This is a genomic window from Streptomyces sp. NPDC001348, from assembly GCF_053597535.1.
Window position 1 is genome coordinate 222,092 of the sequence record NZ_JBSFIK010000005.1, and the last position, 95,317, is coordinate 317,408.

General features: G+C 71.1%; 81 protein-coding genes, 1 tRNA gene and 1 pseudogene. 33 read left to right on the forward strand and 50 right to left on the reverse strand.

Annotated features, from left to right (window positions below; translation table 11 throughout):
- Window positions 1-131: 131 nt before the first annotated feature.
- From ACWC21_RS07840 to ACWC21_RS07850, 3 genes are read right to left on the reverse strand one after another with little or no spacing between them, the layout of a single operon-like run.
- Entirely contained in the window at window positions 132-917 is a 786-nt protein-coding gene (locus tag ACWC21_RS07840) for a 3-oxoacyl-ACP reductase (protein ID WP_450879195.1), read from the reverse strand.
- Window positions 918-924: 7 nt separating this feature from the next.
- Window positions 925-2,295 (reverse strand): aldehyde dehydrogenase family protein, encoded by a 1,371-nt coding sequence (locus ACWC21_RS07845; protein WP_450879197.1) that lies wholly within the window; start codon window positions 2,293-2,295, stop codon window positions 925-927.
- Between the two features lie 8 nt (window positions 2,296-2,303).
- Window positions 2,304-3,668, reverse strand: a complete 1,365-nt coding sequence (locus ACWC21_RS07850) for a glutamine synthetase family protein (protein WP_450879199.1) — start codon at window positions 3,666-3,668, stop codon at window positions 2,304-2,306.
- 96 nt (window positions 3,669-3,764) lie between these two features.
- Here ACWC21_RS07850 and ACWC21_RS07855 point away from each other — a divergent pair, with 96 nt between their 5' ends.
- Both ACWC21_RS07855 and ACWC21_RS07860 read left to right on the forward strand, forming a co-directional pair.
- On the forward strand, window positions 3,765-4,499 hold the full coding sequence (locus ACWC21_RS07855; RefSeq protein WP_450879201.1) for a FadR/GntR family transcriptional regulator: 735 nt from the start codon (window positions 3,765-3,767) through the stop codon (window positions 4,497-4,499).
- A 66-nt stretch (window positions 4,500-4,565) separates the two neighbouring features.
- Complete coding sequence (locus ACWC21_RS07860) at window positions 4,566-5,264, forward strand: gamma-glutamyl-gamma-aminobutyrate hydrolase family protein (protein ID WP_450879203.1); 699 nt, start codon at window positions 4,566-4,568, stop codon at window positions 5,262-5,264.
- Here ACWC21_RS07860 and ACWC21_RS07865 read toward each other — a convergent pair.
- The 4 genes from ACWC21_RS07865 to ACWC21_RS07880 form a co-directional block, all read right to left on the reverse strand.
- Window positions 5,253-6,242 (reverse strand): aminoglycoside phosphotransferase family protein, encoded by a 990-nt coding sequence (locus ACWC21_RS07865; RefSeq protein WP_450879205.1) that lies wholly within the window; start codon window positions 6,240-6,242, stop codon window positions 5,253-5,255. The two genes, ACWC21_RS07860 and ACWC21_RS07865, sit on opposite strands and share 12 nt — an antisense overlap.
- A gap of 74 nt (window positions 6,243-6,316) precedes the next feature.
- Entirely contained in the window at window positions 6,317-7,267 is a 951-nt protein-coding gene (locus ACWC21_RS07870) for a LysR family transcriptional regulator (protein ID WP_450879207.1), read from the reverse strand.
- A gap of 20 nt (window positions 7,268-7,287) precedes the next feature.
- The gene (locus ACWC21_RS07875; RefSeq protein WP_450879357.1) at window positions 7,288-8,013 is read right to left on the reverse strand and encodes a helical backbone metal receptor; all 726 of its coding nucleotides are present in this window, start codon (window positions 8,011-8,013) and stop codon (window positions 7,288-7,290) included.
- A gap of 18 nt (window positions 8,014-8,031) precedes the next feature.
- Window positions 8,032-8,601 (reverse strand): helix-turn-helix domain-containing protein, encoded by a 570-nt coding sequence (locus ACWC21_RS07880; RefSeq protein WP_450879209.1) that lies wholly within the window; start codon window positions 8,599-8,601, stop codon window positions 8,032-8,034.
- A gap of 506 nt (window positions 8,602-9,107) precedes the next feature.
- Between ACWC21_RS07880 and ACWC21_RS07885 the strand changes: the two genes are divergently transcribed.
- From ACWC21_RS07885 to ACWC21_RS07895, 3 genes are all read left to right on the forward strand, one after another.
- Window positions 9,108-10,043, forward strand: a complete 936-nt coding sequence (locus ACWC21_RS07885) for a 5'-3' exonuclease (protein WP_450879359.1) — start codon at window positions 9,108-9,110, stop codon at window positions 10,041-10,043.
- Window positions 10,044-10,142: 99 nt separating this feature from the next.
- Window positions 10,143-10,985, forward strand: coding sequence for a siderophore-interacting protein (locus tag ACWC21_RS07890; RefSeq protein ID WP_450879211.1), 843 nt, complete (start codon window positions 10,143-10,145; stop codon window positions 10,983-10,985).
- A gap of 190 nt (window positions 10,986-11,175) precedes the next feature.
- Window positions 11,176-12,702, forward strand: a complete 1,527-nt coding sequence (locus tag ACWC21_RS07895) for an amino acid permease (RefSeq protein WP_450879213.1) — start codon at window positions 11,176-11,178, stop codon at window positions 12,700-12,702.
- A 225-nt stretch (window positions 12,703-12,927) separates the two neighbouring features.
- On the opposite strand, the gene ACWC21_RS07900 is transcribed toward ACWC21_RS07895, so the two are convergent.
- Window positions 12,928-14,091, reverse strand: a complete 1,164-nt coding sequence (locus ACWC21_RS07900) for a cellulose-binding domain-containing protein (protein WP_450879361.1) — start codon at window positions 14,089-14,091, stop codon at window positions 12,928-12,930.
- Between the two features lie 358 nt (window positions 14,092-14,449).
- Between ACWC21_RS07900 and ACWC21_RS07905 the strand changes: the two genes are divergently transcribed.
- Together ACWC21_RS07905 and ACWC21_RS07910 are read left to right on the forward strand one after the other, a co-directional pair.
- Complete coding sequence (locus ACWC21_RS07905) at window positions 14,450-16,543, forward strand: cellulose binding domain-containing protein (RefSeq protein ID WP_450879215.1); 2,094 nt, start codon at window positions 14,450-14,452, stop codon at window positions 16,541-16,543.
- 157 nt (window positions 16,544-16,700) lie between these two features.
- On the forward strand, window positions 16,701-17,372 hold the full coding sequence (locus ACWC21_RS07910; RefSeq protein WP_450879217.1) for a lytic polysaccharide monooxygenase auxiliary activity family 9 protein: 672 nt from the start codon (window positions 16,701-16,703) through the stop codon (window positions 17,370-17,372).
- Between the two features lie 111 nt (window positions 17,373-17,483).
- Here the strand turns inward: ACWC21_RS07910 and ACWC21_RS07915 are convergent, their stop codons facing one another.
- Window positions 17,484-18,776, reverse strand: a complete 1,293-nt coding sequence (locus ACWC21_RS07915) for a ferredoxin reductase family protein (protein WP_450879219.1) — start codon at window positions 18,774-18,776, stop codon at window positions 17,484-17,486.
- Between the two features lie 259 nt (window positions 18,777-19,035).
- Here ACWC21_RS07915 and ACWC21_RS07920 point away from each other — a divergent pair, with 259 nt between their 5' ends.
- Together ACWC21_RS07920 and ACWC21_RS07925 are read left to right on the forward strand one after the other, a co-directional pair.
- On the forward strand, window positions 19,036-20,055 hold the full coding sequence (locus ACWC21_RS07920) for a LacI family DNA-binding transcriptional regulator (RefSeq protein ID WP_450879221.1): 1,020 nt from the start codon (window positions 19,036-19,038) through the stop codon (window positions 20,053-20,055).
- Between the two features lie 86 nt (window positions 20,056-20,141).
- Window positions 20,142-21,149 carry a pseudouridine synthase gene (locus ACWC21_RS07925; protein ID WP_450879223.1) on the forward strand — a complete coding sequence of 336 codons (1,008 nt, stop codon included), beginning with the start codon at window positions 20,142-20,144 and terminating at the stop codon, window positions 21,147-21,149.
- Here ACWC21_RS07925 and ACWC21_RS07930 read toward each other — a convergent pair.
- The 6 genes from ACWC21_RS07930 to ACWC21_RS07955 form a co-directional block, all read right to left on the reverse strand.
- Window positions 21,124-22,611: a cytochrome P450 gene (locus ACWC21_RS07930; RefSeq protein ID WP_450879225.1), complete on the reverse strand. Its 1,488-nt coding sequence runs from the start codon at window positions 22,609-22,611 to the stop codon at window positions 21,124-21,126. The genes ACWC21_RS07925 and ACWC21_RS07930 overlap by 26 nt on opposite strands.
- Window positions 22,612-22,659: 48 nt before the next feature.
- Window positions 22,660-23,280, reverse strand: coding sequence for a GTP-binding protein (locus ACWC21_RS07935; RefSeq protein WP_450879227.1), 621 nt, complete (start codon window positions 23,278-23,280; stop codon window positions 22,660-22,662).
- Window positions 23,261-23,674: a DUF742 domain-containing protein gene (locus ACWC21_RS07940; protein WP_450879229.1), complete on the reverse strand. Its 414-nt coding sequence runs from the start codon at window positions 23,672-23,674 to the stop codon at window positions 23,261-23,263. Before ACWC21_RS07940 ends, ACWC21_RS07935 begins: the two co-directional genes overlap by 20 nt.
- Window positions 23,671-24,078, reverse strand: coding sequence for a roadblock/LC7 domain-containing protein (locus tag ACWC21_RS07945; RefSeq protein ID WP_388794733.1), 408 nt, complete (start codon window positions 24,076-24,078; stop codon window positions 23,671-23,673). The genes ACWC21_RS07940 and ACWC21_RS07945 overlap by 4 nt, the downstream gene beginning before the upstream one ends.
- Window positions 24,075-25,697, reverse strand: a complete 1,623-nt coding sequence (locus ACWC21_RS07950; protein ID WP_450879232.1) for a sensor histidine kinase — start codon at window positions 25,695-25,697, stop codon at window positions 24,075-24,077. The genes ACWC21_RS07945 and ACWC21_RS07950 overlap by 4 nt, the downstream gene beginning before the upstream one ends.
- 321 nt (window positions 25,698-26,018) lie before the next feature.
- A complete protein-coding gene (locus ACWC21_RS07955; protein ID WP_450879234.1) occupies window positions 26,019-26,669 on the reverse strand; it encodes a TetR/AcrR family transcriptional regulator in 651 nt (216 codons plus the stop codon).
- 170 nt (window positions 26,670-26,839) lie between these two features.
- On the opposite strand from ACWC21_RS07955, the gene ACWC21_RS07960 reads away from it, so the two are divergent.
- The 4 genes from ACWC21_RS07960 to atzF are packed head-to-tail and all read left to right on the forward strand — an operon-like array spanning window position 26,840 to window position 33,536.
- On the forward strand, window positions 26,840-27,664 hold the full coding sequence (locus ACWC21_RS07960) for an urea amidolyase associated protein UAAP1 (protein WP_450879236.1): 825 nt from the start codon (window positions 26,840-26,842) through the stop codon (window positions 27,662-27,664).
- Window positions 27,661-28,272: an urea amidolyase associated protein UAAP2 gene (locus tag ACWC21_RS07965; RefSeq protein ID WP_450879237.1), complete on the forward strand. Its 612-nt coding sequence runs from the start codon at window positions 27,661-27,663 to the stop codon at window positions 28,270-28,272. The genes ACWC21_RS07960 and ACWC21_RS07965 overlap by 4 nt, the downstream gene beginning before the upstream one ends.
- Entirely contained in the window at window positions 28,269-31,778 is a 3,510-nt protein-coding gene (locus ACWC21_RS07970) for a 5-oxoprolinase/urea amidolyase family protein (RefSeq protein ID WP_450879239.1), read from the forward strand. The genes ACWC21_RS07965 and ACWC21_RS07970 overlap by 4 nt, the downstream gene beginning before the upstream one ends.
- 12 nt (window positions 31,779-31,790) lie before the next feature.
- Window positions 31,791-33,536 (forward strand): allophanate hydrolase, encoded by a 1,746-nt coding sequence (gene atzF / locus ACWC21_RS07975; protein ID WP_450879241.1) that lies wholly within the window; start codon window positions 31,791-31,793, stop codon window positions 33,534-33,536.
- Here the strand turns inward: atzF and ACWC21_RS07980 are convergent.
- The 11 genes from ACWC21_RS07980 to ACWC21_RS08030 form a co-directional block, all read right to left on the reverse strand.
- Window positions 33,518-36,370 carry a DEAD/DEAH box helicase gene (locus tag ACWC21_RS07980; RefSeq protein WP_450879243.1) on the reverse strand — a complete coding sequence of 951 codons (2,853 nt, stop codon included), beginning with the start codon at window positions 36,368-36,370 and terminating at the stop codon, window positions 33,518-33,520. The two genes, atzF and ACWC21_RS07980, sit on opposite strands and share 19 nt — an antisense overlap.
- Before the next feature lie 86 nt (window positions 36,371-36,456).
- Entirely contained in the window at window positions 36,457-37,398 is a 942-nt protein-coding gene (gene tatC / locus ACWC21_RS07985) for a twin-arginine translocase subunit TatC (protein ID WP_450879245.1), read from the reverse strand.
- A gap of 48 nt (window positions 37,399-37,446) precedes the next feature.
- Window positions 37,447-37,728 carry a Sec-independent protein translocase subunit TatA gene (gene tatA, locus ACWC21_RS07990; protein ID WP_450879247.1) on the reverse strand — a complete coding sequence of 94 codons (282 nt, stop codon included), beginning with the start codon at window positions 37,726-37,728 and terminating at the stop codon, window positions 37,447-37,449.
- A 257-nt stretch (window positions 37,729-37,985) separates the two neighbouring features.
- Window positions 37,986-38,180, reverse strand: coding sequence for a hypothetical protein (locus tag ACWC21_RS07995; RefSeq protein WP_450879249.1), 195 nt, complete (start codon window positions 38,178-38,180; stop codon window positions 37,986-37,988).
- A gap of 10 nt (window positions 38,181-38,190) precedes the next feature.
- Complete coding sequence (locus ACWC21_RS08000) at window positions 38,191-38,451, reverse strand: hypothetical protein (RefSeq protein ID WP_450879251.1); 261 nt, start codon at window positions 38,449-38,451, stop codon at window positions 38,191-38,193.
- Window positions 38,452-38,480: 29 nt separating this feature from the next.
- The gene (locus ACWC21_RS08005; protein WP_450879253.1) at window positions 38,481-39,539 is read right to left on the reverse strand and encodes a helix-turn-helix transcriptional regulator; all 1,059 of its coding nucleotides are present in this window, start codon (window positions 39,537-39,539) and stop codon (window positions 38,481-38,483) included.
- An 18-nt stretch (window positions 39,540-39,557) separates the two neighbouring features.
- A complete protein-coding gene (locus ACWC21_RS08010) occupies window positions 39,558-40,559 on the reverse strand; it encodes a helix-turn-helix transcriptional regulator (protein ID WP_450879255.1) in 1,002 nt (333 codons plus the stop codon).
- A 141-nt stretch (window positions 40,560-40,700) separates the two neighbouring features.
- The gene (locus ACWC21_RS08015; protein WP_450879257.1) at window positions 40,701-41,081 is read right to left on the reverse strand and encodes an FKBP-type peptidyl-prolyl cis-trans isomerase; all 381 of its coding nucleotides are present in this window, start codon (window positions 41,079-41,081) and stop codon (window positions 40,701-40,703) included.
- 93 nt (window positions 41,082-41,174) lie between these two features.
- Window positions 41,175-42,179 carry an FKBP-type peptidyl-prolyl cis-trans isomerase gene (locus ACWC21_RS08020; protein WP_450879259.1) on the reverse strand — a complete coding sequence of 335 codons (1,005 nt, stop codon included), beginning with the start codon at window positions 42,177-42,179 and terminating at the stop codon, window positions 41,175-41,177.
- Window positions 42,180-42,300: 121 nt separating this feature from the next.
- Complete coding sequence (gene pafA / locus ACWC21_RS08025) at window positions 42,301-43,662, reverse strand: Pup--protein ligase (protein ID WP_365166794.1); 1,362 nt, start codon at window positions 43,660-43,662, stop codon at window positions 42,301-42,303.
- Window positions 43,663-43,671: 9 nt separating this feature from the next.
- A complete protein-coding gene (locus ACWC21_RS08030; protein WP_450879363.1) occupies window positions 43,672-44,931 on the reverse strand; it encodes an MFS transporter in 1,260 nt (419 codons plus the stop codon).
- 121 nt (window positions 44,932-45,052) lie between these two features.
- Here ACWC21_RS08030 and ACWC21_RS08035 point away from each other — a divergent pair, with 121 nt between their 5' ends.
- Entirely contained in the window at window positions 45,053-46,069 is a 1,017-nt protein-coding gene (locus ACWC21_RS08035) for a LacI family DNA-binding transcriptional regulator (protein ID WP_450879261.1), read from the forward strand.
- A 63-nt stretch (window positions 46,070-46,132) separates the two neighbouring features.
- On the opposite strand, the gene prcA is transcribed toward ACWC21_RS08035, so the two are convergent.
- The 6 genes from prcA to arc form a co-directional block, all read right to left on the reverse strand.
- Window positions 46,133-46,882: a proteasome subunit alpha gene (gene prcA / locus ACWC21_RS08040; protein WP_450879263.1), complete on the reverse strand. Its 750-nt coding sequence runs from the start codon at window positions 46,880-46,882 to the stop codon at window positions 46,133-46,135.
- A 63-nt stretch (window positions 46,883-46,945) separates the two neighbouring features.
- A complete protein-coding gene (prcB, locus tag ACWC21_RS08045) occupies window positions 46,946-47,791 on the reverse strand; it encodes a proteasome subunit beta (protein WP_450879265.1) in 846 nt (281 codons plus the stop codon).
- On the reverse strand, window positions 47,743-48,354 hold the full coding sequence (locus tag ACWC21_RS08050) for an endonuclease VII domain-containing protein (RefSeq protein ID WP_450879267.1): 612 nt from the start codon (window positions 48,352-48,354) through the stop codon (window positions 47,743-47,745). Before ACWC21_RS08050 ends, prcB begins: the two co-directional genes overlap by 49 nt.
- 44 nt (window positions 48,355-48,398) lie before the next feature.
- Window positions 48,399-48,617 (reverse strand): ubiquitin-like protein Pup, encoded by a 219-nt coding sequence (locus tag ACWC21_RS08055; RefSeq protein ID WP_380884004.1) that lies wholly within the window; start codon window positions 48,615-48,617, stop codon window positions 48,399-48,401.
- Between the two features lie 189 nt (window positions 48,618-48,806).
- On the reverse strand, window positions 48,807-50,318 hold the full coding sequence (gene dop, locus ACWC21_RS08060; RefSeq protein ID WP_450879270.1) for a depupylase/deamidase Dop: 1,512 nt from the start codon (window positions 50,316-50,318) through the stop codon (window positions 48,807-48,809).
- A gap of 232 nt (window positions 50,319-50,550) precedes the next feature.
- Entirely contained in the window at window positions 50,551-52,317 is a 1,767-nt protein-coding gene (gene arc, locus ACWC21_RS08065) for a proteasome ATPase (RefSeq protein ID WP_389147809.1), read from the reverse strand.
- 243 nt (window positions 52,318-52,560) lie between these two features.
- Between arc and ACWC21_RS08070 the strand changes: the two genes are divergently transcribed.
- Complete coding sequence (locus ACWC21_RS08070; protein WP_450879272.1) at window positions 52,561-52,866, forward strand: ferredoxin; 306 nt, start codon at window positions 52,561-52,563, stop codon at window positions 52,864-52,866.
- Window positions 52,867-52,931: 65 nt separating this feature from the next.
- On the opposite strand, the gene ACWC21_RS08075 is transcribed toward ACWC21_RS08070, so the two are convergent.
- From ACWC21_RS08075 to ACWC21_RS08085, 3 genes are all read right to left on the reverse strand, one after another.
- On the reverse strand, window positions 52,932-53,510 hold the full coding sequence (locus ACWC21_RS08075; RefSeq protein WP_450879274.1) for a hypothetical protein: 579 nt from the start codon (window positions 53,508-53,510) through the stop codon (window positions 52,932-52,934).
- A gap of 248 nt (window positions 53,511-53,758) precedes the next feature.
- Complete coding sequence (locus tag ACWC21_RS08080) at window positions 53,759-54,661, reverse strand: tRNA (adenine-N1)-methyltransferase (RefSeq protein ID WP_450879276.1); 903 nt, start codon at window positions 54,659-54,661, stop codon at window positions 53,759-53,761.
- A 49-nt stretch (window positions 54,662-54,710) separates the two neighbouring features.
- Window positions 54,711-56,201 carry a site-2 protease family protein gene (locus ACWC21_RS08085; RefSeq protein WP_450879278.1) on the reverse strand — a complete coding sequence of 497 codons (1,491 nt, stop codon included), beginning with the start codon at window positions 56,199-56,201 and terminating at the stop codon, window positions 54,711-54,713.
- Between the two features lie 185 nt (window positions 56,202-56,386).
- On the opposite strand from ACWC21_RS08085, the gene ACWC21_RS08090 reads away from it, so the two are divergent.
- Complete coding sequence (locus tag ACWC21_RS08090; protein ID WP_450879280.1) at window positions 56,387-57,436, forward strand: RecB family exonuclease; 1,050 nt, start codon at window positions 56,387-56,389, stop codon at window positions 57,434-57,436.
- Between the two features lie 15 nt (window positions 57,437-57,451).
- Window positions 57,452-58,123 carry a response regulator gene (locus ACWC21_RS08095; RefSeq protein WP_450879282.1) on the forward strand — a complete coding sequence of 224 codons (672 nt, stop codon included), beginning with the start codon at window positions 57,452-57,454 and terminating at the stop codon, window positions 58,121-58,123.
- Window positions 58,124-58,196: 73 nt separating this feature from the next.
- Here ACWC21_RS08095 and ACWC21_RS08100 read toward each other — a convergent pair whose 3' ends face one another.
- The 4 genes from ACWC21_RS08100 to metH all read right to left on the reverse strand — a co-directional run bounded on the left by ACWC21_RS08100 (window position 58,197) and on the right by metH (window position 66,230).
- Window positions 58,197-59,780, reverse strand: a complete 1,584-nt coding sequence (locus ACWC21_RS08100; protein WP_450879284.1) for an ABC transporter substrate-binding protein — start codon at window positions 59,778-59,780, stop codon at window positions 58,197-58,199.
- Window positions 59,781-59,848: 68 nt separating this feature from the next.
- Window positions 59,849-61,453: an ABC transporter substrate-binding protein gene (locus ACWC21_RS08105; protein ID WP_450879286.1), complete on the reverse strand. Its 1,605-nt coding sequence runs from the start codon at window positions 61,451-61,453 to the stop codon at window positions 59,849-59,851.
- A 431-nt stretch (window positions 61,454-61,884) separates the two neighbouring features.
- Window positions 61,885-62,586 (reverse strand): HAD family hydrolase, encoded by a 702-nt coding sequence (locus ACWC21_RS08110; RefSeq protein ID WP_450879288.1) that lies wholly within the window; start codon window positions 62,584-62,586, stop codon window positions 61,885-61,887.
- Window positions 62,587-62,717: 131 nt separating this feature from the next.
- Window positions 62,718-66,230, reverse strand: coding sequence for a methionine synthase (metH, locus tag ACWC21_RS08115; protein ID WP_450879290.1), 3,513 nt, complete (start codon window positions 66,228-66,230; stop codon window positions 62,718-62,720).
- Window positions 66,231-66,514: 284 nt separating this feature from the next.
- Between metH and ACWC21_RS08120 the strand changes: the two genes are divergently transcribed.
- The 6 genes from ACWC21_RS08120 (at window position 66,515) to ACWC21_RS08145 (ending at window position 73,751) form a co-directional block, all read left to right on the forward strand.
- Window positions 66,515-67,279: an IclR family transcriptional regulator gene (locus tag ACWC21_RS08120; protein WP_450879292.1), complete on the forward strand. Its 765-nt coding sequence runs from the start codon at window positions 66,515-66,517 to the stop codon at window positions 67,277-67,279.
- Between the two features lie 352 nt (window positions 67,280-67,631).
- Complete coding sequence (locus ACWC21_RS08125; protein WP_450879294.1) at window positions 67,632-68,426, forward strand: MIP/aquaporin family protein; 795 nt, start codon at window positions 67,632-67,634, stop codon at window positions 68,424-68,426.
- Window positions 68,427-68,521: 95 nt separating this feature from the next.
- The gene (gene glpK / locus ACWC21_RS08130) at window positions 68,522-70,060 is read left to right on the forward strand and encodes a glycerol kinase GlpK (RefSeq protein ID WP_450879296.1); all 1,539 of its coding nucleotides are present in this window, start codon (window positions 68,522-68,524) and stop codon (window positions 70,058-70,060) included.
- A 49-nt stretch (window positions 70,061-70,109) separates the two neighbouring features.
- The gene (locus ACWC21_RS08135) at window positions 70,110-71,726 is read left to right on the forward strand and encodes an FAD-dependent oxidoreductase (protein ID WP_450879298.1); all 1,617 of its coding nucleotides are present in this window, start codon (window positions 70,110-70,112) and stop codon (window positions 71,724-71,726) included.
- A gap of 199 nt (window positions 71,727-71,925) precedes the next feature.
- The gene (locus tag ACWC21_RS08140) at window positions 71,926-72,597 is read left to right on the forward strand and encodes a FadR/GntR family transcriptional regulator (RefSeq protein WP_450879300.1); all 672 of its coding nucleotides are present in this window, start codon (window positions 71,926-71,928) and stop codon (window positions 72,595-72,597) included.
- 173 nt (window positions 72,598-72,770) lie between these two features.
- On the forward strand, window positions 72,771-73,751 hold the full coding sequence (locus tag ACWC21_RS08145; protein ID WP_450879302.1) for a PAC2 family protein: 981 nt from the start codon (window positions 72,771-72,773) through the stop codon (window positions 73,749-73,751).
- Window positions 73,752-73,816: 65 nt separating this feature from the next.
- Here ACWC21_RS08145 and mshC read toward each other — a convergent pair whose 3' ends face one another.
- The 4 genes from mshC to ACWC21_RS08165 form a co-directional block, all read right to left on the reverse strand.
- Complete coding sequence (gene mshC, locus ACWC21_RS08150; RefSeq protein ID WP_450879304.1) at window positions 73,817-75,046, reverse strand: cysteine--1-D-myo-inosityl 2-amino-2-deoxy-alpha-D-glucopyranoside ligase; 1,230 nt, start codon at window positions 75,044-75,046, stop codon at window positions 73,817-73,819.
- 95 nt (window positions 75,047-75,141) lie between these two features.
- Window positions 75,142-75,960, reverse strand: a complete 819-nt coding sequence (locus ACWC21_RS08155; RefSeq protein WP_450879306.1) for an SCO1664 family protein — start codon at window positions 75,958-75,960, stop codon at window positions 75,142-75,144.
- Window positions 75,924-76,514, reverse strand: a complete 591-nt coding sequence (locus ACWC21_RS08160) for a DUF3090 domain-containing protein (protein ID WP_389147767.1) — start codon at window positions 76,512-76,514, stop codon at window positions 75,924-75,926. Before ACWC21_RS08160 ends, ACWC21_RS08155 begins: the two co-directional genes overlap by 37 nt.
- A 75-nt stretch (window positions 76,515-76,589) precedes the next feature.
- Complete coding sequence (locus tag ACWC21_RS08165) at window positions 76,590-77,276, reverse strand: histidine phosphatase family protein (protein ID WP_450879309.1); 687 nt, start codon at window positions 77,274-77,276, stop codon at window positions 76,590-76,592.
- A gap of 62 nt (window positions 77,277-77,338) precedes the next feature.
- Between ACWC21_RS08165 and corA the strand changes: the two genes are divergently transcribed.
- The gene (gene corA, locus ACWC21_RS08170) at window positions 77,339-78,337 is read left to right on the forward strand and encodes a magnesium/cobalt transporter CorA (RefSeq protein WP_450879311.1); all 999 of its coding nucleotides are present in this window, start codon (window positions 77,339-77,341) and stop codon (window positions 78,335-78,337) included.
- Between the two features lie 9 nt (window positions 78,338-78,346).
- On the opposite strand, the gene ACWC21_RS08175 is transcribed toward corA, so the two are convergent.
- A complete protein-coding gene (locus ACWC21_RS08175; RefSeq protein WP_450879315.1) occupies window positions 78,347-79,135 on the reverse strand; it encodes a ferritin-like domain-containing protein in 789 nt (262 codons plus the stop codon).
- A gap of 239 nt (window positions 79,136-79,374) precedes the next feature.
- Window positions 79,375-80,430 (reverse strand): LLM class F420-dependent oxidoreductase, encoded by a 1,056-nt coding sequence (locus ACWC21_RS08180; RefSeq protein ID WP_450879317.1) that lies wholly within the window; start codon window positions 80,428-80,430, stop codon window positions 79,375-79,377.
- Window positions 80,431-80,593: 163 nt separating this feature from the next.
- Here ACWC21_RS08180 and ACWC21_RS08185 point away from each other — a divergent pair, with 163 nt between their 5' ends.
- Complete coding sequence (locus tag ACWC21_RS08185; protein WP_450879319.1) at window positions 80,594-81,577, forward strand: aldo/keto reductase; 984 nt, start codon at window positions 80,594-80,596, stop codon at window positions 81,575-81,577.
- The gene (locus ACWC21_RS08190; RefSeq protein WP_450879321.1) at window positions 81,574-83,826 is read left to right on the forward strand and encodes a helix-hairpin-helix domain-containing protein; all 2,253 of its coding nucleotides are present in this window, start codon (window positions 81,574-81,576) and stop codon (window positions 83,824-83,826) included. Before ACWC21_RS08185 ends, ACWC21_RS08190 begins: the two co-directional genes overlap by 4 nt.
- A gap of 60 nt (window positions 83,827-83,886) precedes the next feature.
- Here the strand turns inward: ACWC21_RS08190 and ACWC21_RS08195 are convergent, their stop codons facing one another.
- A complete protein-coding gene (locus tag ACWC21_RS08195) occupies window positions 83,887-84,582 on the reverse strand; it encodes a hypothetical protein (protein WP_450879323.1) in 696 nt (231 codons plus the stop codon).
- Between the two features lie 47 nt (window positions 84,583-84,629).
- Here ACWC21_RS08195 and ACWC21_RS08200 point away from each other — a divergent pair, with 47 nt between their 5' ends.
- Complete coding sequence (locus ACWC21_RS08200; RefSeq protein ID WP_030053310.1) at window positions 84,630-84,818, forward strand: DUF5703 family protein; 189 nt, start codon at window positions 84,630-84,632, stop codon at window positions 84,816-84,818.
- 79 nt (window positions 84,819-84,897) lie between these two features.
- On the opposite strand, the gene ACWC21_RS08205 is transcribed toward ACWC21_RS08200, so the two are convergent.
- The 3 genes from ACWC21_RS08205 to ACWC21_RS08215 all read right to left on the reverse strand — a co-directional run bounded on the left by ACWC21_RS08205 (window position 84,898) and on the right by ACWC21_RS08215 (window position 87,811).
- Window positions 84,898-85,977 (reverse strand): chaplin family protein, encoded by a 1,080-nt coding sequence (locus tag ACWC21_RS08205; protein ID WP_450879325.1) that lies wholly within the window; start codon window positions 85,975-85,977, stop codon window positions 84,898-84,900.
- A 114-nt stretch (window positions 85,978-86,091) separates the two neighbouring features.
- On the reverse strand, window positions 86,092-86,325 hold the full coding sequence (chpH, locus tag ACWC21_RS08210; protein ID WP_388794886.1) for a chaplin ChpH: 234 nt from the start codon (window positions 86,323-86,325) through the stop codon (window positions 86,092-86,094).
- A gap of 160 nt (window positions 86,326-86,485) precedes the next feature.
- The gene (locus ACWC21_RS08215) at window positions 86,486-87,811 is read right to left on the reverse strand and encodes a M20/M25/M40 family metallo-hydrolase (RefSeq protein ID WP_450879327.1); all 1,326 of its coding nucleotides are present in this window, start codon (window positions 87,809-87,811) and stop codon (window positions 86,486-86,488) included.
- A gap of 195 nt (window positions 87,812-88,006) precedes the next feature.
- Here ACWC21_RS08215 and ACWC21_RS08220 point away from each other — a divergent pair.
- The 5 genes from ACWC21_RS08220 (at window position 88,007) to ACWC21_RS08240 (ending at window position 94,367) form a co-directional block, all read left to right on the forward strand.
- Window positions 88,007-88,094, forward strand: a tRNA-Leu gene (locus ACWC21_RS08220).
- Between the two features lie 385 nt (window positions 88,095-88,479).
- The gene (locus ACWC21_RS08225) at window positions 88,480-92,346 is read left to right on the forward strand and encodes a Pls/PosA family non-ribosomal peptide synthetase (protein ID WP_450879329.1); all 3,867 of its coding nucleotides are present in this window, start codon (window positions 88,480-88,482) and stop codon (window positions 92,344-92,346) included.
- 77 nt (window positions 92,347-92,423) lie between these two features.
- On the forward strand, window positions 92,424-93,767 hold the full coding sequence (locus tag ACWC21_RS08230) for a M1 family metallopeptidase (protein ID WP_450879331.1): 1,344 nt from the start codon (window positions 92,424-92,426) through the stop codon (window positions 93,765-93,767).
- Between the two features lie 13 nt (window positions 93,768-93,780).
- Window positions 93,781-94,152 carry a YchJ family protein gene (locus tag ACWC21_RS08235; RefSeq protein WP_450879333.1) on the forward strand — a complete coding sequence of 124 codons (372 nt, stop codon included), beginning with the start codon at window positions 93,781-93,783 and terminating at the stop codon, window positions 94,150-94,152.
- Entirely contained in the window at window positions 94,149-94,367 is a 219-nt protein-coding gene (locus ACWC21_RS08240) for a hypothetical protein (protein ID WP_450879335.1), read from the forward strand. Before ACWC21_RS08235 ends, ACWC21_RS08240 begins: the two co-directional genes overlap by 4 nt.
- A gap of 21 nt (window positions 94,368-94,388) precedes the next feature.
- Here the strand turns inward: ACWC21_RS08240 and ACWC21_RS08245 are convergent, their stop codons facing one another.
- Complete coding sequence (locus ACWC21_RS08245; protein ID WP_450879337.1) at window positions 94,389-95,090, reverse strand: FadR/GntR family transcriptional regulator; 702 nt, start codon at window positions 95,088-95,090, stop codon at window positions 94,389-94,391.
- 139 nt (window positions 95,091-95,229) lie between these two features.
- Between ACWC21_RS08245 and ACWC21_RS08250 the strand changes: the two are divergent.
- Window positions 95,230-95,317, forward strand: a pseudogene (locus ACWC21_RS08250) (gluconokinase); the annotation flags it as partial.

Genomic DNA, 95,317 nt, shown 5'->3' on the forward strand with positions numbered 1-95,317 from the left:
AGTTCCGGCACGCGAAGGCCGGTGAGCTGTGCGAGCGGTTCGACGTGCTGCACCTGGTCGAGGGGGACGCGGTGACGGCGACCGTGCCGACGTACCGCGGTGAGGGACACACCTTCCTGTGACGCCCGGATCTACAGGGGCGTGACGTACGCGCCGGAGATCCCGCCGTCCACCAGGAAGTCGGTGGCGTTGACGAAGGAGGAGTCGTCGCTGGCCAGGAAGGCGACGGCGGCGGCGATCTCCTCCGCCTCGGCGAACCGGCCGACCGGGACGTGCACCAGGCGGCGGGCGGCCCGCTCGGGGTCCTTGGCGAACAGCTCCTGCAGGAGCGGGGTGTTGACCGGGCCCGGGCAGAGCGCGTTGACGCGGATGCCCTCCCGCGCGAACTGCACGCCCAGTTCGCGGGACATGGCGAGCACTCCGCCCTTGGACGCCGTGTAGGAGATCTGGGACGTGGCGGCGCCCATCCTCGCCACGAAGGACGCGGTGTTGATGATGGAGCCCTTGCCCTGGCGGCGCATGTAGGGGATCGCGGCCTTGCAGCACAGGTAGACGGAGGTGAGGTTGACCTCCTGGACCCGCTTCCAGGCCTCCAGGCCGGTCTCCAGGATGGAGTCGTCGTCGGGCGGGGAGATGCCGGCGTTGTTGAAGGCGACGTCCACGCTGCCGTAGGTGTCGAACGCGGTCTTGAAGAGCGCCTCGACCTGGTCGGGGTCGGTGACGTCGACCCTCACGTAGATCCCGCCGACCTCCTCGGCGGCTGCCTTGCCGCGGGTTTCGTCGACGTCGCCGCAGACGACGTGCGCGCCCTCGGCGGCGAGCCGGCGGGCGGTGGCGAGGCCGATGCCGCTGCCGGCTCCGGTGACGACGGCGGTGCGGCCGACCAGACGGCGGCAGATGGTGGTTTCCTCGGTCATGTGCGGCTCAGGCCTCCGTACTGATGAAGACGTTCTTGGTTTCGGTGAAGGCGGTCAGGGCTTCGGGGCCGAGTTCGCGGCCGATGCCGGACTGCTTGAAGCCGCCGAAGGGGGTCCAGTAGCGGACGCTGGAGTGGGAGTTGACGGACAGGTTGCCGGCCCGGACGGCCTGGGAGACGCGCAGGGCGCGGCCGACGTCGCGGGTCCAGACGGAGCCGGAGAGGCCGTAGTCGGTGCCGTTGGCGAGCGCCACGGCCTCCGCCTCGTCCTCGAAGGGCAGCACGACGGCGACCGGCCCGAAGACCTCCTCCGCCGCCACGCGCGCGTGCGGGTCGACGCCGGTGAGGACGGTGGGCGGGAACCAGAATCCGGCGCCTTCCGGGGTCTTGCCGCGGATGCCTTCGGCCCCCGGGGGCACGTACGAACGCACCCTCTCCAGCTGGGCCCTGGAGATCAGCGGGCCCATCTGTGTGCCCTCGTCGGCCGGGTCGCCGACGACGACGGACTCGATCGCGGGGGCGAGGAGCCCGAGGAATCGGTCGTAGGCGCTGCGCTGGATGAGGATGCGGGTGCGGGCGCAGCAGTCCTGGCCGGCGTTGTCGAGGAAGGCCATGGGGGCCGCGGCGGCCGCCGCCTCCAGGTCGGCGTCGGCGAAGACGATGTTGGGGCTCTTGCCGCCGAGTTCCAGGGTGACGCGCTTGACCTGTTCGGCGCACAGTGCCATGACGCGCTTGCCGACCCGGGTGGACCCGGTGAAGACGATCTTGGCGACGCCGGGGTGCCGTACGAGGGAGTCGCCGGCGATGTCGCCGCGCCCGGGCAGTACCTGGAAGAGGTGCTCCGGGAGTCCGGCCTCCAGGGCGAGTCCGGCGAGCCGCAGTGCGGTGAGCGGGGTGGTCTCGGCGGGCTTGAGGACGACGGCGTTTCCCGCGGCGAGGGCCGGGGCCGTGCCCCACGCGGCGATCGGCATGGGGAAGTTCCACGGCGCGATGACGCCGACGACGCCGAGTGGTTCGAGGATGGTGACGTCCAGGCCGCCGGCGACCGGGATCTGCCTGCCCGCCAGCCGCTCCACGCCACCGGCCGCGTAGTCGAGCAGGTCGCGCACGTTGCCCGCCTCCCAGCGGGCGTTGCCGATGGTGTGTCCGGCTTCGCGGACCTCCAGGAGCGCGAGTTCCTCGAGGTGTTCGTCGACGACGGCGGCGAAACGGCGCAGCAGCCGCGCCCGGTCGGCGGGCGCGAGGGCGGCCCATGCGCGCTGTGCCCGGGCGGCCCGGTGGACGGCGGCGTCGACGTCCTGTTCGACGGCGCCGGGAACGGTCGCGATCACCTCTTCCGTCGCGGGGTTGAGGACGTCGAGTTCGTACGGTTGCGACACGTGGTGCCTCACATGCGTTCGAAGGAGCGGCGCAGCTCCCAGTCGGTGACCGCGGCGTCGAAGGCGTCGAGTTCGACGCGTGCCATGTTGCGGTAGTGCGCGACGACCTCGCTGCCGAAGGCGGCCTCGGCGATCGCGCTGTTCTCCCAGAGTTCGGCGGCCTCGCGCAGGGTGGTGGGGACGTGCTCGAAGTCGGCGGTGTAGGCGTTGCCCGGGCAGGGCTCGGGCAGTTCCAGCTTCTGCTCGATGCCGTACAGTCCGGCCGCCACCAGTCCGGCGACGGCGAGGTGCGGGTTGACGTCGCCTCCGGGCAGCCGGTTCTCGAAGCGCAGGGAGCGGCCGTGGCCGACGACCCGGAGCGCGCAGGTGCGGTTGTCGTGGCCCCAGGCGACGGCGGTCGGGGCGAAGGAGCCCGGCTGGAACCGCTTGTAGGAGTTGATGTTCGGGGCGTACAGGAGGGAGAAGTCGCGGAGGGCGGCCAGCTGGCCGGCGAGGAAGTGCCGCATCACCTCGGACATGCCGTTCTCGCCGTCCCCGGCCATGGCGTTGCCGCCGTCGGCGTCGGCGAGCGAGAGGTGGATGTGGCAGGAGTTGCCCTCGCGCTCGTTGTACTTGGCCATGAAGGTCAGGGACATGCCCTCCTGGGCGGCGATCTCCTTGGCACCGGTCTTGTAGATCGCGTGCTGGTCGCAGGTGACGAGGGCCTCGTCGTAGCGGAAGGCGATCTCGTGCTGGCCGGGGTTGCACTCTCCCTTGGCGGACTCGACGGTCAGTCCGGCGCCGGCCATGTCGTTGCGGATGCGGCGCAGCAGGGGCTCGATGCGGCCGGTGCCGAGGACGGAGTAGTCGATGTTGTACTGGTTGGCGGGGGTGAGCCCTCGGTAGCCGGTGTCCCAGGCCTGTTCGTAGGTGTCCTTGAAGACGATGAACTCCAGCTCGGTGCCGACCTGGGCGGTGTGGCCGAGTCCGGCCAGCCGCTCCAGCTGGCGGCGCAGGATCTGGCGGGGGGCGGCGACGACCGGGGAGCCGTCGTTCCAGGCGAGGTCGGCGATCACCATGGCCGTGCCCTCGTTCCAGGGGACGCGGCGCAGGGTGGTCAGGTCGGGGTGCATGGCGAAGTCGCCGTAGCCGCGGTCCCAGGAGGACATGGCGTAGCCGTCGACGGTGTTCATCTCGGTGTCGACGGCGAGGAGGTAGTTGCACCCCTCGGTGCCGTGGTGGAGGACCTCGTCGAGGAAGAAGCGTGCGGCGAACCGCTTGCCCTGGAGCCGCCCTTGCATGTCGGGGAAGGCCAGGACGACAGTGTCGATCTCACCGCCGGCGACGAGGGTGTGCAGCTCCTCGACGCTCAGCGGGGGTGTGCGGTCTGCCACGGGAGAGCTCCTTCGGCTTCTTCGCGCTTTTTCGGCCGGGCCGGGAGCCATAAGGTATTGCCGAGAACCATTGCTTGGGAAGGGGGGCGCGGCCAGATGCCAGTGGATGCCGACAGCGGTCCGGGCGACCGGCTCGGGCCGGTGCTGCGGCCGGTGCGGGCGGGCAACGGCTTCGAGGAGGCGCTGGAGCAGATCCTGCAGGTGGTCCGGCTGGGTCTGGTGCCGGGCGGGGGACGGCTGCCCGCCGAGCGGGAACTGGCGGAGCGGCTGGGCATCAGCCGGGTGACCCTGCGGGAGGTGCTGAAGGTGCTCCAGGACCAGGGCCTGGTGGAGTCCCGGCGCGGGCGGTACGGCGGAACGTTCGTGCTGCCGCGCACGGAGGCGGGCGGCGAGGACGAGCTGCGGCGCCGGATCGCCGAGGTCGACGTCGAGGACGTGCTGCGCTTCCGCGAGGTGCTGGAGGTGGGCGCGGCGGGCCTGTGCGCGGCGCACGGGCTGACCGGCGGTCCGGCGACCCGGCTGCGCGAGGCGCTGGCCCGCACGCACGACGCGCCGCTCGCCGAGTACCGCCGCCTGGACACGCTGCTCCACCTCACGCTGGCCGAGCTGTGCGGTTCACCCACATTGGCCGCACAGTACGCGGCCGTCCGGGCGACCGTGAACGACCTGCTGGACTGCATCCCGCTGCTGGTCCGCAACCTCGAGCACTCGCAGCGGCAGCACACCGCGCTGGTCGAGGCGGTACTGGACGGGGACGCGGACGGGGCGCGGGAGATGATGCGGGAGCACTGTGCGGGGACGGCGGCGCTGCTGCGGGGTTTCCTCGCATGAGCAGCCTCTGAAAAGCTGTCCCCGCAAAGGTGTGACGGTGAACCATTCGAGCGCCGGGAGGCCCGCGTGACCGGACGACCGCTGATCGGCGTGAGCACGTACCTGGAGGCCGGGGCGCGCTGGGGTGTCTGGGAGCTCGAGGCGGCCCTGCTGGCGGCCGCCTATCCCCGTCTGGTGCAGCGGGCCGGGGGGCTGACCGCCATGCTCCCGCCCGACGATCCCGCGCACGCGCCGGCCACGGTGGCCCGGCTGGACGGCCTGGTGATCGCGGGCGGCCCCGACGTCGACCCGGCCCGCTACGGCGCCGCACGCTCCCCCCGCACGGGGCCGCCCGCGCCCGAGCGGGACGCCTGGGAACTCGCCCTGATCGACGCGGCGCTGGACGCGCGCGTCCCGCTGCTCGGCATCTGCCGGGGCATGCAGCTGCTGAACGTGGCCCTCGGCGGCACGCTCGTACAACACCTCGACGGCCACGCGGAGGCGGTCGGCGTGTTCGGCGGCCACCCGGTCAAGCCGGTTCCGGGCACCCTGTACGGCGAGGTCGTGCCGGAGGAGACGACCGTGCCCACCTACCACCACCAGGCCGTGGACCGGCTCGGCGAGGGCCTCGTCCCCTCGGCCCACGCCGCCGACGGCACGGTGGAGGCCCTCGAGCTGCCGTCCGCCGACTGGGTACTGGGAGTGCAGTGGCACCCGGAGATGGGCGAGGACCTCAGGGTCATGCGGGCACTGGTCCGGGCGGCGTCCGGCCCGTCAGCCCCGTAGCGCTCCCGAGCCGGCGGCGAGACGCTTCCTGAGCCATGCCAGGGCCGCCTCTCCCTGCGCCCGCTGGAAGGCACGGAGCGTGGGGATGCCCGGGGGCGGGGACTGCAGCGAGTGACGCAGGAAGTAACCGGTGAGGGCCGCCAGGGTGGCGGTGACCGCGGCCGGGTCGGCGTCCCGGCCCACCGGATGCGCGGTGAACAGCTCCTCCGGGTCCGGCCCGCCCTGCGCCCGTACGCACGGCAGCATCACCAGCAGGTCGAACCACGGCGCGGCGCGCACGGCGTGCGGCCAGTCGACGAAGACGACGCCCTGGCCGTCCTCCGCACCGGTGAGGAGGATGTTGTCGGCACGCAGATCGGCGTGCGCGAGGGTGTCACCACAGGCCGCCCGGGGCCAGGTGCCGGCGAGTCCGGCGAGTTCGGGAAGACGGGCGACGGCCCAGGGGTCGAGGCGTCCGGTGAGGTCGTCCTCCGCCCCGTCGAGCAGTTGCCGCCAGCCGTCGAACGGGCCAGCCAGGGCCTCACCCACGGGTGGGGCGGCGACGGGCGACGGGGTGAGGCCGCGGCTCAGCTCGCCGACGGCGCCGAGGACCAGCCGGAGCTCGGCCGGCCGCCACGGGACGTGGGGCTGGCGCCCGGCGACGTCCTCGAAGACCAGGGCGACCCAGGTGCCGTCGTCGTAGGTGCCGAGCAGCCGGGGCGCGGGGACGGTCTCCGGGAGGGCGGCGGCGTTTCGGGCCTCGGCACGGTGCATGGACGGGCTGTGCGGGTTGGTGTCCGCGCTGACCGCCTTGACGAAGGCGCGCCGCCCGGCGGCGGTACGGACCCGCGCCGCCACGCCGGGCGAGAAGCCCCCCGGCTGGGTCACGGCATGGACGACGGGGGCACCGAGCAGGTCGGAGACGGCACCCGTGACGGTGGCGGGGAGTTTCTCCCAGGGGGCACGGACCCCTGTGGCGGGCGGGGCGGTGGAGGCCATGCGCCATGGTGGCGAGCGCGGGGAAGGGTGCGCCAGCGGATTTCCGCTCGTCCGACTCCGGCGGTGCGGGTGCCTCAGGTCGGGCGGTCGGGCCGGGAGCGGGTCAGGGAGAGCAGGTCCCGGGCGGGGCCCACCGGGCGGTGGCCGGCCGGCCAGACCGCGCGCAGATCACGCCGGAGCTCGACGCCCTCCAGCGGGATGCTCACCAGGCGGCGCAGGGACAGTTCCTCGCCGACCGCGAGTTCGCTCAGCACCGCGGGTCCCGCCCCGCTGACCGCCGACGCCTTGACCGCGGTGGTCGAGGACAGCTCGATCAGGGGGCGGGCCAGACCGCCCAGGGCCGCGTCCAGGACCTGGCGGGTGCCGGAACCCTTCTCCCTGAGGATCAGCGGGGTGGACGCCAGTTCCCGGGCCGCGAGGGGGCGCCGGCGGCGGGCCCACGGGTGGGCCGGTGCCGTCACCACGATCAGCCGGTCATGGGCGATCACCGCGGAGTCCAGGCCGGACGGCACCGACAGACCCTCCACGAAGCCGACGTCGGCCTCGTCCGCGAGCAGTCGCTCGGCCACCGCGGCCGAGTTCCCGGCGAGCAGTGACACCGCCGTGTCCGGCCGCCGGGCGCGCAGCGCGATCAGCCAGCCCGGCAGCAGGTACTCCGCGATGGTCATGCTCGCCGCCACCCGCAGCCGGGAGTCCCGGCGGTCCCTGAGCGCCTGGGCACCCGCGTCGAAGGCCTCCGCCGCCTCCACCACCCGCCGTGCCCAGTCGGTGACCAGCGCGCCCGTGTCCGTGAGCCGGGAGCCGCGCGGCGACCGGTCCACGAGGGCCACGCCCAGCTGGCGCTCCATGGACCGGATCCGGCTGCTGGCCGCGGGCTGGGTGATGCCGACCTCCCGGGCCGCCGCCCCGAGGCTGCCCAGGCGCGCGACCGCCAGCAGCAGTTCCAGCGCGCCCAGGTCGGGCACGCGGTGAGACAGCGCCCCGGCCCCGCGCCGCTTGCCGGCCGTTTCCCTCGCCTCGCTCATAAGGCCAGCTTATGCGCCGGTCACCGCGCGGCACCGGGCGCCCACAGCGCTTCGGCCAGCACCCGCGGAGCCTCGGCCAGTGAGGGCCCGTACCAGGTCAGGTGCCGTCCCCCGACAAGTGCGCAGCGCAGCCCCGGGAACGCCTCGGGGCCGTCGTCCGCCGTGAAGCGGTACGGCTCGTCGGGCAGGACCACCAGCCCGGGTTCTGCGGCCCGCAGCTCGTCCAGGGTCACTCGGGGGTAGCGGTCGGGGTGCGCGGCGTAGAGGTGGTCGACGCCCAGCCGGGCCAGCACGTCACCCGCGAAGGTGTCCCGGCCCAGCACCATCCACGGGCGGCGCCAGATCGGCACCACCGCCCTCGTACGACGATCCGGCGCCGGTGGCGCCGCCCAGGCGGCTTCCGCCTCGTCCAGCCACCGCGGCCGGGCCCTCGCCCCGCACGCCGTCAGCACCCGCTGCAGCTCCCGGAAGGCCTGCGGCACGTCCCGCACCTCCGTGACGAGGACCGTCAGGCCCGCCGCGCGCAGGGCGTCGAGGTCGGGCGCGCGGTTCTCCTCCTCGTTGGCGATCACCAGGTCGGGCGCGAGGGCGGCGACGCGGTCGAGCCGGGGGTTCTTGGTGCCGCCGACACGGGTGACGTCGAGGTCCGCCGGATGGCTGCACCAGTCCGTGGCGCCGACGAGCACGCCGGGCAGGGACACGGCGACCGCCTCGGTCAGGGAGGGGACGAGGGAGACGACCCGCATTCCTCGCATCCCGAACCCCTAGCGCGACCGGTCCTTGACCGCCTCGATGTGTTCCGCCACCGCGACGACGATCACCCGGGTGTCCGGGACGGTGGCCCGCCAGCGGTGGCGGACGCCACCGGTGAGGTAGAGGGTGTCACCGCGACCGAGGCGATAGGCGCGCCCCTCGGCCTCGATCTCCACCGCGCCGTCGGCGACGTACATCAACTCGTCGTTGCGGTGCTGGAATTCGCGGCCGGCGTCATGGTCGCCGGTGATTTCGGAGGCGTGCAGTTGGTGGTGGCCGCGCACCAGGGAGCGCACCCGGGGATCGAAGTCGTTCTCCGTGATCTCGGCGCGGACGACGTCCACGCTGCATGCCGGATCGGCGGCGGCGAGGAGCTCGACGGCGGTGGTGCGCAGCGCGTCGGCGACCTTCTCCAGGGAGCCCGTGCTCGGGCGGGCCCTGTCGTTCTCGATCTGGCTCAGGAAGGGGACCGACAGGCCGCTGCGCTCGGCCACGACGGCGAGGGTGAGCTGCAGCGCGCGGCGGCGCCGCCGGACGGCCGCGCCCACCCGGAGGGGCTGCTGTTCTTTGTGGTCGCCCATCGCTCGGCTCCCTCCTTCGCTCGTCGTTGTTTTCCGACCGGGTGCCCCGCAGCGGGCACACCACTTCTGATGACTTCTCTGCACCCTACGCATGTTCGGCAAACCGTTTCACGCGGCCGCCACATCGATGTCATGTCGCATCGGTACGACCCTCACGGATCGCGCCAGTCCAGGAGCCTCCGGGCCCGTCGTGCCGGGGGGGCTCGCCCTCCGGGGTGAACACACCGACCGGACCGACCGGCGGCAGGTCGGCCGTCCATCCGGCCGCGCCCGGTGCCGGTCGGCCGCCGCTGACCTCCGTTCGGGACGCTGCATGGAAGCGTGAACTCCACTGCAGGCGCGTCGAGTTGGCGACCTGTCGAAGGACGGGGCGGCAAGGTGTGGGCATGGCCGCAACAGCGTGTGATTGGCCGGATCCTTACGGTAGGCGGGTGCGCGCCCGTGTGCCGCCCGCCCCCGGGTGCACCGGTCCGCCCCCGGGTCGCGGAAAGACCCGGTACGGCATGATGCGAGGCGTGACCGGACGACTGATGCTCCTCGACACCGCCTCCCTGTACTTCCGCGCCTACTTCGGTGTGCCGGACTCGGTGAAGGCGCCGGACGGCACGCCGGTGAACGCCGTGCGCGGACTGCTGGACTTCATCGACCGGCTGGTGAAGGACCACCGGCCGGACCACCTCGTGGCGTGCATGGACGCGGACTGGCGACCCGGGTGGCGGGTCGACCTCATCCCCTCCTACAAGGCGCACCGGGTGGCCGAGGTGCACGAGGCGGGACCGGACGAGGAAGAGGTGCCGGACACGCTCTCCCCCCAGGTGCCGGTCATCGAAGCCGTCCTGGACGCGATCGGCATCGCACGGGTCGGCGTCGAGGGCTACGAGGCGGACGACGTCATCGGTACGTTCACCGCGCGCGCCGGGGGGCCGGTCGACATCGTCACCGGCGACCGCGACCTCTACCAGCTGGTGGACGACGCCCGCGGGGTGCGGGTCCTGTACCCCCTCAAGGGCGTGGGGACGCTGCAGCTGACCGACGAGGCCTGGCTGCGCGAGAAGTATGGGGTGGACGGCAGCGGGTACGCGGATCTCGCACTGCTGCGCGGCGACCCGAGCGACGGCCTGCCGGGCGTGCCCGGCATCGGCGAGAAGACGGCGGCCAAGCTGCTCGCCGAGTTCGGCGACCTCGACGGGATCATGGCGGCGGTCCACGACCCGGGGGCCAGGCTCACGCCGTCGCAGCGCAAGCGGCTGGAGGAGGCCCGCCCGTACGTGGCGGTCGCCCCGAAGGTCGTCCGAGTGGCCGCCGACGTCCCGCTGCCGGACGTCGCCACGACACTGCCGCGCACCCCGCGCGACCCGGCAGGACTGGAGGGGCTTTCGGCACGCTGGGGACTGGGCGGTTCCCTGCAGCGGCTGCTGGCGACGCTCTCGTCCCGTGCTTGAGCGCAAGCTCTCGTCCCGTGCTTGAGCGCAAGGGTGTTTACTCCCCCCGAGTGATAACTTAGGTCAACCTAACCAATGGAGCCGAGCCGGGAGGCCGTCATGGCAGAACGTCCGGGACGCAATCCGCGGAAACCCCATTCAGCCCAGGTCGTACGCACGGAACGGCTGACCCCGCACATGCAGCGGGTGGTGCTCGGCGGCGCGGGGCTGGCGGACTTCGCCGCGGACACCTGCACCGACCACTACGTGAAGCTCCTCTTCCCGGCCGAGGGCGCGACCTATCCCGAGCCCTTCGACGTGGAGCGGATCCGTGCGGAGTTCCCGCGCGAGCAGTGGCCGGTGACCCGGACGTACACGGTGCGCACCTGGAATCCCGAAGAACGCGAGATGACCCTGGACTTCGTGATCCACGGCGACGAGGGACTGGCCGGGCCGTGGGCGGCGCGCGTCCAGCCGGGCGAGACCGTGCACTTCATGGGTCCCGGCGGGGCGTACGCACCGGACGTGAGCGCCGACTGGCATCTGCTCGCCGGCGACGAGAGCGCCCTGCCCGCGATCGCCCGCTCCCTGGAGGCCCTGCCCGAGGGAACGAGGGCGCACGCCTTCGTCGAGGTCACCGGCCCCGAGGAGGAGCAGAAGATCGACTCGGACGTGCAGGTCGTCTGGCTGCACCGCGGCGACCGGCCGGTCGGCGAGGCGCTGGTGGAAGCGGTACGGGCGCTGGAGTTCCCGCAGGGGCGGGTGCACGCCTTCGTGCACGGCGAGGCGGGCTTCGTGAAGGAGCTGCGCCGGCTGCTGCGCGTCGAGCTCGCCCTGCCCCGCGAGGACCTGTCGGTCTCCGGCTACTGGCGCCTGGGGCACAACGAGGACGGCTGGCAGGCCGCCAAGCGGGAGTGGAACGCACGGATCGAGGCGGAGCAGGAGGGCGGCGCGGCGGCCTGACCCTCGCGACGGCACGCGGCGGCGCCCATGAGGGCGCCGCCGCTGTCGTTTCGGGGGAGCGCGCCGGGGCGTGAGGACTTGGGCCCGCACCGGACACGTCGGCGTGACGCGGTGGAAACAGCCGCTGCCTAATTTCTGTCGCCCGACAGGAACTCGATTCCTCCCCTGCGCGCCCAAGGCAGGTGCCGCCGTGACGACAACCGACGACCGCTCCCTCCACGACCTCTCCCTCCAGGAGTTCGGCTACCGCCAGGAACTGCACCGCAGCCTCGGCCGGTACGCCTCGTTCGCCGCCGGGTTCTCCTTCATCTCCGTCCTGACGACCGTCTTCCAGTTCTTCGCCTTCGGCTACTCCTTCGGTGGGCCCGTCTTCTTCTGGGCCTGGCCGGCCGTGCTGCTCGGCCAGCTCGCGGTCGCCGCGTGCTTCGCGGAGCTGGCCGCGCGCTACCCGATCTCCGGCGCGATCTACCAGTGGTCCTCACGGCTGTCGACCCCCGCCTTCGGCTGGTTCGCCGGCTGGATCATGGTGATCGGGCAGATCGTGGTGGTCGCGGCGGCGGCGCTGGCCCTGCAGATGGTGCTGCCGGCGCTCTGGTCCGGCTTCCAGCTGATCGGCCACGACCCCTCGCCGGTCTCCGCCGACGGCGCCGCGAACGCCGCGGTGCTCGGCGTCGTCCTGCTGGTGCTGACGACGCTGGTCAACGTCGTGGACAACCGCGTGATGTCCGCGATCAACCGCATCGGTGTGACCGCCGAGATCATCGGCGCCGCGCTGATCGTCGTCCTGCTGCTGACCCACGCGAAGCGGTCCCCCGGGATCACCTTCCACACCGGGGCCGCCACACAGAACGGTCTGTTCGGCGCCCTGCTGGTCGGCTCGTTCACGGCCGCCTACGTGATGATCGGTTTCGACAGCGCGGGCGAGATGAGCGAGGAGACCCACCACCCCCGCCGCACCGCTCCCCGCACCATCCTCACCGCCCTCGGCGCCGCCGGACTGCTCGGCGGGCTGGTGGTGCTCGGCGGGCTGCTCGCCGCGCCCAGCCTCACCGACGGGCACCTCGCGGTCGACGGACTGAGCTACGTGCTGACGAGCAGCCTGGGCGACGGGGTCGGCCGGGTCCTGCTGGCCGACGTGGTGGTGGCGATCGCGGTGGCCACGCTGGCGATCCAGACGGCGGCCTGCCGGATGCTGTTCTCCATGGCACGCGACGGCCGCCTGCCCTTCTCCCACCGGCTCGCCAGGGTCAACCCCCGCACCGGTCAGCCCGCCGCCCCGGCCCTGGTGGTCGGCCTCCTCGCGGCGGCCCTGCTGCTGCTGAACTTCACCTCACCCGACGCCTTCCTGGCCATCGGCACCACCTGCATCGTGATGCTCTACCTCGCCTACGCGATGGTCACCGGCCCCCTGCTGCTGCAGCGCCTGCGCGGCCGGTTCACGGCCGGCGGCACCGACGAGGCCGGCGAGCCCCTGTTCTCCCTGGGCCGCTGGGGTGTCCCGGTCAACGCGGTCGCCTTGCTGTACGGCCTGGTCATGACGGTCAACCTGGCCTGGCCGCGCGCGGCGGTGTACGACCCCGCGGGCGGGCACTGGTACTTCCAGTGGTTCACGGTCCTGTTCCTCGCCGGGACACTCGCGGCCGGGGCGGCCTACCGGGCGTACCGTGCGCGCACGGCGCTGGTGGAGCCGGAGACGGCGGAGCCGGTGCCCGCTTAGGGCTCCGGCGGTCCGCCGCTCGCCGGCGCGGCGGTGGACCCCGCCGGCGCGACGGTGGACCGGCGGAGCCCCGGCGGACCGGCAGGTCCACGCCGATCCCATGACCGCGGCCCGTCGCCCTCCCGGGTACCGGACATGACACCGGATCCCCGACCTCGCGGCAGCACCTCACGGGCACCGGGCGGTTCCTGCGGTGAGGAGAGGTGCCGACGCGTCGTACGGGTGTCAGCAGCCGATCGGCGAGGAACCGAGGGCCACGTCGTCGAACCAGAGGGTGTCGCTTCCGCCGCCGTAGCTCTCCCACCCCAGACGCAGGCGGGTGGGGCGGGGAGGGGTCCTGCGGGCGAGCCACTGCCCGTCGACGTTCTGGGTCGGCACCCCGTCCACGTGCAGTCCGGCGACCTCCCGGTCATCGACCCACGTACCCATGGACTGGGCGGTGGTGTCGATCTGGAACCGCAGGCACAGCCACCGGCCGGTCGGCAGCGGTGTGCTGAGGGCGACCCCCGCCGGGCTCTGTTCGGGCAGCGTCGCGTCGTCGCTCTCACGGTTCCACTGCAGCGCGCCGTTCTGCCCGCCGACGCGCAGCGCCTTGCCGCCCTGCGAGGCGTCCGGCATGGACACGAAGGTGACGTGATCGGTGGGCAGGGCCGTCGTGTGCCGGACCCACATGCGCACGTACACCACGGGCCCGACGGAGGACAGGTCACGGGTGGACGCGGCGAAGACGTGGTTGCAGTAACCGGCACCGCCGTCGACACGCAGCGACCTGCTGCCGCTGTGGGCGACGGACGTGTCGACGGCGACCTTCCCCGCACCCTGGCAGTCGGGTGCCGTGGTCTGCCAGTCCCCCGAGGGCACGGTGCCGGTCTGGTCCTCGAAGTCGGAGCAGATCGTCGCCCCGGAACATCCGGCCGGCGCCGGGCCGGTCGGGGTCGACGTCGGCGACTCGGTCGGGGTGGCCGTCGGCGTGGGGGTCCCGGTTCCGCCGCACGGCGTGCCGTTGAGGGTGAAGGCGGTGGGGGCCGGGTCGGCGGTGTGCCAGGTGCCCTGGAGCCCGAAGTCCGCGGACGCGCCGGCGCCGAGCACAGCGTTGTACGTGGCGTTCACGGCGGTCACCGCGCTGCCGGACTGAGTGACCTGCGCGTTCCAGGCGGAGGTGACCTGCTGGTCGCCGCCGTACGCCCACTCCAGCCGCCAGCCGGTCAGCGCGGCGCCGAGATTGGTGACGCGGACCTGGGCGGTGAAGCCACCGGTCCACTCATTGGTCGTATAGGTGACCGAGCAGCCCGCGGCCGCGCCCTGTGCGCGCTGCGCCGAGATGGCGGGAACGGCGACGGCCAGCACGGTCACCACACACACCCAGAGCGGCAGCAGGCGCCGACCCATATGCAAGGAAGTCATGTTCATGACAGTCCTCTGACGGAAGAATGGGAGCGCTCCCACTATGGAAGCGGCGACCTGCACTGTCAATGCCGACGCCCACCGCCCCCCGCCCCTCCCTGCCGGATCCAGCAGCGCCGCGAGGACGGTGCGACCTCCCGCAAGCCGCTGACCTGGCCGAACGGCACAGAGGCTCCGATATCGCGGCTCGCCGTCCCGGCCGTTGACAGTGCCGGACCGCCTCCCCATTATGGGAGCGCTCCCACAGATGCGGTTCCACCTTTCCCCGAAGGCGCGGCACGACGTGACCCGTCCGCCTCCCACGCGCAGCCGTGCCGTTCGCCCCCGCCGGAAGGAAACCACCGTGCCGTCTCGTGACAGATCCACCCGCAGCCGCCGCAGACTCGCCGCGGTGTTCCTGGCCGCCCACGCCGCACTCGCCGGTGCGCTCCCCATGGCGTCTCCCGCTTCCGCCGCCACGGCGGACACTACCGTCACCGTGAACGCCGACGCGGGTCTGGGCGTGCTGGGTTCCGCGGCCCGGGGTGCCAACGCCGCCATCTGGGACGCGCACATGAACGATCCCGAGGTGGCCACCCTGATGAAGACCGCGGGCGCGGGCGCCATGCGCTACCCGGGCGGGTCGTACGCGGACATCTACCACTGGAAGGACCACAGCGCACCGGGCGGATACGTCGCCCCGGGCACCGGGTTCGACGACTTCATGGGCACCGTGAAGGCCGCCGGGGCGCAACCGGTGATCATCGCCAACTACGGCTCCGGCACTCCCGAAGAGGCCGCCGACTGGGTCAGGTACGCCAACATCACCAAGCACTACGGCGCCCGCTACTGGGAGATAGGCAACGAGATCTACGGCAATGGCCACTACGGCAGCGGGTGGGAGAACGACACCCACGCCGACAAGTCACCGAAGGAGTACGCCACCCAGGTCAAGGCCTACGCCGCCGCCATGAAGGCCGTCGACCCCAGTGTGCGGATCGGCGCCGTCCTGACCATGCCCGGCAACTGGCCGGACGGGGTCATCGGCGACGGTGAGGCCGCCGACTGGAACCACACCGTGCTCGCGGAGGTCGCTCATGACATCGACTTCGTGAGCGTGCACTGGTACCCGGGTGGCACCGCCGACGAACCGGCCGTGAACAGGGTCGCGCAGCTTCCCGGCGAGCTCCGCGAGGTGCGCAGTCTGCTGGACCGCTACGCCGGGCCCGACGCGGCAGGCATCGGCATCGCCATGACGGAGGTGAACGGGAGTACGGGCGGCACCCCGTTCACCACCCGCCCCAACGGCCTCTTCGCCGCGGACGCCATGATGACCGCCCTGGAGAACGGTGTGTTCACGGTCGACTGGTGGGACACCCACAACGGGGTGGGCGCCATCTCGACCGTGAACGGCGAGACGGACTACGGGGACATGGGCATGTTGTCGAGTGCCGGCTGCTCCGGGTCCGTGTGCGAACCGGCGGCCAACACCCCGTTCGCCCCCTACTACGGCATCAAGGCCCTCGCCGCGCTCGGTGGAGCCGGAGACACCATGGTCGCCTCCGGCTCCTCCTCCTCGCAGGTCTCCGCACACGCGGTCGAGCAGGCGGACGGCGACCTGGCCGTGCTGCTGGTGAACAAGGACGCCGGCGCGGCGCACACCGTGGCACTGCACTACGCCGGCTTCACCGCGGACCACGGCGACCCCGCGGTACTTCGCTGGGCACCCGGTGACGCCGACCTGGTGCCGGCGCCCGGCACCGCCTCGTCCTCCCAGGCCGTCCTGCCACCGTCCTCCCTCACCGTGCTGACCCTCCACCCGCAGCCGGGCAGCGGCCCGTCGACCACGATCGGCACCCCGGGCACTCCCGGGACCACGTCGGTGAGCGACACCTCGGCCGACCTGTCCTGGTCCGCCGCGACGGGGGATGTGGCCAGGTACGGGATCTACGAACAGCAGGGAACCAACCTCCAGCTCCTGGGCGAGTCCACCGGCACGTCCGTGACGATCTCCAACCTGCCCCCGGGGTCGGTCCATACGGTCAACGTCCTGGCGCGCGACGCGGCGGGGCACCTCTCCCGGCCGTCGAAACCCCTGACCTTCACCACCGGTTCGCCCCGGCAGAGCACCTGCGCCGTCGAGTACCGGGTGACGGCGGGCTGGGGCAACGGCTTCGTCGGTGCCGTCACCCTGACCAACCTGGGCCCGAACCCGATCGACGGCTGGAGCCTGGACTACGACTGGCCCGCCGCCGGGCAGTCCGTGACCGGCGCGTGGAACGCCGACGTCACCGACAACGGCGGACACGTGCATGCGACCGGCGCGCCCGGCAACACGCGTCTGGCCGCCGACGGCGCCTCCACCGTCTCCTTCGGCTTCACGGGCGCCAACAACGGTCCCAACCCCACGCCGACGGTCTTCCGCCTCAACGGGACGGTCTGCACCACACGGTCCTGACCCGCACCGTCGCGTCACGAGGATGCGAAAGTGGCGGAATCGAACCGTTGCCGACCCGGAGCGGGAGGCGCAGCCTGTGCACTGGGAGCGCTCCCATATCGCGTCGGCGCCACAGCACCATCCGCAAGTCGCCCCCCACACCGGAAAGAAGGACCCCATGATCTTCCGTGAGCATGCCGCACGGGTGCGCTTACGTCCGACGCTCCTGCTGAGCGTCCTCGCCGCCGTGCTCCTCTGCTTGATCCCCTGGAGCGGCACCGCCGTCGCCCACGGTTCGGTCGTCTCCCCGGCGTCCCGCAACTACGGCTGCTGGCTGCGCTGGGGCAACGACTTCCAGAACCCTGCCATGGCACAGAAAGACCCCATGTGCTGGCAGGCCTGGCAGGACAACCCCAACGCCATGTGGAACTGGAACGGCCTGTACCGCAACGGCGCCGCCGGCAACTTCCAGGCCGTCGTCCCCGACGGGCAGTTGTGCAGCGGCGGCCACACCGAGAGCGGGCGCTACAACTCGCTGGACGCCGTCGGGCCCTGGAAGACGACGGACATCTCCAGTGCCTTCACCGTGCAGCTGCACGACCAGGCCAGCCACGGCGCGGACTACTTCCTGGTCTACGTCACGCGGCAGGGCTACGACCCCACCACCCAGCCGCTGAAGTGGAGCGACCTCCAGCTGGTCGCCCGCACCGGCAGGTACGCCCCCAGCCAGGACTACTCGATCCCCGTCAGCACCTCGGGGTTCAGCGGCCGTCATGTCGTCTACACGATCTGGCAGGCCTCGCACATGGACCAGGCCTACTTCCTGTGCAGTGACGTGAACTTCCGCTGACGCGCGCGGCCCTTGTCCTCCGGACCCGGCGAGGCCGGAGGACAAGGGCTGCCCGGACGGTGCGTGCTCGGCCCCCGGTGGCCCCGGGTACCGGCAGCGGGTCCCCGCGCGTCAGGCCAGGCCGAACCGCTCGGCGTGCACCTGCCGGTCGGGAACCTCCAGTGCGCGCAGGGCGCCGAGTACGGCCGAGGTCATCGCCGGCGGGCCACACACGTACACGTCGCGTTCGGTGATGTCGGGAACCAGGGCACGGAGACTGTCCGGCTCGAAAGGCGACGCCCCCTCCCCCCTGCGGCCGGTGAGGAGGTGCAGCCGCCCGCCTCGGTCGGCGACCAGGTCCCGTACCTCGTCGGCCAACACGGCGTCGCTCTCGCTGCGCACCCGGTGGAGCACGACGACGTCGCCGGCCGATTCCTCCTCCAGCAGGGCTCGAATCGGCGTGATGCCGACTCCTCCGGCGATCAGCAGCGCACCGGACCGCGTTCGGTGCAACGAGGTGAACGCCCCGTACGGACCCTCGACGAACGCACGGCTCCCGACCGGGACGTTCCGCAGGCCGGCGCTGGCTCTGCCGACCGCCTTGGCGGTCAGCCGCAGCGTGCGGCCGTCGGGTGCCGCCGACAGCGAGAACGGATTGGCCAGCCACCAGTGGTGGTGCCCCGGGAACCGCCAGATGCAGAACTGTCCGGCCCGCGCCGGCAGCCTGTCGAGGTGACGGCCGGTGACGTGCACCGACACGACGTCGTCCGACTCCGGCACCACCGCCACGACGCGGAACCGGTGATACACGTTGCGCCACAGGGGCATGACGATCCGTCCGGCGACCAGGGCGCCGAACGCGAACAGCCACAGGGCCCACCAGTAGATCCTCGCGGGCGTGGAGGAGCTGAAGGTCGTCGTCTCCCGCAACTCGTGGACGAACGCCAGTCCCAGCGCCAGGTAGAGCAGCAGATGCAGGCCGTGCCAGATCTCGTAGGGAAGCCGCTGCCGCACGTACCGGGCGGAGACGACGGCGACCACGACGACGATCGCCGCGGCGCACATCCCGAGCAGGGAGGCCGGCACCCCGGCCAGCGAGGAGAACGTCTTCCCCACCGACGTGCCACCGAGCCGCGCGTAGCCCAGGATCACCAGCGCGGCATGGGCGAGGATGGTCCACAGCAGGGTGAAGCCGACCCACCGGTGCCACACCGTCAGCCTGTCCATGCCGATACGGCGGTCGAGCCACGGCAGCCGGGCCACCAGCAGCAGCTGGAACAGCATCAGCACAGCGGCGTGCAGGCCGAAGAACTTGGCGACCGTGAGCACCCCGTTCTTACCGCTCCCGGCACTGAGGAACAGAAATTCGAGGATCACCACGTTGGTGATGACGAACGTCCACAGCGCCCAGCGCGCCGCGACCACCGGAGGTATGGTGCCTTGCCGCACCTGTGTATACGTCGCCTCCACCGCTTCCCCTTTTTTCTCGATGTGACGCGTTCACGCCCGGCGCCCCGAGTAGTCACGGAAGCCGAGCGCCCTTTGGTCGGACCGCCGGCCAAGCCGCCGTCGCCGGGTACGCTGATTGATTAAGTTGTTAACCACAAGCCCTCACGGGGCCGTTGGGGTACATGGGGTGCGCATGACGAGCTCGCGTGTCTGGCGGCGACCCACGCTGGATGCCGTGGCCGCACGTGCTGGAGTGTCGACGGCCACCGTGTCGAATGCGCTCAACGGCAACGGACGGCTGTCCGAGGCGACCAGGCAGCGCGTGCTGGTCGCGGCGCGCGAACTCGGTTACGCCCCGGCCAGCCGGGCCCGGGCCCTGGCCCGCGGCGGCACCGGGGTACTCGGACTCACCATGACCGCGTACGGGGACCTTCCCGTTGCGTACACCGAGATCCCGTACTACGCGAAGCTGACGCTGGGCGCCATGGCGGCGGCGCACGAGCGCGGCTACCTGCTCCAGGTGATGCCGAGTTCGATGTCACCGTGGATGTGGCTCAACACGCCGATGGACGGCGTCATCCACGTCTCCCCGCGCGCGGACGACCCGGTGCGTTCCATCCTGCGGGAGCGTGGCATACCGATGGTCTGCGAAGGCCGGCCGCCCGCACCGCACTGGTACGACGCGTGGGTGGAAGCCGACTGCGAGGCGGGCCTGCGCCTGCTGCTGGAGCACCTCGCGGAATCCGGCGCCCGGCGGATCGGGCTCTCCCTGCCCGTTCACGACGACGCGTACCCGGACCTGATCGCGCAGGCCTACCGGTCCTGGTGCGCCGACCACGGCATGGCCGCCCTCGTGGAGGAGTACGCCTCCCTGCCCGACTACTTCACGGCCGAACAGGACGCGGTGAGCCGGCTGCTCCACCGGGATCCGAGACCGGAGGCCGTGGTCGGCGTCTACTCCGACTCCGGTCACAACATTCTCGCCGCCGCCCGCCGCCACGGCCTCCGGGTACCGCGGGATCTGTTGGTGGGGTGCGTCAGCGAGGACCCGGAGTACGCGAGCACGACTCCGCCGGTCACCACCGTCAGCCTCCGTCCGGACCGGGTGGGTGACGAAGCGGTCGATCTGCTCATCGCTGTCATCAACGCCCGCAGCGGTGTGGACCGGCGCCGGCTCGTGCAACCGGTGCTGCTCCCCCGACGGTCCACCCGACGTGCGGCGGCCGCCCCACGCAGAAGGGGCCGCCCGGAGTGATGCCGGCCGCCGCGGCTCGCTCGGAGTCCTCGCCGCGGGCGGCGGGCGGGAACTCGGTGTCGTCCAGCATCTACGCTGGTGCCCTGATGAGACGCAAGACCCGGATCCCGCCCGCTCCCCTGCCGCAGCGCAACGGGGTGGACCCGGTGCGGGTCCGGCTGCCCCTCGACGGGGCGTGGGCCACGGTGGGCGAGCACCTGGTGGAGCGGCTCAGCGGGGCGGGGCCCGGGGTGGTCCGGGGGATGCTGGACGCGGGACTGGTCGTCGGGGCCGACGGGCGGACGGTGGCGGCAGACGCACCTTACGTCCCGGGGATGTACGTGTGGTTCCACCGGGAGCTGCCCGAGGAGGTGCCGGTGCCGTTCCCGCTGGAGGTGGTGTACCGCGACGAGCGGATCGTGGTCGCGGACAAGCCGCACTTCCTCGCCACGACACCGCGCGGCAGCCATGTCGCCGAGACGGCACTGGCCCGGCTGCGGAGCGAGCTCGGTCTGCCGGCACTGACGGCGGCGCACCGCCTGGACCGGCTGACGGCCGGGCTGGTGCTGTTCATGGTGCGGCCCGAGGACCGCGGCGCCTACCAGTCGCTGTTCCGCGACCGGCGGGTGCGCAAGGAGTACGAGGCCGTGGCCCCCTACGTCCCCGGTGTGGTCCTGCCCCGCACCGTGCACAGCCGGATCCTGAAGGAGCGGGGGGTACCGGCGGCGCGGGAGGTGCCGGGTGAGCCCAACGCGGTGACCCGGGTGGAGCTGATCGAGTACCGGGAGCGGGACGGGCTGGGCCGGTACCGGCTCCTCCCGGCCACCGGGCAGACGCACCAGCTGCGGGTGCACATGAGCGCACTCGGCCTGCCCCTTCTCGGGGATCCGCTGTATCCGGAGGTGACCGCCCCCGTGCCGGCCGGTGATTTCCGGCGTCCGCTGCAACTGCTGGCCCGGAGGCTGGAGTTCACCGATCCGGTCACGGGGGTGGAGCACCGCTTCGTCAGCGGCCGGACGCTGCAGGCCTGGTCGTCGCCCGCGTTGTGGGCTGCTGGGCAGACGGGGGCGACGTCCGCCGCGTGCCCGGTCAGTGGCGGCGCCACCACCGCTTGACGCGTTGCCACGGGCCGGCCCGCCGGGCGGGTTCCACGGAGGGCGGCGCGGGCCGTGGTGCCGTCGGCACGGCTTCCGGAGCGGGCACGGGCGGCCGTGTGGGTTCGGTGCGAGGGGTGCCGATCTCCCAGGTGGCGCGCTGCGGCGGAATCGGCGCGGGGCTCGGTTTGAGCGTCACGTCCTGCTGCGGCTTCGGCTCGAAGCGCACCGGCAGTTCCACCAGGTGCCGTGAGGCGATCGACGACCGCCAGCGCAGCTCCTCCTCGGCACAGTCGAGCTGGACGTCCGGCAACCGCGTGAGCAGCGCGTCCACACCGACGTCGGCGATGGCACGGCCGATGTCCTGGCCGGGGCACTCGTGCGGGCCGCCGCCGAAGGCGAGGTGGGAGCGGTTGCCCTGCATGTTGGCGGACAGGTCGGGGCGCACCCGTGGATCGACGTTGCCCGGCGCGGGGGCGAACAGCAGCCCGTCGCCGGCGCGGATGCGCTGGCCGCCGAGCTCCGTGTCCTGCTTGGCGAAGTAGCCGAGGACGGCGCTGAACGGCGGCTCGTCCCACAGGGACTGCTCGACCGCCTCGGGCACCGTCATCTGCCCGCCGTTGAGCTGGGCGCGGAAACCCGGCTCGGTGAGGACCATGCGCAGCGCGTTGGCGAGGAGGTTGGTGGTGGCCTCGTAGGCCGCGAAGAGCACCAGGCGCAGGTGCTCCCTGACCTCGTCGTCGGTCAGCCTCGCCGGATGGGCGATGAGATGGCTGGTGAAGTCCTCGTCCGGCCGGGCTCGGCGGCGGCTGGTGAGCCGGCTGAGCGCGTCCATGACGTAGTCGTGGCTGGCGATGGCGGTCTCGGTGCCCTTGAGCGCGTCGCGTGCGGCCTGCACCATGCGGTCGTTGTACTCCTCGGGCATGCCGAGGATCTCGCACATCACCGCCATCGGCAGGTGTTCGGCGAACTGGCCGACGAGGTCGGCGCGGCCCTCGCCGCAGAACTCGTTGACCAGCACCTGGGTGTAGCGGCCGATGTGGCGCCGGATGCCGCGGTGGTCGATGGTCGACATGGCGCCCGTGACGGCCGCCCGCAGCCGCTGGTGCTCGTCGCCCTCCGCGTGCGAGCAGATGGGCTGCCAGGCGATGTGCGGCATCAGCGGATGGTCCGGCTTGACCATGCCGTCGAGCAGCGGGGTCCAGATGCGGCTGTCCCGGGTGAACTGCGAAGGGCTGCGCACCATGTGCAGGTTCTCGGTGTGTCCGAGGACCACCCAGATCGGCACGTCGTCGTGCAGCAGTACCGGCGCGACGGGTCCGTGGTCCGCGCGCAGCTTCTCGTACAGCTCGCCCAGGTCGTCCGCGTCCGAGCCGTACAGGCGGTGCAGTCCCCCGGGCCCGAGCCCGTGCGCGGGGCAGCCGGGGGGCGGGCCGAGCGTGGGATCGTCCGTGCCGGCCGGGTGATGGGTTTCAGGCGTCACAGTGGTCGCTCCGAGGGATGGATCCGGGGTGGGGGTGGTCGGGAGGGGTCAGGTGAGGGCGCCGGTCATGGCGAGTGAGTGCAGGAAGCGCATCAGGGTCATGAGCGTGTCCCGGCTGGAGGCCCGGCGGCGGGCGTCGCACTCGACGATGGGGATCTCCGGGGGGAGGTCCAGCGCGGCGCGCAGTTCGTCCATGGGGTAACGGGGCGCGTCGGGGAAGGAGTTGACGGCGACGACGAACGGCACGCCGCGGTCCTCGAGCCGCCCTATGACGTCGAAGCTGACCTCGAGACGGCGGGTGTCGACGAGGACGACCGCGCCGAGGGCGCCCTCGAAGAGGCCGTTCCACAGGAACCAGAAGCGTTCCTGGCCGGGCGTGCCGAAGAGGTAGAGCACCAGTTTCTCGGTGATGCTGATACGGCCGAAGTCCATGGCCACAGTGGTGGCCGTCTTCGACTCGGAGCCGTAGTTGTCGTCGATGCCGATGCCGGCCTGGGTCATCGTCTCTTCGGTGGTCAGCGGTCTGATCTCGCTGACGGAGCCGACCATGGTGGTCTTGCCGACCCCGAAGCCGCCCACGATCACGATCTTCACGGCGGCCTGGGCCGTGTGCGGCAGGTGGTCCTCGGCGCGGGGGCCCGGGATGGTGTCAGAGCTTTTGAAGTCCATGCATCACTGCTTCGAGGAGTGAACGGTCGGGTAGTGCCTGGCGGACGATCGGGGCGCGTGCCTGCACCAGCTCCGCCGTGATCATCTCGGTGATCAGTACGGTCATCGCACTGAACGGCAGGTTGAGGTAGGCGGAGAGTTCGGCCACGGAGAGGGGGGAGGTGCAGAGCCGGAGGAGTGCCGCCTGTTCCGGCGGGACGGACGGCGGTGGGTCGGTGCGTGCCACGATCAACGTCACCAGGTCCATCTCGGCGCGTCCCCCGTCGGCGGCTCCGGTGATGACGTACAGCCGCTCGGGGTTCTTCTTGGTGGTGCCCGCCTTCCCCCCCGCCTCGGGTGGTTGCGGCAGCGGTTCCTGCCCCGGGGGGCGCCGTTTGCGCTGCGGAGGAGTCATACGGTCTGCCCGTTCCGCCGGGGCGGACTGGTGAGGTGGGCGCCGATGCGGACGACGAGGTCGCGCATCATGCCGCTCATCCGGCCGGGCTCGCAGACCACGTCGGCGAGGACCGCCAGGTAGGCGTTGGCTCCGGCGGCCATCAGATAGAAGTAGCCGCCGTCGATCTCGATGACGACCAGTTTCATGTCGCCGTCGCTGCCGGGCAGCTCCTGGGCGACGGCGCCCGCCAGGCTCTGCACACCGGCGCAGGCGGCCGCGACACGGTCGGCGGCGTCGGGGTCGCCGCCGTGGCGGGCGATGCGCAGTCCGTCGGCGGAGAGCACCACGATCATCTCGATGCCCGGTACGCCGTCGGCGAGCTCCTTGAGCATCCAGTCGAAGTTCGCTCGCTGCTGGATCACTTGGGGTCCCCCTCGTCGTCGGCCTCGGTGCGGTCGGCCGAATCGTTGATCAGGTGCAGGTACGCGGTCGGGTTCCGCGTGAAGTCGGTCGGATGGCCCGGGTTGTCCTTCTTGAGGCCCTCCCAGAAGGCCTCGACCCACAGTCCGGGTTCACGGTCGTCCTTCTTCTTCTCCGGCTCGGGTTCGGGTTTGTGCTGCGACCAGATGGTGGGCTTGCCCTCGCGTTCGGCCTGCTCGATGGCGGCCTGTTCGGCGAGGCGCCGGCTGAGCGGGACCTTCATCCTGCTGCGGCGCTGCGGCAGGCCGCCGGCGGTCCACTCGGTGACCTCGGGGACGTCGTCCTCCATGGAGATCCCGGCGGGGATGCGCGGGCTGGTGGGGCGCCGCTTCTTGGGCGCGCGCTTGGGGCCCTCGAGCGCGCCGAGCTCGGCCTTGGGCACGGCGGTGGCGCCGATGCCGTGGGCGAGGCCGGGGGCGGGCTCGGTGGTCATCATGCTGCGGGGCACGATGAGGATGGCGCGGACGCCGCCGTATGCCGAGGATCGCAGCGAGACCTGCATGTTGTACGTCGAGCAGAGCCGGCCGACGACGGCCAGGCCCAGGCGCGGGGTGGTGCCGAGGGTCTGCAGGTCGACGCCCGCCTTGGCCGCCTCCAGCATGTTCTCGATACGGGCGCGGGACTCCTCGTTGAGGCTGACTCCGGCGTCCTCGATCTCGATGGCGACGCCGGTCTGCACCTCGGTGGCGGTGACGTGCACCTTGGTCTGCGGCGGTGAGTAGCGCGTGGCGTTGTCGAGGAGCTCGGCCGCGGCGTGGATGACCGGTTCCACGCAGGTGCCCTTGATGTTGACGTGGGCGATGGAGGCCAGGTCGATCCGGCGGTACTCGAGGATCCGGGACATGGCGCCGCGCAGCACGCTGTAGAGGGCCACGGGGTTGGGCCACTGACGGCCGGGACGGCCGCCGCCGAGGACGGAGATGGAGTCGGCGAGACGTCCGATCAGCGCGGTGCCGTGGTCGATGCGCAGCAGGTCGTCGAAGACCTCGGGGTTGCGGCCGTGGTCCTCCTCCATCTCGCGCAGTTCGTTGGCCTGCTGGTGGACGATGGCCTGGACGCGGCGGGCGATGTTCACGAACGCCTGCTGTGCGGCGTCGCGCGCCGTCTCCTCCTCGTCCACGACCTTCAGCAGGGTCTTGAGCAGGTCGCGCAGGGCGTCGGGGAGGTGACGCAGGTCCGGGTCCGCGTCGAGGACCTTCTGCACCACCTCCCTCGGGGGTTCTCCGGCGCGCAGCCGGTACAGCGCGGTCGGCACGATCTCCGTGCGGAAGTGGTGGAGATCGGCTTCGTGGGCGGCCAGCCGCCGTTCCAGATACGTGGCGTGACGGGCGTGTTCCGCCCGCACCTCACCGAGCTTGCGACCGCGGCGCACCGCTTCGGCCGCCGTCGCGATCACCAGCAGGGTGGCGACGGCGCCGCACAGGCCGACCGCGGTCCGGGCCGGTGCCGCGACCACGGCGACGGCGGCTCCGGTCGCCGCGGCCATCAGTATGACCGGCAGCAACAGCACGCGCGCGTAGGACAGTTCGCGGCCACCGGGAGGCGGTTGAACACTCACCATGGATGCCTTCTGTGACGAATCTGCGGGGTGTCGGGGGAGCTTTCCTGGGGAAGATTCATGGAGCAGTCGGGTCTTCGTTATTTTTGGGAACAGGCGCACGAATTCACCTCAACCCGGTGCGCCGCGGGCGAGCCTAGTCCGACCGGATCATCGCTGTGTCATATTCGGCGAGCGCCTGAAATCACCCCGGAAGGAGGAGTACGCTCAGCTCCATTTGCACACACGGGAAACAATCGCACACGGAGCGTGACAAAGCACAGGCGTGCGAAGACAACTCACCGTAAGGAGTGAAGAGCCGCTCGAGCGGTGACGGACGTCCGCTCAGATACCGGCGACTCGGACGTGGGTGACGCCGGTGATACGCAGGGCCGCGTCCGCGGTGGCGCGGGCGAACTCCGAGGCGGTCCGGTCCGGTTCGGAGCGGTGCACCAGGATGACACCCTCGATCAGCCCGAAGACCAGATCGGTCCGCAGCTCCAGCTCGTTCTCGGCGAGCACCGCACCGGCGGCCGTCGCGGCGATCAACTGCCGGTAGGCGTCCTTGAGCTCGGCCCGCACGGCATGGAAGCCCGCGAACCGTTCGGCGCGCACCTCGGGCAGCAGGTAGAGCCCGCCGAGGTTGTACGGGCCGCCGCACAGCAGTTCCACGTCGGTGCGGCACAGCTCCCACAGCCGGTCCCCGGCCGGGCGCGCGTCGTCGGCGAGCAGTTCGCGGGCGCGCGCCAGGGAGGGTGCCACGGTGGACTCCAGGAGCTCGGCGAGCAGTTCCTCCTTGCCCGAGACGTAGTGGTACATGGACGCCTGCCGCATCCCCGCACGCTCGGCCACGGCACGGGTGGTGGTGGCCGCGTATCCGCGGGTGGTGAACAACTCCGCCGCGGCGAGGAGCAGTTCCGCCCGCGGCTGCAGTCCGCTCTCCGGCCGCTGCGTGGCCCGCGGCCGGCCGACCCGGCGCCCCCTGCTCGTCCCCATGCGTTCGATCCTCGCACACGGCGACGCCGGGCGATCTCCGTGAGGGCTCGGTAACCCGGTGGCAACGAGGCGGCAATTCCCCCGACCCGCCCCGCCCCTAATTTCTGTCGCGCGACAGAAATGCCGACAGACATGGCAGTCACACCGCCAGCCGGAGCCGGAGGTCACCGATGCCGACCGCGACCACTCACGGAGCCCGGGCCCATGCACGGGCCCAGGCAGGAACACGCGCCGAGGCCATGCCCGTGGTGCCGGCCCGCGAGTGGCCCGCGCCGCCCTGCGAGGCGGGCCACCTGGTCTGGGCGGAGACCGTCGCGGGCGGCAACTACACCCACCGCGTCCTCGCCCGGGGCACCGAACTGCGGCTGACCGACCCGCACGGCGACGCGTGCGCCCACCTGCTGCTGTACGCGGCCGACCGCCCCTGGGAGCGGCTGAACGTCGCCGACACCGTCAAGGTGCAGTGGAACGCCTACCTCGGTGCGGGACAACTGCTGCTGTCCGACCAGGGCCGGGTCCTCGCCTCCGTCGTCGCCGACACCTCGGAACGGCACGACGCGCTGTGCGGCACCTCCACCCTCGTACGCAACACCGCCCGGTACGGCGACGGCACCCCGCAGTCCCCCTCCCCAGCCGGCCGTGAGCTGTTCAAGCTGGCCGCCGCCAAGAACGGCCTCGGACCGCGCGACCTGCCCCCGTCGCTCTCCTTCTTCCAGGGCGTCCAGGTCCGCGACGACGGTGCGCTGGACTTCACCGGCTCGGCCGGCCCCGGCGGCAGCGTCACCCTGCGCGCCGAGCAGGACGTGACCGTGCTCATCGCCAACGTCCCGCACCCGGCCGACCCCCGCCCCGACTACGTCAGCACCCCACTGGAGGTCCTCGCCTGGCGGGCCGCGCCCACCGCGCCGGGCGACCCGCTGTGGGAGGCCACCCCCGAAGGCCGCCGCGCCTTCCTCAACACCGCCGAATTCCTCACCGCGAGGGGGCTCGTATGAAGACCGTCGTCCCGGCCCGCGCCGCGTGGTCGTCCCTCGTCCGCACCGGCGAGACGCTCACCATCACCGACCTGCACGGCAACCAGGCCGTCGACTTCCTGGTGTACGACGCCCATGACACGGCGGTCCGCTACAGCGCCCCCGACACCATCCACGCCCAGGGCGGCATCTTCCTCACCACGGGCAGTGTGCTGATGTCCAACGAGCACACCCCGCTGATGACCGTGACCGCCGACGACGTGGGCCGCCACGACACCGTCGGCGGGGCCTGCTCCAAGGAGTCCAACACCCTGCGCTACGGCCACCACACCTGGTCCCAGCACGCGTGCGTGGACAACTTCCTCGCCGAGGGCGCCAAGTACGGCCTCGGCAAACGCGACCTCGTCTCCAACATCAACTGGTACATGAACGTGCCCGTGGAGAAGGACGGCACCCTGGGCATCGTCGACGGCATCTCGGCACCCGGGCTCTCACTGACCCTGCGCGCCGAACGGGACGTCCTCGTCCTCGTCTCCAACTGCCCGCAGATCAACAACCCCTGCAACGGCTTCGAGCCGACGGCGGTGGAGATGACGATCGGGGCCGCGGCCGAGGGGTACGGCGCATGAGCTTCGACACCCTGCTGGTCGCCAACCGCGGCGAGATAGCCGTCCGGATCATCCGCACGGCCAGGGAACTGGGACTGCGGACCGTGGCCGTGTACTCCGACCCGGACCGGTCGGCTCCGCATGTCCGGCTGGCCGACGAAACGGTACGGCTCGGGCCCGCGCCCGCCAAGGAGTCCTACCTCGACGCCGACCTGGTCCTGAAGGCGGCCAAGGACACCGGCGCGGGCGCGATCCACCCCGGTTACGGCTTCCTGTCCGAGGACGCGGCCTTCGCCCGGCGGTGCGAGGACGCCGGGATCGTCTTCGTCGGCCCCACACCGGAGCAGCTGGAGCTGTTCGGCGCCAAGCACACCGCGCGCGCGGCGGCCGCGGCGGCCGGGGTTCCGCTCGCGCCGGGCACCGGACTGCTGACCTCGGTGACCGAGGCCCTCGAGGCGGCCGGGCGGATCGGCTACCCGGTGATGCTCAAGGCGACCGGCGGAGGCGGCGGCATCGGCATGTCGGCCTGCCGCTCCGCCGACGAGCTGACCGAGGCCTGGGAGCGGGTGCAGCGCGTCGCGGCCGCCTCCTTCTCCTCCGCCGGGGTCTTCCTGGAACGACTGGTCGAGCACGCCCGCCACGTCGAGGTGCAGGTCTTCGGCGACGGCGCGGGCCGGGTGGTCACCTTCGGCGACCGTGACTGCTCCCTGCAGCGCCGCAACCAGAAGGTGGTCGAGGAGGCCCCGGCGCCCGGCCTGCCCGACCACGTCCGCGCCCGGCTCGCGGACTCCGCCCGCCGGTTGTGCGCCTCCGTCGGCTACCGCTCCGCCGGCACCGTCGAGTTCGTGTACGACGCCGCCCGCGAGGAGGCCTTCTTCCTGGAGGTCAACACGCGCCTGCAGGTGGAGCACCCGGTCACCGAGGAGGTCTACGGCGTCGACCTGGTCGCCTGGATGCTGCGCCTGGCACGCGACGAGCCGGACGTCGTCCGCGACCCCGGCCCGCCCCGGGGACACGCCGTCGAGGCCCGCCTGTACGCCGAGGACCCCTCCCGGGACCACCGGCCCAGTGCCGGACTGCTGACGCGGGTGGAGTTCCCGGGCGGGGTGCGCGTCGACGGCTGGGTGGAGACGGGCACCGAGGTGACAACGTCGTACGACCCGATGCTCGCCAAGGTCGTCGCCCACGGCCCCGACCGGGCACACGCCCTGCGGCGGCTGGAGGAGGCGCTGTCCCGCACCCGTGTCGACGGCATCGAGACGAACCTGGGCCTGCTCCGGGAGGCGCTCGCGCACCCCGGCTTCCGTACGGCGGACCACTCGACGGCGACCCTGGCGGACGTGACCGACCCGACGCCCCGGATCGAGGTGGTCGCCGGGGGAACGCTCACCACCGTGCAGGACTGGCCGGGCCGCACCGGATACTGGCAGGTCGGGGTGCCGCCGTCCGGTCCGATGGACGACCTGTCCTTCCGCCTCGGCAACCGGGCGCTCGGCAACCCGGAAGGCGCTCCCGGCCTGGAATGCACCCTGCAGGGCCCGTCACTGCGGTTCAGCCGTGCCACGACCGTGTGCGTGACCGGCGCACCGGCGACGGCCACCGTCGACGGCAGGCCCGTCCCCCAGTGGGAGCCGGTCACGGTCCCCGCGGGCGCCCTCCTCGAGGTCGGCGCTCCGGACGCCCGCGGCCTGCGGACGTACGTGCTGTTCGCGGGCGGCGGCCTGGACGTGCCGGCGTTCCTGGGCAGCGCGAGCACCTTCACCCTGGGCCGGTTCGGCGGGCACGGCGGCCGGGCGCTGCGCACCGGTGACGTGCTGCACGGCGGCACGGTCACCGAGGGCGCACCGGTGACCGACCGCCCCGGGTTCACCACCGAGTGGCACATCGGCGCCGTGGAAGGCCCGCACGCGGCACCGGAGTTCTTCACCGAGGACGACATCCACGACTTCTACGCCGCCGACTGGAAGGTCCACTTCAACTCGGCCCGCACCGGCGTCCGCCTGGTCGGCCCCAAGCCGCGCTGGGCGCGCTCGGACGGCGGCGAGGCAGGCCTGCACCCGTCCAACATCCACGACACCCCGTACTCCGTGGGCGCCGTCGACTACACCGGGGACATGCCGGTGCTGCTCGGCCCGGACGGCCCCTCGCTCGGCGGGTTCGTGTGCCCTGCGACGGTACTGAGCTCCGAGCGGTGGAAGCTGGGCCAGCTGCGCCCGGGCGACACCGTCCGCTTCCGCCCCGTGGACGTGGACGGCGCACCGCGCCCCGGGATCGTCGACGGCGGCGTCCTCGCGCGGGACGGTGACGTGACGTTCCGCCGCAGCGGGGACGACAACCTGCTGGTCGAGTTCGGCCCGATGCAGCTGGACCTGGCCCTGCGGATGCGGGTCCACGCACTGATGGAAGCGGTGGCCGAGGCGGGCCTCGCCGGTGTCACCGACCTCACCCCCGGCATCCGCTCCCTCCAGATCCGGACGGACCCGGCGCGGCTGCCCCTGAGTGATCTCCTCGCGGCCGTACGGCGGATGGCGTCCGCCCTCCCTCCCACGGACGAGCTGGCCGTCCCCTCCCGCACCGTCCACCTCCCCCTGTCCTGGGACGACCCGGCGACCCGCGAGGCGATCGCGCGCTACATGGCCGGGGTCCGCGACGACGCGCCCTGGTGCCCGTGGAACATCGAGTTCATCCGCCGCGTCAACGGCCTGGACACGGTCGCGGACGTCTACGACACCGTGTTCGCCGCGGAGTACCTGGTCCTGGGCCTGGGCGACGTCTACCTGGGTGCCCCGGTGGCCACTCCGCTCGACCCCCGCCACCGTCTGGTGACGACGAAGTACAACCCGGCGCGCACCTGGACGGCGGAGAACTCGGTCGGCATCGGCGGAGCCTATCTCTGCGTCTACGGCATGGAGGGCCCGGGCGGCTACCAGTTCGTCGGCCGGACCACCCAGGTGTGGTCCCCGTGGCAGCAGCGCGGCGCGTTCGAGCCGGGCTCACCCTGGCTGCTGCGCTTCTTCGACCGGATCCGCTGGTACCCGGTCGACGCGGACGAACTCCTCGACCTGCGCGCCGACATCGCCTCCGGCCGCTTCGTGCCGCGCATCGAGGAGGGCACCTTCTCGCTCGCGGACCACCAGGCCTTCCTGACCGAACACGCGGACTCCATAGCGGAGTTCAGACGGCGCCAGCAGCGCGCGTTCGCGGCGGAACGGGACGCGTGGGAGGCGGCGGGCGAGTTCGCACGGGCCGAGGCCGCGGCGGCACCGCCCGCTCCACCGGCCACGGTGAGCGTCCCGCCGGGCGGACGCCTGGTGGAGGCCGAGTTCGCCGCGTCCGTGTGGCAGGTGCACGTGTCCCCGGGCGACGAGGTGACGGCGGGACAGCCGCTGCTCGCGCTGGAGGCGATGAAGATGGAGTCCAGGGTGCACGCGCCGATCACCGGCGTGGTCGCCGAGGTCCTGGCCGGGCCCGGCGACCAGGTGGAGGCGGGAACGGCACTGGTCGTCCTGGCCCCGGCCGCGAACTGAGAGGAACCGGGAATGTCCACCACTGTCTCCCGCGTCCGCGCGGCCTACGACCGCGTCGACGCCGTCGACCGCCCCGAGATCTGGATCGGGCTGCGCCCGCGGACCGAGGTGGAGGCCGAGGCCCGCGCCGTCGACGAGCGCGTCGCCTCCGGGGCCCGGCTTCCCCTCGCCGGCCGCCTGTTCGCCGTCAAGGGCAACATCGACGTGGCCGGCCTGCCCACGACGGCGGCCTGCCCGGCGTACGCGTACCAGCCGGCCGTCGACGCGCCCGTCGTCGCCCGGCTGCGTGCCGCGGGCGCCGTGGTCCTCGGCACCACCAACCTCGACCAGTTCGCCACCGGCCTGGTCGGCACCCGCTCACCCCATGGAGCGGTACGGGGCGCCGTCGACCCGGCCAGGATCAGCGGCGGTTCCAGCTCCGGCTCGGCCGTCGCGGTGGCCCTGGGCCTCGTGGACTTCGCGCTCGGCACGGACACGGCGGGCTCGGGCCGGGTCCCCGCGGCGTTCAACGGCATCGTCGGCCTGAAACCCACCCGGGGTCTGGTCCCGACGGCGGGCGTGGTCCCGGCCTGCGCATCGATCGACTGCGTGACGGTGTTCGCCCGCACCCTGCCGGAGGCCGAAGAGGCCCTCGCGTTCATGGCGTGCCCGCCCGGCCGCGAGCTGCCTTCGCTCCCCCGGCGAAACCCCGGGCCGTGGCGCATCGCGGTAGCACCGCTCGATCAGCTCGGTGAACTGGACGAGGGCTGGGCCGAGGCGTACGAGGCGGCGGTCGCACGGCTCGTGGCCTCCGGGGCGTCGGTGCGCACGCTCGACCTCGCGCCGTTCACCGAGGCCGCCGCCATGCTGTATGACGGCGCGTTCGTCGCCGAGCGGTACACGGCCGTCGGGAGCTTTGTCGACAAGTTGATCCGCGAGGGCGGTGAAGGTCTCGATCCCACGGTGGCCGGCATCATCACCCGAGCCCGCGACATCCCGGCCCACCGGCTCTTCGCCGACCAGGACCGGCTGGCCGCCCTGCGCAGCCGTGCCCTCGCCGAACTGGCCGACGCCGACGCCCTGCTGCTGCCCACCACCCCCGGCCACCCGACCCTCGCCGAGGTGGCCGCCGACCCGCTCGGCGCCAATGCCCGCCTGGGCCGGTTCACCAACTCCACGAACCTCTTCGACCTGGCCGCGGTCGCCGTCCCGGCGGGCGAGGTGAACGGTCTGCCCTTCGGCGTGATGCTGATCGGCCCGGCGTTCACCGACGAACGGCTGGCCCGCATCGCCCGTACCCTGCCACCCGAGACGAGCCTCGCCGTGGTCGGTGCCCACCTGACCGGCCAGCCCCTCAACCACCAGCTCCTCGCCCTCGGCGCCCGCTTGGACCGTACGACCACCACGGCCCCGGTCTACCGCCTGCACGCCCTGCGAACCGCCCCGCCCAAACCGGGCCTGGTCCACGTGGGCGAGGGAGGCGCGGCCATCGAGACAGAGGTCTGGCGGCTTCCGGCGGAGGGCCTGGGCCGCCTGCTGACCGCACTCCCCCGTCCCATGACCCTGGGCTCGGTGGAACTGGCGGACGGCAGCAGCGTCCCCGGCTTCCTGTGCGAACCGAGCGCACTGAAGGACGCCGAGGACATCACGGGGTACGGAGGCTGGCGGTCATACCTCAACCGGCCCGGGAACAGCCGGCCTGAAGGGGCGCGGGGAACTGCGCGACCAGCCACGAAGCACCCGCACCCGCCAGACAGCGATCACCCCACCGACGAGTAGGCCACCACACCCCGCAGCACCAGATCAACCGCCTTCCGCGCAGCCTTCCCCACGGTCGAGCCCTCCGCAGGAGAAGCCGCCGCTATCTGCCCGAGCACGTCGATCACCTGCTTGCACCACCGCACGAAGTCACCGGCCGGCATCTCCGCCTCGCGCAGCACCTCGTCGAGGCCCTTGCCGGAGGCCCACATGTACACGGCCCAGGCGAAGCCCAGATCGGGCTCGCGCTGACCGACGCCCTCGCTCTGGGTGATCCGGAACTCCTCCTCCAGGCCGTCCAGCCGACCCCAGATCCGGACCATCTCACCCAGCGCGGCCTTGGCCTTGCCCGACGGCAGCTTGGGCGCCATCGCGTCGTCACCGACCCGGGACTCGTACACCAACGCCGAGACGCAGGCGGCCAGTTCGGCCGGAGCGAGCCCCTCCCAGACGCCGGCGCGCACGCACTCGCTGGCCAGCAGGTCGAGTTCGCCGTAGAGCCGGGCGAGCCGCTTGCCGTGCTCGGTGACCTCGTCGCCGCGCAGGTAGTCCAGCTCGGTCAACAGGGCCACGATCCGGTCGAAGGTCCGCGCGATGGTGTTCGTACGGCCCTCGATCCGGCGTTCCAGCTGCGAGGTGTCCTTCAGCAGCCGGTGGTAGCGCTCGGCCCAGCGGGCGTGGTCCTCACGGTCGTTGCAGCCGTGGCAGGGATGGGCGCGGATCACGGTGCGCAGCCGGGCGATCTCGCGGTCGTCGGCGGCCTGCGAGCGCTTCTTGCGGGCCCGCTCCGGCGGGATGTGCCCGGCCTTGGTGCGCAGCGCGGAGGCGAGGTCCCGGCGGGACTGCGGTGAGCGCGGGTTGAAGGACTTCGGGATCCGCATCCGCTCCAACGGTTCGACCGGCACCGGGAAGTCCATCGAGGCCAGCCGCTTGACCTGCCGCTCGGCGGTCAGCACCAGCGGGCGCGGGCCGTCGTGGTGGTCGAAGCCGCGGTGGCCGTTGGAACGGCCGGCGGGCAGGCCCGGGTCGAGCACCAGCGCCAGGCCCGCGTACTTGCCCGTCGGCACGTGGATCACGTCACCCGGCTTGAGCTTCTCCAGCGCGACGGACGCCTCGGCGCGCCGCTCGGCGGCGCCCTGCCGGGCCAGTTCGTTCTCGCGGTCCTTGAGTTCGCGGCGCAGCCGCGCGTACTCGTCGAAGTCGCCGAGGTGACAGGTCATGGAGGCCTTGTAGCCCTCCAGCCCCTCCTCGTTGCGCTGGACCTGCCGGGAGATGCCGACGACCGACCTGTCGGCCTGGAACTGTGCGAAGGAGGTCTCCAGCAGTTCACGCGAACGGTGCCGGCCGAACTGCTCGACGAGGTTGACCGCCATGTTGTACGACGGCTTGAAGCTGGAGCGCAGCGGGTACGTGCGCGTGCCCGCGAGGCCCGCGAGGTGCTCGGGGCTCATGCCCCGCTGCCACAGCACCACCGCGTGGCCCTCGACGTCGATGCCGCGGCGGCCGGCCCGGCCGGTGAGCTGGGTGTACTCGCCGGGGGTGATGTCGGCGTGCTGCTCGCCGTTCCACTTGACGAGTTTCTCCAGCACCACCGAGCGGGCGGGCATGTTGATGCCGAGGGCGAGGGTCTCGGTGGCGAAGACGGCCTTGACCAGGCCGCGGACGAACAGTTCCTCCACGACCTCCTTGAACGTCGGCAGCATGCCGGCGTGGTGGGCGGCGATGCCGCGCTCCAGGCCCTCGAGCCACTCGTAGTAGCCGAGGACGTGCAGGTCCTCCGTGGGGATCGACGCCGTGCGCTCCTCGACGAGGGCGCGCACCTTTTCCCGCGCCTCGTCGTCGTTGAGGCGCAGCCCCGCGTACAGGCACTGCTGGACGGCGGCCTCGCAGGCGGCTCGGCTGAAGATGAAGGTGATCGCGGGCAGCAGGCCCTCGGCGTCGAGTCGCTCGATGACCTCGGGACGGCTGGGCGTCCACACCCGCGAGCGCTGCCTGCGCTCCCGCTCCCGGTCGGCCTCACGCATGGCGCGGCCGCGCCTGCGGTCCTGGTACGACGGGCGGCTGGCCTCCATCCGGGCCAGCCGCGTCAGGTCGGGGTTGACGGCTTTCTTGTGGCCCTCCCCCTCCTCGAACAGGTCGTACATCCGCCGCCCGGCGAGCACGTGCTGGAACAGCGGCACGGGCCGGTGCTCGGAGACGATCACCTCGGTGTCACCGCGGACCGTGTCCAGCCAGTCGCCGAACTCCTCGGCGTTCGACACGGTCGCCGACAGCGACACCAGGGTCACCGACTCGGGCAGGTGGATGATCACCTCCTCCCACACGGCGCCCCGGAACCGGTCCGAGAGGTAGTGCACCTCGTCCATGACCACGTATCCGAGGCCGAGCAGGGTCTGCGAGCCCGCGTACAGCATGTTGCGCAGCACCTCGGTGGTCATCACGACCACCGGGGCGTCGGAGTTCACGCTGTTGTCGCCGGTCAGCAGGCCGACCTGCTGCGTGCCGTAGCGGCGGCACAGGTCGGAGTACTTCTGGTTCGACAGCGCCTTGATCGGCGTCGTGTAGAAGCACTTCTTGCCCTGCTTCAGGGCGAGGTGGACGGCGAACTCGCCCACGATCGTCTTGCCGGAGCCGGTGGGGGCGGCCACCAGCACGCCCTTCCCCGCTTCGAGCGCCTGACAGGCCTCGATCTGGAAGGGGTCGAGGCCGAATTCGTACAGCTCGCGGAAGGAGGCGAGCGCGGTGGCCTGCTCGGCTGCCCGCCTTCGGGCTGCCGCATACCGCTCGGCCGGTGAGAGGTCCTCTGTCATCGTGCTTTCGAGGTTACCGGGCCCCACTGACAACAGGACGATCATTATCCGGAACGTGTGACAACGGAAACGACAGGTGCCCGCGTCCCCGGGGACGCGGGCACCTGTCACCGTGCGGTGGAGGCGATCGGTCAGGTCACGTCGTCGTACCCGTTGATCCGGTCCGCCGTCGTCTGCTCGGGCACCCGGCCGGCGGAGACGGGCTCGATCTCGCCGATGTCCTCGGGTGTCAGGTCCAGCTCGGAGGCCTCGTCGTCGGCGGGACCCTGCGCCTCGCGGCGCGCCCGGCGCCGGTCGTTGAGCAGCGAGATGGCCACGGCGAGGAAGTAGAGCGCCCAGATCGGCGCGGCCAGCGCCAGCATCGTCATCGGGTCGGGGCTGGGGGTGGCCACGGCCGCGAAGATGGTGATGCCGATGACCATGCCGCGCCACCAGCCCAGCATGCGCCGCCCCGACAGCATGCCGGTGAGGTTGAGCATGACCAGCAGCAACGGCATCTCGAAGGCCAGGCCGAAGACCACGATCATGCGGGTGACCAGGTCCAGCAGATCGTCCAGCGGCAACAGGTTCTCGGCACCGGCCGGCGTGAGGTCGATCATCACCTTCGCCGTGGTGGGCAGCACGTGGAACGCGAGGTAGCCACCACCGACGAACAGCGGGAAGCCGAAGCCGACGAAGGCGTAGGCGTACTTCTTCTCGTTGCGGTGCAGTCCCGGCGCGACGAACGCCCACAGCTGGTACAGCCAGATCGGCGACGCGAGCACGACACCGGTCATCAGGGCGACCTTCAGGGCCAGGGTGAACGGCGCCAGCAGGCCGCTGACGGTGAGGTGCGCGCAGTGGACGTTCTTGGCCTTGGCCAGCTCCCCGAAGGTCTGGTGGCAGCCGATCTCGTCGAGCATCGGCTTGGTGATGACATCGATGATGTCCCTGTAGAAGAAGGCCGCGACGATCGTGACGACGAGGATCGCCAGGACACCCTTCGCAAGCCGGTTGCGCAGCTCACGCAAGTGATCCGCGAGCGGCATCCGGCCCTCGGGATCCCTCTCCTTTTTGCGGGCAGACTTGGGCAACCCACATCCCTATCTCGTGCAGTGGACCGGATGTCCCCGGTCCTCACGTCAGCGCTGGGTCGTGTCCGTCGGCTCGTTGACCGGGCGGGAGCTGGTCACGTCGCCGGGCGCGGCCTGGATCGTACGCTGAGCGGGGGCCGGCTCCTCGGCGGACTCGGCGGTGCCGGACTGCTTGCCGTCCTCCTTCATCGCCTTGGCCTCGCTCTTCAGGATGCGGGCGGACTTGCCGAGCGAGCGGGCCATGTCCGGCAGCTTCTTGGAACCGAACACCAGGAGGATGACCACAACGAGGATCAGCAGGTGCCACGGCTCAAGTCCGTTGCGGAACATAAATCTTCACCTTCTCACCGAGGCGGGGCGACGGGCCTGTCCGACCAGTCGGACACTTGTCCGAACATCGTGCTGGCAGCGATCGTAACGCTCAGGGGTTAACGTGACGCAATCCCCGTGCGTACTCCCGGTCAGCGGTACGCGCCTCGTTATTCGCACCGCGACCAGCAGAGTACCTGCCGCACCGGCCCACGTGACAGGGCGAAGTGGCCCAAAGCGCTGACGGTGCGGGACTCACAGGACCACCACGGCGCACCTCACAGGGAGTCCGCGGCGCGGGCGGCGCTCACCGAAGCCCGCTCCAGATCCTCGGCCGCCCTGTTGATACGGCTCGCGGAGTCCGCGACCTGCCTGCCCAGACGCCGCGCCTCGAGGAACACCCGCACCGCCAGCACACCGAGGACGGCGAGTCCCAGGAACCCCACAGCTACCGCGAACATCGGCCAGAACATGACGCCGAGCCTAGACGGTGGAGTGCAGCCGCAGAGTCCTGACCCCACCCCCGGTCAGCAGTTCGACGATGCGCTCCCCGGCCGGCTTGCGGACGGCGACCCCGCACTCGGGGCAGGTGAAGGAGTAGAACGTCGTACGGCTCGTGGCGCCGATCGCCAGCCGCAGGGCACTCGCGGCGAGCTCGAAACGGCCACGGCAGTCCGGACAGCCCGCCCGGAACACCACGGGGGCCACTCTCCTCATCCCGGCGAACGCCGCCGCGACCGTCATGTCCCTCACCCCGGACCCCGCAAACTCGCTCACAGCCGTTGCTCCCGCCTGTCGTACTGCCCGCCGTACCGTCCGTCTGGAACACCGTGCACAGCATCACCGTCCGCCGGCGCGTCGTACGCCGCGAGCGCCTCGGTCGCCGCCCGGCGCGCGCTGGCGGCCAGCTCGGGCGGCGAGACGATCCGACCGTCGCCGCCCAGCCGCAACGCCAGACGCCTGAGCGAAGCCGGATCGGGGGTGCGCAACGTAATACGCAGTCCACCGTCGGGAAGCTCATCCGCGCTGTCATGCGGGTAGTACTCGGCCACCCAGCGGCCGCCGGGGCCGACCTCGACGACGACCTCCGGGTCCTCCACAGCCGGCTGCACCAGAGCCTCGGACAGGTCCCGCAGCTCGATCTCCGGCGGCGCGGACGGCTCGTCGAGGATCCTGATCTCGGCGACCCGGTCCAGCCGGAACGTACGACGCGCCTCGGAGCGGCGGCACCAGGCCTCGACATACGTGTGCCCGACGCTGACCAGCCGGATCGGGTCGATCTCACGCTCCGTGACCTCGTCCCGGGCGGGCGAGTAGTAGCGGATCCACAGCCGGCGACGCTCGGAGATCGCACGGTCCACGTCGGCGAAGACACCGCCCTCGGACTCGAAGGTCACCGACAGCCGGGAACTGGCCCCGGCCGCCTCCCCGGCCGCGGTCTCCACCTTGGCCGTCGCCCGCAACAGCGCCTGCCGGTCCCCCTCCCGCAGACCCGGCAGGGTCGCGACGGCCCGGGCGGCCACCAGCAGCGCGGTCGCCTCGTCCGCGGCGAGCCTCAGCGGCTCGGCGGCCTCCGCACCGAGCGCTGCCGGGTTGTGCCACCAGATGCGCTCACCGTCGGTGTCGATGTCGAGCAGGTCACCACCACGGAAACTGGTGCCGCACATCGGCAGCACGTCCAGATCCGAGACCAGCTCGTCCTCCGTGATCCCGAACGCGCGCGCCACGTCCGCCACCCGGGCACCAGGACGCTCCCGCAGATACGTCACCAGGGAGAGCATCCGCCGGGTCTGATCGATGGCGTTCACGGACCTCACCGGTCTGCCTGCCACTGTCCTGCTCCCTCCCCCTCAGCCCTTGGCCACGGCACGCAGGCGGTCCACCACATCGGCCCGCAGCTCCGCGGGCTCCACCACCACCACGTCCGGACCGAACTCCACCAGCCACGCATCCAGACCGTGCCCGTACGGGATCTCCAACTCGTCCCAGTCGTCACCGAGTTCCCGAACCGACGTGGCCTTCGCCCGAAGGGGGTAACCGGCACCCGAACGCAGCCGGATCACCGCCGTACGGTCGGCGATCTCACCCGCCCAGCTCGCCACGGTCTCGCGGACCGTCACCACATCGGGCACCGGAACGCTGAAACCGCTGCCGCGGGCACGCACCTTGCCCGTGATCCGCGACAACCGGAACACCCGCTCGGCACCCCGGTCACGGTCCCAGCCCGCCAGGTACCAGTGACCGCGCCAGCACTCCAGCGCCCACGGCTCCACATGCCGGGGCTCCGGACGGGCCGCGGAGGCCTTGCGATAGTCGAAGACGACCGGGCGGCGGTCACGGCACGCCAGCATCAACGGCTCGAAAGCCGCCTCGTGCACCGGAATACGGGGCTCCAGCGCGCCGTGCGCCTCGTACGGATCGACGTCCTCGGGCAGGCCGGCCGCACGCAGCTTCTGCAGGGCACCACTCGCCGCGCCGGCCAGCCGGGCCTGCTGCCACACCTTGGCGGCCAGCCCCAGAGCCGCGGCCTCCTCGGCATCCAGAGTGATCGGCGGAAGACGATTGCTGTCACGGCGGGCCAGATAGCCGACCTCACCGTCCAGGTTCTCCACGGTCTCGATGACCAGGCCCAGCTCGCGCAGATCGTCCTTGTCGCGCTCGAACATCCGGTTGAAGGAGTCCTCCCCGCCCGCCGCACCCCTGCCCGGCCTGGAGGCCTCACCCCGGCCCGTCCTGGAGGCCTCGACGTATGCCTCGATGGAGTCGCGCAGCTCACGCTTGCTGAGCGGCCGCCGCGTCCCCAGCAGACACAGCGCCAGGTTCATCAGCCGCTCCGCCTTGGCAATGGCCATCGACGCCCTTCGCCTTCCCTATGGTGCTTCCGACCGATGACCGTACCGCTCCGGAGTGTCACGGCAAAAGCCGGGGCAAAAGCCCGGGTAAAAGCCGAAGGCCCATGCGCACAGCACGGGCCCTCGTCCGACCAGGAACGGTCAGCGCTTGGCAACGCCCACCAGATCGCAGACGAAGATCAGCGTCTCGCCCGGCGCGATCCGCCCGCCGGCGCCCCGGTCGCCGTACGCGAGGTGCGCGGGGATGACCAGCTGACGGCGGCCGCCGACCTTCATGCCCTGCACACCCTTGTCCCAGCCCTGGATGACCTGGCCGACACCGAGCTGGAAGTCCAACGGGGTGCCCCGGTTCCAGGAGGCGTCGAACTCCTCACCGGTGGAGAACGCCACGCCCACATAGTGGACCTTCACGAAATCGCCGGCCGCGGCGACCTCGCCGTCCCCCTCCCAGAGGTCCTTGATCTCGAGGTCGGCCGGGGGCTCGCCACCCGGGAAGTCGATCTCGGGCTTCTCGATGCTCACGTCTAAAGCTCCTGCTCGTGTACGACTCGGAACGCGGACAGTCTTTCATCTCCCGACCACTCCCGCCCGCGGCGGGCGGCCCGCACCGACCGCCTACATCGCCGCCAGGATGTCCACGGAGAACACCAGCGTCGAGCCCTTCTTCACCGGGCCGCCGCTGGGCGGATTGTCGCCGTACGCCAGGTCCGGCGGCACCACGACCAGCACCCGGCTGCCCACCTTCTTACCGGTGACACCCTCGGCGAGACCCTTGACGACCTGCTGCATCTGCTCCAGGGAGATCTGGCTCAGCCGCCCCGAGCCGTACGTCGCCTCGAACGTCTTCCCACTGTCCCAGACCAGGCCCTCGAACTGGCACAGGATCGCCTGGTTCGCCTTGACCTCGGGCCCGTCACCCTCCAGGACGTAGGCGGACACCAGCTTCTTCGGCGGATCCGCCTTCGGAATTTTGATCGAGGGAGCCTTGCCGTCGGTGTTGGTGCCCACCTTCGGCACGGCGGCGTCGCTCTGCGCGACCACCTTGCCCTTGCTGGAACTCCTGGAGTTGAACGAGTCGATCAGATCGACGACGAACACCAGCGTGTCGGTCCCCTTGATGCCCGCCTGCGGGTTGCCCGACTTGCCGTACCCCAAGTCCGGCGGAACGGCCAGCTCGATCCTGCTGCCGACCTTCCTGCCCGCCAGCCCGTACCGCCAGCCGTCGATGAGGCTGCCCTGGGCGAGCTGCATGACCAGCGGCGACTTACGGTCGTAGGAGTTGTCGAACACCTTCCCCGTGGCCCAGATCTGCCCCAGGTAGTTCGCCTGGACGAAGTCGTTCTCCGCGACCGTGCGACCACTGCCCGCGATCACCGTCTTGACCGCCAGGTTCTTCGACGGATCACCCGGACCCTTGGCGACCGTCGGCTTCTCACCGAACTTCGTACCCGCCGTGATCGCGGGCAGCGGCCCGTCCACGATCTTCGGCGGCGGCACGGACGAGGCCGACGCCGACGGCGACGCACTGGCCTTGCCCGAACCGGACGAGTCGTCGTTACACCCGGCGAGCGTGACCAGTCCAGCGGGAACGGCGGCAAGAAGAAGAGAGCGTCGGCGCACGTGGGAAGCCTCGTAATCGGTCGATCTTGCGGATGACGTGCGCGCAACTCTACGACGCGAGCAGGGCGCCGTACGGAAAACGTACGGCGCCCGTGTCACGTTCCGGCATTCGAGTGCCGGCTCACATCCCGGCGATCAGCTTCTCCACCCGGTCGTCCACCGAACGGAACGGGTCCTTGCACAACACCGTGCGCTGCGCCTGGTCATTGAGCTTCAGATGCACCCAGTCCACCGTGAAGTCCCGGCGCTGCTCCTGCGCCCGCCGGATGAAGTCACCACGCAGCCGCGCCCGAGTGGTCTGCGGCGGCACCGACTTGCCCTCGAAGATCTTCAAGTCGTTGCAGATCCGGGTGGCTTGGCCCTTCTTCTCCAACAGGTAGTACAGACCACGACGACGGTGGATGTCGTGATAAGCGAGGTCTATCTGGGCGACCCGCGGATGCGACATCGTCATGTTGTGCTTGGCCCGGTACCGCTCGATGAGCTTGTACTTCATCACCCAGTCGATCTCGGTACCGATACGGTCGAGATCCTCGGCCTCGATCGCGTCCAGCGTACGGCCCCACAACTCCAGCACCTGCTCGACCGTGCCCGTACGGATACCACGGCGCTCACAGAAGTCCACGGCCTTCTCGTAGTACTCCCGCTGCACCTCCAGCGCCGAGGCCTCCCGCCCACTGGCCAGCCGCACCTTGCGCCGACCGGTGATGTCGTGGCTGACCTCACGGATCGCCCGGATCGGGTTCTCCAGGGTGAGATCCCGCATCACCGTGCCCGCCTCGATCATGCGCAGCACCAGGTCGGTCGCACCGACCTTCAGCAGCATCGTCGTCTCCGACATGTTCGAGTCGCCCACGATGACATGCAGACGGCGGTACCGCTCGGCGTCCGCGTGCGGTTCGTCACGCGTGTTGATGATGGGCCTCGAGCGGGTCGTCGCCGAGGAGACTCCCTCCCAGATGTGCTCCGCCCGCTGACTCACGCAGTACACCGCACCACGCGGCGTCTGCAGCACCTTGCCCGCCCCGCACAGCAACTGGCGCGTGACCAGGAACGGGATGAGGATGTCCGCGAGCCGGGAGAACTCCCCGTGCCGCGCGACGAGATAGTTCTCGTGGCAGCCGTAGGAGTTGCCCGCCGAGTCCGTGTTGTTCTTGAAGAGGTAGACGTCGCCCGCGATTCCTTCCTCGTGCAGGCGTCGTTCGGCGTCTACCAGGAGTCCTTCCAGAATGCGCTCGCCGGCCTTGTCGTGGGTGACCAGTTCGATCACATTGTCACATTCGGGTGTCGCGTATTCCGGATGTGAGCCCACGTCGAGATAGAGCCGGGCGCCGTTTCGCAGAAAGACATTACTGCTGCGGCCCCATGACACGACACGGCGGAAGAGGTACCGCGCCACCTCGTCAGGCGACAGACGGCGCTGTCCCCTGAACGTGCACGTGACACCGTACTCGTTCTCCAGCCCGAAAATGCGGCGGTCCATGACTGAACATTACGCCCGATCCCCCGAGCTGAAACGGGGTTCGGCAGCACGATTTGGATCATTTTCCGATGAAGCCGCAACCACCCCGCCCCCAGGGGGAGCTGCGAGGACCCCGCCGGCGCCCAACAGGACCAGCAACGACACCGCCCCCGCCGCCCCCGGCACGGCGAAACCCCACAGCGCGCCACCCGCCTCGACCACCGGACCCGCCAGGCCCGTTCCCACCGACGCACCCACCGTGAACGTCGTCACCAGCCAGGAGAACGCCTCCGTGACCGTCCCGCTCGGCGCATGCCGGTCCACGATCACGAACGCACAAGCGATGCACGGCGCCAGAAACACCCCCGACACCGCCGTCAACAGCACCATCGCCACCGCACCCGGCATCAGCACCAACGGCAGATAACACACCGCCAGAAGCCCCACCAGCACCCTCAGTCGCCGCTCCGGCACACCACTCCACTGCCGCGCCCCGTACACCGTGCCACCCACCAGCGCCCCCAGACCCAGCGCCGCCATCAGCCAGCCGTACACCGCGTCCCCGCCATGCCCGTCGGCGTACGGCACCGAGGCCACCGTGATGGAACCGAGCGCGATCCCCACGAACAGAAAGGCCCCCAGCAGCACCAGCAGACCGGGCGAACGCAGAGCCCCCAGCCAGTGCGCCTCACGAGGCGCCGAACGCCACGCGCGCGAGGGCGGCGAGACCACCACCGAAAGCGCACCCAGCACCCCCACCGCGTTCAGCACCAACAGCGCGGCCCGCTCCGACCACAGCGACACGCACAGCGTCACCAGCAGCGGGCCAACCGTGAACATCACCTCCTGCGCCACGGCATCCATCGCGTACGCCGTGTGCACCTGGTCCTCGCGCCGCAGCACGGACGGCCACAGCGCGCGCAGACCACCCTCCAGCGGCGGGGTGAACAGCCCAGCCGCCGCGACGGCGGCGCAGGCGAGCGGCAGCGGGTCGGTACCCGTGAAGGCGAACACCGCCATCGCCAGGGCGGAGGCCACGGCCGCGGGCAACTGCACGCGCGGCTGCCCGTACAGATCCACCAGTCGCCCCAGCACCGGCTGCCCCACGGCGGTGGCGACGCCGTAGACCGCCGCCAGCGCCCCGGCCAGGCTGTACGTGCCCCCCTCGGCGCGGACGAAGAGCACCAGCACGATGGCGGCGGTGGCGCTCGGCAGCCGGCCCACCAGAGTCCCGGTCAGCAGCCGGACCGCATGCCTCGCCCTGAGGATCTCCAGGTATCCCGCGGCCACCGCTGCCACTGCCACCTCCAGGTGTTACGTATAACGCCGACGTGCCATACGTACCATGTGCGCTGTGACGCGTCCAGGCGATAGACCGGCGCGCACCAGGGCGACGAAGGAGCAACCCACGGTGGCAGGCAGCAGCACGCGCCCGACGAGCAGGGACGTCGCCCAGGCCGCCGGAGTCTCACAAGCAGCCGTCTCACTCGTCCTCGGCGACAAATGGCGCGGCCGCGTCTCCGCAACCACCGCCGAACGCGTCCGAGAAGCCGCACGCACCCTCGGCTACCGCCCCAACCTCGCCGCCCGCAACCTCCGCCTCGGCCGCACCCGCACCGTCCTCCTCGTCGTCCCCGCCCTCACCACCGAGTTCTTCGCCGGCGTCTACACCGGCGCCGCCCGCGTCGCCGCCCAGCACGGCTTCGGCGTCGTCCTCTACCCCTCCCCCGAAGGCATCGGCCCCGCCCGCGACCCCTTCGCCTCCGCCCAGGCCGCCCTCGACGGCATCATCGCCTCCTCCATGGCCGCCGACGCCCTCACCGCCCTCCGCGGCGACCAACTCCCCCTCGTCATGCTCGACAGCGACCCCGAAGGCAGCCCCGGCTCCGCCACCGTCAACCTGGACATCGCGGACGGGGTACGCCAGGTGGCCCAACACCTGCTCGACCTGGGCCACCGGCACTTCCTCCACCTCGCCGCCGACGTCGCCTCCTGGACCTTCGAGGTACGCACCCGTGAACTGACGGCACGCGTCGGCGCCCTCCCGGACACCACCATCCGCACCGTCCGCGCACCCATCTCCATCGAAGGCGCCCGCACCGCCACCGAAGCCGCACTCGCCGGCCCCGGCCCCCGCCCCACCGCCCTCGTCTGCGACGACGACAAACTCGCCGCCGGCGCCTACAAGGCCCTCCGCCGCCTCGGCCTGCGCATCCCCGAGGACATCTCCGTCACCGGCCTCGACGACCTCGCCCTCGCCACCGCGATCGACCCCGAGCTCACCACCGTCCGCCTGGACGCCGAACTGTTCGGCGAACGCGGCATGGAAGCCCTCCTCGCGGTCCTGGAGGACCGCGAACCCGCGCGCGCCGACATCCCCGTCCACCTGGTCGTAAGAGGCTCCACGGCCCCACCAGGCGCCCCCTGACACGCCTGTGCCCCGGCCGCGACACGGCCGGGGCACACCAGGACGGCAGGACGAGACGGACCCCTACTCGTCGGCGTCGGACTCCTCCGCGCTCTCCGCCTCCGTGCTCGCGCCGTTCGCCTCCAGCAGACGGGCCAGCTGACGACCCACGATCCGCTTGAACTTGCGCTTCTGCGGACGCGTACGGTCCAGAACCGCCACCTCCAGCCGCTCCGCGGGAATCTCCCGCTCACTGCCGTTGGTGTCCCGGGACAGAGCCTGCACCGCCAGCTTCAGCGCCTCCGCCAGCGACATCCCGTCCCGGTGACGCTGATCGAGGAAACTGCTGATCTGCTCGGCGTTGCCACCGACCGCCACCGAACCGTGCTCGTCCACGATCGAACCGTCGTGCGGCAGCCGATAGATCTGGTCACCCTCCGGGGCCTCCCCCACCTCGGCGACCACCAGCTCCACCTCGTACGGCTTCTCCCCCGCGCTCGAGAAGATCGTGCCCAGCGTCTGCGCGTAGACGTTCGCGAGACCACGCGCGGTCACGTCGTCCCGGTCGTAGGTGTAACCCCGCAGGTCGGCGTACCGCACCCCGCCGATCCGCAGATTCTCGTACTCGTTGTACTTACCGGCGGCCGCGAAACCGATCCGGTCGTAGATCTCACTGAACTTGTGCAGCGCACGGGACGGATTCTCACCGACGAACACGATGCCGTCGGCGTACTGGAGCACCACAAGACTGCGGCCACGGGCGATGCCCTTCCGGGCGTACTCCGCCCGGTCGGCCATCGCCTGCTGGGGCGATACATAGAACGGCGTCGACACCGGTTATCCGTCCCTTTCTGTGGAAGTCACTGCGATCACCTTCACCAAGATCCCGGCCCGCTCTCAGAGCAGGGCGGCCTTGGGCCCGTCCGGCTCCTCCAGCCGACGCTGGAGCACCGCACGGGCGACCTCGGAGGACTCGTCGTCGGTCAACCGACGGAAACCGTCCTCGGTGATCACGGTGACGATGGGGTAGATCCGGCGGGCGACATCGGGACCACCGGTCGCCGAGTCGTCGTCAGCCGCGTCGTACAGCGCCTGCACCACGAGCGTCGTGGCCTGCTCCTCGGTCAGGTCGTCACGGAACAGCTTCTTCATCGCACCGCGCGCGAAGATCGAGCCGGAACCGGTGGCCGCGAAGTTGTGCTCCTCGGAACGGCCACCCGTGACGTCGTAGGAGAAGATGCGGCCCTTCTCGCGGTCCACGTCGTAGCCCGCGAAGAGCGGCACCACGGCCAGGCCCTGCATGGCCATGCCCAGGTTGGAGCGGATCATGGTCGACAGGCGGTTCGCCTTGCCCTCCAGCGACAGCTGGGCGCCCTCGACCTTCTCGAAGTGCTCCAGCTCCAGCTGGAACAGCTTGACCATCTCCACGGCGAGACCGGCCGTGCCGGCGATGCCGACCGCGGAGTACTCGTCCGCCGGGAACACCTTCTCGATGTCCCGCTGAGCGATCACGTTGCCCATCGTGGCCCGGCGGTCACCGGCGAGCACCACGCCGCCGGGGAAGGTCACGGCGACGATGGTGGTGCCGTGGGGAGCCTCGATGACACCTTGGGTGGGCGGCAGCTGCCGGTTGCCCGGGAGCATCTCCGGCTGGTGCTCGGACAGGAAGTCCATGAAGGAGGAGGACCCTGGCGTCAGGAAGGCAGCTGGTAGACGCCCGGTGCTACGAGTGTTGGCTTCCACGCGTTTCCTTCCACGTATGCAGCAGCCCGCCTTATGGCATCGGGCTGATCCTTGAACTGCCCCAGCGCGGCGTTGCAGCTGAAGCACAGTACGCCACGGACCCTACCCGTCTCATGGCAGTGATCCACATGTGCGGGCGGAGCCGCAAGACATATGCAGCAGACGCCCCCTTGGGCGGCGATCAACTCGTCACGCTCGGCTTCGGTGAGGCCGTACTGGCGCTTCAGGTGGCCCTGTCGTCCCTGGGCCACCCGGCACGCCTTGCAGCGTGTGGACAACCCGTCGGATGCCGTGGCGTTGCGGTGCCAGTCGCTGTGAGGCTTGACCTCGCCGCATGTCCGGCAGAGCTTGTGCCCGGCCGGAACCTCCACCTTCTCTCGCACCGGCTTACCCATGGCCTCACGGCGGCGCCGGTAGTGCGCGGCGCTGTACTCAGCCACGCACTCCCGACATCGCGGCTGGAGGCCATCACGCCGGTTCTTGTCTCTCGCGAATGCCGCGGGCGGCAAGTCGCGCTTACACCCCGCGCAGTGCTTGGAGTTCGGCTCGTCGGCTACCTTCATCCCCCGCAACCTTCAATTCGAAGGTAAAGATGTCCGCAGAACCTCTACTCGCCACCTTTCTGCACGAAGCTCCGAACGAAATCCTCGGCATTTTCCTCGAGTACGTCATCGATCTCGTCCAGCACCGAGTCCACGTCATCGCTCAGCTTCTCGTGCCGCTCCTTGAGGTCCTCCGAGCCCTGCGCCTCCTGCGCCTGCTCCTCGACCTCCTCGGTGGAACGCGTCGCCTTCTGCTGGCCGCCGCCGGTGTCCTTGGTTGCCATGACCCTCACCCCGCTCAGTTCGCCCGACATGGTCGACAGGTCGGCATTCCTGCCGATCGGTGATGATCAGACCCTACAAGCCGGGTCCGACATCGGCCCCGCAGTTCGTACAACGTGCGAGGGCCACCTCGATGATTCCCGCGCGCCGGGGGTTTGCACCCCGTGCGCCCGAGCGGTTCGAGTACCCGCTCAGCCGCCGGAGAGGACCCTGACCAGGTCCTCGGCCGTGCGGCAGCGGTCCAGTAGTTCCTTGACGTGATTTCGCGTTCCGCGAAGTGGTTCCAGGGTTGGGACGCGCTGGAGGGAGTCCCGGCCCGGGAGGTCGAAGATCACCGAGTCCCAGGAGGCCGCGGCGACGTCGTCGGCGTACTGCTCCAGGCAGCGTCCGCGGAAGTAGGCGCGGGTGTCCTCAGGCGGCTTCGTACGGGCCCGTTCGACCTCGGTCTCGTCCAGGAGGCGCTTGATGCGTCCGCGGGCCACCAGGCGGTTGTACAGGCCCTTCTCGGGGCGTACGTCGGCGTACTGGAGGTCGACGAGGTGGAGCCGGGCGGCGTCCCAGTCGAGGTTGTCGCGGCGGCGGTAGCCCTCCATGAGTTCGCGCTTGGCGACCCAGTCGAGTTCTCCCGCGAGGCTCATGGGGTCGTTCTCGAGCCGGCTGAGGGTGTCCTCCCAGCGGGACAGGACGTCCTTGGTCTGTTCGTCGGCGTCGGCGCCGAAGCGTTCCTCGACGTACTTGCGGGAGAGCTCGTAGTACTCCATCTGGAGTTGGACGGCGGTGAGTGTGCGGCCGCTGCGGAGGGTGACGAGTCGCTTGAGGGACGGGTCGTGGGAGACCTGGTGGAGCGTGCGTACGGGCTGGTCGACGGCCAGGTCGACGGCGATGAAGCCGTCTTCGATCATGGAGAGGACCAGGGAGGTCGTGCCCAGCTTGAGGTAGGTGGAGATCTCGGAGAGGTTGGCGTCGCCGATGATCACGTGGAGGCGGCGGTATTTCTCCGCGTCGGCGTGGGGTTCGTCGCGGGTGTTGATGATGGGGCGCTTCAGGGTCGTCTCGAGGCCGACCTCCACCTCGAAGTAGTCCGCCCGCTGGCTGAGCTGGAAGCCGTGTTCGTGGCCGTCCTGGCCGATGCCGACGCGGCCGGCGCCGGCGAAGACCTGGCGGGAGACGAAGAAGGGCGTGAGGTGGCGCACGATGTCGGAGAAGGCGGTTTCCCGCTTCATCAGGTAGTTCTCGTGCGTGCCGTAGGAGGCGCCCTTGTTGTCGGTGTTGTTCTTGTAGAGGTGGATGGGCTGGGCTCCGGGGAGCTGGGCGGCTCGTTCGGCGGCCTCGGCCATGATGCGTTCGCCGGCCTTGTCCCAGAGGACGGCGTCGCGGGGGTTGGTGACCTCGGGGGCACTGTATTCGGGGTGTGCGTGGTCGACGTAGAGGCGGGCGCCGTTGGTGAGGATCACGTTGGCGAGGCCGATGTCCTCGTCGGTGAGCTGGCTGGAGTCGGCGGCCTCGCGGGCGAGGTCGAAGCCTCGTGCGTCGCGCAGCGGGTTCTCCTCCTCGAAGTCCCAGCGGGCCCGGCGGGCCCGGTGCATCGCCGCGGCGTAGGCGTTGACGATCTGGGATGAGGTGAGCATGGCATTGGCGTTGGGGTGGCCGGGGACGGAGATCCCGTACTCCGTCTCGATGCCCATTACTCGCCGTACGGTCATGCGGCCCTCCTTGCCCGGCGGCGCCCTCGGTCGTGGGCGCCGCTCAGTTACCGCTGGCGCTCCGGTGCGTGTGCGGTGCCCGTCCCCGCACTGCGCGACTCGGCGGTAGGAATGAGCCTAGAACGCCTTTGCGCTGGTGGGGAGATCATTTGCGTCATTTGCGTGCTTCAGCTGTGCCTGGAAAACACTCGGCTGCGGGTACCCGTGGTGGGCACCCGCAGCCGCCCTGTCTTTACAGGTACTGACCGGTGTTCGCCACCGTGTCGATGGAGCGTCCGGTGTCCGCGCCCTGCTTTCCGGTGATGAGGGTGCGGATGTAGACGATCCGTTCGCCCTTCTTTCCGGAGATTCGGGCCCAGTCGTCGGGGTTGGTGGTGTTGGGGAGGTCTTCGTTCTCCTTGAACTCGTCCACGCATGCCTGGAGGAGGTGGGAGACGCGGAGTCCCTTCTGGTTGTTGTCGAGGAATTCCTTGATCGCCATTTTCTTGGCGCGTCCGACAATGTTTTCGATCATGGCGCCGGAGTTGAAGTCCTTGAAGTAGAGGACTTCCTTGTCACCGTTGGCGTAGGTGACCTCCAGGAAGCGGTTCTCCTCGGATTCGGCGTACATGTGCTCGACCGCGGTCTGGATCATGCTCTGGACTGTGAGGCCCTTGTCGCCGCTGTGCTCGCCGAGGTCGTCGGCGTGGAGCGGGAGGCGCTCGGTGAGGTACTTCCCGAAGATGTCCTTGGCCGCTTCGGCGTCCGGGCGTTCGATCTTGATCTTCACGTCGAGTCGGCCGGGGCGCAGGATGGCGGGGTCGATCATGTCCTCGCGGTTCGAGGCGCCGATGACGACCACGTTCTGCAGGCCTTCCACGCCGTCGATCTCGGCGAGGAGCTGGGGGACGATGGTGTTCTCCACGTCCGAGCTGACGCCGGATCCCCGGGTGCGGAAGAGGGACTCCATCTCGTCGAAGAAGACGATCACGGGGGTGCCTTCGCTGGCCTTTTCCCGGGCGCGCTGGAAGACGAGGCGGATCTGCCGTTCGGTCTCGCCGACGTACTTGTTCAGGAGCTCGGGGCCCTTGATGTTGAGGAAGAAGCTCTTGCCCGCGGCTTGGCCGGTGACTTCGGCGACCTTCTTGGCCAGCGAATTGGCGACGGCCTTGGCGATGAGCGTCTTGCCGCATCCGGGGGGCCCGTAGAGGAGGACGCCCTTGGGCGGGCGCAGTTCGTGCTCCTTGAACAGGTCCGGGTAGAGGTAGGGGAGCTCGACGGCGTCGCGGATGGCTTCGATCTGGCCGCCGAGTCCGCCGATCTGCTCGTAGCCGATGTCGGGGACCTCTTCGAGGACGAGTTCCTCGACCTCGCTCTTCGGAACGATCTCGTACACGTAGCCTGAGCGGGGTTCGAGCAGCAGGGCGTCGCCGGGGCGGATGGTGACGTCCAGCAGCGGCTCGGCGAGCCGTACCACCCGTTCCTCGTCGGTGTGCCCGAGCACCAGGGCGCGCTCGCCGTCCTCGAGGATCTCCTTGAGGGTGACGATGTCCCCGACGCGCTCGAACTCCATGGCTTCGACCACGTTGAGCGCTTCGTTGAGCATTACTTCCTGGCCGCGCCTGAGGTCGTCGACTTCGACGCTCGGGCTGACGTTCACGCGGAGTTTGCGGCCTCCGGTGAAGATGTCGGCGGTGCCGTCCTCGTTGGCCTGCAGGAAGACACCGAAGCCGGCCGGTGGCTGGGCGAGCCGGTCGACTTCTTCCTTGAGGGCCACGATCTGGTCGCGGGCCTCGCGGAGTGTGTTGGCGAGTCGCTCGTTCTGGGCGGACACGCCGGCCAGGTTGGTCTGCAGCTCGACGATCCGCTCTTCGAGAATTCTCGTGTGTCGCGGAGAGTCGGCGAGCTTGCGTCGCAGGACGGCGATCTCCTGCTCAAGATAGGCGATCTGCCCGGCCGGGTCGTCGGACCCCCGTCCCGGGCGGATGCCGCGGTTCATGTCGTCGTCGTGGGCTGCCACGGTCCTCACCTCCTCCAAGGGGAGCTGGACGCTTCCAGACCCTACCTGGGTGGGTGCCGATTGAAACCCCTAGATCACAAAGACTGTGGAGGAGTGTCCGATCTTCACCCTTGCGCTCTCCCTCGCATCAGGGGAATACCCACCGAACGTGTCGGGGAAGCCGACGGAGGTAGGGTCGGGGCGTTCAACACCCGTCAGAGCTGGCCGGATTCCCACCGGCTTGGCGTTCAAACGGCAGGAGAGATGACCGTGCAGCAGGCGGACCGAAGCGGCAGTGAGGCGCTGGAGGTCTGGATCGACCAGGATCTGTGTACGGGCGACGGGATCTGTGCCCAGTACGCGCCGGAGGTGTTCGAGCTGGACATCGACGGTCTGGCCTACGTGAAGGGCGGGGACGAGGAGTTGCTGCAGGCCAAGGGGGCTACGGTGCCTGTCCCGTTGCCGCTTGTGACGGATGTGGTGGACTCGGCGCGGGAGTGCCCGGGTGAGTGCATCCATGTGCGTCGGGTTTTGGACAAGGTGGAGATTTACGGGCCGGACGCGGAGTGACTCTTCGAGTACGCACCGTGAGCATTGTCTGATTTCTCACATGTGGTGGGCGGGGTGGGGTGGTTTCAGACGCTGTGGGCGTCGGCGGGGGTGGAGCGGATGAAGGCGCCGTTCTGCCATTGCCACTTGGCGGGGGTCTTGAGGTCGGGGCAGCAACTCGGTACGTCGGACGAGGAGTAACCGAGCAGGGTTGCGGTGACGGCTTGGGCGCGGACGGTGAAGTCGGTGACGTTGAGGCGGTCCTTGGGGTCGACGAGGGTGGCGACGACGCGTGGTGTGCCGGTGCCGGCGGCGCGGGTGAGGACGTAGACGGCGTCGGGTGGGGTGCCCATGGCGGAGTCGCAGTGGACGACGGCGACCGTTTCGGGGTTGCCGTCGCCGTCGAGGTCTCCGGTCGCCTTCTTGGCGACGACTGCTTTCACGCGTCCGCATCGGAGGGGGAAGGCGACGCCTGTGGTGGGTGGCGCTGCGGCGGCCGGGGCGGTTTTCGCGGTGGTGCCGGTGGCCGGCTGGGCGGCGGTGGCGGATCCGGGCTGCAGGGCGGAGGAGAGGGCCACTACGGCGGCGACGGCTGTGGCGGTGGCGAGCCAGTGGATGGGGCGGGGCTGGGCGTGAGCGAGTTCCGGGACGGCGGATTGCTGCACTAGGAGCGTCTCCTGGGAGGGCTGTGCCGGTGGGTGGCCAGCATGGTGCCACAGGTCACAGTCGGGGGGAACGGCGGGGTCAGGGTTCCTTCGCCGGGTGGGCTCGGGTCCTGGTGCTCCGTCAACGCACGGGCGCGGTGGCCTGGTTCCGGGTGGGTCGGGGGAACTTGGCGGTGGCGCCCGTGCGTTGGTGCGGCTGGTGTGGCAAATGCTCCCGAGGGGGGCGGTGGTGCGGTGAGGGGGCCACCTCAGCGGCCGGTGCCTCCGTCGGCGTTGGGGCCGGCGTAGTCCTCGCCGTAGGCGCCCTTGGCGGGGCGGCGGCGGCGCATGGGGGGTTCGACACCGTCGGCGAGGCGGCGGGCGGTGAGGAGGAAGCCGGTGTGGCCGATCATCCGGTGGTCGGGGCGGACGGCCAGGCCCTCGATGTGCCAGTTGCGGATCATGGTCTCCCAGGAGGTCGGCTCGTTGAAGCAGCCGATCTCGCGGATGGACTCCACGGTCCGGGCGAGCTGGGTGGTGGTGGCCACGTAGCAGCAGAGGATGCCGCCGGGGACGAGTGCCTTGGAGACGGCCTCCAGGCATTCCCAGGGGGCGAGCATGTCGAGGATGACGCGGTCGACGTCGGTGTCGGTCAGGTTGTCCTGGAGGTCGCCGACGGTGAGCTGCCAGGCGGGGTGGGGGCCGCCGAAGTAGCGCTCGACGTTCTGCTTGGCGATCTCGGCGAAGTCCTCGCGGCGCTCGTAGCTGTGCAGCATGCCTTGGTCGCCGATGGCGCGCAGCAGGAAGCTGCTGAGCGAGCCGGAGCCGACGCCGGCCTCGACGACGCGGGCGCCGGGGAAGATGTCGGCGAAGGCGAGGATCTGCCCGGCGTCCTTGGGGTAGACGACGGCTGCCCCGCGGGGCATGGACAGGACGTAGTCGGGGAGCAGGGGGCGCAGCGCGAGGTAGGCGACGTTTCCGGTGGTGCGGACAACGCTGCCCTCGGGAGCGCCGATCAGTTCGTCGTGCGGGAAGGAACCCTTGTGGGTGTGGAAGTTCTTCCCGGCCTCGAGTGTGAACGTGTAGTGGCGGCCCTTGGGGTCGGTCAGCTGTACCTGGTCCCCGACCTTGAAGGGCCCGCGCCTGCGGGCGGCACCGGTCGGTTCGGACATGTGACCAGCCTACCGGCGTTTGCGGGGGTCGCCGACCATCCGGGTGGGGTCAGGGGGACGAGGGGGTGGGGCGGGCCATGGCCTTGACGAAGGCGCGTTCCACGTCGGCGGCGGACAGGACGCCGTAGATCTCGCCGGTGTCCTCGACGACCAGGTATTCGGTGGCGGGGGTGGCGCGCAGGGCGTCGAGGAGGTCTTCGCCGGCGAGTTCGGCGGAGACGCGCATGCCGTCGGTGAGGTCCTGGGCGAGTCCGCCGACGGTGACCCAGGGTCGGCGGTGTTCGGGTACGCCGACGATGGCGGCTTCGCGGACGAGGGAGAGGGGGTTGCCGTCGGCGTCGACGACGACGAGGGCGCGGGCGCCGGCGGCGTTGGCGCGGCGCAGGGCTTCGGAGAGGGGGGTGTGGGTTTCGACGGGGACGGCGCGGCGGGTGAGGGTGCGGGCGCGGAGTTCGGGGAGGTGTTCGCGGAGCCGGGCCATGCGGAGGCTGTTGCCGGCGCCGGTCCAGATGATCGCGGCGAGGATGGCGGCGAGCAGGGCGTCGGTGACGGTGTCCATGCCGACGTTGTCCTCGGCGGTGGTGCCGAGTGCGCCGGACTGGGTGAGGAGGGGGAGGCCGATGAGGACGGTGACGGCGAGGGCGCGGCCGACCCAGGCGGCGGCGATGGTGCCGGTCATGGGTTTGCCGGTGATTTTCCAGACGACGGCGCGGAGCATGCGACCGCCGTCGAGGGGGAGGCCGGGCAGGAGGTTGAAGGCGGCGACGATGAGGTTGGAGATCATCAGGCCGGCGAGGAGGACGCCGGGGACGGTGCCGGGTGCGACGGGCTGCATGGCGAGGTAGAACAGGCCGGCGAGGACGAGGGAGAGCAGGGGGCCGACGAACGCGAGTACGAATTCCCGTCCGGGGGTTTCGGCTTCCTTCTCGATTTCGGAGACGCCGCCGAAGAACTGGAGCTGGATGCGGCGGACGGGGAGTCGGAAGCGGAGGGCGGCGACGGTGTGGGCGAGTTCGTGGATGAGGACGGAGGCGTAGAAGGCGACGGCGAAGAAGAGGGAGACGAGGTAGCGGGCGGCGCCGAGCTCGGGCAGGACGCGGTCGAGCTGTCCGCCGAACACCCAGGTGATCAGTGCGGCGACGAGGAACCAGCTGGGTGCGACGTACACGGGTACGCCGAAGGGGCGTCCCATGAGCATGCCGCCGCCGGGTTCGCGGGGGCGGCGGGGTGGGCGGCTCTTCGCCGGTCCGGGTCCGGCGGGGGCGTTGCCGGTGGGCCGGGTGGCGGGGTGCGGTGAGGTGTCCGGGGCGTCGGGGGTGCCGGCGGGGCGGTCGTCGTCGCCGGGGCGGGCCTCGGGGGGTGTGTCGGCGGGTGCCGGTTCGGGAGCGCCGGGGGGTTCGTCGGCGGGGCCGGGCGGTGCGGGGGTGTCGTGGGGCTCGGGCCCGGGGTGGTCGGTGGCCGGGGCCGTTGGACTCGCGGGGTGCTGGGTCGGCTCGTCGTCGCCGGACCGCGGCTGCCCGCTCGCGCCGCTCACGTCCACGGTGTCCCCTCGTTCGATGCGTCCTCCGCGCCTGCCGGGTGCCGGGCGGAAGGGTCTCGGGGTCGATGGTATGCGGCCGTCGTCGTCCGTTCCGCCCCGGCACCCCCCGTGTTGGGCGGCCGGTTGTCCACAGGCGTGGCCGGTGACTGGGTGACTGTCAGTGCCGGGCCGTATGGTCTGTGGTCATGGACAGCAGCATGGAGGGCACGGCAGGGGGCGGCACGGACGCGGGGGCGGATCCGCTGCCGGGGGGCGCGGTGGAGGGGGCTTCGGCGGGCACGGTGACCGCGGCGGGCACCGCGGGTGAGCGGGTGGCCGTGCCGCCGGCGTCGCTGTCGCCGTCGCGGGCCGGTGATTTTATGCAGTGCCCGCTGCTGTACCGGTTCCGGGTGATCGACCGGCTGCCGGAGCGGCCCAGCGAGGCGGCGACCAGGGGCACGCTGGTGCATGCGGTGCTGGAGCGGCTCTTCGACGCGCCGGCGGCCGAGCGGACCGCGCCGCGCGCCAAGGCGCTGATTCCCGGTCAGTGGGACCGGCTGCGGGAGAGCCGGCCCGAGGTGGTGGAGCTGTTCGCGGACGATCCGGAGGGTGAGCGGCTGGCCCGCTGGCTGGGTGAGGCGGAGCGGCTGGTCGAGCGTTGGTTCACGCTGGAGGACCCCGCGCGGCTGGAGCCGGCCGAGCGTGAGCTGTTCGTGGAGGCGGAGTTGGAGTCGGGGCTGCGGTTGCGGGGGATCATCGACCGGGTGGACGTGGCGCCGACCGGCGAGGTGCGGATCGTCGACTACAAGACCGGCAAGGCGCCGAGGCCGGAGTATGCCGAGGGCGCGCTGTTCCAGATGAAGTTCTACGCGCTGGTCGTGTGGCGGTTGAAGAACGTGGTTCCGCGTCGGCTGCAGCTGGTGTATCTGGGCAGTGGCGACGTACTGACGTACGACCCGGTGCCGGCCGATCTGGAGCGGGTCGAGCGCAAGCTGCTGGCGTTGTGGGAGGCGATCCGGCGGGCGACGGAGAGCGGGGAGTGGCGGCCGCGTCCGACGAAGCTGTGCGGCTGGTGCGACCACCAGGCGCACTGCCCGGAGTTCGGCGGTACTCCCCCGCCGTATCCCCTGCCGGTGAGGGCGGCGGACGGGTCTACGGCCGGGGGTCCGGGGGTCGCCCCCCGGGAGGCACAGTCGCTGCCGGTGAGGGCGGCCGAGTCCGCTGCCGTTCCGCAGGGCAGAATGGGGCCGGACTAGCCGAAGGAGACTTACGTGGCCATCCGCGTCCTACTGGTCGACGACCAGCCTCTGCTGCGTACCGGGTTCCGGATGATCCTGGAGGCGGAGCAGGACATCGCGGTCGTGGGCGAGGCCGGAGACGGTCTGCAGGCTCTCGACCAGGTGCGCGCCCTGCAGCCGGATGTGGTGCTGATGGACATTCGCATGCCGCGGATGGACGGGGTGGAGGCGACCCGGCAGATCACCGGTCCCGGCCGGGACGGCCCGGCGAAGGTGCTGGTGCTGACCACGTTCGATCTGGACGAGTACGTGGTGGAGGCGCTGCGGGCCGGGGCGAGCGGCTTTCTGCTCAAGGACGCGCCGGCCGACGAGCTGGTGCAGGCCATTCGGGTGGTGGCGGCCGGGGAGGCGATGCTCGCGCCGAGCATCACGCGTCGGCTGCTGGACAAGTACGCCACGCATCTGCCTTCGGGGGACGAGCCGGTGCCGGAGACGCTGCACACTCTGACCGATCGTGAGGTGGAGGTGCTGAAGCTGGTGGCGCGGGGGCTGTCGAACGCCGAGATCGCCGCTGATCTGTTCGTGAGCGAGACGACGGTGAAGACGCATGTGGGGCATGTGCTGACGAAGCTGGGGCTGCGGGACCGGGTGCAGGCCGCGGTGTACGCGTACGAAAGCGGGCTGGTGCGTCCCGGGGCGCAGTAGCGCGGCCGTGTGACTGCGAAGGGCGCCCCTCTCCCGGAGGAGAGGGGCGCCCTTCGGTGTGTGTGGCAGTCGGTCAGTCGTCCTTGCTGAGTTCCCAGAACCGGAAGACGGTCGAGGCGTCGAGGCAGTACTCCAGGCCGTAGACGCCGTCCCGGACGACCGCGTACTGCTTGGCCTGCCAGATGGGCAGGACGGGCAGTTCGTCGGCGACGATCTTCTGGAGGCGGGCGAATTCCTTGGTGGTGGCGGAGCGGTCGCTCTGGGCGGCCGTGCTGGGGATGAGGGAGGCGGTGATCGTGCTGTTGTTGTAGTGGTTGCTCAGCACGTTGCCCTTGCCGAAGAAGGGGGACGTGAAGTTGTCGGCGTCGGGGTAGTCGGGCACCCAGCCCTTGACGTACACGCCGTACTTGCCGGCCGCGATGTCCTTCTCGTACTGGCTGTAGGCGACGGACTTGACGTCGGCGTCGAACAGGCCGCTGGCGTTGAGCTGGGCGGCGATCGCCTTGAGTTCCTGGTCGGTGGCGGGGCCGTAGCGGGAGGGGGTGGACCAGAGGGTGAGCTTCACCTTGCCGTTGATGCCGTCGTCGTGGAGGGCGGCGGCGGCCTTGGTCCGGGACGGGCGGGCGCCGTAGGTGTCGAAGAACGCCGTGTTGTGGCCGGTGATGCCGGCCGGGATGATCGAGTACAGCGGGGTCGCGGTGTCCTGGTAGACGTTGCGGATCAGGGCGTCGCGGTCGAGCAGGTAGGCGATGGCCTTGCGGACGCCGAGCTTTCCGGCGACGGGGTCGTCCATGTTGAAGACGAGGTGCTGGACTTCGGCGCTGGTGCCGTCGATGACGTCGATGCCGCTCTTCGCGTCCTGCTTCTCGATGTCGGCGACGGCGCCGGCGGTCAGGCCGCGGTAGGCGATGTCGACGTCGCCTTTGACGAGGGCCTTCTCCAGGTCGGTCTGCTTGCCGTGGAAGAACTTGAGGGTCACGCCGGAGTTCTTGACCTCGGCGGTGCCCTTGTAGTGCGGGTTGACGGAGAAGACTGCCTGGTCGTTGTCGAAGGAGTCCAGCTGGTAGGGGCCGGAGCCGACGGCCTTGTGGTCCTTGCGCAGTGCGTCGCCGTCGTACTGGCTGTGGTCGACGATGGATCCGGCACCGGACGCGATCTTGCTGGGGAAGGTGGCGTCCGGGGCGTTCAGCCGGAACACCACCGTCTTGGCGTCGGGAGTCTCGACCTTGTCGAGCATCGGGAACATGATCGCGGGACCGGCCGCGTCGTTGATCTTCAGCATGCGGTCGAAGGAGAACTTGACGTCCTCGGAGGTGAGGGCGTCACCGTTGCTGAACTTCAGGCCGTCCTTGAGGGTGCACTTGTACACCTTGGCCTGGGTGTCCGTGAAGGAGCACTCCTTGGCCGCCTCCGGCTCGGGTTCCGTCTCGCCCTTGGGGAAGCTCAGCAACGACTGGAAGACGTTGTTGAACAGCAGCCAGGAGCCGGGGTCGTAGCCGGAGGCCGGGTCGGTGGCGAGGACGTCGTCGGACATCCCCATCACCACGGAGGAGCCGGTGTCACCGGAGTCGCCGGTCCCCGAGCCGCAGCCGGTCAACAGGCCGGAGGCCAGTCCCGCCACGATGGGCAGGACCGGCCAGTGAGTGCGCATGTTCACTGGAGGTGCCTTTGTCGTCGTCGAAACCCGGGGCCACGGTCACCGGCCCCGGGCAGGAGGAGGGAGCGTCAGCCGCTCACACCACGACCGAGCTCCCAGAGCTGGAGCGTGGAGGTGGAGTTGAGGGCGTAGGAGGTGCCTGTGATGTCGGTGCGTGCGGCGACGTACTGCTTGCCCTGCCACAGCGGCAGGATGGGGACCTCGTCGGCGACGATGTCCTGGATGCCCGTCAGGTTCTTGGCGGCGTTGAGCCGGTCGGCCTCACGGCGGGACTGAGGGATCAGCGTGTTGCGGATCTGGGGGTTGTCGTACGGCGAACGGAGGAAGTTGTTCTTGTCGAGGAACGGGGCGAGGAAGTTGTCGGCGTCCGGGAAGTCGGGGAACCATCCCATGCCGTAGACGTCGTACTTCCCCTTCTGCTCGGCGGGCCGGAAGGTGGCCCAGGGGGCGCCCTGGATGCTGACGTCGAACAGGCCGCTGGCGTTGAGCTGCTTCTGCAGGATCTGGAACTCCTGCTTGGTCGCGGCACCGTAGTGGTCGGTGGTGTAGTGCAGCGTCAGCTTCACCGGGGAGTTGATGCCGGCCCTGGCCAGCAGCGACTTGGCCTTGCTGACGCTCGGGTTGCCGTACTTGTTGAAGAACGAGTTGGAGTGGCCCGTCACATTGGCCGGGACCAGCGAGTACAGCGGTTCGGCCTGCGAACCGTACACCTTGGAGACGAGCTCGCCGCGGTCGATCAGCTGGGCCATCGCCTGACGGACCGCCATGGTCTTCACGGTGGGCGCGTCGGTGTTGAAGGCCAGGTAGCGGATCTCCAGACCGGGCATGTCGACGAGGTCGACGTTCTCGTCGGAGCCGGCGTCGAGCTTGTTGATCTGGGCCGGTGACATGGTGCGGGTCATGACGTCGATGTCACCCTTGTCGATCGCGGCGCCCATGGCGTCGGCGTCGGCGAAGGAACGCATCTGCACCTGGTCGTTGCTTACCTTCAGGCTCCCCTTGTAGTCGGGGTTCTTGGTGAAGGTGGCGGTGGTGATCTCGTCGTTCTTGGTGTCGGCCTGGAAGGTGTAGGGGCCGGAGCCGTCGATCGCGAAGCCGTCCCGCAGCTTGTCCTTCGGGTAGTCCTTGGGGTTCACGATGCCCGCGACCGGAGTGGACAGCTTGTACGGGAAGGTGGCGTCGGCGGTCTTGAGGTGGAAGATCACCTCGCGGTCGCCCTGCGTCTCGATGGTGTCGATGGTCGACAGCAGGGCGACCACACCGCTGTCGGAGTTGATGCGCAGGGCACGCTCGATCGAGTACTTCACGTCCTTGGCGGTGACGGCGTCGCCGTTGGCGAACTTCAGGCCGTCGCGGAGTTTGCAGGCGTAGCGCTCGTTGCCGCTGTCGGTGAAGCCGCAGCTCTCGGCCGCCTCCGGTACGGGGTCTCCCTCACCCTTGGGCTGGATCATGAGGGTCTGCACGGTCTGGCGCAGGATGTTCCAGGTGCCGACGTCGTAGGCGTAGGCCGGGTCGAGCGGGGCCGGGGCGTCCTTCGTGGCCGTGAACCGGTCGGTGGTGCCGACGACGATCGCGTCGTCGCTCTTGCTCCCGCTGTTTTCTCCGCCGCACGCGGCGAGGACCGGCGCGAGCAGGCCGGCTACGGCCGGCAGCACCAAGGTCTTGCGGTTCATGCTCGAGTTTCTCCAGAGCTGTTCGAGTCCGTGTACCCGGCATGCATGGGTGTTGCGGCGGGTCACGGGGTAAGTGCGATGTTCTCGCGTCGAGGTTAGTCCGCGCCCGCACGAGGGTTCACAGCCGACGGAGTTGAGTTCCCATCACGCAGTGAAACCGGGTGCGGACACACCGAAAACCCGACAGCGGCAGGATTAGTGCAGCGTTCCATGAATCGGGACACAAAGTCGCACAGTTTCCCACAGAACACGGGTGAGCGGCACAACTGAGCTCACCTGTCGACCCCTGGAGAGGTGTCGAACGTCACAGTTCCAACTCGGTTGTTCGATGGTGGAATTCGGCCGGTCGACCCGCTTCGAATTCCGCCCGGCGTACTCGGGTGTACCGAACCGGGATTTTGCCCAATGGGCTTTGCACGCTGGGTGAACGGCTAGCGCATTTCCGTCATCAGGCCCCGCAGAAATGCCAGGTCGACCTCTTCCAGGGAGGTCACGACGGTCCGCCGGACGGCCGGGGCGATGGGTGCGACGGACGGCACGGCGACCACGTGGCAACCGGCGGCCTCGGCCGCGGCGACGCCGGTCGCGGTGTCCTCGACGACCGCGCATCTCGTCGGATCCACGGCCAGTCCGGCGGCGGCGAGCAGGTACGGGTCCGGGTGCGGCTTGGTGCGCGACACCTCGTCGCCGGCGATGGACAGGGTGAAGTGCTGGGGTCCGAGCGAGGTCAGTACGCGGTCGATGATGCGGCGGTGCGATGCGGAGACCAGGGCGGTCGGGATCCGCTGCTGGTGCAGCTCGGACAGCAGTCTGGCGGCCCCGGGCATCATGGGCAGTGCGCGCCCGATACGGTCCTCGAAGCCGTCGTTGAGCAGCACGCTGAGCTCGGCGAGGGTGATGTCGGCGCCGGTGGCCTCGATGAGGAAGCCCGCGCTGCGGGCCATGGGCCCGCCGACCACGACCTGGCGCCAGGACTCGTCGAGGGTGTGGCCGAGACGGGCGAAGACCTCCACTTCCACGTCCCACCAGAAGCCCTCGGTGTCCACCAGGGTGCCGTCCATGTCGAGCAGCACCGCCTGGAGGGCGGAGCCTTCCGCCGTACGGGTTCCGAGCGCGGGTACCGTGCTGGTCATCGGGGCGCACCTCCTGGAGGGACGATCAGGCCGGTTCCCGTGCGGGAACCGGCCTGCGGTGGATCGACCAGTGTACGACTCCGGAGGGTGGATCGCCTGTTTTACCGGCCGAGGCCGGCGCTCGCCCCTGGTCAGCGGGCGTTGAAGTACTTGGCCTCGGGGTGGTGGATCACGATCGCGTCCGTGGACTGTTCGGGGTGCAGCTGGAACTCCTCGGACAGGTGGACGCCGATCCGCTCCGGCTGGAGCAGCTCGGCGATCTTGGCGCGGTCCTCCAGGTCGGGGCAGGCGCCGTAGCCGAGGGAGAAACGGGCGCCGCGGTACTTCAGGGCGAACATCTCCTCCATGTCGCTGGGGTCCTCCCCGGCGAAGCCCAGTTCGGAGCGGACGCGGGCGTGCCAGTACTCGGCGAGGGCCTCGGCCAACTGGACGGACAGGCCGTGCAGTTCGAGGTAGTCGCGGTAGGAGTTGGACTCGAACAGCCTGGCCGTCTCCTCGCCGATCCGGGAGCCGACGGTGACGACCTGCAGGCCGACGACGTCAATCTCCCCCGACTCCTCCGGGCGGAAGAAGTCCGCGAGGCACAGGCGCCGGCCGCGCCTCTGGCGGGGGAAGGTGAAGCGGGTGCGCTCGTTGCCCTCGTCGTCGAGGATGATGAGGTCGTCGTCCTTGGACACGCACGGGAAGTAGCCGTAGACCACGGCCGCTTCCAACAGGTTCTCCGTCTGGAGGCGGTCCAGCAGGCCGCGCAGCCGCGGCCGTCCCTCGGTCTCGACGAGTTCGTCGTAGGTGGGTCCGTCGCCGGTGCGGGCCTGCTTCAGTCCCCACTGCCCCTTGAACAGCGCGCCCTCGTCCAGCCAGCTCGCGTACTCCTTGAGCTGGATGCCCTTGACGATCCGGCTGCCCCGGAACGGCGGGGTGGGCACGGGGTTGTCGGTGGCGACGTCGGAGCGTACGTGGCCTTCCTCGGGCCGCTCCTCGATCTCGACGGTGGCCGCCCGGACCCGGCGCTGCCTGAGTTCCGGCAGCTTCGCGCCGGGCACGCCGCGCTTGACGCCGATGAGCGCGTCCATCAGGTTGAGGCCCTCGAACGCGTCGCGTGCGTAGCGGACTTCGCCCTCGTAGATCTCGTGCAGGTCCTGCTCGACGTAGGCGCGGGTGAGGGCGGCGCCGCCGAGGATGACGGGGAAGCGGACGGCGAGGCCGCGCTGGTTGAGCTCCTCCAGGTTCTCCTTCATGATCACCGTGGACTTCACCAGCAGACCGGACATGCCGATGACGTCGGCCCTGTGCTCCTCGGCCGCCTCCAGGATCGCCGAGACCGGCTGCTTGATGCCCAGGTTGACGACGTTGTAGCCGTTGTTGGACAGGATGATGTCCACCAGGTTCTTGCCGATGTCGTGCACGTCCCCGCGCACCGTGGCCAGCACGATGGTGCCCTTGCCCTCGGCGTCGGACTTCTCCATGTGCGGCTCGAGGTGGGCCACGGCCGCCTTCATCACCTCGGCGGACTGCAGCACGAACGGCAGCTGCATCTGGCCGGAGCCGAACAGCTCACCGACCACCTTCATGCCGTCCAGCAGGGTGTCGTTGACGATGTCCAGAGCGGGGCGCTCGGTCAGCGCGAGGTCCAGGTCGGCCTCCAGGCCGTTGCGCTCACCGTCGATGATGCGCCGCTTGAGGCGTTCCTCCAGCGGGAGCGCGGCCAGTTCCTCGGCCTTGCCCGCCTTCAGTGACTTGGCCGTGGCGCCCTCGAACAGCTGCATGAGCTTCTGCAGGGGGTCGTAGCCGTCGCTGCGGCGGTCGTGGATGAGGTCGAGGGCCGTCTGGACCTCTTCCTCGGTGAACCGGGCGATCGGCAGGATCTTCGAGGCGTGCACGATCGCCGAGTCCAGGCCCGCCTTGACGCACTCGTCGAGGAAGACGGAGTTCAGCAGGATGCGGGCGGCCGGGTTCAGGCCGAAGGAGATGTTCGACAGACCGAGGGTGGTCTGCACGGCGGGGTGACGCCGTTTCAGCTCGCGGATCGCCTCGATGGTGGCGACGCCGTCCTTGCGGGACTCCTCCTGACCGGTACAGATGGTGAAGGTCAGGGTGTCGATGAGGATGTCCTCCTCACGGATGCCCCAGTTCCCGGTCAGGTCGGCGATCAGCCGCTCGGCGATCTCGACCTTCTTCTCCGGGGTGCGGGCCTGGCCCTCCTCGTCGATGGTCAGCGCGATCAGCGCGGCGCCGTGCTCCCGCGCGAGCCGGGTGACCCTGGCGAACCGGGATTCGGGACCGGCGCCGTCCTCGTAGTTGACGGAGTTGATGACCGCGCGTCCGCCGAGCTTCTCCAGGCCCGCCTCGATGACGTCGACCTCGGTGGAGTCCAGCACGATCGGCAGCGTCGAGGCGGTGGCGAAACGGCCGGCCAGTTCCTCCATGTCGGCGACGCCGTCGCGGCCGACGTAGTCCACGCACAGGTCGAGCATGTGCGCGCCCTCGCGGATCTGCTCCCGGGCCATCTCCACGCAGTCGTCCCAGCGGCCCTCCAGCATGGCCTCGCGGAACTTCTTGGAGCCGTTGGCGTTGGTGCGCTCACCGATCGCCAGGTAGGAGGTGTCCTGCCGGAACGGAACCGACTGGTAGAGCGAGGCCGCGCCCGGCTCGGGCTGCGGCCGGCGCTCGGTCGGGGTGACGTCCCGGACCCGCTCGACCACCTGGCGCAGGTGCTCGGGGGTGGTGCCGCAGCAGCCGCCGACCAGGGACAGGCCGTACTCGCGGACGAAGGTGTCGTGGGCGTCCGCGAGTTCCGGGGCAGTCAGCGGGTAGTGGGCGCCGTCCTTGGTCAGGACGGGCAGGCCGGCGTTCGGCATGCAGGACAGCGGGGTGCGGGAGTGGCGGGCCAGGTAGCGCAGGTGCTCGCTCATCTCGGCGGGGCCGGTGGCGCAGTTCAGGCCGATCATGTCGATGCCGAGCGGTTCCAGGGCCGTGAGGGCCGCGCCGATCTCCGAGCCGAGCAGCATGGTGCCGGTCGTCTCCACGGTCACCGACACGATCAGCGGCACCTCGTAGCCGGCCGTGCGCATGGCGCGGCGGGCGGCGACGACGGAGGCCTTGGTCTGCAGCAGGTCCTGCGTGGTCTCCACCAGCAGGGCGTCGGCGCCGCCGGCGAGCAGGCCCTCGGCGTTCTGCTGGTAGGCGTCCCGGATGGCGCCGAAGGTGGTGTGGCCGAGGGTGGGCAGCTTGGTGCCCGGGCCCATGGAGCCGAGCACCCAGCGGTGGTGGCCGGTCCGGGCGGTGTACTCGTCGGCGGTCTCGCGTGCGATGCGGGCGCCGGCCTCCGAGAGCTCGGTGATGCGTTCGGGGATGTCGTACTCGCCCAGGGCGGTGAGGTTCGCGCCGAAGGTGTTGGTCTCCACGCAGTCGACGCCCGCCGCGAAGTACTCCTCGTGGACCGAGCGGACGATGTCCGGGCGGGTGATGTTGAGGATCTCGTTGCAGCCCTCGAGGTTCTGGAAGTCGTCGAGGGTCGGCTCCTGTGCCTGGAGCATCGTGCCCATCGCTCCGTCGGCGACCACCACACGGGTGGCGAGGGCCTCTCGGAGGGCGGACACACGGGTCCTGGGGTCGGCGGAAGGGGTCGGCGGCAACGAGGCCATGAAGGGGCTCCCTGAGGTGCGACGGCTGTCGGCTATGCGGTTTCCCGGGCGGGCCCGGGGAGGAGGCACGGCGCCAGCGTAACCGGGAGTCCGCTTTCATGGGCAGGGCGTCCACGACGCGGACGAGTGTGGCCGGTGGGCCACCTGTGGACCACGAGTGACGTAACAAGTACCGACCGACCATTAGCGGGAGGTCGTCATGGACCGGTAGTGTTCGGCATTGCCGAACGGCGTCGGCAGCGGTGTGCGCGGCGACGGACGAAGCGGACGGAGGCAGTACGGCGATGGCACGGAACATCCAGTCGCTCGAAAGGGCGGCCGCGATGCTGCGGCTGCTGGCGGGTGGCGAGCGACGGCTCGGCCTGTCGGACATCGCCTCGTCCCTGGGCCTCGCCAAGGGCACCGCCCACGGCATCCTGCGCACTCTGCAGCAGGAGGGCTTCGTGGAGCAGGACGACGCCTCCGGGCGCTACCAGCTGGGCGCGGAGCTGCTGCGCCTGGGCACCACGTACCTGGACGTGCACGAGCTGCGGGCCCGGGCGCTGGTGTGGACCGACGACCTGGCCCGTTCCAGCGGGGAGAGCGTGTATCTGGGTGTGCTGCACCAGCAGGGGGTCCTGATCGTGCACCACGTCTTCCGGCCCGACGACAGCCGGCAGGTCCTGGAGATCGGGGCCATGCAGCCGCTGCACTCCACGGCGCTGGGCAAGGTGCTCTGCGCGTACGACCCGGTCGCGCACAGCGAGGCGCTGGAGGCCGACCGGAAGCCGTTCACCGACCGCACGGTGTGCGACTGGACGGACTTCGAGCACATCCTCGACATGTCACGCGCGCGGGGGTACGCGGCCGACGTGGAGGAGACCTGGGAGGGTGTGGCCTCGGTGGCCGCGCCGATCCACGACCGGCGGCGGATGCCGGTGGGCGCGGTGGGGATCACCGGCGCCGTGGAGCGGTTGTGCAGGGACGGGGAGCTGCGTCCCGAACTGATCGCGGCAGTACGGGACTGCGCCCGCGCGGTGTCGCGGGATCTGGGCGCCGGGCGGTTCTGAGCGAGTCCGGGCACGCGGGAATTCGGAAGGAAGACCGGGACGCAGGGCGGCGTTCCGGCTCTCGCCATACCCTGAAAGGGACATACCGCACATAGCAGCGCTTCGAGCGCTCGATCCTTGATCAGTAAGAGCGATCAATAACGATCGCATATTCGATAACAGAACTCTTGACGCGTGCCTCGGGCCGGGGCAAGACTCCCGTCCATCGGTCGGCATTGTCGAACACCTACCGGCAATACGCGTTAGAGTGTGGCAACGCCAAGGGCCGGCATCGCTCTCACCCCCGAGGGCGCTGAACCCCCGGAGGGACCCGGGGTTCGGCTTCCCTGGACGAAGGACAAAGGAGTCGCGGGTGTCCAGCTCCGACATCTTCATCGGCGAGACCATCGGTACCGCCATACTCATCCTCCTCGGCGGCGGCGTCTGTGCCGCCGTGACCCTGAAGGCCTCCAAGGCCCGTAACGCCGGTTGGCTCGCCATCACCTTCGGGTGGGGTTTCGCCGTTCTGACGGCCGTCTACACCTCGGCGCCGCTCTCCGGCGCCCACCTGAACCCGGCCGTGACCCTCGCACTCGCGATCAAGGACAAGGACTTCAGCAACCTCCCCGTCTACTGGGGCGGCCAGCTGCTCGGCGCCATGATCGGCGCGACCCTTGTCTGGGTGGCCTACTACGGCCAGTTCCACGCGCACCTCACCGACAAGGAGATCGTCGGCGGTCCCGGTGCGCAGGCCACGGCGGCCAAGGCCGTCGAGGCGCAGGAGAAGGGCGCCGGCCCGGTCCTGGGCATCTTCTCCACCGGTCCGGAGATCCGGAACGCGGTGCAGAACCTCGCCACGGAGATCATCGGCACCATCGTGCTGGTGCTCGCCGTCCTCACGCAGGGCCTGAACGACAAGGGCAACGGTCTGGGCACCCTGGGAGCGCTGATCACCGCACTGGTGGTCGTCTCCATCGGTCTCTCGCTCGGCGGCCCCACGGGCTACGCGATCAACCCGGCCCGTGACCTCGGTCCGCGCATCGTGCACGCCCTTCTGCCCCTGCCCAACAAGGGCGGCTCCGACTGGAGCTACGCCTGGATCCCGGTGGTCGGTCCGCTGATCGGCGGCGCGATAGCCGCAGGCATCTACAACGTCGCTTTCGCCTAGGAAGCACCGGGCCGTCGACGGGCGGCCCGGGCCACGGCCTACGGGCACGCGCCGTACGTAACGCCCCTCAACCACGGATTCCCCAGGAGCACACAGTGACCGACGCCCACACTGCCGGCCCGTTCATCGCCGCCATCGACCAGGGCACGACCTCCTCGCGCTGCATCGTCTTCGACCGGGACGGCCGGATCGTCTCCGTCGACCAGAAGGAGCACGAGCAGATCTTCCCGAAGCCGGGCTGGGTCGAGCACAACGCCAACGAGATCTGGACCAACGTCCAGGAGGTCGTCGCCGGAGCCGTACAGAAGGCCGGCATCACCCGCGACGACATCAAGGCCATCGGCATCACCAACCAGCGCGAGACCACCGTGCTGTGGGACAAGAACACCGGTGAGCCCGTCCACAACGCCATCGTCTGGCAGGACACCCGCACGGACGCGCTCTGCAACGAGCTCGGCCGCAACGTCGGCCAGGACCGCTTCCGCCGCGAGACCGGCCTCCCGCTGGCCTCGTACTTCTCCGGTCCGAAGGCCCGCTGGCTGCTCGACAACGTCGAGGGGCTCAAGGAGCGCGCCGAGGCGGGCGACATCCTCTTCGGCACGATGGACAGCTGGGTCATCTGGAACCTGACCGGCGGGGTCAACGGCGGCCGGCACGTCACCGACGTCACCAACGCCTCCCGCACCCTTCTCATGAACCTGCACACCATGCAGTGGGACGAGAAGATCGCCTCGTCCATCGGCGTCCCGCTGGCGATGCTGCCGGAGATCCGCTCGTCCGCCGAGGTGTACGGCGAGGTCACCGGCGGCAAGCTGGGAGATCTGCTCGGCGGCATCCCGGTCGCCTCCGCGCTCGGCGACCAGCAGGCGGCCCTGTTCGGCCAGTGCTGTTTCTCCGAGGGCGAGACCAAGTCCACCTACGGCACCGGCACCTTCATGGTGATGAACACCGGTGACAAGATCATCAACTCCTACGCCGGTCTGCTGACCACCGTCGGCTACAAGATCGGCGACCAGCCGACGGTGTACGCCCTGGAGGGCTCGATCGCCGTCACCGGCTCGCTGGTGCAGTGGATGCGCGACCAGATGGGCCTGATCTCCACGGCCGCCGAGATCGAGACGCTCGCGCTCTCGGTCGAGGACAACGGCGGCGCCTACTTCGTACCGGCCTTCTCCGGACTGTTCGCCCCGCACTGGCGCTCCGACGCCCGCGGTGTGATCGCCGGCCTGACCCGGTACGTGACCAAGGCACACCTCGCGCGCGCCGTCCTGGAGGCCACCGCCTGGCAGACGCGGGAGATCGCCGACGCCATGGTCAAGGACTCCGGCGACGAGCTGGTGACGCTCAAGGTCGACGGTGGCATGACCGCCAACAACCTGCTGATGCAGACGCTCTCCGACGTCCTTGACGCGCCCGTGGTGCGCCCGATGGTCGCCGAGACCACCTGCCTCGGCGCCGCGTACGCCGCCGGCCTCGCCGTCGGCTTCTGGTCCAGCACCGACGAGCTGCGCGCCAACTGGCGCCGGGCCGCCGAGTGGACCCCCCGCATGGACGCGGAAACCCGCGAACGTGAGTACAAGAGCTGGCTCAAGGCCGTCGAGCGGACCATGGGCTGGATCGAGCACGAGAGCTGAACTGACCAGAACAGCTCAGCACAGCTCTGATGAGGAGTAATCACCCGAAATGACCAGTCAGTCCACCCTGCAGTCCATACCTGCCCTGGGGACGCGCCCGGCGTCCGGCTCTCTCCCGAGCCGAGCCGAGACCAGGGAGCAGCTCTCCAAGGCGTCGTACGACCTTCTCGTGATCGGCGGCGGCATCCTGGGCATCTCCACCGCCTGGCACGCCGCGCAGTCGGGGCTCAGGGTGGCCCTGGTCGACGCCGGCGACTTCGCCGGCGCCACCTCCTCCGCCTCCTCCAAGCTGCTCCACGGCGGTCTGCGCTACCTGCAGACCGGTGCGGTGAAGCTGGTGGCGGAGAACCACTTCGAGCGCCGTGCGGTCTCCCGCCAGGTGGCCCCCCACCTGGCTAACCCGCTCACCTTCTACCTCCCCGTGTACAAGGGCGGGCCGCACGGCGCGGCGAAGCTCGGCGCGGGCGTTTTCGCCTACTCCGCGCTCTCCGCCTTCGGTGACGGCGTCGGCCACCTGCTGAGCCCGTCGAAGGCCGCGCAGGACGTGCCGGAGCTGCGTACCGAGAACCTCAAGGCCGTCGCCGTGTACGGCGACGACCAGATGAACGACGCCCGCATGGCGCTGATGACGGTCCGCGCGGCCGTCGACGCGGGCGCGGTCGTCCTCAACCACGCCGAAGTCACCGGCCTGCGCTTCACCAAGGGCCGGGTGACGGGCGCCGACCTGCGCGACCGCACCTCCGGTGACGAGTTCGGCGTGAACGCGCGTCTGGTCCTGAACGCGACCGGCCCGTGGGTGGACCACCTGCGCAGGATGGAGGACCCGAACGCGGCGCCGTCCATCCGGCTGTCGAAGGGCGCGCACCTCGTGCTGAAGCGCACCTCCCCGTGGAAGGCCGCGCTCGCCACCCCGATCGACAAGTACCGCATCACCTTCGCCCTCCCCTGGGAGGACATGCTGCTGCTCGGCACCACCGACGAGGAGTACGAGGGCGACCCGGCGGACGTGGCGGTCAACGACAAGGACATCGCGCAGATCCTGGACGAGGCTGCGTTCTCCGTCCGGGACCAGCAGCTCAGCCGCGACCTGATCACCTACGCCTTCGCCGGGCTGCGGGTGCTGCCGGGCGGCCCCGGTGACACCGCCAAGGCCAAGCGCGAGACCGTCGTCACCGAGGGCAGGGGCGGCATGCTGTCCGTCGCGGGCGGCAAGTGGACCACCTTCCGCCACATCGGCCGTACGGTCATGCAGAAGCTGGAGTCGCTCCCCGGTCACCCGCTGGGCGACGACTTCGAGCCCATCTCCTCCCTGCCGAAGAAGCTGCCGCTGCCCGGTGTCGCCAACCCGCGGGCGGTCGCGCACCGCCTCCTGGTGGACCGCCCGGCACCCGGTCCGCGCATGGCGGCGGACACCGCCAGGCACCTGGCCACGCACTACGGCTCACTGGCCTTCGACATCGCCCGGCTGGCCAACGACGACCCGGAGCTCGCCGAGCGCGTCCACCCGGACGCACCGGAGATCTGGGCGCAGGTCGTCTACGCCCGCGACCACGAGTGGGCCGAGACGCCGGACGACGTGCTGCGCCGCCGTACGACGCTGACGATCCGCGGTCTGGCCACGGACGAGGTCCGCGCGAAGGTCCAGGATCTGCTGGACAAGAAGTAGCCCCCCGGCCGGCCCACTTCCCTGACCGGAGCCGGCGTCAAGGGACGGCCCCTTCCGCACCGGGGCCGGGAAAGCGGAAGGGGCGGCTCCATGGCGATGGAGCCGCCCCTTCCGTATGAAGCGCGACGGTCGGGATTCCCCTGATGTGCCCCCATAATGTGCTGACACATCGGAGGTCTGAGCGACAGGGAGGCTCGCCATGGCGGTCACCGACGAGGCGATCGAGAAGATCAAGGGGATGATCGTCTCCGGCGCCCTGCGGCCCGGCGACCGGCTGCCCAAGGAGAGTGAGCTCGCGGCCGAGCTGGGATTGTCACGCAACTCCCTGCGGGAGGCCGTGCGGGCGCTGTCGCTGATCCGGATCCTGGACGTGCGGCAGGGCGACGGCACGTACGTCACCAGCCTGGATCCCCAACTGCTGCTGGAAGCGCTCAGCTTCGTCGTGGACTTCCACCGCGACGACACGGTCCTGGAGTTCCTCGCGGTGCGCCGGATCCTGGAGCCGGCCGCCACGGCGATGGCCGCCTCCCGGATCAGTGAGCAGCAACTGGACGCGCTGTCCGCACAGTTGGACGCACTGGGCGCAGAGCCGTCGGTGGAGGAACTCGTCGCCTGCGACCTGGACTTCCATCGGAGCATCGTCCGCGGCTCGGGCAACTCGGTGCTGTGTTCGCTGCTCGACGGGCTGTCGGGGCCGACCACCCGGGCCCGGATCTGGCGCGGTCTGACCCAGAAGGACGCGGTCAGCCGCACCCTGCGCGAGCACCGGGCGATCCTGGGCGCCCTGCGCGACCGGGACGCGGAGGCGGCCCGCTCCTGGGCGACCGTGCACATCGCGAGCGTGGAGCAGTGGCTCCGCAGCACCCTGTGAGGCCGCCGTACGGCACCGGCCGGTGCCGGTGAGTCTCGGCTCGGCAAAGGGTGTTCCGGGGTGTTGATCGGGGCAGTGATCCGTTCACCACCCCGTGCACGGGGCTGCGGGCGCCCCCGTCGGACGCCGTAAGGTTGGGACGTACGTGAGGGCACGTCGGAAGGAGGCGCTGGGTGATCGAGCTCGAGGGGGTTCCCGAGCTGATCGACCCGGTCATGGTGGCCGCGTTCGAGGGCTGGAACGATGCCGGCGACGCCGCCTCCACCGCGGTCGCGCATCTGGAGCGGGAATGGAAGGGCGAGGTGTTCGCGGCGCTGGACGCCGAGGACTACTACGACTTCCAGGTGAACCGTCCCACGGTGTTCATGGACGGCGGAGTGCGCAAGATCACCTGGCCGACCACGAGGTTGTCGGTGGTACGGGTCGGCGGCGAGAAGCCGCGCGACCTGGTGCTGGTCCGCGGCATCGAACCGTCCATGCGCTGGCGCTCGTTCTGCAACGAGCTGCTGGGGTTCGCGCACGAGCTGGGCGTGGAGCTGGTGGTGGTCCTGGGCGCCCTGCTCGGTGACACCCCGCACACGCGTCCGGTCCCGGTCAGCGGGGTCACGTCCGACGCGGACCTGGCCCAGCGGATGGACCTGGAGGAGACCAAGTACGAGGGGCCGACGGGCATCGTCGGCGTCCTGCAGGAGGCCTGCACGCACGCCGGTGTCCCGGCGGTGTCGCTGTGGGCGGCGGTCCCGCACTACGTGTCGCAGCCGCCGAACCCGAAGGCGACGCTGGCCCTGCTCAACCGTCTGGAGGACCTGCTCGACCTGCGTATCCCGCTGGGCGAGCTGCCGGAGGACGCGCGGGCCTGGCAGGTGGGCGTGGACCAGCTGGCCGCCGAGGACAGCGAGGTCGCCGAGTACGTGCAGACGCTGGAGGAGGCCCGGGACACCGCGGAGCTGCCGGAGGCGTCCGGCGAGGCGATCGCCCGCGAGTTCGAGCGCTATCTGCGGCGCCGGGACGTCGGCCCGCCCGGGGGGCATGCGACGGCGGACGGCGGGGAGGGGCCGCCCTCCTCGTACCTGAGGGACAATCCGAGCGGCCGTACCCGGCCGCCGAAGCCGCCCAAGCCGGGCACCGAGGACGACGACTCCTCGGAGGAGTGACGCGCCGGGGGATGCGAAGGGGCGGTACGCACGGCGCGTACCGCCCCTTCGACGTCCGGTGGGCGCTACAGGGCGACGCCGAGCAGTGCGTCCACGGCCCGGGTCACCACGCCGGGCGCGCCGGTGTCGGTGCCGCCCCGCTCCTGCTGGAGCGCGGCCCAGCGGTCGACGGCGGCCAGGGCGGCCGGGGAGTCGAGGTCGTTCGCGAGGGCCTCGCGGATCTCCTCGACGAGCGCCTCGGCGGGCGGTCCGTCGGGCCGGGACACGGCGGCACGCCACCGTGCGAGCCGCGCCTCGGCGTCCGTGAGCACCTGGTCGGTCCACTCCCAGTCGGTCCGGTAATGGTGGGCGAGGAGGGTGAGCCGGATGGCGGCGGGGTCCACGCCGTCGCGGCGCAGCTGGGAGACGAAGACCAGGTTGCCCTTCGACTTGGACATCTTCTCGCCGTCCAGGGCGACCATGCCGGCATGCACGTACGCCTTGGCCATGGGGAACTCGCCGGTGAGCGCCTGGGCGTGCGAGGCGCCCATCTCGTGGTGCGGGAACGCCAGGTCGGAGCCGCCGCCCTGGATGTCGAAGCCCATGCCGAGGTGGTCCAGGGCGATGGCGACGCACTCGATGTGCCAGCCGGGCCGGCCGCGGCCCAGTGAGCCGCCGTCCCAGCTGGGCTCGCCGTCACGGGCGGCCATCCACAGCATCGGGTCGAGCGGGTTCTTCTTGCCGGGCCGTTCGGGGTCGCCGCCCCGCTCGGCGGACAGCAGCCGCATGGCCGCGGCGTCCAGGTTCGAGACCTTGCCGAAGTGCGGGTCGGCCTCGACGGAGAAGTAGGTGTCGCCCTCGAGCTCGTAGGCCGCGCCCAGGTCGCGCAGCCGCTCCACGAGCGGGACGATGCCGGGTATCGCCTCGACGGCGCCTATGTAGTGCCGTGGCGGGAGCATCCTGAGAGCGGTCATGTCCTCGCGGAACAGGGCCGTCTCCTTCTCGGCGAGGGCGGCCCAGTCGACGCCGTCCCGCTCCGCCCGCTCCAGCAGCGGGTCGTCGACGTCGGTGACGTTCTGGACGTAGTGAACCTGCCGCTTGGTGTCGAGCCACACGCGCTGCACCAGGTCGAACGCGTTGTAGGTCGCCGCGTGCCCCATGTGGGTGGCGTCGTACGGGGTGATGCCGCAGACGTAGAGACGGGCGACGGGACCGGGATCAAGGGTGACGGGACCACCGGTCGCGGTGTCGTGGATCCTCAGGTCGCGACCCTTGCCGGGCAGGGCGGGGACCTCGGAAGCGGGCCAGGCATGCATGTACATGAGCCTAACCGCCCGCGAGTCGCGCGTACGAACCGGACCGGGCCGCTCGGCCGGAAAGGCGATCTTGTGTTCTGGGGCGGGGTGTGCTGTTACACCGGCGGCCAGGGTATCGCCGGCCACTCGCCGCTCGGCTCGGGATGTCTCCCGGATTCCAGCAGGGCCTCGACACGCGCGCGTGTGGCCTCGACCTCGGCGGTGGTGAGCAGGCGTGCCAGCCGCAGGGCGAGTTCACCGTCGTCCGACAGGGCGTCCTTGAGTCCCTGGAGGACGCCGACGGCCTCCGGGGTGAGGGGGTCCCCGGCCCAGCCCCACAGTAGGGTGCGCAGCTTGTTCTCCACGTGGAAGGTGACCCCGTGGTCGATGCCGTAGAGCGGTCCGCCGGCGGTGGGCAGCAGGTGGCCGCCCTTGCGGTCGGCGTTGTTGATCACCGCGTCCAGTACCGCGAGGCGGCGCAGCCGCTCGTCGTCGGCGTGCACGAGCAGCGCGGTCCTCCCCTCGCCGACCTCGGCGAACCCGATGGCCTTCCAGCCCGGTTCCGGTTCCTCGGCGTCCACCAGGGCGAGCAGTTCGGCCTCCGGGGCCGCCTCGATCCACAGCTGGACCATGCCCTCGCCGTACGGTCCCTCGCGCAGCACGGTGGGCGGCACCAGGCCCCAGCCGGTCGCCTCGGAGACCTCGTACGCGGCCACCTCGCGCTCGGCGAGGGTGCCGTCGGGGAAGTCCCACAGCGGGCGTTCCCCGGCGACCGGCTTGTACACGCAGGTGGCTTCCTGGCCGTCGTGGGCCACCGTGCAGTACAGCGCCGCGTTGGAGGCGTCGCGGATGCGTCCGCGCACGGTCAGCTCGCCCTCGGCGAGGAGGGCGGCGCCGGTCATGCTCCGCGGCGGTATCCGTTCTGGCGCGGACATACGTGTCCTTCCGGGTCGAGCGGGAGGCTGCACAGCGGGCACGGCGGCCGCCCGGCGTTCACGACGTCGAGTGCGCGCTTGGCGAAGGCCCTGGCCTGCGCGCCGGTGAGCCGGACCCGCAGCATCGGGGGGCCGTTCTCCTCGTCCTGGAGCAGCCGCTCCTCCGCCTCCGCGAGGTCCTCCTCGGAGTCGGCGTCCAGCTCGACCAGGGCCTGGGCCTCGACGATCATCCGCTGCTCCTCGCCGTCCCAGGCCAGCGCCATGGTGCCGACGCGGAACTCCTCCTCGATGGGAGTCTCCAGCGGGGCGGTGTCGGCGACCTCGGAGGGGGTCACCGCGGGGACCGGGGCCTGGCCGCCGCTGCGGCGTACGACCTCGTCGAGGAGCTCTTCCATGCGCTCTGCGAGCGCGGCGACCTGGGTCTTCTCCAGGACCACGCTGGTCACCCGGGGGCCGGCGGAAGCCTGGAGGAAGAACGTACGGCGCCCGGGCAGCCCGACCGTGCCGGCCACGAAGCGGTCCGGTGGGTCGTAGAGGAACACCTGACGGGACACGTCCTGTCTCCATTGGATCGATAGTGTGACGGGAGGGGGGTGTGTGTGGACGCTTCACCCTACTGCGCCCGACGATCACGGTGCGCCCGCACCGCCCCCCACTGGTGCGTCATCCCCGGTGGGTTCCTCGCGGGGCGCAAGGGAGGCGAAATCCCCGGTGTCGCCGAGACGAACGAGAAACGGCCTGAGGCGGGTGTAGCGGATCGCCGTGATGGAACACGGTTCCACGGAGATCCGCTGGAAGAGGTCGAGATGCAGTCCGAGCGCGTCGGCGACGAGGGACTTGATGATGTCACCGTGCGAGCACATGAGGTACGCGGCGTCGGCGCCGTGGTCGCGCTCCACGCGCGCGTTCCACTCCCGCACGGCCTCGGCCGCGCGGGTCTGCATGGCGCGCATGGACTCGCCGCCGGGGAACGCGGCGGCCGAGGGGTGGGCCTGCACCACCTGCATCAGCGGCTCGTCCGCGAGCTCTGCGAGCTTGCGGCCGGACCAGTCGCCGTAGTGGCATTCCCCGATCCGTTCGTCGGTGTGCACGGGCAGGTCCGGCCGGGCGTCGAGCAGCGGACGGATGGTTTCCTGGCAGCGCTGCAGAGGGCTGGTGACGACCTCGGAGAGGGGCAGCCCGTCGAGTCGCCCGGGCAGCGCGGCGGCCTGTGCGGCCCCGCGTTCGTCCAGGGCGACGCCGGGCGTCCAGCCGGCGAGCAGTCCGGCGGTGTTGGCGGTGGAACGTCCGTGCCTTACGAGGATCAGCGTGGGCATGCGGACCAGCGTAGGCGCACATCGCTGTGCGGCGGAGTGCTGGCAACAGGAGGTTGGGTTTCTTGATCGTCGACTGTGCCGTCTACCGGGACGGGCACCGCAGTGAAGGCCTGGACGACCTGTCCGACGCGCTGGCCGCGGCGCGGGCGGTGGGCGGGTTCGTGTGGATCGGGCTGCACGAGCCGTCGGAGAAGGAGTTCGAACGCGTCACCGAGGAGTTCGGGCTGCATCCGCTGGCCGTCGAGGACGCCCTCAACGCGCACCAGCGGCCCAAACTGGAGGTGTACGACGACTCGCTGTTCGTGGTGCTCAAGCCGGTCGTGTACGAGCCCGAGAGCGACGCCGTCTCCACCGGCGAGGTGATGATCTTCGTCGGTGACGGGTTCGCGGTGACCGTCCGGCACGGTGAGGGTTCTCCGCTGGCGGCAGTGCGGCGGCGTCTGGAGGAGGAGCCGGAGCTGCTGGAGAAGGGCCCGACCTCCGTGCTGTACGCGATCGCCGACGCCACCGTCGACCACTACCTGGAGGTGGCGACCGAGCTGCAGACCGACCTGGAGGAACTGGAGGCGGAGGTGTTCTCGCCGGAGGTGGGCGGTTCGCGCAACACCGCCTCCCGGATCTACACGTTCAAGCGGCAGGTCCTGGAGTTCCGCCGGGCGACGGGCCCGCTGGCGCTGCCGCTGACGCGGCTGGCCGGCACCGGGCCGACGGGCGGCGGCGGGGTGGCCTTCGTGGACGACAAGGCCCGGCCCTTCTTCCGGGACGTCTCCGACCACCTCACGCGCGTGAACGAGTCCGTGGAGGGCCTGGACCGGCTGGTGTCGGACATCCTGTCGGCCCATCTGGCGCAGACCGGCGTCCGGCAGAACGACGACATGCGGAAGATCTCCGCGTGGGCGGCGATGGCCGCGATCCCCACGATGATCGCGGGCATCTACGGCATGAACTTCGAGCACATGCCGGAACTGCACTGGGTGTGGTCGTATCCGACGGTGATCGTGGCGATGGCCGCTCTGGAGGTGCTGCTGTACCGGCTGTTCAAGCGGCGCGGATGGCTGTGAGCGGGCGGCTCAGGCGAACTCCGGGGCGGTGGTCGCGGGGCCGCCGAGCGGATCACGGCGGTCGGGCGTGCGCAGCGACACCATGCGCCGCCAGCCCGCGGCGCGCTCGTAGGCGTACGCGGCGTGGATGCCGGCCGCGAGCGCCGCGCGCCTGGCGTTCGACCAGCCGAGGATGCGCCCCATGCGGGCCATGACGGCCAGACTCACGTCCCGGTGGACGCGGATCTCGGCGAGCGCGCACTCGCGCAGGGTGCGCCGGATCAGCCTGCCGTAACCGGAGGCCGCGAAGCGCAGCAGTTCCTCGTGGGTGTAGGCGAGGTGGTTGGCCTCGTCGTCGCAGATCATGCGGAAGGCCTTGCCGACCCGGGGGTGGTCGGCGAAGTGCCTGCGGAGCAGGGCCATCTGGTCGGCGGCCCGCTGTTCGGTGACCCGGCTGTGCGCCAGGTAGACGATGAGGTCCCGCACGCTCAGCGGCTCGTCCCCGCGGAGCTTGTCGTGGGCGAGGCCGATACCGCGCCGCTCGAGGAGCATCGTGTAGTCGGTCGCGGGGGGGACGGGGACCGGTTCCAGACCGCGGTTGCGCAGGAGGGCGTTGAAGATCCGCCCGTGCTTGTCCTCGTCGGCACCGTGGCGGGTGATCTTGGGGACGAGCGCCTGTTCGCCCTCCGGTACCAGCGCGGCGATCCGCCCGTTCTCCCAGCCGCCCTGCGCCTCGCCGCTCGCCGCGATGGAGCAGAAGAGCCGGAAGGACTCGTCGTTGTCGAGGATCTCCTGGAACACACTCTTCGCCGACAGCATGGGTGGGCCGCCTTTCCGCAGGAATCCGCAGAGAACGAGTCAAATGCGGCATCGCGGGTGCTGCAACACCTGTGCGGGCCGAGTGGGCCGGAAGAAGGAGCACCGGGGTCGCGGCGGGGGCGTAACCGCGCGGACCCGGGCGCGTTGTTCCCCGTGACGGCCGTGGCGGGGAAGACCCCCGAGCCCCCACCACGGCCGTGAAGAACCCCTGCGCTGCGGCATGGTCCGCCGGACAGGCCCTACGCCAGGCCCGCACGCTCCAGTGCCTCGGTGCCGGCGCGGAGGGAGGCGAGGCGCTCGTCGAGGGTGAAGCCGGCCGGGGCGAGGCTGAGGGTGGTGACGCCGGCCGCGGCGTAGGCCTTCATCCGGTCGGCGATGCGGTCCACGGAACCCAGCAGCGTGGTCTTGTCGATGAGGTCGTGCGGGATCGCGGCCGCGGCGCTCTGCTTGTCCCCGGAGAGGTACTTCTCCTGGATCTCGGCGGCCTCCTTCTCGTACCCCATGCGCCGGGCGAGCTGGTTGTAGAAGTTCTGCTTGGCGCTGCCCATGCCGCCCACGTACAGGGCGGTGTAGGGGCGGAAGACGTCGGCGAGCCGGGACACGTCCTTGTCGTCGCCGACGGCCAGCGGCAGGGTCGGGCAGACGTCGAAGCCGTCCATGGTCTTCCCGGCCTTCTCACGCCCGGCCCGCAGGTACTTGGTCGTGGTGTCCTCGAGGTGCTCGGCGGAGGGGAAGATCAGCAGTGCTCCGTCGGCGATCTCACCGGTCTGCTCGAGGTTCTTCGGCCCGATGGCGGCGATGTACAGCGGGATGTGCTCGCGCTGCGGGTGCACGGTCAGCTTGATCGGCTTGCCGGGGCCGCCGGGCAGCGGCAGCGTCCAGTGCTCGCCCTCGTACGTCAGCCGCTCCCGGGTCATCGCCTTCCGTACGATCTCCACGTACTCGCGGGTACGCGCCAGCGGCTTGTCGAACTTGACGCCGTACCAGCCCTCGGAGACCTGCGGCCCGGAGACACCGAGACCGAGCCGGAAGCGGCCGCCGGAGAGCGAGTCGAGCGTCGCCGCGGTCATCGCGGTCATCGCGGGCTGCCGGGCCGGGATCTGGAAGATGGCGGAGCCGACGTCGATGCGCTCGGTCTGCGCGGCGACCCAGCTGAGCACGGTGGCCGCGTCGGAGCCGTACGCCTCGGCGGCCCAGCAGACGGCGTAGCCGAGCCGGTCGGCCTCCTGCGCCACCGCCAGATTGTCCGCGTCCATTCCCGCGCCCCAGTAGCCGAGGTTGATCCCGAGCTGCATGGCCGATCCCCTTACCCGTCGGTAACGTCTCTGTGGGGGCGACCCTAGCGCGGGCGGCCGGACGATGGTGCCGGACGGGGGGTGCGCAGGCCCCGGCCAGGGCGGGAAATCGGTTATCCACAGGCAGCCCACGCACCAGTCCCGGCCAGTAATCTCGGCCAGCATGGAGCAGAGGCATCTGGGCAGTACCGGCCTGCGCGTGTCCCGGATCGGGCTGGGCACCCTCACCTGGGGCCGGGACACCGACGAGCACGACGCCGCGGACATGCTGAAGGCGTTCTGGGAGGCGGGCGGGACCCTCGTCGACACCGCGGACGTCTACGGCGCCGGAGAGGCCGAGTATCTGCTCGGGCAGCTCCTGGAAGGGCTCGTGCCGCGCCGGGACCTGGTCATCTCCACGAAGGCGGGGAGCGTGCCCGACCCCGACCGCCGTTTCGACGGCTCGCGGGGTCATCTGCTCGCCGCGCTGGACGCCTCCCTGGCCCGCCTCGGCACCGACCACGTGGATCTGTGGCAGGTGCACGCCTTCGACCCGGACACCCCGCTGGAGGAGACGCTGCAGGCCCTGGACCTGGCGGTGAGCAGCGGCCGCGCCCGTTACGTGGGCGTCTCCAACTTCTGCGGCTGGCAGCTGGCGAAGGCGGCGACCTGGCAGCTCGCCGCGCCGGGGACACGGACCCGGCTGGCGGGTACGCAGATGGAGTACTCGCTGCTCCAGCGCGGTATCGAGCGCGAGGTGCTGCCGGCCGCGCTGGACCTCGGGGTGGGGCTGCTGCCGTCCTCGCCGCTCGGGCGCGGGGTGCTGACCGGGAAGTACCGCAACTCCACCCCGGCGGACTCGCGCGGCGCCTCGGAGCACCTGGCGCCGTTCGTCGCGCCGTACCTCGACGACACGGCTACCCGCATCGTGGACGCCGTGACGACGGCGGCGGACGGACTCGCGGTGACCCCGCTGCAGGTCGCCCTCGCCTGGGTGCGGGACCGTCCGGGCGTCGCCGCGCCGATCGTCGGAGCGCGCAACGCGCAGCAGCTCACGGCGGCGTTGTCGGTGGAGGCCCTTAGTCTTCCTGACGAGATCTGCCGGGCGCTCGACGACGTGTCGGCGCCCGTGCACCGCTATCCCGATCACGACTGGAGCACGCTGTGAGCACGGACCCGGAGACCTCGGGGGTCTCCGACGGATCGGCAGAAGGCACCGGGACCCCGGACAGCACACCCGGGGCGACCGGGGCCGGCGAAGAGGCCGCGGAGACCGCCGGCGCGGACGCCCTCGCCGGGGAGGCGGCGGATCCCGCCCCGCCCACCGCGGGACCGGGCGACGGGGAGGCCGGCCCGGGGGGCGCGAGTGGGGCGTCCGAGGACACCGCCGCCCAGCTGTCCGAGGCGGAGGCCGAGCTGGCGGCGCAGCGGCTCGAGCGGGAGCGGATCGCGCGACGTAAGGCGGAGCGGCAGGGGCCGATCGAGAGCGGCGGCAAGCTGAGCGGCACGGCCGCCGATCTGCTCGCGGCCGTGCGGGCGGTGGAGAGCGGCGAGAAGCCGGCCGCCGCGGTGTTCGCCGAGCCCGCGCCCGCCCCGCGCAGGCCGGCCACCGAGCCCGTGCGCAGGCCGGAGCCGGCACCGGCCGCCGCCCCCGCGCCCGCGCCCGCGCCCGCGCCGGACACCGTGGAGGCCGTACGGCGCGTCCTGGCGGACGGCGGTGCGCCGGACGCCCTCGCCCCGCAGGTCGCCGCGGCCCTCGGTGAGGGCGCCGACACGGTGCTGCGGGCCGATCCCTGGCAGTTGCTCCGGGTGACGGGCGTGCGGCCGGAGCAGGCCGACGGCTTCGCGCGGGCGCTGCTCGGCGCGGAGTGCGGACCGGACGACGAGCGGCGGGGCCGGGCGACGACGGTCTGGCTGCTGGAGCAGGCGGCCCTGGCCGGGCACACCGCCCTGGAGCTGTCCGCGCTCACCGAGGCCCTGGCCCAGCGGGCCGTACCGGACCCGGAGGCGACCGTGCGGAGCGCGATCGCGGAGGGTGAGGCCCTGGTGTTCCAGGACGCGCTCGATGAGCCCGGTGCCCCGGCCGCCCCGGCTCAGGAGGATGGGGCGGAGGGCGAGGAGCAGCGCCCGGTGCGCGTCCTGGCCGGCCTGGAGCGGTACGCGCTCGCCGAGGAGAGCCTCGCCGACGGTCTGGCCCGTCTGGTCAACGCACCGTCCAAGGAAGCGTCCGAGGAGTGGCAGGCGGTGACGGCGCCCGGCGGGGCCGCCGAGCTGGTCCGTGCCGTGGCCGGGCACGGCCTGGTACTGCACACGGGCGGCGAGGCGGCCCGTGCCGAACCGGCGGCGCTGCTCAGCGCTGCCCGGGCGGCCGGGCTGCGGGCCGTCGCGGCCTGCCACACGCCGGACGGACGGCACAGGTTCGCCGCCCTGCTCGGCGCCGACGGCGAACGGGAGGACGACGGCCGGGTCGTGACGGTTCCCGGTCTGCTGGCCGGCACCGAGGGTCCCGGCCGGGATGCCGAGGGCAGCCTGGACCTGAACCTGTTGATCGTGCTGGACGCCCCGCAGCTCGACGTGGAGAGCGCGGCGGTGATCGTGGAGTCGCTGCCCGACGGCGCCCGCCTGGTGCTGAGCGGGGATCCGGCGGTGCTGTGGTCGGCCGGGCCCGGCCGGGTCTTCGCCGACCTGCTCGCCGCCCGTGTCTGCCCGCAGGTGGCGTCCCGGGTCCCCGATCCGGGTCCGCTCGGCGAGCTGGTCTCCGGCGTCGGGGTCGGCGAGCTGAACCAGGTGGAGGCCCCCGGCAAGGAGATCGTGATCGTGCCGGTCCGGGACGCGGGCGAGGCCGTGCACCGGACGGTGCAGCTGGTCGCCGACTCGGTGCCGCGGGCCATCGGCGTCCCGGCCGAGCAGACGGTGGTGATCACCCCGGGACACGGGGGCGCCGCGGGCACCCGAGTGCTGAACGCGGCGCTCAAGGAACGGCTCAACCCGGGCCCCGGCCGCTTCGGCGGCTTCGACCCCGGCGACCGGGTCGCCTACTCCCCCGCTCCCGGCCGTACGCTGCCGGGCCGGGTGGTGAACGCGGACGCCGAAGGGCTGCACCTGTCGTGCGCGGGCGTGCCCGTGGTCGTGCCGCGGGAGCGGGTGGAGCAGTCCGTACGGCACGGGTGGGCGCTGACCGCGCACCAGGCGGTGGGCGGCCGGTGGCCCGCGGTGGTCGTGGTGCTGCCCGGCGACGCGGCCCAGGCGCTCAGCCGGCCCTGGGTGTACACGGCCTTCGGGCGGGCGAGCCGGCATCTGTCCGTGGTGCACGGGGTCGAGCAGGCGCTGCCCAGGGCCGTCGCGGAGGTCGTGGCGAAGCCGCGGACGACACGTCTGCCGGTGCTGCTGAGAACGCAGGTTCCGGCGGCCGGGTGATCCGGGCCGGCGGTGCCGTACCGGCCCGAGGGCCCGTGCGGCACCGCCGGCCCGGCCGGGTCAGCGGTCGGCGTCCAGGGGCTCCAGGTCCTCGTCCTCGTCGAGCTCCGCCGCCAGTTCGTCGATCTCGTCGGCCTCTTCGCCGTCGTCGTCGGTCTCGTCGTCGAAGACGGCGCTGACGTCGAAGCGGCACACCACCCGCTGCTGGTCGACCTGCTCGAAGGGGGCTTCCAGCCATTCGCCCGGTTCGGCCGGTTCTTCGGCGGCGGTCACCCAGAGCGTGGAGTCGCCCTCCTCGAGGCCGAACTCCTTGTGCCGGGAGGCGATCTCGTCCGGTTCGAACTCGCCGAAGAGGATGCCCAGCGCCCCGTGGATCGTGTCGGAGCCGTCGTCGCCGTCCTCGTGGTCGGCCGCCTCGATCCGCTGGGCCTGTGCGCGCAGCCGCTGGGGTTCCGCCACGGCGTAGTCGCGGCGGATCAGCACGCTGATCCCGTTCGGTTCCTCGGGGCCCGCGTACGGTGGCAGCGATTCCTCGGCGGCGGGGATCTCGAAGGGGGTCACCTCGTCGTAGCGGTCGTAGAGCAGCTCGTCGTACACCTCGGCGGCCGCCGCCAGCTGGTTGAACGCCTCGTAGACGGCGGGGTCGTCCTCCCCCGACCTGCGTTCGACCGCGGCCAGGTGACGGTCGAGGGCGGTCTTGACCGCCTCGGCGGCGGCGCGTACCTCGGCAGCGGTGGGCTGCGCAGCATCAGACATAGTGCAGACGCTATCCGTACCGGGCCCCAGCCCGCACAATAGATGCGATGCCGGAATACGAATTTGTCGACGTGTACGTGCCTCGCGGGGTCTCCCGCAAGGACGCCACCCGACTGCTGACGGACCATGCCGAGTACGGACACTGGGAGTTGGACCGACTGAGCCTGCTGCGGGACGGCAGCCGCAAGGTGCGGTTGCGCCGGCGGATCATCCGTCAGGTGCGCGCCACGTGGTGAGGCGGCACGACCGGTACGGAGGGGGCACCGCATCGGCGGGGCCCCCTCCGTTTCCACCGGTGGAGGCACCGGTCGTGGGTCACGCCGAGGCCCGCGCCCTGCGGTAGAGCACCGCACCGGCCAGCAGCGCGCCCGCGCTCGCGGGCAGGACCGCACCGAGCGGCAGGTCCCCGCCGGTGTGGGCGAGCTGCGCGGCGGCCGGCAACGAGGCGTCGCTGCGCCCGCCCTGCCCGCCGACGTGCGAGGAGCCGCCCGGCGTGCCGGGGTGCTGGGGACTGCCGGGGTGACCCGGAGTTCCAGGCGTGCCCGGGTGCTGCGGACTGCCGGGGTTGCCCGGCTGGCCCGGAGTGCCCGGGTGACCGGGCTGGCCCGGAGTGCCCGGGTGACCCGGCTGGCCCGGGTGACCCGGCGTGCCCGGCTGGCCCGGAGTGCCCGGGTGACCCGGAGTGCCCGGCGTGCCCGGCTGACCCGGGGGCGTGCCGTGGCCGTCACCGTTGCCGCTGTCCGCGCAGTGGTTGCCCGTGGTGGAGTTGCCGGCTCCGATGACGCCGATGCTGTTGCCGCACACGTTCACCGGGACGTCGACCGGAACCTGGACGTGGTTGCCCGAGCCGACCCCCGGCGAACCACCGGTGTACCCGCCCGCATGGGCCCCGCCGTGACCGGCGCCACCGTGGTTGGCGCACTCGTTGCCCACCGCCGGGTTGAGCAAGCCCACCACGTCGACGCTGTTCCCGCACACGTTCACCGGGACGTCGACCGGGACCTGGACGACATTGCCGGAAGCGACCCCCGGCGAACCGCCGGTGTACCCGCCCGCGTGGGCGCCGTCGTGACTCGAGCCTCCGTGCCCGTAGCCTCCGTGGCCGTAGCCGCCGTGGCCGTAGCCGCCGTGCTCCTCCGAGGAGTGGCCGCCGCCGTGGTTGGTGCACTTGTTGCCCACCGCGGGGTTGAGCACCCCTACGACGTTCACGGTGTTGCCGCAGACGTTCACCGGCACGTGCACCGGCGCCTGGACGGTGTTGCCGGACAGTACGCCCGGCGAGTGGGACGCGGAGCCGGTCGCGCCGGAGTCCGCGTGGGCGTAGCCACCGGCGGCGGCCAACACGCCGGTCGCGGCCGCCATGGTCATCAGACCCTTTCGGGTAGCCTGTCGCATAGCTGAATTCCCCCCTGCCTTCATTTCCTGGATTTCACAGAAGAGCGATCGGCCCCGGAGCGCATGGCGCGCGCTCCGGGGCCGACGCGTGAAACGCCCCTCAGAGAGACGACGTCACTTGTTGACGCAGGTGTTGCCGAAGGCGGGGTTCAGCAGCCCGATCACGGAGATCGTGTTGCCGCACACGTTCACCGGGACGTGGACCGGAACCTGGACGACGTTGCCGGAAGCGACACCCGGGGAGTGCACGGCGGCACCGTGGGCACCCGAATCGGCGACGGCCAGACCCGCACCCGCGAGAACCAGACCACCGGTGGCAGCCGCAGCGGCGACGACCTTCTTGAGCATTATTCCTCCTTGTTGGCAAAAGCGATCTCGTGTCGCTGATCGCATTACCTGTAACGAGGAGGGAGTAATGGAGCTACGAGCTTATGGTCGCATTCACTCTTCTCAGTCGAACTCGTACGGGCGCCCGAATAGCTCAGCCCAATACGTCACCACGCGTGCCTCAGGACGCGTCGATGAACCGGTCGAGCACCCGCACGCCGAACTTCAGCCCGTCCACCGGCACCCGCTCGTCCACCCCGTGGAACATGCCCGCGAAGTCCAGCTCGGGCGGCAGTTTCAGCGGCGCGAAGCCGAAGCCGCGGATGCCGAGGTCGTCGAAGGACTTGGCGTCCGTACCGCCCGAGAGCATGTACGGGATGGCCTTGGCGGCCGGGTCCTCGGCCAGCAGCGCGGACTGCATGGCCTCGACCAGCGCCCCGTCGAAGGTGGTCTCGACGGCCTTGTCGGCGTGCACGTCCTCCCGCTTCACCTTCGGCCCCAGGATCCGGTCGAGGTCGGCGAGGAACTCCTCCTCGTGCCCCGGCAGGAACCGCCCGTCGACGTGCGCGGTGGCCTCGCCCGGAATGACGTTGACCTTGTAGCCGGCGCCCAGCTGCGTGGGGTTGGCCGTGTTGCTCAGGGTCGCGCCGATCAGCTTGGCGATGCCGCCGAGCCGGGCGAGCGTGGACTCCATGTCCTCGGGGTCCAGCTCGGTGCCGAGCGCGTCGCCGAGCTCGTCGAGGAAGGCCCGCGTGGTCTTGGTGACCCGCACCGGGAACCTGTGCCGGCCCAGGCGTGCCACGGCCTCCGACAGCTCGGTAATGGCGTTGTCCCGGTGGATCATCGACCCGTGCCCGGCGGTGCCGGCCACGGTCAGCTTCATCCAGTGCATGCCCTTCTCGGCGGTCTGGATCAGGTACAGCCGCCGCTGCTCACTGACCGTGAACGAGAACCCGCCGACCTCGCTGATCGCCTCGGTGACCCCGTCGAAGAGCTCACGGTGGTGGTCGACGAGGTACCGCGCCCCGTACGTGCCGCCCGCCTCCTCGTCCGCGAGGAAGGCCAGCACGATGTCCCGGGGCGGCCGGCGCCCGCTGCGCAGCCTGTCCCGCACGACCGCCAGCGTCATCGCGTCCATGTCCTTCATGTCGACGGCCCCGCGACCCCACACGCACCCGTCGGCGACCTCCCCGGAGAAGGGGTCGTGGGTCCAGTCGGCGGCGTTGGCGGGTACCACGTCGAGATGGCCGTGGATCAGCAGCGCGGGCCGGGAGGGGTCCTCGCCCTCGATCCGGGCCACGGTCGACGCCCGCCCGGGGTGCGACTCGAAGATCTTCGGGTCCAGTCCCACCTCGGCGAGCTTCTCGGCGACGTACTCGGCGGCCGTGCGCTCGCCGGGGCCCGAGTGGTCGCCGTAGTTGCTGGTGTCGATCTGGATCAGCTCGCGGCAGAGGTCCACGACCTCGTCCTCGCCGGTGACGCCCTTGGCCGTGTCCGTCTCGCTCACGCTGCTTCCTCCCGCTGTCTGGTCGGTTCCTCTCATACTCCCTCCCCGCCCGCCGCGGCCCCAAGACCGGCCCCCGGCCCGTCACGGGCCGTTCACGCTCGGGCGGGCGGCGGCACGGGGTGTGATCGGCCACCCCCGAAAGCCTGGTAGTGTTTCCTGTGTCGCCGCGAGGGAGACCCGCGCGACAGACACCTTGTCCGGGTGGCGGAATGGCAGACGCGCTAGCTTGAGGTGCTAGTGCCCTTTATCGGGCGTGGGGGTTCAAGTCCCCCCTCGGACACCAGTCGGGACCCCTGCTCAGCAGGGGTCTTTCGCATGTCAGGGGCGCGGTGCCGTCAACTGCCGGCGCGCGGTTCCCCACGGGCGGCTCAGAGCGGGCGGCCCGTCCGTGAACAGTCCGCCTCCGCACCGCGCGACGGGTGTTTCCCGGCCCTCGGCGGCCTTTGTGGGCCATCTCTCCTCGTGGCCGAAGACCATGAGGTCAACGGCTTCTGACCGACCCTCACCGCTCCCCCGAACGGCCCACCCCAGTGGCCGCGAACAGGCCCAATGCCTAGCGTCGTACTAATATTTCCGGCTTGTTACGGAGCTGGACCCGGACAACCCCAGGCATACCTGCGGGCCCGCCAGCGCCCCGGAGGCTTCCGGGAACGAGACGCGAGGACCCGATGGCAGCCATACACGAGGGCAGTGCTCTCGGCCTGCTCGACGAAGAGATCCGCCGGCGGTTCGGTGACACGGCACGCTTCTCCGGTGGGCAGGCGGCTTCCCCGCGCACGCTCGTGGACGTCTTCGAGGCGTCCGTGCGCTCGTACCCGGACGAACTCGCCCTGGACGACGGGGCGGCACAGCTCACCTACCGTGCGCTGGCCGCCGAGGTGGAGCGGTTGCGGCGTCGGCTCGCCGCCGCCGGGGTCGGCCTCGGTGACCGGGTGGGCGTTCGCGTCCCGTCCGGGACCAACGACCTGTACGTCGCGATCCTCGCCGTGCTCGCCGCGGGTGCCGCCTACGTTCCCGTGGACGCCGAGGACCCGGACGAGCGGGCCGAGTTGGTGTTCGGGGAGGCGCGGGTGCGGGCCGTCGTCGGGGCCGGGCACGAGCTGGCCGTCACCGGACGCGGCGACGTCCCGGCCGCCCGGCCGGGCGTGGAGCACGACGCGTGGATCATCTTCACCTCCGGCTCGACCGGGAAGCCCAAGGGCGTCGCCGTCACCCACCGCAGCGCCGCCGCGTTCGTGGACGCCGAGGCCGCGCTGTTCCTCACCGACGACCCCGTAGGGCCGGGCGACCGGGTGATGGCGGGGCTGTCCGTCGCGTTCGACGCGTCCTGCGAGGAGATGTGGCTGGCGTGGCGGTACGGCGCCTGTCTGGTCCCGGTGCCCCGGTCGCAGGTCCGCAGCGGCGCCGACCTCGGGCCCTGGCTGGTCGAGCAGGAGATCACCGTCGTCTCCACGGTGCCGACGCTGGCGGCCCTGTGGGAGCCGGAGGCCCTGAGCGACGTACGTCTGCTGATCTTCGGCGGTGAGGCCTGCCCGCCCGAGCTGGTGCAGCGGCTCGTGACCGAGGGGCGCGAGGTCTGGAACACGTACGGGCCGACCGAGGCGACCGTCGTCGCGTGCGCCTCGCTGATGTCGGGCGAGGAGCCGGTCCGGATCGGGTTGCCGCTGAACGGCTGGGAACTGGCCGTCGTCGACGAGGCCGGGGAGCCCGTGCCGATGGGCGGCAGCGGACAGCTGGTGATCGGCGGGGTGGGGCTCGCCCGGTATCTCGATGCCGAGAAGGACGCGGAGAAGTACGCGCCGCTTCGGTCGCTGGGCTGGGAGCGGGCGTACCGCAGCGGTGACCTGGTCAAGGCCGATCCCGAAGGGCTGGTGTTCCTCGGGCGCGCCGACGAGCAGATCAAGCTCGGCGGGCGGCGCATCGAGCTCGGCGAGGTGGACGCCGCGCTGCAGGCGCTGCCCGGCGTGGCGGGGGCCGCCGCCGCCGTGCGCACCGCCCGCAGCGGCAACCAGCTTCTCGTCGGCTACATCGTCACCCAGGAGGGCTGGGACCAGGCGGCGGCCGTCGAGCGGCTGCGCGCCGAGCTGCCCGCCGCGCTGGTGCCGTTGCTCGCCCCCGTCGGCGATCTGCCGACCCGCACCAGCGGCAAGGTCGACCGGAACGCGCTCCCCTGGCCGCTGGACGGCCTGGAGACCGGCGGTCCGGCCGAGCAGCTCTACGGCACCGAGGCCTGGCTCGCCGAGCAGTGGACGGAGGTCCTCGGCATCCCGGTGACCAGCGCCTCCGACGACTTCTTCGCGATCGGCGGCGGCAGCCTGGCCGCCGCCCAGCTGACCACCCGGCTGCGCACCCGCTACCCGAGCGCGGCCGTCCTCGACATCTACCAGCAGTCCACCCTGCGCAAGCTGGCCCGCCGGCTGGAGAAGTCGGCTCAGGACGACGGCGCCCGGCGCACGATCGCGCCGGTGCCGACGCGGGCCAAGGTGATCCAGCTGCTGCTGCTCGTGCCGCTGTTCACGCTGCTGGGGCTGCGCTGGACGGTGGCGCTGGCCGCGCTGGGGAACCTGCTGCCCGGTTACTCGTGGCTGCCGACCGCCCCGTGGTGGCTGGTCGCGGCCGGCGCCGTCCTGCTGTTCAGCCCGCCGGGCCGGCTGGCGGTCGCCGCGGGCGGGGCGCGGCTGCTGCTGCGCGGTGTGCGGCCCGGCCGGTACCCGCGCGGGGGCGGCGTGCACCTGCGGCTGTGGGCCGCCGAGCGGCTGGCCGAGTTCAGCGGGGCGACCTCGCTGACGGGTTCCTGGCTGCAGCGGTACGCGCGGGCGCTGGGCGCCAAGGTCGGGCAGGACGTGGACCTGCACTCGCTGCCGCCGGTCACCGGCATGCTCAAGCTGGGCCGGGGCGCGGCCGTGGAGTCCGAGGTCGACCTGTGCGGGTACTGGCTGGACGGCGACCGGCTGGAGATCGGTCCGGTGAAGGTCGGCGCGCACGCCGTCGTCGGCACCCGCAGCATGCTCTTCCCGGGTGCCCGGGTCGGCAAGCGGGCCGAGGTGGCGCCGGGTTCGGCGGTCACCGGGCAGGTCCCGACCGGGCAGCGGTGGGCCGGCGCACCCGCGGTCAAGCTGGGCAGGGCCAAGCGGAACCGGCCGAAGGACCGGCCGCGGCGCGGGACGTTCTGGCGGTTCATGTACGGCGTCTCCGGTGCCGGGCTGACCCTGCTGCCGGTGGTCGCGGGTATCGCCGCGATCGCTGTGGCCGGGGTGTTCGTGGCGCCGGGTGCCGGTGCGGCCGCGGCCCTGCGGGGTGCGGTGCTCGCACTGGTCCCGGCCACGCTGGCCTTCGGGCTGGTGTACGCGCTGTTGGTCCTCGTCGCCGTACGGTTGCTGAGCCTGGGGCTGCGGGAGGGCACGCACCCGACGCACGGCCGGGTCGGCTGGCAGGCGTGGACCGTCACACAGCTGATGGACCGGTCCCGGGAGACGCTGTTCCCGCTGTACGCCGGGCTGGTCACGCCGGTGTGGCTGCGGCTGCTCGGGATGCGGATCGGGCGGGGTGCCGAGGTGTCGACGGTCCTGGCGCTGCCCAGCCTGACCACGGTCGGCGAGGGCGCGTTCCTGGCGGACGACACGCTGACCGCGCCGTACGAGCTGGGCGGCGGCTGGCTGCGGATCGGGCGTGCGGAGATCGGGCGGCGGGCCTTCCTGGGGAACTCCGGGATGACCGCGCCGGGCCGGGCCCTGCCGGACGGGGGACTGGTCGGGGTGCTGTCGGCGACTCCGAAGAACGCGAAGAAGGGCAGTTCCTACCTGGGACTTCCGCCGGTGCGGCTGCCGCGCAGCGCGAGCGACGGCGACCACAGCCGTACGTACGATCCGCCGGCCCGGCTGCTGTGGGCGCGTGGTCTGGTGGAGGCCTGCCGGATCGTGCCGGTGCTGTGCTCGGCCGCGCTGGCCGTGCTCACGGTGGCGGCGCTGTGCCTGCTGGGCGCCTGGGCCCCGCTGCTGTCCGGGCTGGTGCTGCTGGCCGCGGGTGCGGCGGCCGGTCTCGTCTCGGTCGTGGCGAAGTGGCTGCTGGTGGGCCGGCACCGCGGCGGGGAGCACCCGCTGTGGAGCGGCTTCGTGTGGCGCAACGAGCTGGCGGACACCTTCGTCGAGGTGCTGGCCGTGCCGTGGCTGGCGGGTTCGGTGCCGGGGACGCCGCTGATGACCGCGTGGCTGCGTGGGCTCGGTGCGCGGATCGGGCGGGGCGTGTGGGTGGAGAGCTACTGGCTGCCCGAGACCGACCTGGTGACCCTGGAGGACGCGGCCACCGTGAACCGCGGCTGCGTGCTCCAGACCCACCTCTTCCACGACCGGATCTTGCGGACGGATACTGTGGTCCTCCGTGAGGGCGCGACGCTGGGCCCTGGCGGGATCGTGCTGCCCGGCAGCACGATCGGGGCCCGTACGACGCTGGGTCCCGCGTCGCTCGTCATGGCCGCGGAGTCCGTTCCGGACGGCACCCGCTGGCTCGGCAACCCGATCGAGGCATGGCGTCCGTGAACGCGGGTCACTCGGGACCGGTGAGCGGTGTTCCGGCGGCACGGAGTGGCGGCGCGGCGCAGGGAGCGGACACAGCGGTGGCAGTGCAGCAGTCGGCGGGACGGGACCCGTACTTCCCGGACAACGGTGACCCCCGGTACCGGGCGCACCGCTACGAACTGGCGCTGGACTACCGCCCGGGCCCGAACCGGCTGTCGGGCACGGCTCGTATCAACGCGATAGCGGGCCGTTCGCCGCTGACCGAGTTCCAGCTGAACCTGGCCGACTTCCGGGTGGGCCGGGTCCGCGTGGACGGCCGTCAGCCGCACTACACCCACCGGGCCAGCAGGTTGCGGGTCCGTCCCGCGAAACCGGTGCGTGCCGGTGCGGCGTTCACGGTCGAGGTGCAGTGGTCGGGCAATCCCAAGCCCGTCACCAGCCCCTTCGGCGGGATCGGCTGGGAGGAGCTGGAGGACGGGGCGCTGGTGGCGAGCCAGCCGGTGGGGGCACCGTCGTGGTACCCGTGCAACGACCGGCCCGCCGACAAGGCCTCGTACCAGATCTCCGTCACCACGCCGTCGGCGTACGCGGTGGTGGCGGGCGGGCGGCTGCTGACCCGTACGACGAAGGCCTCGACGACCACGTGGGTGTACGAGCAGTCGGCGCCCACGTCCAGCTATCTCGTCGGGCTGGCGATCGGCAAGTACCAGACGGTGCTGCTCGGCGACCCGGGGCCGGAGGGCGTCCCGCAGCACGGGCACATCCCGGCGCATCTGCTGCCCCGCTTCTCCCGTGACTTCGCCCGCCAGCCGGCGATGATGGAGCTGTTCCAGGAGCTGTTCGGTCCGTACCCCTTCGACGAGTACGCGGTGGTGGTCACGGAGGAGGAGCTCGATGTGCCCGTGGAGGCACAGGGGTTGTCGCTGTTCGGCGCCAACCATGTGGACGGGGCGCGGGGTTGGGAGCGGCTGGTCGCGCACGAGCTGGCCCACCAGTGGTTCGGCAACAGCGTGTCCATCGCCGACTGGCGGCACATCTGGCTGAACGAGGGGTTCGCCAAGTACGCGGAGTGGCTGTGGTCGGAGCGCTCGGGCGGCCGCAGTGCCCATCAGCACGCCGCGTCCGCGCACCGGTTGCTGTCGTCGCTGCCGCAGGACCTGCGGCTGGCCGACCCGGGCCGCAAGCTGATGTTCGACGACCGGCTCTACGAGCGTGGCGGCCTCGCCGTGCACGCGGTGCGCTGCGCGCTGGGCGACGAGGTGTTCTTCCGGATGCTGCGCGAGTGGACGCGGCTGCACCGGGGCGGTGCCGCGTCGACGACGGCCTTCACCGCACACGCCGCGCGCTTCACGGACGAGCCGCTGCACGACCTGTTCACGGCGTGGCTGCACGAGACACGGCTGCCTCCGCTGCCCGGGCCGGACGCGCGGGTAGCCGTCTAGGACAATGGTGTCCATGACCTCGTGTTCCTGCCCGTGCGGGCTGTCCGAGCCGTACGAGAAGTGCTGCGGCCGCTATCACGCCGGCGTCGCCGCGCCGAGTGCCGAGGCGCTGATGCGGTCGCGGTACAGCGCGTTCGTGAAGGGGGACGCGGGTTATCTGCTGCGCACCTGGCATCCGCGGACACGGCCCGCGCGGCTCGACCTCGATCCGGGGATGAAGTGGACGGGGCTGGAGGTGCTGGACACCACGGACGGGTCGGCCTTCCACTCCACCGGGACGGTGACCTTCCGGGCCTCCTACCGGGGTGGTTCGCTGCACGAGCGGAGCCGGTTCGAGCGGGTGGACGGGGCGTGGGTGTATGTCGACGGCGAATTCCCCGGATGACTGAGCGCGGCCGGTACGACGACGGTCGCGACCGGTGCGACGGCGGTGATCACCGAGAAGCGGTCCGGCGGGCCGAACGCGCGACGCGGTTCGGGTGGGCGGCGATCACCGGTGTCTCAGGGCTGCTCGGCTGCACGGTGATCGCCGTCGCCGTCGCCTTCCTGGGCGCGGTCGCCGCCTGCGCGTACGTCGTGGTGGCCGCGCAACACCCCTAGGGGCTGCCGGCAGGCGCCGGGTCAGGGCGCCAGGACGTCCAGTTCCTGCAGGGCGCCCGCGGTGATCTCCCTGGTCAGCTGCTCGGCGCGGGGCGCGTCGCCGGCGCGGACCGCCTCGGCGAGCTGGACGTGCAGGGTGACGGCGGCCGGGTCGGGGTCCTCGAACATGACCTCGTGCTCGGTGCGTCCGGTGAGGACCTCGGCGACGACGTCGCCGAGGCGTGCGAACATCTCGTTGCCGGAGGCGGTGAGGATCACCCGGTGGAAGGCGACGTCGTGGACCAGGTAGCCCTCCAGCCGCTGTCCGCGGGAGTTGGCCACCATGCCGAGGGCGCACTCGGTGAGCTCGGCGCACTGCTCGGCCGTGGCGTTCCTCGCGGCGAGGCCGGCCGCCACCGGTTCGACCGCGGAGCGCAGGACGGTCAGTGAGCGCAGCTGGTGCGGGCGGTCGGCGCCCGCCAGGCGCCAGCGGATGACCTGGGGGTCGTAGACGTTCCACTCGCGCCGGGGGCGGACCGTGACGCCGACGCGGCGCCGGGACTCGACCAGGTGCATGGACTCGAGCACCCGTACCGCCTCGCGCATCACGGAGCGTGAGACGTCGAAACCCTGCGCCAGCTCGTCCGTGCGCAGAACGCTGCCCGGCGGGTACTCGCCCGCGGTGATGGCGGGGCCGAGGGTGTCCAGTACGCGGCCGTGCAGCCCCCGGCCCGGTGTGGTCATGCACTCAGCGTACGTGGTGGATCACGGGACCAAAAAGTCAGACTTATTTGCGACAGCCTCTTGAATTCGTCGTACCTAATCGGTTTCAGTGTCGTCGGCGCCGTTGGCGTCGGATGTCGATGAGGACAGCGAGGCAGAGATGCGCACCCCCCACGTCGTCGTGGTCATGGGCGTCGCCGGCACGGGCAAGACCACCATCGGTCCACTGCTCGCCGCCCGGCTCGGCG

What these genes read in the sequence shown, in the direction of transcription:
- ACWC21_RS07840 (WP_450879195.1), bottom strand. Translation starts at nt 917, where the DNA reads ATGACCGAGGAAACCACCATCTGCCGCCGTCTGGTCGGCCGCACCGCC.
- ACWC21_RS07855 (WP_450879201.1), top strand. Translation starts at nt 3,765, where the DNA reads ATGCCAGTGGATGCCGACAGCGGTCCGGGCGACCGGCTCGGGCCGGTG.
- ACWC21_RS07865 (WP_450879205.1), bottom strand. Translation starts at nt 6,242, where the DNA reads ATGGCCTCCACCGCCCCGCCCGCCACAGGGGTCCGTGCCCCCTGGGAG.
- ACWC21_RS07870 (WP_450879207.1), bottom strand. Translation starts at nt 7,267, where the DNA reads ATGAGCGAGGCGAGGGAAACGGCCGGCAAGCGGCGCGGGGCCGGGGCG.
- ACWC21_RS07875 (WP_450879357.1), bottom strand. Translation starts at nt 8,013, where the DNA reads ATGCGGGTCGTCTCCCTCGTCCCCTCCCTGACCGAGGCGGTCGCCGTG.
- ACWC21_RS07880 (WP_450879209.1), bottom strand. Translation starts at nt 8,601, where the DNA reads ATGGGCGACCACAAAGAACAGCAGCCCCTCCGGGTGGGCGCGGCCGTC.
- ACWC21_RS07885 (WP_450879359.1), top strand. Translation starts at nt 9,108, where the DNA reads ATGCGAGGCGTGACCGGACGACTGATGCTCCTCGACACCGCCTCCCTG.
- ACWC21_RS07890 (WP_450879211.1), top strand. Translation starts at nt 10,143, where the DNA reads ATGGCAGAACGTCCGGGACGCAATCCGCGGAAACCCCATTCAGCCCAG.
- ACWC21_RS07900 (WP_450879361.1), bottom strand. Translation starts at nt 14,091, where the DNA reads ATGGGTCGGCGCCTGCTGCCGCTCTGGGTGTGTGTGGTGACCGTGCTG.
- ACWC21_RS07910 (WP_450879217.1), top strand. Translation starts at nt 16,701, where the DNA reads ATGATCTTCCGTGAGCATGCCGCACGGGTGCGCTTACGTCCGACGCTC.
- ACWC21_RS07925 (WP_450879223.1), top strand. Translation starts at nt 20,142, where the DNA reads ATGAGACGCAAGACCCGGATCCCGCCCGCTCCCCTGCCGCAGCGCAAC.
- ACWC21_RS07935 (WP_450879227.1), bottom strand. Translation starts at nt 23,280, where the DNA reads ATGGACTTCAAAAGCTCTGACACCATCCCGGGCCCCCGCGCCGAGGAC.
- ACWC21_RS07940 (WP_450879229.1), bottom strand. Translation starts at nt 23,674, where the DNA reads ATGACTCCTCCGCAGCGCAAACGGCGCCCCCCGGGGCAGGAACCGCTG.
- ACWC21_RS07950 (WP_450879232.1), bottom strand. Translation starts at nt 25,697, where the DNA reads ATGGTGAGTGTTCAACCGCCTCCCGGTGGCCGCGAACTGTCCTACGCG.
- ACWC21_RS07955 (WP_450879234.1), bottom strand. Translation starts at nt 26,669, where the DNA reads ATGGGGACGAGCAGGGGGCGCCGGGTCGGCCGGCCGCGGGCCACGCAG.
- ACWC21_RS07960 (WP_450879236.1), top strand. Translation starts at nt 26,840, where the DNA reads ATGCCGACCGCGACCACTCACGGAGCCCGGGCCCATGCACGGGCCCAG.
- ACWC21_RS07965 (WP_450879237.1), top strand. Translation starts at nt 27,661, where the DNA reads ATGAAGACCGTCGTCCCGGCCCGCGCCGCGTGGTCGTCCCTCGTCCGC.
- ACWC21_RS07970 (WP_450879239.1), top strand. Translation starts at nt 28,269, where the DNA reads ATGAGCTTCGACACCCTGCTGGTCGCCAACCGCGGCGAGATAGCCGTC.
- atzF (WP_450879241.1), top strand. Translation starts at nt 31,791, where the DNA reads ATGTCCACCACTGTCTCCCGCGTCCGCGCGGCCTACGACCGCGTCGAC.
- ACWC21_RS07980 (WP_450879243.1), bottom strand. Translation starts at nt 36,370, where the DNA reads ATGATCGTCCTGTTGTCAGTGGGGCCCGGTAACCTCGAAAGCACGATG.
- tatA (WP_450879247.1), bottom strand. Translation starts at nt 37,728, where the DNA reads ATGTTCCGCAACGGACTTGAGCCGTGGCACCTGCTGATCCTCGTTGTG.
- ACWC21_RS07995 (WP_450879249.1), bottom strand. Translation starts at nt 38,180, where the DNA reads ATGTTCTGGCCGATGTTCGCGGTAGCTGTGGGGTTCCTGGGACTCGCC.
- ACWC21_RS08000 (WP_450879251.1), bottom strand. Translation starts at nt 38,451, where the DNA reads ATGACGGTCGCGGCGGCGTTCGCCGGGATGAGGAGAGTGGCCCCCGTG.
- ACWC21_RS08010 (WP_450879255.1), bottom strand. Translation starts at nt 40,559, where the DNA reads ATGGCCATTGCCAAGGCGGAGCGGCTGATGAACCTGGCGCTGTGTCTG.
- pafA (WP_365166794.1), bottom strand. Translation starts at nt 43,662, where the DNA reads ATGGACCGCCGCATTTTCGGGCTGGAGAACGAGTACGGTGTCACGTGC.
- ACWC21_RS08050 (WP_450879267.1), bottom strand. Translation starts at nt 48,354, where the DNA reads ATGAAGGTAGCCGACGAGCCGAACTCCAAGCACTGCGCGGGGTGTAAG.
- ACWC21_RS08055 (WP_380884004.1), bottom strand. Translation starts at nt 48,617, where the DNA reads ATGGCAACCAAGGACACCGGCGGCGGCCAGCAGAAGGCGACGCGTTCC.
- dop (WP_450879270.1), bottom strand. Translation starts at nt 50,318, where the DNA reads ATGACCGTACGGCGAGTAATGGGCATCGAGACGGAGTACGGGATCTCC.
- ACWC21_RS08070 (WP_450879272.1), top strand. Translation starts at nt 52,561, where the DNA reads ATGACCGTGCAGCAGGCGGACCGAAGCGGCAGTGAGGCGCTGGAGGTC.
- ACWC21_RS08080 (WP_450879276.1), bottom strand. Translation starts at nt 54,661, where the DNA reads ATGTCCGAACCGACCGGTGCCGCCCGCAGGCGCGGGCCCTTCAAGGTC.
- ACWC21_RS08090 (WP_450879280.1), top strand. Translation starts at nt 56,387, where the DNA reads ATGGACAGCAGCATGGAGGGCACGGCAGGGGGCGGCACGGACGCGGGG.
- ACWC21_RS08105 (WP_450879286.1), bottom strand. Translation starts at nt 61,453, where the DNA reads ATGAACCGCAAGACCTTGGTGCTGCCGGCCGTAGCCGGCCTGCTCGCG.
- ACWC21_RS08110 (WP_450879288.1), bottom strand. Translation starts at nt 62,586, where the DNA reads ATGACCAGCACGGTACCCGCGCTCGGAACCCGTACGGCGGAAGGCTCC.
- metH (WP_450879290.1), bottom strand. Translation starts at nt 66,230, where the DNA reads ATGGCCTCGTTGCCGCCGACCCCTTCCGCCGACCCCAGGACCCGTGTG.
- ACWC21_RS08120 (WP_450879292.1), top strand. Translation starts at nt 66,515, where the DNA reads ATGGCACGGAACATCCAGTCGCTCGAAAGGGCGGCCGCGATGCTGCGG.
- ACWC21_RS08135 (WP_450879298.1), top strand. Translation starts at nt 70,110, where the DNA reads ATGACCAGTCAGTCCACCCTGCAGTCCATACCTGCCCTGGGGACGCGC.
- ACWC21_RS08140 (WP_450879300.1), top strand. Translation starts at nt 71,926, where the DNA reads ATGGCGGTCACCGACGAGGCGATCGAGAAGATCAAGGGGATGATCGTC.
- mshC (WP_450879304.1), bottom strand. Translation starts at nt 75,046, where the DNA reads ATGCATGCCTGGCCCGCTTCCGAGGTCCCCGCCCTGCCCGGCAAGGGT.
- ACWC21_RS08155 (WP_450879306.1), bottom strand. Translation starts at nt 75,960, where the DNA reads ATGTCCGCGCCAGAACGGATACCGCCGCGGAGCATGACCGGCGCCGCC.
- ACWC21_RS08165 (WP_450879309.1), bottom strand. Translation starts at nt 77,276, where the DNA reads ATGCCCACGCTGATCCTCGTAAGGCACGGACGTTCCACCGCCAACACC.
- ACWC21_RS08175 (WP_450879315.1), bottom strand. Translation starts at nt 79,135, where the DNA reads ATGCTGTCGGCGAAGAGTGTGTTCCAGGAGATCCTCGACAACGACGAG.
- ACWC21_RS08180 (WP_450879317.1), bottom strand. Translation starts at nt 80,430, where the DNA reads ATGCAGCTCGGGATCAACCTCGGCTACTGGGGCGCGGGAATGGACGCG.
- ACWC21_RS08185 (WP_450879319.1), top strand. Translation starts at nt 80,594, where the DNA reads ATGGAGCAGAGGCATCTGGGCAGTACCGGCCTGCGCGTGTCCCGGATC.
- ACWC21_RS08195 (WP_450879323.1), bottom strand. Translation starts at nt 84,582, where the DNA reads ATGTCTGATGCTGCGCAGCCCACCGCTGCCGAGGTACGCGCCGCCGCC.
- ACWC21_RS08200 (WP_030053310.1), top strand. Translation starts at nt 84,630, where the DNA reads ATGCCGGAATACGAATTTGTCGACGTGTACGTGCCTCGCGGGGTCTCC.
- ACWC21_RS08205 (WP_450879325.1), bottom strand. Translation starts at nt 85,977, where the DNA reads ATGCGACAGGCTACCCGAAAGGGTCTGATGACCATGGCGGCCGCGACC.
- chpH (WP_388794886.1), bottom strand. Translation starts at nt 86,325, where the DNA reads ATGCTCAAGAAGGTCGTCGCCGCTGCGGCTGCCACCGGTGGTCTGGTT.
- ACWC21_RS08225 (WP_450879329.1), top strand. Translation starts at nt 88,480, where the DNA reads ATGGCAGCCATACACGAGGGCAGTGCTCTCGGCCTGCTCGACGAAGAG.
- ACWC21_RS08235 (WP_450879333.1), top strand. Translation starts at nt 93,781, where the DNA reads ATGACCTCGTGTTCCTGCCCGTGCGGGCTGTCCGAGCCGTACGAGAAG.
- ACWC21_RS08240 (WP_450879335.1), top strand. Translation starts at nt 94,149, where the DNA reads ATGACTGAGCGCGGCCGGTACGACGACGGTCGCGACCGGTGCGACGGC.
- ACWC21_RS08245 (WP_450879337.1), bottom strand. Translation starts at nt 95,090, where the DNA reads ATGACCACACCGGGCCGGGGGCTGCACGGCCGCGTACTGGACACCCTC.